General features: G+C 64.4%; 104 protein-coding genes, 2 tRNA genes and 6 pseudogenes (2 of these 112 only partly in view). 75 read left to right on the forward strand and 37 right to left on the reverse strand.

What is annotated here, in order from left to right:
* The 3 genes from ACVIGA_RS40555 to ACVIGA_RS40565 all read left to right on the forward strand — a co-directional run.
* On the forward strand, positions 1–780 hold the 3' portion of the coding sequence (locus ACVIGA_RS40555; protein WP_456670443.1) for an anhydro-N-acetylmuramic acid kinase. The gene continues 324 nt to the left of window position 1, outside the view; the window shows 780 of its 1,104 coding nt (coding positions 325–1,104); the start codon falls outside the window, past its left edge; the stop codon is at positions 778–780.
* Positions 781–863: 83 nt separating this feature from the next.
* Complete coding sequence (locus tag ACVIGA_RS40560; protein WP_456670444.1) at positions 864–1,541, forward strand: glutathione S-transferase family protein; 678 nt, start codon at positions 864–866, stop codon at positions 1,539–1,541.
* 3 nt (positions 1,542–1,544) lie between these two features.
* On the forward strand, positions 1,545–1,874 hold the full coding sequence (locus ACVIGA_RS40565; RefSeq protein ID WP_456670445.1) for a DMT family transporter: 330 nt from the start codon (positions 1,545–1,547) through the stop codon (positions 1,872–1,874).
* A 94-nt stretch (positions 1,875–1,968) separates the two neighbouring features.
* On the opposite strand, the gene ACVIGA_RS40570 is transcribed toward ACVIGA_RS40565, so the two are convergent.
* The gene (locus ACVIGA_RS40570; RefSeq protein WP_016843213.1) at positions 1,969–2,616 is read right to left on the reverse strand and encodes an alpha/beta hydrolase; all 648 of its coding nucleotides are present in this window, start codon (positions 2,614–2,616) and stop codon (positions 1,969–1,971) included.
* 463 nt (positions 2,617–3,079) lie between these two features.
* Between ACVIGA_RS40570 and ACVIGA_RS40575 the strand changes: the two are divergent.
* The 8 genes and pseudogenes from ACVIGA_RS40575 to ACVIGA_RS40610 all read left to right on the forward strand — a co-directional run bounded on the left by ACVIGA_RS40575 (position 3,080) and on the right by ACVIGA_RS40610 (position 10,728).
* Positions 3,080–4,238 (forward strand): annotated as a pseudogene (locus tag ACVIGA_RS40575) (cysteine desulfurase family protein).
* A gap of 98 nt (positions 4,239–4,336) precedes the next feature.
* Positions 4,337–5,833 carry a Fe-S cluster assembly protein SufB gene (gene sufB / locus ACVIGA_RS40580; RefSeq protein ID WP_223967851.1) on the forward strand — a complete coding sequence of 499 codons (1,497 nt, stop codon included), beginning with the start codon at positions 4,337–4,339 and terminating at the stop codon, positions 5,831–5,833.
* Positions 5,834–5,892: 59 nt separating this feature from the next.
* A complete protein-coding gene (gene sufC, locus ACVIGA_RS40585) occupies positions 5,893–6,645 on the forward strand; it encodes a Fe-S cluster assembly ATPase SufC (RefSeq protein ID WP_223967850.1) in 753 nt (250 codons plus the stop codon).
* A 17-nt stretch (positions 6,646–6,662) separates the two neighbouring features.
* On the forward strand, positions 6,663–7,985 hold the full coding sequence (sufD, locus tag ACVIGA_RS40590; protein WP_456670446.1) for a Fe-S cluster assembly protein SufD: 1,323 nt from the start codon (positions 6,663–6,665) through the stop codon (positions 7,983–7,985).
* Complete coding sequence (locus tag ACVIGA_RS40595; RefSeq protein WP_456670447.1) at positions 7,982–9,229, forward strand: cysteine desulfurase; 1,248 nt, start codon at positions 7,982–7,984, stop codon at positions 9,227–9,229. The genes sufD and ACVIGA_RS40595 overlap by 4 nt, the downstream gene beginning before the upstream one ends.
* A complete protein-coding gene (locus tag ACVIGA_RS40600) occupies positions 9,226–9,597 on the forward strand; it encodes an SUF system Fe-S cluster assembly protein (RefSeq protein WP_028342143.1) in 372 nt (123 codons plus the stop codon). The genes ACVIGA_RS40595 and ACVIGA_RS40600 overlap by 4 nt, the downstream gene beginning before the upstream one ends.
* A gap of 74 nt (positions 9,598–9,671) precedes the next feature.
* The gene (locus ACVIGA_RS40605) at positions 9,672–10,061 is read left to right on the forward strand and encodes a HesB/IscA family protein (RefSeq protein ID WP_018271449.1); all 390 of its coding nucleotides are present in this window, start codon (positions 9,672–9,674) and stop codon (positions 10,059–10,061) included.
* A gap of 184 nt (positions 10,062–10,245) precedes the next feature.
* Positions 10,246–10,728: a TfoX/Sxy family protein gene (locus ACVIGA_RS40610; protein ID WP_456670448.1), complete on the forward strand. Its 483-nt coding sequence runs from the start codon at positions 10,246–10,248 to the stop codon at positions 10,726–10,728.
* 126 nt (positions 10,729–10,854) lie between these two features.
* Here ACVIGA_RS40610 and ACVIGA_RS40615 read toward each other — a convergent pair whose 3' ends face one another.
* The 5 genes from ACVIGA_RS40615 to ACVIGA_RS40635 all read right to left on the reverse strand — a co-directional run bounded on the left by ACVIGA_RS40615 (position 10,855) and on the right by ACVIGA_RS40635 (position 16,749).
* Entirely contained in the window at positions 10,855–11,922 is a 1,068-nt protein-coding gene (locus tag ACVIGA_RS40615; protein ID WP_375780802.1) for a GGDEF domain-containing protein, read from the reverse strand.
* Between the two features lie 316 nt (positions 11,923–12,238).
* Complete coding sequence (locus ACVIGA_RS40620; protein WP_456670449.1) at positions 12,239–13,726, reverse strand: DEAD/DEAH box helicase; 1,488 nt, start codon at positions 13,724–13,726, stop codon at positions 12,239–12,241.
* A 252-nt stretch (positions 13,727–13,978) separates the two neighbouring features.
* A complete protein-coding gene (locus tag ACVIGA_RS40625) occupies positions 13,979–14,674 on the reverse strand; it encodes a helix-turn-helix transcriptional regulator (protein ID WP_456670450.1) in 696 nt (231 codons plus the stop codon).
* Positions 14,675–15,065: 391 nt separating this feature from the next.
* On the reverse strand, positions 15,066–15,680 hold the full coding sequence (locus ACVIGA_RS40630) for a TetR/AcrR family transcriptional regulator (RefSeq protein ID WP_456670451.1): 615 nt from the start codon (positions 15,678–15,680) through the stop codon (positions 15,066–15,068).
* A 115-nt stretch (positions 15,681–15,795) separates the two neighbouring features.
* Entirely contained in the window at positions 15,796–16,749 is a 954-nt protein-coding gene (locus tag ACVIGA_RS40635) for a helix-turn-helix transcriptional regulator (protein WP_456670452.1), read from the reverse strand.
* 249 nt (positions 16,750–16,998) lie between these two features.
* Here ACVIGA_RS40635 and ACVIGA_RS40640 point away from each other — a divergent pair, with 249 nt between their 5' ends.
* The 3 genes from ACVIGA_RS40640 to ACVIGA_RS40650 all read left to right on the forward strand — a co-directional run bounded on the left by ACVIGA_RS40640 (position 16,999) and on the right by ACVIGA_RS40650 (position 20,788).
* Positions 16,999–18,495, forward strand: a complete 1,497-nt coding sequence (locus ACVIGA_RS40640) for a caspase family protein (protein ID WP_456670453.1) — start codon at positions 16,999–17,001, stop codon at positions 18,493–18,495.
* A gap of 72 nt (positions 18,496–18,567) precedes the next feature.
* Positions 18,568–19,812, forward strand: a complete 1,245-nt coding sequence (locus ACVIGA_RS40645; protein WP_456670454.1) for an FAD-dependent oxidoreductase — start codon at positions 18,568–18,570, stop codon at positions 19,810–19,812.
* A gap of 199 nt (positions 19,813–20,011) precedes the next feature.
* Positions 20,012–20,788 carry an outer membrane protein gene (locus ACVIGA_RS40650; protein WP_456670455.1) on the forward strand — a complete coding sequence of 259 codons (777 nt, stop codon included), beginning with the start codon at positions 20,012–20,014 and terminating at the stop codon, positions 20,786–20,788.
* 169 nt (positions 20,789–20,957) lie between these two features.
* Here the strand turns inward: ACVIGA_RS40650 and ACVIGA_RS40655 are convergent, their stop codons facing one another.
* The 4 genes from ACVIGA_RS40655 to ACVIGA_RS40670 form a co-directional block, all read right to left on the reverse strand.
* Entirely contained in the window at positions 20,958–21,728 is a 771-nt protein-coding gene (locus tag ACVIGA_RS40655; RefSeq protein WP_456670456.1) for a glucose 1-dehydrogenase, read from the reverse strand.
* Between the two features lie 186 nt (positions 21,729–21,914).
* Entirely contained in the window at positions 21,915–22,706 is a 792-nt protein-coding gene (locus ACVIGA_RS40660) for an outer membrane protein (RefSeq protein ID WP_456670457.1), read from the reverse strand.
* 228 nt (positions 22,707–22,934) lie between these two features.
* Positions 22,935–24,995 carry a DNA topoisomerase IV subunit B gene (parE, locus tag ACVIGA_RS40665; RefSeq protein ID WP_375780811.1) on the reverse strand — a complete coding sequence of 687 codons (2,061 nt, stop codon included), beginning with the start codon at positions 24,993–24,995 and terminating at the stop codon, positions 22,935–22,937.
* A gap of 128 nt (positions 24,996–25,123) precedes the next feature.
* Positions 25,124–25,492 carry a hypothetical protein gene (locus ACVIGA_RS40670; protein WP_456670458.1) on the reverse strand — a complete coding sequence of 123 codons (369 nt, stop codon included), beginning with the start codon at positions 25,490–25,492 and terminating at the stop codon, positions 25,124–25,126.
* A 188-nt stretch (positions 25,493–25,680) separates the two neighbouring features.
* Between ACVIGA_RS40670 and ACVIGA_RS40675 the strand changes: the two genes are divergently transcribed.
* The 6 genes and pseudogenes from ACVIGA_RS40675 to ACVIGA_RS40700 all read left to right on the forward strand — a co-directional run bounded on the left by ACVIGA_RS40675 (position 25,681) and on the right by ACVIGA_RS40700 (position 31,147).
* Positions 25,681–26,211: a DedA family protein gene (locus tag ACVIGA_RS40675; RefSeq protein WP_223967834.1), complete on the forward strand. Its 531-nt coding sequence runs from the start codon at positions 25,681–25,683 to the stop codon at positions 26,209–26,211.
* 152 nt (positions 26,212–26,363) lie between these two features.
* Positions 26,364–27,354, forward strand: a pseudogene (locus ACVIGA_RS40680) (MBL fold metallo-hydrolase).
* A 363-nt stretch (positions 27,355–27,717) separates the two neighbouring features.
* Positions 27,718–28,389 (forward strand): FMN-binding negative transcriptional regulator, encoded by a 672-nt coding sequence (locus ACVIGA_RS40685; RefSeq protein ID WP_456670459.1) that lies wholly within the window; start codon positions 27,718–27,720, stop codon positions 28,387–28,389.
* On the forward strand, positions 28,389–29,435 hold the full coding sequence (gene argC, locus ACVIGA_RS40690) for an N-acetyl-gamma-glutamyl-phosphate reductase (RefSeq protein WP_456670460.1): 1,047 nt from the start codon (positions 28,389–28,391) through the stop codon (positions 29,433–29,435). The genes ACVIGA_RS40685 and argC (ACVIGA_RS40690) overlap by 1 nt, the downstream gene beginning before the upstream one ends.
* A 121-nt stretch (positions 29,436–29,556) precedes the next feature.
* Positions 29,557–30,537, forward strand: a complete 981-nt coding sequence (gene argC, locus ACVIGA_RS40695; protein ID WP_456670461.1) for an N-acetyl-gamma-glutamyl-phosphate reductase — start codon at positions 29,557–29,559, stop codon at positions 30,535–30,537.
* 16 nt (positions 30,538–30,553) lie between these two features.
* Positions 30,554–31,147: a class I SAM-dependent methyltransferase gene (locus ACVIGA_RS40700; protein WP_456670462.1), complete on the forward strand. Its 594-nt coding sequence runs from the start codon at positions 30,554–30,556 to the stop codon at positions 31,145–31,147.
* Positions 31,148–31,188: 41 nt separating this feature from the next.
* Here ACVIGA_RS40700 and ACVIGA_RS40705 read toward each other — a convergent pair whose 3' ends face one another.
* Positions 31,189–31,587 (reverse strand): MAPEG family protein, encoded by a 399-nt coding sequence (locus ACVIGA_RS40705; protein ID WP_223967828.1) that lies wholly within the window; start codon positions 31,585–31,587, stop codon positions 31,189–31,191.
* A 73-nt stretch (positions 31,588–31,660) separates the two neighbouring features.
* Positions 31,661–33,469, reverse strand: a complete 1,809-nt coding sequence (locus tag ACVIGA_RS40710) for a PHA/PHB synthase family protein (RefSeq protein WP_223967827.1) — start codon at positions 33,467–33,469, stop codon at positions 31,661–31,663.
* Between the two features lie 294 nt (positions 33,470–33,763).
* On the opposite strand from ACVIGA_RS40710, the gene ACVIGA_RS40715 reads away from it, so the two are divergent.
* The 7 genes from ACVIGA_RS40715 (at position 33,764) to ACVIGA_RS40745 (ending at position 41,525) form a co-directional block, all read left to right on the forward strand.
* The gene (locus tag ACVIGA_RS40715) at positions 33,764–34,051 is read left to right on the forward strand and encodes a hypothetical protein (protein ID WP_223967826.1); all 288 of its coding nucleotides are present in this window, start codon (positions 33,764–33,766) and stop codon (positions 34,049–34,051) included.
* A 215-nt stretch (positions 34,052–34,266) separates the two neighbouring features.
* Entirely contained in the window at positions 34,267–35,487 is a 1,221-nt protein-coding gene (locus ACVIGA_RS40720) for an LL-diaminopimelate aminotransferase (protein ID WP_375780821.1), read from the forward strand.
* A 38-nt stretch (positions 35,488–35,525) separates the two neighbouring features.
* Positions 35,526–36,845: a homoserine dehydrogenase gene (locus ACVIGA_RS40725; protein WP_173643386.1), complete on the forward strand. Its 1,320-nt coding sequence runs from the start codon at positions 35,526–35,528 to the stop codon at positions 36,843–36,845.
* An 80-nt stretch (positions 36,846–36,925) separates the two neighbouring features.
* On the forward strand, positions 36,926–37,924 hold the full coding sequence (gene glpX / locus ACVIGA_RS40730; protein ID WP_097672244.1) for a class II fructose-bisphosphatase: 999 nt from the start codon (positions 36,926–36,928) through the stop codon (positions 37,922–37,924).
* 153 nt (positions 37,925–38,077) lie between these two features.
* Positions 38,078–38,797 (forward strand): haloacid dehalogenase type II, encoded by a 720-nt coding sequence (locus tag ACVIGA_RS40735; RefSeq protein WP_456670463.1) that lies wholly within the window; start codon positions 38,078–38,080, stop codon positions 38,795–38,797.
* 55 nt (positions 38,798–38,852) lie between these two features.
* Positions 38,853–40,694, forward strand: a complete 1,842-nt coding sequence (recJ, locus tag ACVIGA_RS40740; RefSeq protein WP_456670464.1) for a single-stranded-DNA-specific exonuclease RecJ — start codon at positions 38,853–38,855, stop codon at positions 40,692–40,694.
* A gap of 18 nt (positions 40,695–40,712) precedes the next feature.
* The gene (locus ACVIGA_RS40745) at positions 40,713–41,525 is read left to right on the forward strand and encodes an SDR family NAD(P)-dependent oxidoreductase (protein WP_223967820.1); all 813 of its coding nucleotides are present in this window, start codon (positions 40,713–40,715) and stop codon (positions 41,523–41,525) included.
* A 127-nt stretch (positions 41,526–41,652) separates the two neighbouring features.
* Here ACVIGA_RS40745 and ACVIGA_RS40750 read toward each other — a convergent pair whose 3' ends face one another.
* Positions 41,653–42,888, reverse strand: coding sequence for a lytic murein transglycosylase (locus ACVIGA_RS40750; RefSeq protein ID WP_456670465.1), 1,236 nt, complete (start codon positions 42,886–42,888; stop codon positions 41,653–41,655).
* A 55-nt stretch (positions 42,889–42,943) separates the two neighbouring features.
* Complete coding sequence (locus ACVIGA_RS40755) at positions 42,944–43,516, reverse strand: MarR family winged helix-turn-helix transcriptional regulator (protein WP_456670466.1); 573 nt, start codon at positions 43,514–43,516, stop codon at positions 42,944–42,946.
* Positions 43,517–43,599: 83 nt separating this feature from the next.
* Here ACVIGA_RS40755 and ACVIGA_RS40760 point away from each other — a divergent pair, with 83 nt between their 5' ends.
* The 4 genes from ACVIGA_RS40760 (at position 43,600) to ACVIGA_RS40775 (ending at position 46,218) form a co-directional block, all read left to right on the forward strand.
* A complete protein-coding gene (locus ACVIGA_RS40760) occupies positions 43,600–44,079 on the forward strand; it encodes a carboxymuconolactone decarboxylase family protein (protein WP_456670467.1) in 480 nt (159 codons plus the stop codon).
* Positions 44,080–44,115: 36 nt separating this feature from the next.
* A complete protein-coding gene (locus ACVIGA_RS40765) occupies positions 44,116–44,622 on the forward strand; it encodes a cupin domain-containing protein (protein ID WP_456670468.1) in 507 nt (168 codons plus the stop codon).
* A 160-nt stretch (positions 44,623–44,782) separates the two neighbouring features.
* Entirely contained in the window at positions 44,783–45,676 is an 894-nt protein-coding gene (locus ACVIGA_RS40770; protein WP_456670469.1) for a dihydrodipicolinate synthase family protein, read from the forward strand.
* 119 nt (positions 45,677–45,795) lie between these two features.
* Positions 45,796–46,218, forward strand: a complete 423-nt coding sequence (locus ACVIGA_RS40775) for a chorismate mutase (protein ID WP_456670470.1) — start codon at positions 45,796–45,798, stop codon at positions 46,216–46,218.
* A 229-nt stretch (positions 46,219–46,447) separates the two neighbouring features.
* On the opposite strand, the gene ACVIGA_RS40780 is transcribed toward ACVIGA_RS40775, so the two are convergent.
* Together ACVIGA_RS40780 and efp are read right to left on the reverse strand one after the other, a co-directional pair.
* Entirely contained in the window at positions 46,448–48,034 is a 1,587-nt protein-coding gene (locus ACVIGA_RS40780; RefSeq protein ID WP_456670471.1) for a M23 family peptidase, read from the reverse strand.
* Positions 48,035–48,202: 168 nt separating this feature from the next.
* Positions 48,203–48,769, reverse strand: coding sequence for an elongation factor P (gene efp / locus ACVIGA_RS40785; RefSeq protein WP_223967813.1), 567 nt, complete (start codon positions 48,767–48,769; stop codon positions 48,203–48,205).
* Between the two features lie 364 nt (positions 48,770–49,133).
* Here efp and epmA point away from each other — a divergent pair, with 364 nt between their 5' ends.
* Genes epmA through ACVIGA_RS40805 form a run of 4 tightly spaced genes read left to right on the forward strand, consistent with a single transcriptional unit; the run spans position 49,134 to position 51,776 of the window.
* Complete coding sequence (epmA, locus tag ACVIGA_RS40790; protein ID WP_456670472.1) at positions 49,134–50,186, forward strand: EF-P lysine aminoacylase EpmA; 1,053 nt, start codon at positions 49,134–49,136, stop codon at positions 50,184–50,186.
* Positions 50,183–51,274 (forward strand): lysine-2,3-aminomutase-like protein, encoded by a 1,092-nt coding sequence (locus tag ACVIGA_RS40795; protein ID WP_456670473.1) that lies wholly within the window; start codon positions 50,183–50,185, stop codon positions 51,272–51,274. Before epmA ends, ACVIGA_RS40795 begins: the two co-directional genes overlap by 4 nt.
* Before the next feature lie 6 nt (positions 51,275–51,280).
* Positions 51,281–51,493 carry a hypothetical protein gene (locus ACVIGA_RS40800; RefSeq protein ID WP_456670474.1) on the forward strand — a complete coding sequence of 71 codons (213 nt, stop codon included), beginning with the start codon at positions 51,281–51,283 and terminating at the stop codon, positions 51,491–51,493.
* A gap of 22 nt (positions 51,494–51,515) precedes the next feature.
* Positions 51,516–51,776 (forward strand): hypothetical protein, encoded by a 261-nt coding sequence (locus ACVIGA_RS40805; RefSeq protein ID WP_092113899.1) that lies wholly within the window; start codon positions 51,516–51,518, stop codon positions 51,774–51,776.
* 135 nt (positions 51,777–51,911) lie between these two features.
* On the opposite strand, the gene ACVIGA_RS40810 is transcribed toward ACVIGA_RS40805, so the two are convergent.
* The 4 genes and pseudogenes from ACVIGA_RS40810 to ACVIGA_RS40825 all read right to left on the reverse strand — a co-directional run bounded on the left by ACVIGA_RS40810 (position 51,912) and on the right by ACVIGA_RS40825 (position 55,071).
* Positions 51,912–52,355, reverse strand: coding sequence for a VOC family protein (locus ACVIGA_RS40810; protein ID WP_456670475.1), 444 nt, complete (start codon positions 52,353–52,355; stop codon positions 51,912–51,914).
* A 177-nt stretch (positions 52,356–52,532) separates the two neighbouring features.
* A complete protein-coding gene (locus ACVIGA_RS40815) occupies positions 52,533–53,618 on the reverse strand; it encodes a 3-deoxy-7-phosphoheptulonate synthase (RefSeq protein ID WP_456670476.1) in 1,086 nt (361 codons plus the stop codon).
* Positions 53,619–53,853: 235 nt separating this feature from the next.
* A pseudogene (locus ACVIGA_RS40820) lies at positions 53,854–53,949 on the reverse strand (HdeD family acid-resistance protein); the annotation flags it as partial.
* Between the two features lie 84 nt (positions 53,950–54,033).
* Positions 54,034–55,071: a PrsW family glutamic-type intramembrane protease gene (locus ACVIGA_RS40825; RefSeq protein WP_456670477.1), complete on the reverse strand. Its 1,038-nt coding sequence runs from the start codon at positions 55,069–55,071 to the stop codon at positions 54,034–54,036.
* Between the two features lie 370 nt (positions 55,072–55,441).
* On the opposite strand from ACVIGA_RS40825, the gene ACVIGA_RS40830 reads away from it, so the two are divergent.
* Positions 55,442–55,600: a hypothetical protein gene (locus tag ACVIGA_RS40830; protein ID WP_223967806.1), complete on the forward strand. Its 159-nt coding sequence runs from the start codon at positions 55,442–55,444 to the stop codon at positions 55,598–55,600.
* Positions 55,587–56,531 carry a sulfite exporter TauE/SafE family protein gene (locus ACVIGA_RS40835; protein ID WP_456670478.1) on the forward strand — a complete coding sequence of 315 codons (945 nt, stop codon included), beginning with the start codon at positions 55,587–55,589 and terminating at the stop codon, positions 56,529–56,531. The genes ACVIGA_RS40830 and ACVIGA_RS40835 overlap by 14 nt, the downstream gene beginning before the upstream one ends.
* A 98-nt stretch (positions 56,532–56,629) precedes the next feature.
* Here the strand turns inward: ACVIGA_RS40835 and ACVIGA_RS40840 are convergent.
* Positions 56,630–57,861: pseudogene (locus tag ACVIGA_RS40840) on the reverse strand (hydantoinase/carbamoylase family amidase).
* Between the two features lie 158 nt (positions 57,862–58,019).
* On the opposite strand from ACVIGA_RS40840, the gene ACVIGA_RS40845 reads away from it, so the two are divergent.
* The 4 genes from ACVIGA_RS40845 to ACVIGA_RS40860 all read left to right on the forward strand — a co-directional run bounded on the left by ACVIGA_RS40845 (position 58,020) and on the right by ACVIGA_RS40860 (position 59,525).
* Positions 58,020–58,367: a hypothetical protein gene (locus ACVIGA_RS40845; protein ID WP_456670479.1), complete on the forward strand. Its 348-nt coding sequence runs from the start codon at positions 58,020–58,022 to the stop codon at positions 58,365–58,367.
* 380 nt (positions 58,368–58,747) lie between these two features.
* Positions 58,748–58,822: transfer RNA gene (locus ACVIGA_RS40850), tRNA-Glu, on the forward strand.
* Between the two features lie 168 nt (positions 58,823–58,990).
* A complete protein-coding gene (locus tag ACVIGA_RS40855) occupies positions 58,991–59,248 on the forward strand; it encodes a PilZ domain-containing protein (RefSeq protein ID WP_456670480.1) in 258 nt (85 codons plus the stop codon).
* 31 nt (positions 59,249–59,279) lie between these two features.
* A complete protein-coding gene (locus tag ACVIGA_RS40860) occupies positions 59,280–59,525 on the forward strand; it encodes a hypothetical protein (protein ID WP_456670481.1) in 246 nt (81 codons plus the stop codon).
* 12 nt (positions 59,526–59,537) lie between these two features.
* On the opposite strand, the gene ACVIGA_RS40865 is transcribed toward ACVIGA_RS40860, so the two are convergent.
* From ACVIGA_RS40865 to ACVIGA_RS40875, 3 genes are all read right to left on the reverse strand, one after another.
* Positions 59,538–60,179 carry a glutathione S-transferase family protein gene (locus ACVIGA_RS40865; protein ID WP_456670482.1) on the reverse strand — a complete coding sequence of 214 codons (642 nt, stop codon included), beginning with the start codon at positions 60,177–60,179 and terminating at the stop codon, positions 59,538–59,540.
* Between the two features lie 347 nt (positions 60,180–60,526).
* Complete coding sequence (locus ACVIGA_RS40870) at positions 60,527–60,979, reverse strand: VOC family protein (protein WP_097672220.1); 453 nt, start codon at positions 60,977–60,979, stop codon at positions 60,527–60,529.
* Between the two features lie 789 nt (positions 60,980–61,768).
* Positions 61,769–61,942 carry a hypothetical protein gene (locus tag ACVIGA_RS40875; RefSeq protein ID WP_456670483.1) on the reverse strand — a complete coding sequence of 58 codons (174 nt, stop codon included), beginning with the start codon at positions 61,940–61,942 and terminating at the stop codon, positions 61,769–61,771.
* A gap of 167 nt (positions 61,943–62,109) precedes the next feature.
* On the opposite strand from ACVIGA_RS40875, the gene ACVIGA_RS40880 reads away from it, so the two are divergent.
* The 3 genes from ACVIGA_RS40880 (at position 62,110) to ACVIGA_RS40890 (ending at position 63,485) form a co-directional block, all read left to right on the forward strand.
* Positions 62,110–62,577, forward strand: a complete 468-nt coding sequence (locus tag ACVIGA_RS40880; protein ID WP_456670484.1) for a hypothetical protein — start codon at positions 62,110–62,112, stop codon at positions 62,575–62,577.
* A 113-nt stretch (positions 62,578–62,690) separates the two neighbouring features.
* Positions 62,691–62,876 carry a hypothetical protein gene (locus ACVIGA_RS40885; RefSeq protein WP_375780898.1) on the forward strand — a complete coding sequence of 62 codons (186 nt, stop codon included), beginning with the start codon at positions 62,691–62,693 and terminating at the stop codon, positions 62,874–62,876.
* Between the two features lie 333 nt (positions 62,877–63,209).
* On the forward strand, positions 63,210–63,485 hold the full coding sequence (locus ACVIGA_RS40890; RefSeq protein WP_223967734.1) for a hypothetical protein: 276 nt from the start codon (positions 63,210–63,212) through the stop codon (positions 63,483–63,485).
* Between the two features lie 69 nt (positions 63,486–63,554).
* Here ACVIGA_RS40890 and ACVIGA_RS40895 read toward each other — a convergent pair whose 3' ends face one another.
* Positions 63,555–63,716: a hypothetical protein gene (locus ACVIGA_RS40895; protein ID WP_223967733.1), complete on the reverse strand. Its 162-nt coding sequence runs from the start codon at positions 63,714–63,716 to the stop codon at positions 63,555–63,557.
* A gap of 23 nt (positions 63,717–63,739) precedes the next feature.
* Positions 63,740–63,934 carry a hypothetical protein gene (locus ACVIGA_RS40900; RefSeq protein ID WP_456670485.1) on the reverse strand — a complete coding sequence of 65 codons (195 nt, stop codon included), beginning with the start codon at positions 63,932–63,934 and terminating at the stop codon, positions 63,740–63,742.
* A 48-nt stretch (positions 63,935–63,982) separates the two neighbouring features.
* Between ACVIGA_RS40900 and ACVIGA_RS40905 the strand changes: the two genes are divergently transcribed.
* The 5 genes from ACVIGA_RS40905 (at position 63,983) to ACVIGA_RS40925 (ending at position 68,094) form a co-directional block, all read left to right on the forward strand.
* Positions 63,983–64,744: an SIR2 family NAD-dependent protein deacylase gene (locus ACVIGA_RS40905; protein WP_456670486.1), complete on the forward strand. Its 762-nt coding sequence runs from the start codon at positions 63,983–63,985 to the stop codon at positions 64,742–64,744.
* A gap of 199 nt (positions 64,745–64,943) precedes the next feature.
* Complete coding sequence (locus ACVIGA_RS40910; protein ID WP_223967730.1) at positions 64,944–65,606, forward strand: cold-shock protein; 663 nt, start codon at positions 64,944–64,946, stop codon at positions 65,604–65,606.
* A gap of 121 nt (positions 65,607–65,727) precedes the next feature.
* Positions 65,728–66,207: a DUF192 domain-containing protein gene (locus tag ACVIGA_RS40915; protein WP_456670487.1), complete on the forward strand. Its 480-nt coding sequence runs from the start codon at positions 65,728–65,730 to the stop codon at positions 66,205–66,207.
* A gap of 119 nt (positions 66,208–66,326) precedes the next feature.
* Positions 66,327–66,403: transfer RNA gene (locus ACVIGA_RS40920), tRNA-Pro, on the forward strand.
* A 914-nt stretch (positions 66,404–67,317) separates the two neighbouring features.
* Positions 67,318–68,094 (forward strand): cyclase family protein, encoded by a 777-nt coding sequence (locus tag ACVIGA_RS40925; protein WP_456670488.1) that lies wholly within the window; start codon positions 67,318–67,320, stop codon positions 68,092–68,094.
* 358 nt (positions 68,095–68,452) lie between these two features.
* On the opposite strand, the gene ACVIGA_RS40930 is transcribed toward ACVIGA_RS40925, so the two are convergent.
* Positions 68,453–68,734: a hypothetical protein gene (locus ACVIGA_RS40930; protein ID WP_375780905.1), complete on the reverse strand. Its 282-nt coding sequence runs from the start codon at positions 68,732–68,734 to the stop codon at positions 68,453–68,455.
* Between the two features lie 366 nt (positions 68,735–69,100).
* Between ACVIGA_RS40930 and ACVIGA_RS40935 the strand changes: the two genes are divergently transcribed.
* Entirely contained in the window at positions 69,101–70,918 is a 1,818-nt protein-coding gene (locus ACVIGA_RS40935) for a carbamoyltransferase family protein (protein ID WP_456670489.1), read from the forward strand.
* A gap of 7 nt (positions 70,919–70,925) precedes the next feature.
* On the opposite strand, the gene ACVIGA_RS40940 is transcribed toward ACVIGA_RS40935, so the two are convergent.
* The 3 genes from ACVIGA_RS40940 to ACVIGA_RS40950 all read right to left on the reverse strand — a co-directional run bounded on the left by ACVIGA_RS40940 (position 70,926) and on the right by ACVIGA_RS40950 (position 75,243).
* Positions 70,926–72,374 (reverse strand): SagB/ThcOx family dehydrogenase, encoded by a 1,449-nt coding sequence (locus ACVIGA_RS40940; protein WP_456670490.1) that lies wholly within the window; start codon positions 72,372–72,374, stop codon positions 70,926–70,928.
* A gap of 30 nt (positions 72,375–72,404) precedes the next feature.
* Positions 72,405–74,657 (reverse strand): TOMM precursor leader peptide-binding protein, encoded by a 2,253-nt coding sequence (locus ACVIGA_RS40945; protein WP_456670491.1) that lies wholly within the window; start codon positions 74,655–74,657, stop codon positions 72,405–72,407.
* 178 nt (positions 74,658–74,835) lie between these two features.
* Complete coding sequence (locus ACVIGA_RS40950; protein ID WP_456670492.1) at positions 74,836–75,243, reverse strand: hypothetical protein; 408 nt, start codon at positions 75,241–75,243, stop codon at positions 74,836–74,838.
* A 266-nt stretch (positions 75,244–75,509) separates the two neighbouring features.
* On the opposite strand from ACVIGA_RS40950, the gene ACVIGA_RS40955 reads away from it, so the two are divergent.
* Complete coding sequence (locus tag ACVIGA_RS40955) at positions 75,510–76,400, forward strand: VOC family protein (RefSeq protein WP_456670493.1); 891 nt, start codon at positions 75,510–75,512, stop codon at positions 76,398–76,400.
* 9 nt (positions 76,401–76,409) lie between these two features.
* On the opposite strand, the gene ACVIGA_RS40960 is transcribed toward ACVIGA_RS40955, so the two are convergent.
* Positions 76,410–77,573: an OpgC domain-containing protein gene (locus tag ACVIGA_RS40960; RefSeq protein WP_456670494.1), complete on the reverse strand. Its 1,164-nt coding sequence runs from the start codon at positions 77,571–77,573 to the stop codon at positions 76,410–76,412.
* Between the two features lie 242 nt (positions 77,574–77,815).
* Between ACVIGA_RS40960 and ACVIGA_RS40965 the strand changes: the two genes are divergently transcribed.
* Complete coding sequence (locus tag ACVIGA_RS40965; protein ID WP_097672209.1) at positions 77,816–78,121, forward strand: ETC complex I subunit; 306 nt, start codon at positions 77,816–77,818, stop codon at positions 78,119–78,121.
* A gap of 48 nt (positions 78,122–78,169) precedes the next feature.
* Here the strand turns inward: ACVIGA_RS40965 and ACVIGA_RS40970 are convergent, their stop codons facing one another.
* Both ACVIGA_RS40970 and ACVIGA_RS40975 read right to left on the reverse strand, forming a co-directional pair.
* Positions 78,170–78,667: an Lrp/AsnC family transcriptional regulator gene (locus ACVIGA_RS40970; protein ID WP_456670994.1), complete on the reverse strand. Its 498-nt coding sequence runs from the start codon at positions 78,665–78,667 to the stop codon at positions 78,170–78,172.
* Between the two features lie 2 nt (positions 78,668–78,669).
* Positions 78,670–79,323, reverse strand: coding sequence for a TetR/AcrR family transcriptional regulator (locus ACVIGA_RS40975; protein ID WP_456670495.1), 654 nt, complete (start codon positions 79,321–79,323; stop codon positions 78,670–78,672).
* Positions 79,324–79,515: 192 nt separating this feature from the next.
* Here ACVIGA_RS40975 and ACVIGA_RS40980 point away from each other — a divergent pair, with 192 nt between their 5' ends.
* The 7 genes from ACVIGA_RS40980 (at position 79,516) to ACVIGA_RS41010 (ending at position 90,402) form a co-directional block, all read left to right on the forward strand.
* Positions 79,516–80,688 carry an isovaleryl-CoA dehydrogenase gene (locus ACVIGA_RS40980; RefSeq protein ID WP_456670496.1) on the forward strand — a complete coding sequence of 391 codons (1,173 nt, stop codon included), beginning with the start codon at positions 79,516–79,518 and terminating at the stop codon, positions 80,686–80,688.
* Positions 80,689–80,832: 144 nt separating this feature from the next.
* Positions 80,833–82,437, forward strand: coding sequence for a carboxyl transferase domain-containing protein (locus tag ACVIGA_RS40985; RefSeq protein ID WP_456670497.1), 1,605 nt, complete (start codon positions 80,833–80,835; stop codon positions 82,435–82,437).
* 2 nt (positions 82,438–82,439) lie between these two features.
* Complete coding sequence (locus tag ACVIGA_RS40990) at positions 82,440–84,449, forward strand: acetyl/propionyl/methylcrotonyl-CoA carboxylase subunit alpha (protein WP_456670498.1); 2,010 nt, start codon at positions 82,440–82,442, stop codon at positions 84,447–84,449.
* On the forward strand, positions 84,446–85,360 hold the full coding sequence (locus tag ACVIGA_RS40995; RefSeq protein ID WP_456670499.1) for a hydroxymethylglutaryl-CoA lyase: 915 nt from the start codon (positions 84,446–84,448) through the stop codon (positions 85,358–85,360). Before ACVIGA_RS40990 ends, ACVIGA_RS40995 begins: the two co-directional genes overlap by 4 nt.
* A 192-nt stretch (positions 85,361–85,552) precedes the next feature.
* Positions 85,553–87,136: a diguanylate cyclase gene (locus ACVIGA_RS41000; protein WP_456670500.1), complete on the forward strand. Its 1,584-nt coding sequence runs from the start codon at positions 85,553–85,555 to the stop codon at positions 87,134–87,136.
* A 718-nt stretch (positions 87,137–87,854) separates the two neighbouring features.
* The gene (gene ilvD, locus ACVIGA_RS41005; RefSeq protein WP_456670501.1) at positions 87,855–89,579 is read left to right on the forward strand and encodes a dihydroxy-acid dehydratase; all 1,725 of its coding nucleotides are present in this window, start codon (positions 87,855–87,857) and stop codon (positions 89,577–89,579) included.
* Positions 89,566–90,402: a tetratricopeptide repeat protein gene (locus tag ACVIGA_RS41010; protein ID WP_375780917.1), complete on the forward strand. Its 837-nt coding sequence runs from the start codon at positions 89,566–89,568 to the stop codon at positions 90,400–90,402. Before ilvD ends, ACVIGA_RS41010 begins: the two co-directional genes overlap by 14 nt.
* A gap of 53 nt (positions 90,403–90,455) precedes the next feature.
* On the opposite strand, the gene xth is transcribed toward ACVIGA_RS41010, so the two are convergent.
* Positions 90,456–91,247 carry an exodeoxyribonuclease III gene (xth, locus tag ACVIGA_RS41015; protein ID WP_375780918.1) on the reverse strand — a complete coding sequence of 264 codons (792 nt, stop codon included), beginning with the start codon at positions 91,245–91,247 and terminating at the stop codon, positions 90,456–90,458.
* A gap of 162 nt (positions 91,248–91,409) precedes the next feature.
* Here xth and ACVIGA_RS41020 point away from each other — a divergent pair, with 162 nt between their 5' ends.
* Both ACVIGA_RS41020 and ACVIGA_RS41025 read left to right on the forward strand, forming a co-directional pair.
* The gene (locus ACVIGA_RS41020; protein WP_456670502.1) at positions 91,410–92,543 is read left to right on the forward strand and encodes an efflux RND transporter periplasmic adaptor subunit; all 1,134 of its coding nucleotides are present in this window, start codon (positions 91,410–91,412) and stop codon (positions 92,541–92,543) included.
* Between the two features lie 3 nt (positions 92,544–92,546).
* A complete protein-coding gene (locus ACVIGA_RS41025; protein ID WP_456670503.1) occupies positions 92,547–95,597 on the forward strand; it encodes an efflux RND transporter permease subunit in 3,051 nt (1,016 codons plus the stop codon).
* A 61-nt stretch (positions 95,598–95,658) separates the two neighbouring features.
* Here ACVIGA_RS41025 and erpA read toward each other — a convergent pair whose 3' ends face one another.
* Positions 95,659–95,988 carry an iron-sulfur cluster insertion protein ErpA gene (gene erpA / locus ACVIGA_RS41030; RefSeq protein WP_021081206.1) on the reverse strand — a complete coding sequence of 110 codons (330 nt, stop codon included), beginning with the start codon at positions 95,986–95,988 and terminating at the stop codon, positions 95,659–95,661.
* 138 nt (positions 95,989–96,126) lie between these two features.
* Here erpA and ACVIGA_RS41035 point away from each other — a divergent pair.
* The 12 genes and pseudogenes from ACVIGA_RS41035 (at position 96,127) to surE (ending at position 108,652) form a co-directional block, all read left to right on the forward strand.
* Positions 96,127–97,336, forward strand: a pseudogene (locus ACVIGA_RS41035) (deoxyguanosinetriphosphate triphosphohydrolase).
* A 9-nt stretch (positions 97,337–97,345) separates the two neighbouring features.
* Positions 97,346–99,142, forward strand: coding sequence for an arginine--tRNA ligase (gene argS, locus ACVIGA_RS41040; protein WP_456670504.1), 1,797 nt, complete (start codon positions 97,346–97,348; stop codon positions 99,140–99,142).
* A gap of 118 nt (positions 99,143–99,260) precedes the next feature.
* Positions 99,261–100,727, forward strand: coding sequence for an SPOR domain-containing protein (locus tag ACVIGA_RS41045; RefSeq protein ID WP_456670505.1), 1,467 nt, complete (start codon positions 99,261–99,263; stop codon positions 100,725–100,727).
* A gap of 46 nt (positions 100,728–100,773) precedes the next feature.
* The gene (nagZ, locus tag ACVIGA_RS41050; protein WP_456670506.1) at positions 100,774–101,796 is read left to right on the forward strand and encodes a beta-N-acetylhexosaminidase; all 1,023 of its coding nucleotides are present in this window, start codon (positions 100,774–100,776) and stop codon (positions 101,794–101,796) included.
* Positions 101,793–102,614 carry a segregation and condensation protein A gene (locus tag ACVIGA_RS41055; protein ID WP_097672191.1) on the forward strand — a complete coding sequence of 274 codons (822 nt, stop codon included), beginning with the start codon at positions 101,793–101,795 and terminating at the stop codon, positions 102,612–102,614. Before nagZ ends, ACVIGA_RS41055 begins: the two co-directional genes overlap by 4 nt.
* A 22-nt stretch (positions 102,615–102,636) precedes the next feature.
* Positions 102,637–103,515 (forward strand): annotated as a pseudogene (gene scpB, locus ACVIGA_RS41060) (SMC-Scp complex subunit ScpB); the annotation flags it as partial.
* A 192-nt stretch (positions 103,516–103,707) separates the two neighbouring features.
* Entirely contained in the window at positions 103,708–103,941 is a 234-nt protein-coding gene (locus tag ACVIGA_RS41065) for a twin-arginine translocase TatA/TatE family subunit (RefSeq protein WP_050400528.1), read from the forward strand.
* Between the two features lie 159 nt (positions 103,942–104,100).
* The gene (gene tatB, locus ACVIGA_RS41070) at positions 104,101–104,604 is read left to right on the forward strand and encodes a Sec-independent protein translocase protein TatB (RefSeq protein WP_456670507.1); all 504 of its coding nucleotides are present in this window, start codon (positions 104,101–104,103) and stop codon (positions 104,602–104,604) included.
* Positions 104,601–105,407 carry a twin-arginine translocase subunit TatC gene (gene tatC / locus ACVIGA_RS41075; protein ID WP_375780927.1) on the forward strand — a complete coding sequence of 269 codons (807 nt, stop codon included), beginning with the start codon at positions 104,601–104,603 and terminating at the stop codon, positions 105,405–105,407. Before tatB ends, tatC begins: the two co-directional genes overlap by 4 nt.
* A gap of 205 nt (positions 105,408–105,612) precedes the next feature.
* A complete protein-coding gene (gene serS / locus ACVIGA_RS41080; RefSeq protein ID WP_456670508.1) occupies positions 105,613–106,944 on the forward strand; it encodes a serine--tRNA ligase in 1,332 nt (443 codons plus the stop codon).
* A 13-nt stretch (positions 106,945–106,957) separates the two neighbouring features.
* Positions 106,958–107,806 (forward strand): hypothetical protein, encoded by an 849-nt coding sequence (locus tag ACVIGA_RS41085; protein ID WP_456670509.1) that lies wholly within the window; start codon positions 106,958–106,960, stop codon positions 107,804–107,806.
* Positions 107,807–107,884: 78 nt separating this feature from the next.
* Positions 107,885–108,652 (forward strand): 5'/3'-nucleotidase SurE, encoded by a 768-nt coding sequence (gene surE, locus ACVIGA_RS41090; protein WP_456670510.1) that lies wholly within the window; start codon positions 107,885–107,887, stop codon positions 108,650–108,652.
* Between the two features lie 102 nt (positions 108,653–108,754).
* On the opposite strand, the gene ACVIGA_RS41095 is transcribed toward surE, so the two are convergent.
* Complete coding sequence (locus tag ACVIGA_RS41095) at positions 108,755–109,132, reverse strand: response regulator (protein WP_375780931.1); 378 nt, start codon at positions 109,130–109,132, stop codon at positions 108,755–108,757.
* Positions 109,133–109,491: 359 nt separating this feature from the next.
* On the opposite strand from ACVIGA_RS41095, the gene ACVIGA_RS41100 reads away from it, so the two are divergent.
* Complete coding sequence (locus ACVIGA_RS41100; protein ID WP_375780932.1) at positions 109,492–110,148, forward strand: protein-L-isoaspartate(D-aspartate) O-methyltransferase; 657 nt, start codon at positions 109,492–109,494, stop codon at positions 110,146–110,148.
* 110 nt (positions 110,149–110,258) lie between these two features.
* Positions 110,259–111,635 (forward strand): peptidoglycan DD-metalloendopeptidase family protein, encoded by a 1,377-nt coding sequence (locus ACVIGA_RS41105; RefSeq protein ID WP_456670511.1) that lies wholly within the window; start codon positions 110,259–110,261, stop codon positions 111,633–111,635.
* An 86-nt stretch (positions 111,636–111,721) separates the two neighbouring features.
* On the opposite strand, the gene ACVIGA_RS41110 is transcribed toward ACVIGA_RS41105, so the two are convergent.
* Positions 111,722–112,246, reverse strand: the final stretch of a protein-coding gene (locus tag ACVIGA_RS41110; protein ID WP_456670512.1) for a porin. It continues 1,107 nt past the right edge of the window; only the last 525 of its 1,632 coding nucleotides appear in the window; its start codon lies beyond the right edge, outside the window — the gene reads right to left on this strand; the stop codon is at positions 111,722–111,724.

Raw genomic sequence — 112,246 nt, forward strand, 5'->3', positions numbered from 1 at the left:
CACCGCCCGGAGCGGAAGTTGACGGTGCAGATCGGCGATGCCCTGGCGCTCGCCAAAGCGATCCACATCCCGGTGATGCATGATTTTCGTGCCGCCGACGTCGAGGCCGGTGGGCAGGGCGCACCGCTCGTGCCGGTCTACCATCGGGCGTTGGCGCAATCGCTGAACCGCGAGGGGCCGATCGTCGTGGTCAATATCGGCGGCGTCTCCAACATCACCTATATCGACGGTGCCGATACGCTGATCGCCTGCGACACCGGGCCCGGCAACGCGCTGCTCGACGATTTCATGTTCCGCCAGATGCATCAGCCGTTCGATACCGCCGGCAAGTTCGCCGCGCTGGGCAAACCGGACGAAGCCTGGATCGCCCAGGCGCTCAAGCTGCCGTTCTTCTCGGTTCCGCCGCCGAAATCGCTCGACCGCAACGACTTTTCCGGCCTGAAGCTCGGTGCCGTGGCGCCGGCCGATGGCGCGGCGACGCTGACCGCTTTCACCGCGGCTGCGATCGCCCGCGTGGTGCCGCTGCTGCCGAAACGCCCGAAGAGCTGGATCATCTGCGGCGGCGGCGCCTCCAACCTCACCATGATGCGGATGCTGCGCGAGCGCCTGGCACCGGCAACCGTCGAGCCCGCCGAGGCGCTCGGCTGGGCCGCGGACGCGATCGAGGCGCAGGCCTTCGGCTTCCTCGCCGCGCGCGGCATGAGGGGGCTGCCGCTGAGCTACCCCGCCACCACGGGGGTGCCGATCCCGATGACCGGGGGCATCATCGCGCGACCGTGATTTAGATGCAAATGCATCTACCTTGACAGTTCCATGCCGCTGCATTTAATTCGATGCGGTTGCATTGAACGCGAGGTTTCGTCATGGCCGCCCTGAAACTGATTAGCCACAAGCTCTGCCCCTATGTGCAACGCGCGGTGATCGCGCTGCATGAGAAGGATGTGCCGTTCGAGCGGATCGACATCGATCTCGCCAACAAGCCGGACTGGTTCCTGAAGATCTCGCCGCTCGGCAAGGTGCCGGTGCTGGTCGTGACCGGCGACGACGGCAGAGAGGTCGCGCTGTTCGAGAGCAACGTGATCTGCGAGTACATCGAGGAGACGCAAGGCGGCGCCAAGCTGCATCCGCAGGAAGCGCTCACCCGCGCCGAGCATCGCGCCTGGATGGAGTTCGGCTCGGCCGTTCTCGGCGATCTCTGGGGGCTCGAGACCGCGACCGATGCCGCGACCTTCGAGAGCAAGCGGCAGGCGGTCACCGCAAAATTCGCGCGCGTCGAGGCTGCGCTCGGCGCGGGTCCGTTCTTCGCGGGCGACAGGTTCAGTCTGGTGGACGCGGTGTTCGCGCCGGTCTTCCGCTATTTCGATCTGTTCGATCAGCTGACCGATCTGGCGGTTTTCGCCCACACGCCAAAGCTTCGCGCCTGGCGCAGTGCGCTGGCGCAGCGGCCGAGCGTGCGCAGCGCGGTTTCGCCTGAATATCCCGCGCTGCTGCACGCGTTCCTGGTCGGCCACCGCGCGCACATGCTGAAGCTTGCCGCCTAAGCCATGTCGCACTCCATTGCCTGGATCGCGCTGGTCGTCGCCGGTCTTCTCGACGTCGGCTGGGCCATCTCGATGAAATATGCCGAGGGCTATACGCGGCTCGGCTGGACGCTGGTCTCGCTGGCGCTGCTCGCCGCGTTCGTGTTCCTGCTCGGGCGCGCGTTGCAGGTGCTCGGCGTCGGCGTCGCCTACACGGTGTGGACCGGCATCGGCGCGGTCGGCACGCTGACCATGGGCGTGCTGTTGTTCAACGAAGCCGTGAACCCGATGAAAGTGGCCGGGATTGCGTTGGTGCTGGTCGGCATCGCTGCGCTGAAATTCGCGCCGGAGTAGGGACCGTAGCCCGGATGAGCGAAGCGATATCCGGGGTCTGCGCCGTTGCGACCCGCATGTCGCTTCGCTCATGCGGGCTACAAGGTCGGCGGCGTCAGCGCACGTTGGCGAGGCGCATGTCGAGATAGCCGGTCACCGTCTCCATCAGCGGCTCGAGCTTGCCGTCGAAGAAATGGTTGGCGCCGGGGATGACCTGCTGGTCGATCACGATGCCCTTCTGCGTCTTCAGCTTCTCGACCAGCGTATTGACGTCCTTGGGCGGCACCACGGCATCCTTGTCGCCGTGCACGATCAGGCCCGACGACGGGCAGGGCGCGAGGAACGAGAAGTCGTAGAGATTGGCGGGCGGCGCGATCGAGATGAAGCCCTCGACCTCCGGACGGCGCATCAAAAGCTGCATGCCGATCCATGCGCCGAACGAGAAGCCGGCGACCCAGCAGGCGCGCGCCTCCGGGTTGATCGCCTGCGCCCAGTCGAGCGCGCTCGCGGCGTCGGACAACTCGCCGGTGCCGTGATCGAACGAGCCCTGGCTGCGGCCGACGCCACGGAAGTTGAAGCGCAGCACCGAGAAGCCGCGATGCGCGAACGCGTAGTAGCACTGGTAGACGATCTGGTGGTTCATCGTGCCGTGGAACTGCGGATGCGGATGCAAGATCATCGCAATCGGCGCGTTCTTCTGCTTGGCCGGATGGTAGCGGCCCTCGAGACGGCCAGCAGGGCCGGTGAAAATGACTTCAGGCATTGTGTTCCCTTGATTGACGCGTTCCCTTGATTGACGTCGATCAATCAACCGGTTGGAGCCATCTTCGGCGACGGGCGCGAGCAGAGCGGCTCATGATGAAATCGGGCGCAGGCACCGCCGGGCGGCACGCTGGAAGGCCTTCTAGCATGACGCAAGGGGCAAAAATCAAGGAAATTGTGCCGCTTGGCGGAGGCTAATCCGCGCCGTGACGCGCGCGTAGCCGGCGCGTCGGCGGCGATCCGGATCGACGCGTCGATTTGTTCGCTGGCTACCTGAAGTTTTGATTTGTCATATTGCTATCGCGCTCGGTGCGCAGGCCGACGTCTTGCCTGGCAACACGACGGGACTCCCGGCGAGCGTGAAAAATCTCTCGCGCCAGTGACTCTGATCTGGTCTCGCTGCCCGACTGTCGTTATGTCGCAGTGGAAGGCCGCAACCACGGTGGTTGCCGCGGACAAGCTCGATGGCCGATCGCGTCTATCTCGACTGGAATGCCACCCACGCCGCTTCGCCAGGAGGCGAAGGCGGCGATGGCTTCTGCGTGGGAATTGAGCGGCAACCCGTCCTCGGTGCACAGCGAGGGACGCCGCGCGCGGCGGCTGGTCGAGGACGCCCGCAATGCGGTGGCCACGGCGGTCGGCGGCCGGCCGCAGGACGTCGTGTTTCTCTCCGGCGGGACCGAAGCCAATGCGCTCGCGTTGACGCCGGGATTGCGCCGCGGTGTGGGCGCGCCGATCGGGCGGCTGTTGGTGTCCGCGATCGAGCACGCGTCCGTCCTTGCGGGCGGGCGGTTCGCGCGTGAGGCGATCCTCGCGATCAATGTCACGCGCGCCGGGGTGATCGATCTCAACCATCTGCGAGCGCTGCTGGCCGACGGTCCACCCGCTTTGGTCTCGGTGATGCTGGCGAACAACGAGACCGGCGCCATTCAGCCGGTGGCCGATGTCGCCGAGATCGTCCACGCAGCCGGTGGCCTGCTGCACGTCGATGCGATCCAGGCGTTCGGAAAGATCTCGTTCGATCTCGCCTCGACCCAGGCCGATCTCGTGACGCTGTCGGCGCACAAGATCGGTGGACCGAAGGGCGCGGGCGCACTGGTGCTCGCCGAAGGCGTTGAAGGACTGGAGGCGTTCCTGCGCGGCGGCGGCCAGGAGCTCGGGCGGCGGGCAGGGACCGAGAACGTCGCTGGGATCGCAGGCTTTGGCGCGGCCGCGAAGGCCGCGATGGTGGCGCTGAAGGCCGACGCCGCCCGCGTCGGGGGATTGCGCGACCGGCTCGAGCACGGGTTGCGGCAGACGCCGGACGTGCTGATCTTCTCCGATGACGCGAAACGGTTACCTAATACCGTCCTGTTCACCGCGCCCGGCATGAAGGCCGAGACGGCGGTTATCGGCTTCGACCTGGCCGGGGTCGCGGTGTCCTCCGGTTCCGCCTGCTCGTCGGGCAAGGTCCAGCCGTCTCACGTGCTGGAGGCAATGGGATACCGTTCAGAGGTGTCCCAGGGAGCGGTGCGGCTCAGTCTTGGCTGGTCTACCACGGAGACAGACGTGGATTTCACCCTCAAGGCTTGGCGAAAGCTCGCCGATACCCTAGTTAAGGGGGAACGACGAAACACAGCTTGAACTGTTCTAAGCCAGTGATTTCGTGTTCAAAGCATCGTAAGCGATTTTTCTGAACTAGAGATCCACCGCGGTCCTTGAAACCGCGAGCGGAGGATTGAATGCCTGCTGTACAAGAGACGGTCGAGCGCGTCCGGCGCATCGACGTCGACCAGTATCGATATGGGTTTGAGACTCAGATCGAGTCCGACAAGGCCCCGAAGGGGCTGTCGGAAGATACCGTCCGCTTCATCTCCGCAAAGAAGAATGAACCGGCCTGGATGCTGGAATGGCGCCTTGAGGCGTATCGCCGTTGGCTGACCATGACCGAGCCGACCTGGGCGCGTGTCGACTATCCCAAGATCGACTACCAGGACATCTACTATTACTCGGCGCCGAAGCCGAAGAAGACGCTGTCCTCGATCGACGAGATCGATCCGGAAATCCTCAAGACCTACGAGAAGCTGGGCATTCCGCTGCGTGAGGTCGCAATCCTCGAAGGCGTCGAGCCGCCGCCCGGCGGACCGCCGTCGCCGAGCCGCAAGATCGCGGTCGACGCCGTGTTCGATTCGGTTTCGGTCGCGACCACCTTCCAGAAGGAGCTGAAGGCCGCCGGCGTGATCTTCATGCCGATCTCGGAGGCGATCCGCGAGCATCCCGAGCTGGTGCAGAAATATCTCGGCACCGTGGTGCCGACCTCGGACAACTACTTCGCAACGTTGAACTCGGCTGTATTCTCCGACGGCTCGTTCGTGTACGTGCCGCCGGGCGTGCGCTGCCCGATGGAGCTGTCGACCTATTTCCGCATCAACGAGCGCAACACCGGCCAGTTCGAGCGCACGCTGATCATCGCCGACAAGGGCTCCTACGTTTCCTATCTCGAAGGCTGCACCGCGCCGCAGCGCGACGAGAACCAGCTGCACGCCGCCGTGGTCGAGCTCGTCACGCTCGATGACGCCGAGATCAAGTATTCGACGGTGCAGAACTGGTACCCCGGCAATTCCGAGGGCAAGGGCGGCATCTATAACTTCGTCACCAAGCGTGGCGACTGCCGCGGCAAGAACTCCAAGATCTCCTGGACCCAGGTCGAGACGGGATCTGCGATCACCTGGAAGTATCCGAGCTGCATCCTGCGCGGCGACAATTCGAGCGGCGAGTTCTACTCGATCGCGATCTCGAACGGCTACCAGCAGGTCGATAGCGGCACCAAGATGATCCACCTCGGCAAGAACACGTCGAGCCGGATCATCTCCAAGGGCATCGCCGCCGGCAGGTCGCAGAACACCTATCGCGGGCTCGTCAGCGCGCACCGCAAAGCCACCGGCGCGCGCAACTACACCGCCTGCGACTCGCTCCTGATCGGCGACAAATGCGGCGCGCACACCGTGCCTTATGTCGAGGCCAAGAACTCGTCGGCGACGTTCGAGCATGAGGCGACGACGTCGAAGATTTCCGAGGACGTGCTGTTCTACTGCATCCAGCGCGGGCTCTCGCAGGAAGAAGCCGTCGGCCTCGTCGTCAACGGCTTCGTGAAGGACGTGCTGCAGCAACTGCCGATGGAGTTCGCGGTGGAAGCGCAGAAGCTGATTTCGATCAGCCTTGAAGGTTCGGTTGGCTAATCCATCCCGCTTGAGGGCGCGGCCGACGCGCCTTGCGGATGATGCTCAGGAAAAATCAGATGTCTCTGCTTGAAGTGAAAGATCTGCAGGTTCGTGTCGAGGAGCGCGAGATCCTCCACGGGCTGTCGCTCACGGTGAACCCGGGCGAGGTGCACGCGATCATGGGGCCGAACGGCTCCGGCAAGTCGACGCTCTCCCACGTCATCGCCGGCAAGCCCGGCTACGAAGTCACCGGCGGCCAGATCCTGTTCAAGGGCGAGGACCTGCTGGAGATGGCCCCCAATGAGCGCGCCGCCAAGGGTGTGTTCCTGGCGTTCCAGTATCCGGTGGAGATCCCCGGCGTGACCACCTGGAATTTCCTGCACGCGGCGCTCAACGCCCAGCGCAAGGCGCGCGGCGAGGACGAGATCTCGTCGCCGGCCTTCCTCAGGAAGGTCCGCGAGGTCGCCAAGTCGCTGAACATCCCGCAGGACATGCTGAAGCGCGGCGTCAATGTCGGCTTCTCGGGCGGCGAGAAGAAGCGCAACGAGATTCTGCAGATGGCGCTGTTCGAGCCGGCCGTCTGCATCCTCGACGAAATGGATTCCGGCCTCGACATCGACGCGCTGCGGATCGCGGCCGACGGCGTCAACGCGCTGCGCTCGCCGGAGCGCGCGATGGTCGTCATCACCCACTATCAGCGGCTGCTCAACTACATCGTGCCCGACGTCGTGCACGTGATGTCGAAGGGTCGGGTGGTGAAGAGCGGCGGCAAGGAACTGGCGCTGGAGCTGGAAGAGTCCGGTTACGCGCAGTTCGAAGACGCTGCCTGATAAATGCGGGTTCTCAGATGAACGTTGTTGCAAAGACCGAGACCGGACGCGCGCTGGGCGATGCATTCGCCGTCGTGCGCGACCGTCTGCCGGGCAAGGGCAAGATTGCCGATCAGCGCCGCGAGGCATTCGAGGCCTATGAGCGCCTTGGCCTGCCGCATCGCCGGATCGAGGATTGGAAGTACACCGACCTGCGCGCGCTGATGCGCGAGGTGCTGCCGCTGGCCCCTGCGCCGGATGCCGCAGCACTGAATCGCGCCGCTGCTGCCGTCAAGCTGCGGGCGATCGACGGCGTGCGCCGCTTGGTGCTGGTCGACGGCGCTTTCGCGCCTGATCTGTCCGATCTCGGTAATCTCGACAAGGGACTCAGCATCCGCCCGCTGCACGAGGTGCTCGACGCCGGCGATGCCGCGCTTTCGGCGCAGGCCTTTGCGTTAGACACGTCCAATCCCATGATCGCACTGAACGGTGCGATGGCGACCGACGGCGTCGTCATCGACGTCGCCAATGGCACGGTGCCGGCCCAGCCGCTGCACATCGTCCACGTCGCCTCTGGCGCGACGCCGGTTGCTATGTTCACGCGCTCGCTGCTCCGGGTCGGCCGCGACACCGGCGTGACGCTGGTGGAGAGCTATCTCGCCGGCGAGGGCGCCAAGGCCTACCAGACCCATGACGGGCTGATTGTCGCGATCGGCGACAATGCGCGGCTCGATCACGTGCGTCTGGTCGAAGACAGCGTCGATGCCTTCAACATTTCCTCGGCGACCGTGTCGCTCGGTGCGCACTCCCATTTCAACACGTTCGGCCTGACCTCGGGCGGTCATGTCAGCCGCTACCAGCTGACGGTCACCTGCGCCGGCGAGGGCTCCAATGTTGAGACCAACGGCGTCAACCTGATCAACGGCAAGCAGCACGCCGACACCACGCTGTTCATGGATCACGCGGTGCCACACTGCGCGAGCCGCGAGATATTCCGTGCCGTCGTCGACGACCGTGCCCATTCGGTATTCCAGGGCCGCATCATCGTCCGTCCGGACGCCCAGAAGACCGACGCCAAGATGATGACCCGCGCGCTGCTGCTGTCCGACGACGCGGAAGCCGACAACAAGCCGGAGCTCGAAATCTTCGCCGACGACGTCACCTGCGGTCACGGTGCGACCACCGGTGCGCTCGACGAGAGCCTGCTGTTCTACATGCGCGCCCGCGGACTGCCGGAGAAGGAAGCGCAGGCGCTTCTGATCCAGGCCTTCGTCGGCGAGGCGATCGAGACGATTGCCAGCGACGCGTTGCGCGAGGTCGCAATTGCCACCGCGCAGCGCTGGCTTCAGGCGAGGGCGTGAGCATGCACAAGGCGGTCGCGAACGGTTCTTACGACGTCGCTCTGGTGCGGCAGGATTTCCCGGCGCTCGCCATGCAGATCTACGGCAAGCCGCTGGTCTATCTCGACAACGCGGCCTCGGCGCAGAAGCCGAATGCGGTGCTCGACCGCATGACCGAGGCCTACAAGAGCGAATACGCCAACGTGCATCGCGGCCTGCATTACCTCGCCAATGCGGCGACGGAGGCCTATGAGGGCGCCCGCGGCAAGGTCGCGCAGTTCATCAACGCCCGCCGCAGCGAAGAGATCGTCTTCACCCGCAACGTCACCGAGGCGATCAACCTGGTGGCATCGTCCTGGGGCGGGGTGAACATTGGGGAGGGCGACGAGATCGTCCTCTCGATCATGGAGCACCACTCCAACATCGTGCCGTGGCACTTCCTCAGGGAACGCCATGGCGCCGTGATCAAGTGGGCGCCGGTCGACGACGAGGGCAACTTCCTGATCGAGGAGTTCGAGAAGCTCCTGAGCCCGCGCACCAAGATCGTCGCCATCACCCAGATGTCGAACGCGCTCGGCACGCTGGTTCCGGTCAAGGAGGTGGTCCGGCTCGCGCACGCCCGCGGCATTCCGGTGCTGGTGGACGGCGCACAGGGCGCGGTGCATCTGCCTGTCGATGTCCAGGACCTCGATTGCGATTTCTACGCCTTCACCGGCCACAAGGTGTACGGGCCGACCGGCATCGGCGCGCTCTACGCCAAGCACGAGCATCTGGTGGCGATGCGGCCGTTCAACGGCGGCGGCGAGATGATCCGTGAAGTGGCCAAGGACTGGGTCACCTATGGCGATCCGCCGCACAAGTTCGAGGCCGGGACGCCGCCGATCGTCGAGGCGATCGGGCTGGGTGCTGCGATCGACTACGTCAATTCGATCGGCAAGGAGCGCATCGCCGCGCATGAGCATGAGCTGCTCAGCTACGCGCAGGAGCGCCTGCGCGAGATCAATTCGATTCGCGTGATCGGCACCGCCCGCAACAAGGGTCCGGTGATCTCGTTCGAGATGAAGGGCGCGCACCCCCACGATGTCGCGACCGTGATCGACCGGCAGGGCATCGCGGTGCGCGCCGGCACCCATTGCGTGATGCCGCTTTTAGAGCGGTTCAACGTCACGGCCACCTGCCGCGCATCCTTCGGGATGTATAATACAAGGGAAGAAGTCGACCATCTGGCGCAAGCGCTGATCAAGGCGCGGGAATTGTTCGCATGACCGATACAGCCGAAGTCAAGACGGCCACCATGGAAACCACCTCGGCGCTGCCGGCGGAGGAGACCGAGCGCATGAGCGGCGAGATCGTCGCGGCGCTGAAGACGGTGTTCGACCCGGAAATCCCGGCCGACATCTACGAGCTCGGCCTGATCTACAAGGTCGATCTCAAGGATGATCGCTCGGTTGACATCCTGATGACGCTGACCACCCCGAACTGCCCGGCCGCCGGCGAATTGCCGCAGATGGTCGAGAACGCGGTTGCCAGCGTCCCCGGCGTCGGCGTCGTCAACGTCAATCTGGTGTGGGATCCGGCCTGGACGCCGGACCGGATGTCGGACGAGGCACGCCTTGTCCTCAATATGTGGTGATGCGTTAGGGGATCGAGCTTAACCTTGGAATGACTGGCAATTGATTTGCCGCCGGGACTGACCACATGAGTGACATGACACAAGCCTCACCGACCCCAGCCAAGCCGAAGCGCCCGCGCCCGCAGGTTATGAGACTGACTGATGCCGCGGCGGAGCGGATCACCGAGCTGACCAAGCGCGCCGATTCCGAGATCGTCGGCCTGCGCGTCGGCATCAAGAACGGCGGCTGCGCCGGACAATCCTACACCGTTGAGTACGCCCACGAGATCCGTCCGACCGACGAAGTGGTCGAGGACAAGGGCGTGAAGATCCTGGTCGATCCGAAGGCCGTGCTGTTCCTGCTCGGCACCGAGATGGACTACGTGGCCGACAGGATGCAGGCCCAGTTCGTGTTCAACAACCCGAACCAGGTTTCCGCCTGCGGTTGCGGCGAATCGGTGCAGCTCAAGCCGGCGACGGTCTGATCAAGGAAGCGCCGGTCTCTGCGGCGCAACCACCAATTCCATCCGGCGTCATTGCGAGGAGCGATAGCGACGAAGCAATCCATGGGTCCGCACACGCGGTTGGGTGGATTGCTTCGCTTCGCTCGCAATGACGTGGATGGTGACGCGCTCTTCCCTTGAGCGTGCAAAGCGGGGCGATGGGCATATGGACCGCGAATTCCTGACCGACCTGTTCGCCGATTTCGGCCCGGTCACGCTGCGCCGGATGTTCTCCGGCTACGGCATCTCCGCTGACGGCACCAACTTCGCGCTCGCCTTGCGTGCCGGGCTCTACTTCCGCGCCGACGAGGAGACCATTCCGCAGTTCGAGGCCGAAGGCTCCAAGCCGTTCCAGTACACGACGCGGGAAAAAACCGTCACGGTGAACTCGTACTGGCAGCTGCCGGCGCGGCTGTTCGATGATTCCGGGGAGCTTGCGGTCTGGGCACGCTCGGCGCTCGGCGCCGCCCGGCGCGCCGCGCTGCGCAAGCGGCCGAGGAAACGATCGGCTGAGCGGACGGCGAAGGCGCCGGTGAAGAAGGTCGCCGCGAAGAAGAGCGCGGGGAAGAGGGCAACGACCAAAAGAGCGGCGAAGAAAGCGGCCAAGACGACCAGCAGGCGCGCTCCGAAGAAAAAATCCTCACCCTAAGGCCGCCGCTCTATCCACGTCATTGCGAGGAGCGTAGCGACGAAGCAATCCATCTATCCGCATTTGCGGGCAGATGGATTGCTTCGCTTCGCTCGCAATGACGATGGGGAGAAAGACGCGGACCGGTCACGCCACTTGGGTCTGGGTCTCGGCGCTGTATTCCGGGTCGGCTTCGCAGATCACGCGGTTGCGGCCGGCGCGCTTGGCGGCATAGAGGCAGGCGTCGGCGCGCTCGATCAGGGAATCGGTGTCGTCGGCCGGCTTCAGCATGGAGACGCCGACCGAGATCGTGACGCGGCCGAGGATCTCGCCGGTCGACTTCTTCTTCAGCTCCTTGGCCATCACGGCGCGGCGGATGTGGTCGGCGACCGTCAGCGCCTGGCGCAGCGCGGTGTTGGGGAGGACCACGGCGAATTCCTCGCCGCCATAGCGGGCGGTGATGTCCTGGCCCTTGATGGTCTGCTTCAGCGACTGCGCCACCAGCCGCAGCACCTGGTCGCCGGTGAGATGGCCGTAGGAATCGTTGAACGACTTGAAGTGATCGATGTCGAACATCAGCAGCGACAGCGGCTCGCCGCTGCCCAATGCAGCCTGCACCGCCATGTCGATCGAGCGGTCGAAATATTTGCGGTTGCCGAGGCCGGTGAGCGGATCGGTCAGGCTCTCGGCACGGATCGCCTCGAGGCTGTGTTGCAGGTCGCTGATCTCCGACTTCGACAGCGCGAGCCGGTTCTCCAGTGCCTGATTGGTCTCGCGCATCTCGCGCGTCGATTTGGCCAGCCCCTCGACGATGGTCTTGATTTGGTCGCGGGTGGTCGCGGTCGAGAGCCGGTCGCTGGCGCCGACGAGGCTCGCGTCGTAGGTCGCGGACACGCCGAGCGCATCGGTGATCAGCCGCATGACGGCATCGATCTCGCCGATGACGCGTGCGCCGACCTTGTCGATGCGGTCCGAGGTCTTGATGTGCGAAAGGTAGGTTTCGTAGATCTGCTCGAGATCGGATTCAGAGAGCTTGCCGCTGCGCGCCAGCGTCTCGTTGATGACCTTGTTGAGCGGTGCGTTGTATCCGGTCGCGTAGACGTACCAGATCTCATAGTTGCGGGGGACGGCGGTCTGGCGAAGCGAGCGAATCTGACCAAGCGCGACTTCGGCAAAGGCCAACGTACGTTCGTGTTCGTCCAGCAGCTTGACCACTGTTACGTCCTTAATGCACGCAATGCCGGTCATGCCCGGCAGCAATGACTAAATTATTGGCGCGAGCGTACGGGACGAGAATGAAGGCAAGGTAAACAGTGGAACTACGGGGATTTCGCCGCGACTAATGTCGTACGAACGCGATCCCATCGCGGATCGCGCGCGGCTTTCGCAAGCTTTTGGCTTGCTCGCCATTGCGCTGCGAAAACTGCGCGCATTTGCTTCAAACGCGAGAAATCAGCGTGGGTGTCGGTCGGCGGCGGCGAAACAGATTCGGCGGAATGCCGCCGCTGGCGCGGCGGCATCGGAGCCGGCCCTAGGCGCGTGCGCGCACAGGTCGCAGCAGGAAGGCGGGCAGGTGCGAATGATCGGCGGGCTCATGGTCCGCCTCGCGCTGCGGCCGCGATGGCTCGGCACGCCCGATCGACGGCACGTGCGACGGGGTGGCCCTGGGCGCGGTGCCGCGGCCGTGACGCGGTTCGCGCTCCGGCTTGGCTGCACGCTCCTGGCGGGGCTCCTGGTCCTGACGCGGCTCACCGTGACGCGCTTCGCGTTCGCCTTGACGCGGCTCGCGCTCACGTCGCGGCTTGCGGCCGCCTCGGGCGCCGTCGCGCGAACCTTCGCGGCTGCGCGAGCGGCGCGGCGCACCGTCCTCGTCGGAGGACTCGCTCTTAACGGTGTAGTCGCCCTCCGCGCGCGGGATCGGCTGGCCGATCAGCTTCTCGATCGCAGTCATCGACTTGCTGTCGAGCGAGGTGACGATGGAGATCGCGGTACCGGTGCGTCCGGCGCGGCCGGTACGGCCGATGCGGTGGACGTAATCGTCGGGGTGGTGCGGCACGTCGAAATTGAAGACGTGGCTCACCGCGGGAATGTCGAGGCCGCGAGCGGCGACGTCGGAGGCGACGAGCAGCGGAATCTCACCCTTGCGGAATTGATCCAGCGCCGCGGTGCGGGCGGACTGATCCATGTCGCCGTGCAGGGCGCCGACACTGAAGCCATGCTTCTGGAGTGATTTGTGAAGGACGGCGACTTCGCGCTTGCGATTGCAGAAGATGATCGCGTTGTTGAGGTCCTTGGCGTCGCGCAGCAGGCGGCGGAGGATCTCGCGCTTGTCGTGCGCTTCGCGACCGGCCGGGACCTGCAATTGCGTGACGGTGACGGCAGTGGTCGCGGGCTTGGAGACTTCGATCCGGGCCGGATTGTGCAGGAAGGCCTCGGTGATGCGGCTGATCTCAGGCGGCATCGTCGCGGTGAAGAACAGGGTCTGCCGCGTGAACGGGACGAGCTTGCAGATGCGTTCGATGTCGGGAATGAAACCCATGTCGAGCATGCGGTCGGCTTCGTCGATCACCAGCAGCTCGACACCGGTGAGCAGCAATCCGCCGCGCTCGGTGTGGTCGAGCAGGCGGCCGGGCGTTGCGATCAGAACGTCGACGCCGCGCATCAGCTTGGAGTCCTGGTCGCCGAACGAGACGCCGCCGATCAGCAGCGCGACGTTCAATTTCTGACCGGCGCCGTATTTGTCGAACTGCTCCTTCACCTGAGCGGCAAGCTCGCGGGTCGGCTCGAGGATCAGGGTGCGCGGCATGCGTGCCCGCGCACGGCCCTTCTCGAGCAGGGTGAGCATCGGGAGGACGAAGGCAGCCGTCTTGCCGGTGCCGGTCTGGGCAATGCCGAGAACGTCGCGCCGGGCGAGGACGTGCGGGATTGCCTGTTCCTGGATGGGAGTGGGAGTGGTGTAACCGGTGGCCGCAACTGCGGCGAGGACCTTATCGGACAGGCCTAGATTGGAAAAAGACATTGAGCCTCTGGTCGAAACCGCCGTTCGGCATCGCAGGTAAAAGGCTGTCGCGTTCGGCCCCGAAACGGCTCGCTTTTCTATAAAGCTCGGGGGCTCTGGCTAACGCTGACGGACGGCAAACCTGACGAATCGCGTTTCGATCCGAGGGCCGCGTTGCCCGCAACATAGGGGCGAAAGCGGTAAAGTCAATCTTGGAACCAGCCGGATGGCCGAAAAAGCTTAATGTTTTCGCCAAAATAACCGCCGTTTCCGTCATTTGTCGGTCAAATGAATCATTCCCCTCGTATCCGATGGCGCGGCCTCGACGGGGGCCTGCACGCTGTTTCGGGCCCTGAATTCGCCGGGCGTCAGGCCTTCGGAGGCGCTGAAGATCCGGTAGAACGTCGCGAGGCTGCCGAACCCGCAGGCGAGGGCGATGTCGGCGATCGGCCGCGGCGGCTTTTCACAAAGCAGCCTGCGGCTCTCGTTCAGGCGCTCGGCGGTGACGGTCTGCGAAAAGCTCGCCCCCGTCGCTTCGAACAGAACGTGCAGGTAGCGGACCGAGACGCCGAGCAGGTCGGCGATCATCCCCGGCGACAGCGCCGGCTTCGCGAGGTGGCGCGTGATGAGGCGGCGCGCGAGGCTGAGCCGGCCGACGCGCAGCGCCTGCTGGGCGCGGCGGCTGCCCGGCCTGATCGCGCCGCGCTCGATCAACGCAAGCTCCGCCACGATCTTGACCAGCGCGGGAATGTTCGCGGTATCACCGGCCTCGGTGGCCTCCTTGAAATCGGCAAGGCAGGCTTCGAGCAACGGCGCCCAGCCGCGATTGCTTGTCGTCGGAGAACTCCGACGCGCAAGCGCGAGGGCTGCAGTCTGATCAACGCGCTGGTCCAGGGCATCGGAGCCAGGGGCGCACGCCGGGCCTGCGGATGGCGATTCCGTGCCGTAGTCCTCGAGCTTAGTGCGCATCGTGCATGACCCCTCGCTCTGCCGCAGAGCGCGCGTCGCCGGTAAAGAAATTGGCTGTGCCGAGCCGGGGCGAAGCGCCAGCGCGGTTCTGGCGAAATCGCCGGAAATTATCCTCTCAATGCGCGCAGGCTGATCACTTCGGTTCGGAGGACGCGGGACGCGCCGCGATTGGCCGGGTCGTCCGTTTGTCCCATGTCAGCCATTCGAGGCGTCTCCAAAGGTCTTGCGAGCAATATCGTACATTTCATATAGTCGTGTAAGATATGAAATGGCTAACAAGCGTCAAAACTTATCCACCGTCCGGCGAAATGGTCCGGCCGGTCCCTGACGGTCGACAGTTGGGAGGGTCTTGCTGATCGGCGACGGTCGCGCGCGCGGGCCGTCGTGCGGACTACTTCCGCTTCGGCATCACGGCGCAGCCGTAGAGCACCATCGCGCACATCTGGCGGTAGCGGGCCGAGAAGTCGTCGCGGGCGATCGGCGGCAGCGCCTGGTTGACGGCCCGCGCGCCGTCCGCAAGGGCCTGTGCGATCTGCACCGGTTTGAACGCGCCGTTCAGCTTCAGTAGCCGTGCGGCCTGCAACTCGATCACCAGTCTTTCCAGATCGGCCTGGAACGAGACGGCGGATTTGATCATCAAATCGCGGCAGCGCTTGAAGGCCTCGGCATTGAGCTCGACGGTGTGCGGCGAATGGGTGAGGCGGCGCCGCGTCTCGCCGTAGCGGACGTCGAGAATCGTCGCGAAAATATCCAGCGCGCCGCCGCCCTTCGCCCGCACGGACCGGCCGGCCTCCAGCGCGAGTGCCATGTCCTCGACGTGGCGCCAGGCGATGACGGCGCGAAACGCCTCTTCCTTGTTGCTGAAATAGTAATACAGCGCGCGCTGCGTGAAGCCGCAGGCCTTGGCCAGCCCGACCATCGACAGCCCGCTGTAGCCGTAGTCGAGAAAAGCCTGATTGACCTGTGCCAGCAGGTCAGGTCCAGGCTTGATTATCTTCTTCGACATCAGAATCCCAGGGACGACGAGGGACGGCGCGTGACGCCGGGAATCCCGATTACGGGCATCACGGCGCTTTAGCAACCCGCAAGTGCCCGGTGTCCCGGCCGGTTCGGATCGAGGCTCAGGCCACCCGAGCCCGGTAGTCGCCCGGGGTCATCGATTCGGACGCATTGAAGAGACGGTAGAACGTCGCGAGGCTCTCGAAGCCGCAGGCAAACGCCACCTCGGCGATCGTCTGCCCGGATCGCTCGCGGAGCAGGCGGCGGCTTTGCGCGAGCCGAAGCGCGGTGACGGTCTCCGAGAAAGTTTTCTCCGTCTCCTCGAACAGGATGTGCAGGTGACGGACCGAGATGCCGAGCAGGCCGGCGATCAGCGTTGGCGTCAGCTCCGTACTCGACAGATGCTGCCGGATCAGGCGGCGGGCCAGTGACCGATGGGCGCTTCGCAGGGCCTGCTGCGCGAGCCGGCTCTTGGGCCGCATGATGCCGCGCTCGATCAGCGCGATATGGGCGAGGGCCTGCACCATCGGGGCCGCGTCCGCCGCGGTGGCGTCATGGCCTTCGACGAGGTCGCGGAAGCAGGATTCCAACAATGGCCGCAGCGCGGTCTCATCCTGCACCGGCCGCGGGACGAATTCGCCGAGCTCGGCGCCCGGCGGGACGAGGTTCGCCACCGGGATCTTGATGATGCGCAGGTGGAAGCCGTCGTCGCGAAGCGGGGCGGTCTGATAGGGCAAGTCCGAATAGCTGGTCGCGAACATGCCGTCGCGCACCGCGAATTCATCGAGCCGCGCGCCGCCGAACCAGCCGCCACCGCCGAGCTGCTGATAGATGCACAGGCTGTCGCTGCGGGCGTCGGCGATGTCGCCGGCGCGCCGCTCGACGCGGTAGGGCGAGGCCCGCAGCTCGACCAGCCCGGCATCGCCGAGCTGGCGCAGCGAGAACTCGCCGAAGAAGTCGCGGCGGTGCTCGGGTTCGAGTTCCGCGGTGACGCCGAACAACCCCTTGGCGCGCACCTCGCGCCAATAGTCGAAGCGATCGCGGGGATCGACTTGCTCAGTGGACCATGTGTACACGGAAAAGCCCCTGGAATGCCCTTGGGACGTGCGGAGAGCTCGCGCCGGATGGAAGGTGGAATCTATCATGCGGGCCGTAAAAAGAAACTTGACCTAGGACGGACGGGACGCCTCATGGGGCCGAGAGGGTCGCCAAGGCGGCGGTCACGACGGCCGTCCGGCGTCGGCCTTGAACCGGCCAAACGGCTGATCCGACTATTAGGCGGCGGTCGCACGAGCGGCGCACTTGTCGTGCAGGCGGGAATTGGGATGAAGAGCTGGCTTTCGAGACTTTCAGCGACCCTGTTGGCGGTCGCATTTGTTGCGTCGGTGGCGCCCGCCCAGGCTGAAAAGCGCGTCGCCCTGGTGATCGGCAACAATGATTACAGGAACGTACCCAAGCTGCAGAAGGCGGTGAATGACGCCCGCACCATGGGCGACACGCTGAAGCAGCTCGGTTTCAACGTCATGGTGGCCGAGAATCTGAACCGGCAGGCGTTCTCCGAGACGCTGCTCGCCTTCGACCGCGCCGTGGAACCCGGCGACACCGCGTTCTTCTTCTATGCCGGTCACGGCTTCGAGATCGCGGGCCAGAACTTCCTGCTGCCGACCGACGTGCCGGCCGCGACCGAAGGGCAGGAGGAGCTGGTGCGCGACGCCTCGGTTCTCGCCGACCGCATCATCGAGCGATTGCAGAACAAGAAGGCGCGGACCTCGATCCTGGTGTTCGACGCCTGCCGCAACAATCCATTCGAGCGCGCCGGCACGCGCGCCGTTGCCGGTGGCGGTGGCCTTGCGCCGATGACGCAGCTGCCGGAAGGCGTGTTCTCGGTGTTCTCGGCGGGGCCGCGCCAGACCGCGCTCGACCGTCTCTCGAACGACGACGCCAATCCCAATTCGGTGTTCACGCGGACTTTTGCCAGGGAGCTGCTGCAGCCCGGTGAAAACCTCGTGCAGGTCGCCCAGCGTACGCGGCGTCTGGTCAGCGAGATGGCGGAGACCGTGAAGCACAAGCAGATCCCGGTCTATTTCGACCAGATGGTCGACGACGTCTTCCTCAACGGGATCGCGAAGGCGCAGGCCGAGGCGGCCAAGCCGTCCGCTCCGCCGCAGCAGGTGGCCGCGCTGCCGCCGGTCTCGGTGCCGAAGCTGCCGAAGGACGATTCTATCAACGCGCCGATCGCGAGCTTCTCGCGGCACAATGGCGGCTGGACCGTCGTGTTCTCGATCGCCGATCCGACGCTCGGCATCTCCTGGCGGATCGGCGATAGCGGCGACTTCCGCGAAACCGGCTTCATGGACACACTCGATCCGCGCACGCGCAAGCGGATGCCCAATCCGTCGATCGAGCTGCCGGCCGATGCGCCTGCGGCCACGATTGAGCTTCGCTATGTCGATACGCAGGGCGAGATGCAGGGGCCGTTCCCGATCAAGTTCGATCCCGACGCTGCGCTGATCCGCGACCAGCGCAAGATCCTCGACATGACCGCGACGAGCTGGCTGTCGTTCCGCGAGTTCAACGGGCTGCTCGTCTACTACACGCACCTGATGTCGTATCGCTGCGCGATCCGCGAGGTGCGGATCGGCATCGACACCGCGGTGCCGGACAAGGTGTTGAAGATGCCGGCCTGCAATTCGCGCGATCCGAGCGCAATCCCGTCCGACGCGCAGCCCTATCTGAAGCTCGCGCCGCAGACCAAGTCGGTTTCGGTGGAGCTGACCTATCGCGATGGCAGCGTGTCGGAAATCAAGACGTTCAGGCGATAGCCTTGCATCCTTGTCGTCCGATCCGCGTTACAATCGAGGCCTGAGGGTCGAAGCAGCGGTAGGGAAGGCATCATGGATGCAGACAATCCGGCAGCGCCGAAGACGCGTCAGATGAACGTGCGCTGCTGCGTCGTGGGCGGCGGGCCGGCCGGCATGATGCTCGGCTATCTGCTCGCGCGCGCCGGGGTCGATGTCGTGGTGCTGGAGAAGCACGCCGATTTCTTCCGCGACTTCCGCGGCGACACCGTGCATCCGTCGACCCTGCAGGTGATGGACGAGCTCGGTCTGATCGACGGCTTCCTGAAGCTGCCGCACCAGGACATCCAGAGGCTCGACGGCATGTTCGGCGGCACCGCGGTGCGGATCGCCGACCTCAGCCGCCTCAGCGTCAAATATCCCTTCATCGCGATGATGCCGCAGTGGGACTTCCTCAATTTCCTGCGCGAGAGCGGCGAGCGCTTCCCTTCGCTGAAGGTGCTGATGAGCGCCGAGGCGACCGACCTGATCCGGCGCGGCGACGCTGTTGCGGGCGTCCATGTGAAGACGCCTGACGGCCCGATCGAGATCGAGGCGGATCTCACCATCGGCTGCGACGGCCGCCATTCGATCGTGCGCGAGCGCGCCGGCCTCGACGTTGAGGAGATCGGCGCGCCGATGGACGTGCTGTGGTTTCGTGTCGGGCGGCGTCGGGACGAGACCGAGAATTTGTTCGCCCGCATCGACCACGGCAAGATGATGGTGACGTTCGATCGCGGCGACTATTGGCAATGTGCCTATGTGATCGCCAAGGGACAATACGAAGCCGTGAAGGCGAGGGGATTGCCGGCGCTGCTCGACGACGTGCTGCGGCTCGCGCCGATCCTCAAGGCCGGCATTGCCGACGTGAAGAGTTTTGACGACGTCAAGCTGCTGACGGTTGCGATCAATCGCCTGACGCGCTGGACCCGTTCCGGCCTGCTCTGCATCGGCGACGCTGCGCACGCGATGTCGCCGATCGGCGGCGTCGGCGTCAACCTCGCGGTGCAGGACGCGGTCGCGACCGCGAACATCCTGGCGGCGAAGCTCGTCACTGGCTGCCCGTCGGAGGACGAGCTCGATGCCGTGCGGCGACGCCGCGAATTCCCGGTGCGGGTGACGCAACGCATGCAGGTGATCGCGCAGAACAACCTCATCAGCGCCGCGCTGAAGGGCGGCGATCAGCCGGTGCCGTTCGCGTTGCGGTTGATCACCGCGATGCCCTGGCTGCAAGGGCTGACGGCGCGTCTCGTCGCGGTCGGGGTGCGGCCGGAGCACGTCCACTCGCCGGCGGCGCGTTGACAGGCGTCTCACGCAGGGGAGGAATTTATCAAGGATAACAGCTCCTTAAAGGAGCCGTTAGAAGTTGCGCGATTGCAACAGACCGACATGATTCGAAACCGGCAGACACGGATTCTGCGCGACCGGTTCCCGCAGTTTGCTTTTGGTAAGGGTCTCTCTGGGAAAGCTCGTCCCCGTCAGACAATCTGGGGATGCCACCATGTCTCATGCCAAATTCATTGCCGCGCTGACCGTGACCACGGCGCTCGGCGTCGGCGCTGCATCGGCTGCCGACCTTGCCGCCCGTCCGTACACCAAGGCGCCGGCCTATGTGGAAACGGTCTACAACTGGTCCGGCTTCTACCTCGGCGGCCATCTCGGCGGCGCCTGGACCAACGAGCAGTGGGTCAACAGCGCGAACACGACGGCGTTCGGCGATCTCGCACCCGGCCAGGGCTTTCGGCAGCGCGGCTCGGGCTTCATGGGTGGCGGTCAGATCGGCTACAACTGGCAGGCCAACAACTTCGTGTTCGGCGTCGAGGGCACGTTCTCCGGGCTCGACAATTCCGGCCGCGTCACCAACACGGTGTTCGGCGTCGGCCGCGACGATCAATTCAGCTGGCGCTCGAACTTCATGGCAACGATCGTCGGTCGTGCCGGCTACGCGATGCAGAACAATCTGCTCTATTTCAAGGGCGGCTATGCCGGCGTGAACAACCGCCTGTCCGTCGTCGACAACCTTCCGCCGGCAACCGGCTCCGGCAGCCAGACCCACTGGGCCAGCGGCTGGACGGTCGGCGCCGGCTGGGAATACGGCATCACCCGCAACTGGACGGTCGGCGTCGAATACAACTACGCAGCCTTCGAGCGTCAGACCTATCAACTCGCCGGGACCGCTGCGGGCACCTACACGTTCGACGCCAAGCCGCGCGACATCCAATGGGCGGTGGTGCGGATGAACTACAAGTTCGACGCGCCGGTCATCGCGCGTTACTGAACACTAGAGCCCCGTTCCGATTGAATCGGAACGGGGCTCTAGATTCTAGTTTTGACGCGTTTTCTTCACGCGAACCGGTAGCCACTTCGCTCGAAAACGCTTTAGTGAGGCGAACAGGATGCAGGAGCCCCGGCAAGCGCCGGGGCTCTTGTGTTTCAAGGGGCCTGTTTCAGGCCATCACTGAGTAGCCGCCGTCGACGGGGATCGCGGTGCCGGTGACGAAGTCCGACGCCGGCGAGGCCAGGAATACGGCAATCCCTGAGAAGTCGTCGATCGCTCCCCAGCGGGCCGCCGGCGTGCGTGCAAGCACGCGCTCATGCAGGCCTGCGACCTGCTGGCGCGCGCCCTTCGTCAGATCGGTGTCGATCCAGCCCGGCAGGATGGCGTTGACCTGGATGTTGTCGGGGGCCCAGGCGTTGGCGCAGGCGCGGGTGTACTGCACGATGCCGCCCTTGCTCGCGGCGTAGGCCGCAGCGAAGCTCGCGCCGAAGATCGACATCATCGAGCCGATATTGATGATCTTGCCGTGGCCCGACGCCTTGAGCGCCGGATAGGCCGCCTTCGAGCACAGGAAGGCGCTGGTGAGGTTGGTGTCGATCACCTTGCTCCACTCGTCGAGCTCGAGCTCGTGCGGCGGCTTGCGGATGCTCATGCCGGCGTTGTTGACGAGGATGTCGATCCGGCCGAGCTCGCCCGTGACCCGCTCGACCATCGCCGCGACGGCGGCCTTGTCGGTCACGTCGGTTGCCACCGCGATCGCCTTGACGCCGCGCTTGCCGAGATCGTCGACGGCAGCCTTCGACTTCGCCTCGTTCCGGCCGACCACGGCAACCGCCGCGCCGGCGTCCGCCAGGCCGCGCGCCATGCCAAGCCCGATGCCGCCGTTGCCGCCGGTGACGATCGCGACCCGGCCCGAGAGATCAAACTGTCCGTTTCTCATTGTTATTGTCCGCTGTGGTTTGAACCTGCGGAGAGAGTGCCCGATCGTCGGAGCGCTGACCAGATCGGGCGCGGCCGGTCGGCCCTGCGCGAAGAGGCGTGCGAGCGAGGTTGTTCTCGAACGTGTTCAGGCAACAAAAAAGCCCCGGACAATGCCGGGGCTCTTCGTCTGCTGGATCAGCAGGGATCAGTACTTGGCAACAACCGGACCGGTCCAGTTGAAGCGATAGACCAGCGAGGTGCTGATGGTCTGGACGAGCGGCTTGAAGGTGATGTCGCGGCCATTCGAGATGTTGGTGACGTCGGCGAGTTCCGAGATGTTCTTGCTGTCGTAGTAGGCAGCACGGTACTCGGTCTTCATGAACCAGCCCGGCGCGGTGATGCCGAAGATGTTCAGGTTGTTCTCGACGCCGCCGCCGACGAACCAGCCGCTGCGATCGAAACCGTTGGTGTGCAGGCCCGAGGGAAGTGCGGTCGCGGTGTTGAACAGCGTGGTGCCCTTCCAGTGCGAGCTGGAGTAGCCGGCATTGACGTAGGACAGAACGTTCGGAGCGACCAGATAACCGAGGCGCGCACCGGCGGCCCAGCTGTAGTCATTCTTGATCGAGCCGGCGACGAACGGACCCTGATCCTGGATCGTGCCCTTCAGGCTGCCGAACTGACCGTCGGCGAACACGCCGAGGACCCAGCTGTTGGCGGTCTGCCAGTCGTAACCAGCACCGACGGTGCCGTACCAGCCATCGCCGCCCTGGCGCTGATTGAAGCCGAGGATCGGCGCGCCCGTGACGGTCGACTGGACACCGGTGTCAGCGTCCCAGACGCCGCCGCCGCCACCGCCGAAGATGTAGAAGCCGGTCCAGCTCGGAGCGACTGCGATCGGGGCCGGAGCCTTGGTGTAGGGGCGGGCGCCCAGATCGGCAGCCGACGCGGAACCCGTCATCGCAGCAACCGCGGTCAGAGCGAGCAAAATCTTCTTCATATCCAAATCCTCGACTTTAGCGTTCGATCGGGGCGCTGACGGGGACGCGATGGCACCGATTCCCGAAATTCATGTCAGGACTATACGTGGTTCCGTCGGAAATGCTGTTGCGGGTGAGACACAACCGCCCGAAAACGAAACCGCAGACGCTCTCCGAATACGCGAATGAAAACGGCCGCCCCAATCTGGAGGCGGCCGGAAAATCATTCCAAATCAGTCGGTTAGACCCTAGACGTCAAGCAGATCGTCGCTCGCGAATTCGGCCTTGTCGGAGATGAAGGCAAAGCGGGCTTCCGCCTTGGTGCCCATCAGCCGCTCAACCGAGTCGGCGGTGCCCTCGCGATCGTCGGCAAGCAGCACCACGCGCAGCAGCGTGCGCTTGGCCGGATCCATCGTGGTTTCCTTGAGCTGCGCCGGCATCATCTCGCCGAGGCCTTTGAAGCGATTCACCTCGACCTTGGCGTTGGCGTTGAATTCGCTCTTGAGCAGCTCTTCCTTGTGGGCGTCGTCGCGGGCGTAGACCGACTTGGTGCCGTGCTTCAATTTGTAGAGCGGCGGCACCGCGAGATAGAGATGTCCCTCGTCGATCAGCCGCGGCATCTGCCGGTAGAAGAAGGTGATCAGAAGCGATGCGATGTGCGCGCCGTCGACGTCGGCGTCGGTCATGATGATGATGCGCTGATAGCGCAGATCCTCTTCGCGATAGTGCGCGAGCGTGCCGCTGCCGATCGCCTGCACCAGATCGGAGAGCTGCGCGTTGGCGGTCAGCTTGTCCTTGCCGGCGGACGCGACGTTGAGGATCTTGCCGCGCAGCGGCAGCACGGCCTGCGTCTTGCGATCGCGCGCCTGCTTGGCGCTGCCGCCGGCCGAGTCGCCTTCGACGATGAAGAGTTCGGAGCCTTCGGTGCCGGCATCCGAGCAATCCGCGAGCTTGCCGGGAAGGCGCAGTTTCTTGCCGGCGGTCTTGCGCGCGGTTTCCTTTTCCTGGCGGCGGCGCAGCCGATCCTCGGCACGGTCGATCACGAAGTCGAGCAGCCGGTTGGCCTGGTTGGGATTGCCTGACAGCCAGTGGTCGAACGGATCCTTCATCGCCTGCTCGACGATACGCTGCGCTTCGGCGGTGGCGAGGCGGTCTTTGGTTTGGCCCTGGAATTCAGGCTCGCGCACGAACACCGAGAGCATCACGGCCGCGCCCACCATCACGTCTTCCGAGGTGATGGAGGCTGCGCGCTTGCCCTGGCCGGCGCGCTCGGCGTGATCCTTCAAGCCGCGCAGCAGCGCGCTGCGCAGGCCCGATTCATGCGTGCCGCCATCGGGCGTCGGCACCGTGTTGGTGTAGGACGACAGGAAGCCGTCGGCATCGGCCGTCCAGGCCACCGCCCATTCGCACGCGCCATGCGCGCCGCTGCGGCCGGATTTGCCGGAGAAGATATCCTGATGCACCAGCGTGTCGGCGTGGATCGCCGCGGCGAGATAATCCTTCAGGCCGCCGGGGAAATGAAACTTGGCTTCCGCCGGGACGTCCTCGACGCCTTTCAGCAACTCCGGGTCGCAGTGCCAGCGAATCTCGACGCCGCCGAACAGATAGGCCTTCGAGCGCGTCATCTTGAACAGACGCTGCGGCTTGAAGGCCGCCTTGGCGCCGAAGATGTCGGTGTCAGGCTTGAAGCGAATCCGCGTGCCGCGGCGGTTGTTGACCTTGCCGAGGTCTTCGAGCTTGCCCTTGGGATGGCCGCGCTCGAACGTCATGCGATGCAACTGCCCGCTGCGCGCGACCTCAACCTCGAGCCGCGAGGAGAGGGCGTTGACCACCGAGACGCCGACGCCGTGCAGACCGCCCGAGGTCTCGTAGACCTTGGAGTCGAATTTGCCGCCCGAATGCAGCGTGCACATGATGACTTCGAGCGCCGACTTCTTCGGGAATTTCGGATGCGGGTCGACCGGAATGCCGCGGCCATTGTCGGTCACGGTCAGGAAGCCGTCGGTGGTCATCTCCACGTCGATGAAGGTGGCGTGGCCGGCGAGCGCCTCGTCCATGCAATTGTCGATCACCTCGGCGAACAGGTGGTGCAGCGCCTTCTCGTCGGTGCCGCCGATATACATGCCAGGGCGCCGGCGGACCGGTTCCAGCCCCTCCAGCACCTCGATATCAGCCGCCGTATAGCCGGCTTCAGCGCCTCCCGTGGGCCGGGAAGCAGCCTTCGCCGGGGCGCGTCCCTTCGGCTCCGGGGCTCCGAACAGGTCGTCGGCAGATTTACTTTTGGCGTTTGATTTCAATGGTTTGGTCATGGTTCTTCAAGTGGCGCGCCAGTCACGGCGCAGCGAATCGGTTGCTCTGACTATGCCACGGATGGGCTGCCAAATGGGGGCGGCCGCGCCGTGAAGGCCCGCCCGCCTGTGTAGATAGGAGCCTGCGCTTACGCCCGCGAGGTGCGGAATACAACGACCGTGAACAGGGCCATGGCAGCGACCACCATCAGCGATCCGACGATCGGCGCGGCCTCGAACGCGGGACCCTTCAGCAATACCGCGGCCACACCGGCCGGAAACAGGATGCCGCCGACGATATGCAGCCAGCCCTGGATTTTGGCGAGCAACATGGCTCCCGCCGGCGGCACCAGCCGGTAATACAGGCCGAACAGGAACAGCAGCACGCCGCCGACGAGATTGAGATGCGCATGCGCCGGCCCCAACGTGAAGTCGTGCTGGATACCCATAACGATGCCCGCGAGCATTCCGAACAGCAAGACGAGAACGCCCACGCACATCATCAGTGACCCGATCATCAAGTGATTCCTTTTTCTTATGAGGGAGATGCCAGCCAGCCCGGACCGCAGGGGCCTTACGGGAAATCACGTTCGATCCCCGCCTTTGTGACTTGATGTCACGCAATGGGCTGGCTTACCTGTTCTTAGGCTGCGTGCCGCTACAAAGGTTCATTCGGTTTTCAACGGAGCGGAAGGCACTCGACGAGATGGAAGACTTTACGCGGGCCCTGGCCGAATTCGTCCGCCATCACCAGGCCTGGGCCGCTCCGATCGTCATGCTGCTGGCGTTCGCTGAATCGCTCGCCTTCATCTCGTTGCTGGTGCCCGCCTGGGGCGCGCTGGTTGCGATCGGTGCCCTGATCGGCGTCAGCGGGATCAGCTTCTGGCCGATCTGGATCGCGGGCGGCATCGGCGCCGCGCTCGGCGACTGGGTCTCCTACTGGTTCGGCTATCGCTACAAGGAGCAGGTCGCGCAGATGTGGCCGCTGTCGCGCTATCCGGAGATCCTGCCGCGCGGCGAGGCCTTCGTGAAGCGCTGGGGCGTGCCCAGCATCTTCATCGGCCGCTTCTTCGGCCCACTGCGTGCCTCGGTGCCGCTTGCGGCCGGCATTTTCGAGATGTCGTACTGGCAATTCCAGATCGCCAATTTCGTCTCCGCCCTGGTCTGGTCGGCGGCGCTGCTGCTGTTCGGCGACGTCATCGGCCAGGTCGTCGAGTGGATGTGGCGGGTGGTGTAACGAAGTCAGGAATATCGCTGCGATGCAGGGGTTAGCGGAAGAACAATTGCTCGCACAGCCGTCTTCACGCGACTGTCAAAACGCTGAGCAAAACTCACCACAGCGGACGCGGCTCCGCCGGGCGCATCATTTCTTCACTGGGAGGACATCAGATGGATCTGACACGACGTCACGCTCTCGCAGGTGCTGCCGGCATCGCCGCCGCACCGTTGTTATCAGCCGTTCCCGCGGCCGCGGCAGCGCCCGCCGCCGACAAGCAGGCGCCGAGCTTCTATCGCTACAAGGTTGGCGACATCCTGGTCACCGTGGTGTCTGACGGCAAGAACGTCTTCAAACTGGAAGATGCCTTCATCCCGAATGCGAAGCGGGACGATGTCAACGCGGCGCTGGAGAAGGCGTTCATGCCCGCGCGACATGGTGTCGATCTGGTTCGCGCCGCTGGTGCTCAACACCGGCGGCAAGCTGGTTGTGATCGACACCGGCAACGGCGCGCTGGCGAAGGCCAGCACGAAGGGGGCCAATGGCCTGTTCGCCGACAATTTCGTCGCGGCCGGCTTCGATCCGAAGAATGTCGACATGGTCGTGATCTCGCACTTTCACGGCGACCACGTGAACGGCCTGCTGACGGCCGAGGGCACGCCGGCATTCCCGAACGCCGAGGTGCTGGTGCCGGCGACCGAATGGAAGTTCTGGATGGACGACGGTGAGATGAGCCGGGCGCCGGCCGGCCGCATGGCGGGCCTGTTCAAGAACAACCGCAACATCTTCGAGGCCGGCCTGAAGAAGAAGGTCACGCCCTATGAATGGGGCAAGGAGATCGCACCGGGCCTGACCTCGGTCGAGACCGTCGGCCACACGCCGGGCCATACCTCTTACGTGCTGGCCTCGGGTCCGGACAAGGTCTTCATCCAGTCCGACGTCACCAACAATCCGAACCTGTTCGCGGCCAATCCCGGCTGGCATGCGTTCTTCGACCAGGACGGCGACGTCGCGGAGAAGACCCGCCGCCGTATCTACGACATGGTGGTCGCAGAGCGGCTCCAGGTGCAGGGCTTCCACTATCCGTTCCCGGGCCTCGGCAATGTGGTCAAGGACGGCAACGGCTACCGCGTCGTGCCGGCGCCGTGGAATCCGGCCATTTAGGTCCGTCATTCCCCGGTGCGCAATGGCGCACCTGAGGGCGATGCGTAGCATCGAACCCGGAATCTCGCGCCGCAATCGCTGGATTCCCCGATGCGCAATTGCGCATCTGAGGTTCGCGGGCAGGGCGCGCGCCCCGAAATGACAAGCAACATCTTGACGCAAAACGGGCGCGGCCTTATAGCCGCGCCCATGATCAACGCCGCGACCATCATCATCGCCCGTCGCCGCCGCATTCTCGCGGTATGGGCGGTCGCTCGCGTTTAAGACCATCGCCTCTGCCGCCGGATCCGATCCCGCGGCGCTCTCCTGAAAAAGACACGCGGTTCGATCTGGCGGCTCCTTCGTCATGCAGGAGCTTCGACCATGTATACGCCACCGCCTTTCAAGCCTGACCGCGCCGCGAGCCTTGCGTTCGCGGAAGCGCGCGGTTTCGGCATCGTCTGCGCGTGCGACGGCGGCAAACCGATCGCCTCGGCGCTGCCGTTCTATTTGACCTACGCCGCCGACGGCACGCCGCGGGCGCTGTTTCATGTTGCCCGTCACAATCCGCTGGTAAAGCTGGCGAACGGGAGCCCGTGGCTGCTGGCCGTCACCGGCGCGGATGCCTATGTGTCGCCGGACTGGTACGTGTCGCCCGATCAAGTGCCGACCTGGCTTTATCAGGCGGTGCATCTGACCGGGACGGTGCGGACCCTGTCGGACGAGGAACTGGCCGTTCAGATCGACGTGCTGAGCGCCAAGTTCGAGGATCGGCTGCTGCCGAAAAAGCCGTGGGTGTCGGGCAAGATGACCGCTGCGCGGCTGGAAACCATGAAGAAGGCCATCGTGGGCCTCGAGATGACGGTGGAAGGGGTGGAGGGCAGCTTCAAGCTGAACCAGCACAAGTCTGAAACCGATTTCGCGGCGGTCGGCAACGCGCTCGCATTGCAGGCCGAAGCCGGTGCCCGGGACATCGCGGCTTTGATGCGTGAGGTGCGCCCGCAGGCTTTCGCGACGATACAGGCCGAGATGACTACGCTTCCGAGGAGCGAGTAATGACGAAGAAGAAAATCGGAATTTTGGGCGCGTCCGGCTACACCGGCGCCGACGCGGTGCGCCTGTTGGCGCGGCACCCGAATGCCGAAATCACCGCGCTTACCGCCAACACCCATGCCGGCAAGGCGATGAGCGAGGTGTTTCCTCACTTCTTCATGCTCGACCTGCCAAAACTCGTGGAATGGGAAAAGGTCGACTGGACGCGGCTCGATGCCGTGTTCTGCGGACTGCCGCACGGGACGACGCAAGAGATCATCGCCGCGGTGCTGAAAGCCAATCCCAGAATCAAGATCCTTGATATGTCCGCGGATTTCCGGCTGCGCAACAAAGACAGCTACGCGCAATGGTACGGCCACGAGCACCGGGCGCTCGAATTGCAGGACGAGGCCGTCTATGGGCTGACCGAACTCTACCGCGAGAAGGTCACGGCCGCACGGCTGGTGGCCTGTCCCGGCTGCTATCCGACGGCGGTGCTGCTGGCGCTTGTTCCGCTGGCGAAGGCAAAGCTGATTGACGTCGACGACATCGTCATCGACGCAAAGTCCGGCGTCACCGGCGCCGGACGCGGACTGAAGCAGAACACGCTGTTCAGCGAGGCCGGCGAAGGGTTGTCGCCCTATTCGATCGGAAGCCATCGGCACTCGGCGGAGATCGAGCAGGAGATCGGCGCAGCCGCTGGCTCGGCTGTGACAGTGAACTTCACCCCGCATCTCATTCCGATGGCGCGAGGTGAGTTCTGCACGTCCTATGTCAAGCTCAATGGGGCTACGCCGGACGATTTGCGTGCCGAGCTGGAAAAGGTCTACGCCAACGAGCCGTTCGTCTATGTGACGAAGAAGGGCGTGCTGCCGCAAACGCAGAACGTACGCGGCTCGAATTACGTTCAGATCGGCGTCGTCGCCGACCGGATCAAGAACCGCGCCATCGTGCTCTCTACGCTCGATAATCTTGTGAAGGGTTCGGCCGGACAGGCGATCCAGAACATGAACCTGATGTTCGGCTTGCCTGAAACCACCGGACTGGAGCAGATCGCGCTGTTTCCATAAGCAGGGGTTGTTGTCGTGGGCGAGGGTGCGCTCAATCCAGGGGTAACTGCCCATCCCCGTTGGCAGCGCAGGCGCGGCCAGATGTGTTAAACGAAACGAACGATCTCGAAAGGACCATGCCATGACCGTCACCGACACCAACCAGCCGAAAACCAGGAGCGGTGCGACCAAGGCGACCGTGTTCGTCGATGGCGGCTCAGGCACCACCGGCCTCGGCATCCAGGAGCGGCTGCACACGATCGGCGACGTCGCGGTCAAGCACATCGCCGAGGACAAGCGGAAAGATGCCGCTGCCAAGCGCGCGCTGATGGAGGAGGTGGATCTCGTAATCCTCTGCCTGCCTGACGAGGCCGCCAAGGAAACCGTCGCGCTGATCGACACGATGGGCAATTCGGCGCCGAAGGTGCTCGACGCGTCGACGGCGTATCGGGTCGCGCTCGACTGGGCCTATGGCTTCGCGGAACTCGCGCCCGACCAGGCCGACAAGATCCGCAACGCGCCGAAGGTCTCCAATCCCGGCTGCTATCCGACCGGTGCGATCGCGCTGCTGCGGCCGCTCGTCGACGGCGGCCTGCTCCCGGCCGACTATCCCGTCACCATCAACGCGGTGAGCGGCTATTCGGGCGGCGGCAAGACGATGATCTCGAGCTTCGAGGACGGCTCGGCGCCGGCATTCCATCTCTATGGGCTCGGCTTCGAGCACAAGCACGTGCCGGAGATGCAGCTCTACTCGCATCTGACGCGGCGGCCGCTCTTCGTCCCGTCGGTCGGCAACTACCGGCAAGGCATGCTGGTCTCGGTGCCGCTGCAACTCGATGCGCTGCCGGGTAAGCCTGATGGTGCCGACCTGCAGGCTGTGCTGGCGAAGTGGTACGCCGGCAGCAAACACGTCTTGGCGATGCCGCTGCAGAACGAAGCGGTGAAGGACGGGCGGATCGAGCCTGAAGCGCTCAACGAGACCAACCAGCTCGAGCTCTATGTCTTCGCCAGCGACAAGCACCGCCAGGCCGTGCTGGTCGCCCGGCTCGACAATCTAGGCAAGGGCGCCTCGGGTGCCGCGGTGCAGAACATGCGGCTGATGCTTGGGCTTTCCGACAGCTGACGGCGAGGGGCGCATCGTGGACGACGCCACGCTGCAATTCTACCGGCGCAATGCCGAGGCCTATGCCGGGTGGACGAAAGCACCGTCCGCCCGGCTGACAGCTTTTCTCAAGCTGCTGCCGCCGGGCGGCGCGATCCTCGAACTCGGCTGCGGTGCCGGCAATCATGCCGCGGTCATGCTTGCCGAAGGCTTCGTGCTGCGCGCGACCGACGGTTCACCCGAGATGGCTGAGGTCGCGGCGCGCCGCATCAACCATCCTGTCGAGGCGATGTTGTTCGATGAGCTCGAGGATCGTGGGGCCTATGACGGCGTCTGGGCCAGCGCCTGCCTGCTGCATGTGCCGCGCGACGAATTGGCCGGCATCCTCGGCCGCATCCATCGCGCGCTGAAACCCGGCGGCATCTTCTACGCGAGCTACAAGGTCGGCCACGGCGATGGCCGCGACAGCATCGGACGCTACTACAATTATCCCGCGGCCGACTGGCTGGCGGCGACCTACGCCGCGTCAGGAGCCTGGCTCCAGGTCTCGTCCGACACCAGCGAGATCAAGAGCTTCGATGAGGCGCCCGCGACGATGCTGCATATCGTGGTGCGGAAAGACGAGGAATAGCGCCGGCGCGGCCGTGACCGCCGCCGGCGCGAATGTGTCGCTTAGAGGATCTTGAAGATCGCGAGCGCCAGCACCGCCTGCGCGATGAAGCCGACCGTGAAGGCGAGGGTGCGGAACACCGGCAGGCCGAGCGTGTAGACGATCAGATGCGCGACGCGGGCCCAGAAATACACGGCGCAGGCCAGCACGGTCCATTTGGTGGAATAGTCTGCCGCGTTGAGGATCAAGACCAGCGGCGCGAAGATCACGAGGTTCTCGACCGCGTTGTCATGGGCGAACATCAGCCGGTTGGCCCATTCGGCGTGCGGCTTGTCGGTGCGCGATGGATTGCCCATGGCGCCGGAGAGGCCGCGCACCTGGCAGCGGTTGATGATGTAGGGAACCCACAGCAGCCCGGTCAGGATCACCGTCAGCGACAGCCAGAACAGTTCGCGCGTCATCGTCTCCCCCTCAAGTGAATTCGATTCCCGACCGTCGGGACCATCTGTTTATAGCTGAGCGGAAGAACTCGCGCTACGCGCGGACGCGGACATAGCTGCCCGGAGCGTCCTCGAGCACCGACGCCCCGTTCGAGCCCACCATGCGTGCCGGCACCGTCTCCGGATCATGGCTTTCCAGCCACCCGCGCCAGTCGGGCCACCACGAACCCTTGTGCTCCTCGGCGCCCTTTAGCCAGTCGGCGAGCTTCATGTCCTTGATGTTGTCGTTGGTCCAGTACTGGTACTTCTTGGAGGCCGGCGGATTGACCACGCCGGCGATATGGCCGGAGCCGGACAGCACGTATTTCACCGGGCCGCCGAAGAACTGCGAACCGTAGAGCACCGATTCCGCCGGCGCGATGTGATCCTCGCGTGCCGCGAGGTTGTAGACCGGCACCTTCACCTTCGACAGATCGAGCAGCGTGTTGTCGAGCACCATCGTGCCGGTCGACAGCCGGTTCTCCAGATAGCAGTTGCGCAGATAGTAGGAGTGGTTCGACGACGGCATCCGCGTCGCGTCCGAATTCCAGTGCAGCAGGTCGAACGAGGAGGGCGGCTGGCCCTTCAGATAATTGTTCACGACATACGACCAGATCAGGTCGTTGGAGCGCAGCATGTTGAAGGCCATCGCCATCTTGCTGCCTTCGAGCACGCCGGATTCCTGCATGTCGCGTTCCAGCGCCGAGATCTGGTCCTCGTCGACGAACACCAGGAGATCGCCGGCGTGGGTGAAGTCGACCTGCGCGGCAAAGAACGTCGCCGAGGTCACGCGCTGGCGGCGCTTCTCGGCAAGGTAGGCCAGCGTCGAGGCGAGCATGGTGCCGCCGACGCAATAGCCGGCGGTGTGCACCTTCAACTCGCCGGTGACCTTCTCGATCACGTCCATCGCCGTGAGCGGGCCCTCGGCCATGTAGTCGGCCCAGGTCTTCTTGCCGAGCTCCTTGTCCGGATTGACCCACGAGATCACGAACACCGTGATGCCCTGGTCGACGCACCATTTGACGTAGGATTTCTCAGGGCGCAGATCGAGGATGTAGAACTTGTTGATCCATGGCGGCACGATCAGGAGCGGGGTGCGCAGCACGTTCTCCGTCGCCGGCGAATACTGGATCAGCTGCATCAGGTCGTTCTGGTAGATCACCTTGCCCGGCGTCGTCGCCATGTTGATGCCGACCTCGAGATTGCTCGAATCGGACTGGCGGATCCGCAGCGTGCCGTGGCCGGCCTCGATATCCTCGGCCAGCATCTTCATGCCGCGGACCAGATTGTCGCCATTGGTCTCGACGGTAGCGCGCAGCACTTCCGGATTGGTCAGCACGAAATTCGACGGCGCCAGCGCGTTGGTGATCTGCTGGACGTAGAATTCGGCCTTCTTGCGTGTATGCGGATCGATCCCGTCGGCGTCGTGGACCAGCTGCTGCGCCCATTTCGCGGTCAGCAAATAGAGCTGGAGGATGAAGTCGAAGAACTGATTCGACTTCCACTCCGGATCCTGGAAGCGCTTGTCGCGCGGGGCCGGCGCGATCGCGGGCTTGGCGTCGGCTTCGCCGGCCATGCGGCGCACGGCCGATCCCCAGAGATCGAGGTAATCCTTGCCGAGCTGCATCTGCAGCGACGAGGCGCGTTCCTTGTCGGCGAGCCAGTATTCGGCGATCACGCTGAAGGTCTTGATGACCTCACCGAGTTCGTTCGGCGGCTTGTCGCGGACTTCCCCGGTCTGGCGCGGCTTGAGGTAGGCCGCCAGCGCCTGGCCGCTGCTCTCCATCGCCCGGGCGATGTTCATGGCGAAGGCTTCGGCGTTGAATTTCGGGGTGGCTTGGGTGTCGGTACTGACGTTGCTCATCTGAGGGACAATATCGTGTCGTTGGGGGGGCGTCATCGCGCGGTGCGGTAGCGAAAATCGGTCAAAAGCCGATGTTTCGCTCTGTTGCGGTGCGATAAAAAAATCTTTGTTCCGTCATATTGAAGCCTCAGGGGTCGCTTTTGTTGTGCACGCTTTAAGCGTTTCGGGCGACAATGGTTTGAAACGTCTAAAGCCAGGATTAGATGCAGCGGGGACGCTGCAAGGCTCGTACCAGTGCGACCCGTGTCGGCAATGTGCGACGTGCGCGCTAGCTTGTTGGGGACAATTCGGCGCATGCCGATCGATCGAATGAACAGGGGGCTCGCGGCCGCAGCGCTGCTCGCGTCGATGCTGGCGCTGAGCGGGTGCTCGAGCACGATTGCCGATATGGCCATGCCGGCCGATGCGCCGGCGCGGCAAAAGGACGCCAACGGCTACCTCCCGGTCCACGACCTTCCGCCCGACCGCGCCGATCCGACGATCAAGCCGGCGGATCAGGCCAAGATCGAGCAGGAGCTCGTTGCCGCGCGTGAGCGCCAGGCACAGGCTCAGGCCGCGACGGCCGCCCAAAGCGGGAAGTGAGCGCGCCAGTTTGGCCGATCAGCGCTGGCGCCGCCCAGCGTCCGTGCTAAAAGAAACCCAATTCAACCGCAGATCCGGCCGCAGCCCCCCGATCGTGCGCCTGAATTCGCTCTAAGTCATTGATTCAGTGCGATTTCTGTAAGAGGCCGAGCCGGCTTCCGCAAATCTACCAAGGGGGACGATTCTGGCATCGCGGTTGTCGGAGCAAGGGTCCCATGGAAGATTTTTACCGCATTCGCCGTCTGCCGCCTTACGTCTTTGAGAAGGTCAACCAGGCCAAGGCGGCCGCGCGCAATGCCGGGGCCGACATCATCGACATGGGCATGGGGAACCCGGATCTGCCGACCCCGGCCCACGTCATCGAGAAGCTCAAGGAGACGCTGGGCAAGCCGCGGACCGACCGTTACTCGGCCTCCCGTGGCATCAACGGCCTGCGCAAGGCCCAGGCCGCTTATTATGCGCGCCGCTTCGGCGTCAAGCTGAACCCCGATACCCAGGTGGTTGCGACGCTCGGCTCGAAGGAGGGATTCGCCAACGTCGCGCAGGCGATCACCGCGCCCGGTGACGTCGTGCTGTGCCCGAATCCGAGCTACCCGATCCATGCGTTCGGCTTCCTGATGGCGGGCGGTGTGATCCGCTCGGTGCCATCGGAGCCGACGCCGCAGTTCTTCGAGGCGGTCGAACGGGCGATCCAGCATTCGATTCCGAAGCCGATCGCGCTGATCGTCTGCTATCCGTCGAACCCGACCGCCTATGTCGCCGACCTCGACTTCTACAAGGATCTGGTCGCGTTCGCGAAGAAGCACGACATCTTCATCCTGTCCGATCTCGCCTACGCCGAAGTCTATTTCGACGAGAGCAATCCGCCGCCATCGGTGCTGCAGGTGCCCGGTGCGATCGACGTCACCGTCGAATTCACCTCGATGTCGAAGACGTTCTCGATGGCCGGCTGGCGCATGGGTTTTGCGGTCGGCAATGAGCGCATCATCGCGGCACTTGCGCGGGTCAAATCCTATCTCGACTACGGCGCCTTCACGCCGGTCCAGGTGGCGGCGACCGCCGCGCTGAACGGTCCCGACGACTGCATCCGCGAGATGCGCGACACCTACCGCAAGCGCCGCGACGCGCTGGTTGAGTCATTTGGCCGCGCCGGCTGGGACATTCCGCCGCCGCAGGCCTCGATGTTCGCCTGGGCGCCGCTGCCCAAGGCGTTCGAGGCGGTCGGCAGCATGCAGTTCGCGACCCTGATGGTGGAGAAATCCGGCGTCGTGGTGTCGCCCGGCGTTGCGTTCGGCGAACATGGCGAAGGCTATGTCCGCATCGCGATGGTGGAGAACGAGCAGCGCATCCGGCAGGCCGCGCGCGGCGTGCGCCGCTTCCTTGAAAGCGGCATCGAAACGTTGCACAACGTCGTTCCTCTCGCCAACCGACGCTAATCCTTCCAGGTTGCTTAATCTCCAGGTCCCTTAATTCCATGGTCGCACCCCTGAACGTGGGCATAGCGGGGCTCGGCACCGTCGGTGCCGATGTCGTCCGCCTCATCGAAACGCAAGGACGGGCGCTGGCCGAGCGCAGCGGCCGCGGTATTCGCGTCGTCGCCGTCACGGCGCGCTCGAAAGCCAAGAAGCGCGGCCTCGACCTGCGCGGCATCGCCTGGGCGAAGAGCCCGCAGGCGCTGGCCGAAGATCCCAATATCGACTGCTTCGTCGAGTTGATGGGCGGCGCCGGCGATCCCGCGCTGTCCGCGATCGAGACCGCGCTGAAGGCCGGCAAGTCGGTCGTGACCGCCAACAAGGCGCTGATCGCCAAGCACGGGCTGCGGCTCGCCGCCGCCGCCGAAAAGCACGGCGGCGCGCTGAATTTCGAGGCGGCGGTCGGTGCGGCGATCCCGGTCATCAAGACGCTGCGCGAGGGCCTCGCCGGCACCAGCGTCAACCGCGTCTATGGCATCCTCAACGGCACCTGCAATTACATCCTGACCCGGATGGAGCAGGAAGGTCTGTCGTTTGAGGAATGCCTGAAGGACGCCCAGCGACTCGGCTACGCCGAAGCCAACCCGTCATTCGACGTCGATGGTCATGACACCGCGCAGAAGCTGGCGATCCTGGCGAGCCTTGCCTTTGGAACCAAGGTCGCCGAAAGCGCGGTCTATGTCGAAGGCATCTCCTCGATCACGCCGGAAGACCTCAAGGCCGCCGCGGAACTCGGTTACCGCGTCAAACTGCTCGGCGTTGCCGTGCGCACGGCAAAGGGCATTGAGCAGCGCGTGCACCCGACCATGGTGCCGAAATCATCCTCGATCGCGCAGGTGATGGGCGTCACCAATGCTGTCGCAATCGACGGCGAGGGGATTCCCCCGATCACGCTGGTCGGCCCCGGCGCCGGCGGCGGCGCGACCGCCTCGGCCGTGGTCGCCGACATCGCCGACGTCGCCCGCGGCATCCGCGCCAAGCCGTTCGGCCGTCCGGTGGAGCGCTTGCGGGACACCACCAAGGCGCCGATGGAACGCCACGAGGGTGGCTACTATATCCGCCTGATGGCGCGCGATCTTGCAGGCACTGCCGCAACAATCGCCACCCGGCTCGCGGAACAGAAGATATCTCTGGAGTCCATCGTGCAACGGCACCCGGATGGCGTCGATGTGAACGGTGCGGCCAAAAAACCTTCACCGGTCCCGGTCATTCTGATTACCTATGCGACCAGCGAGGATGCGGTGCATCGTGCGCTGGCCGCAGTGCAGCGCGATAAGGTCATCAGCGGCCGGCCGCAGGTGATCCGGATCGAGAAAAACTAGCGCATGGCCTGAACGGGTCGGGCGTGAGACGATTGATGCGGGCAGGCTGGCCTGTCCCCGAGGCTTTAAGGAGTACGCCGATGTCGACCCATATTTCCGTTCCGCCGCAGATGCTGCTCGAGCGCATCCTGACGCTCGAAATCGTGCGCGTGACGGAGCGCGCGGCGGTGTCGGCCGCGCGGCTGCGCGGCCACGGCCAGGAGAAGGCCGCCGACAAGGCTGCGGTCGACGCGATGCGGCGCGAGCTCAACAAGCTGCCGATCGAGGGCACGGTCGTGATCGGCGAGGGCGAGCGCGACGAGGCGCCGATGCTGTTCATCGGCGAGAAGGTCGGCCTCAATGCCGGCCCCAAGGTCGACATCGCCGTCGATCCGCTCGAAGGCACCACGCTGTGCGCCAAGAACATGCCGGGCTCGATCGCAACCATGGCGATGGCCGACGGCGGCACGCTGCTGCACGCACCCGACGTCTACATGCAGAAGATCGCGATCGGTCCGGGCTATGCCAAGAACGTGATCGAGCTCGACGCGCCGCCGGCCGACAACGTCCGCCGGCTCGCCAAGGCGAAGGGTGTCGATCCCACCGCCATCAATGTGCTGGTGCTCGACCGTCCGCGCCATGCCGACATCATCAACAGCGTGCGCTCGACCGGCGCTGCCGTGCAGCTGATCACCGACGGTGACGTCGCCGGCGTCATTCACTGCGCCAAGCCCGACGAGACCGGGGTCGACATGTATATCGGCACCGGCGGCGCGCCCGAAGGCGTGCTGGCGGCGGTCGCGCTGCGCTGCATCGGCGGCCAGATGCAGTGCCGCCTGATCCTCGACACCGAGGAGAAGCGCGAGCGCGCCCACAAGATGGGTGTGCTCGATCCGAAGATGATCTACGGCATCGAGGACATGGCCAAGGGCGACTGCCTGTTCGCCGCCACCGGCGTCACCACCGGCTCGCTGCTGACTGGCGTGAAGTTCAAGAAGGACGTGATCGAGACCGAGACGGTCGTGATGCGCTCCGTCACCGGCACCGTGCGCTACATCAAGGCCGAGCACCGCCAGCTGGAGAAGTTCCACCTGGATTGAGCAGACACCGTCATTCCGGGATCCGCCTTTTGGCGCAGGCCCGGAATCCATACTCCCGATGGTGGTTATGGATTCCGGGCTCGTCCTTCGGACGCCCCGGAATGACGAGAAGAGATGTGACGCAATCAAGAACAACAAAAGCGGGAGGCACCCATGTCCGATCTTTCCGGCGTCAAGGCACTGGTGTTCGACGTGTTCGGGACCGTGGTCGACTGGCGCACCAGCCTGATCAACGACTTCACCAAATGGGGCGAGACGCGCGGCATCAAGGCCGACTGGACCGCGCTGGTCGATGGCTGGCGCGCGGTCTATGCGGCCTCGATGGACGAGGTGCGCAAGAACCCGCAGAACGGCTACGTCATCCTCGATGTCCTGCACCGCCGCTCGCTTGAGAAGCTGGTCGCGCAATTCGACGTGAAAGGCCTCACCGAGGCCGACCTGCAGCATCTGACGCTGGGTTGGCATCGCCTGCACGGGTGGCCCGACAGCGTCGCCGGCCTGACCCGGCTCAAGACCAAATACATCATCTCGCCGCTGTCGAACGGCAACGTCGCGCTGCTCACCAACATGGCGAAGTTCGCAGGCCTGCCCTGGGACCTCGTGATGTCGGCCGAGCTGTTCGAGCATTACAAGCCCGATCCGGAGACCTATCTCGGCGCGGCAAAGCTGCTGCGTCTGCCGCCGGAGCAGGTGATGATGGTTGCCGCGCACAATTACGACCTGAAGCACGCGCAGAAGCACGGCCTGAAGACGGCGTTCGTCGCACGGCCGACCGAATACGGCCCGTTGCAGAAAGTCGATTTCGAGGCCACCGGCAACTGGGACATCGTGGCCAAGGATTTCGGGGAAATCGCCACCCGGATGGGCTGCTAGAACTGGCTTGGGATTCACTGAGGCGCTACGATTCCCGCTTGATCGGAAGGGAATCATGACGCTGCACGCATCCGCACTGCCCGTCGAGGCGCCACAGGCGTTCCTTGGCGTGGCGCGGTCGCTGACCGGAAAGCTGTGGCGCGACCGGCTGGATGCGCGCGGGGCGGCGCGGGCGCTCGCGATCGTACAGCGGCACAATCTGCCGGAAATGCTGGCGCGCGTGCTGGCCGGCCGCGACGTCGCGATCGACGAGGTCGCCGACTTCCTCGACCCGACCATCCGCAAGCTGATGCCGGATCCGCACACGGTCACCGAGATGGAGCATGCGGCCAAGCGCATCGCGGATGCCGCTGTGCGCGGCGAGAAGGTCGCGATCTTTGGCGACTACGACGTCGATGGCGCGACCTCGGCGGCGCTGCTGACCTGGCATCTGCGCCATTGCGGGCTGGACCCGCTGATCCACATTCCCGACCGCATCTTCGAGGGCTATGGGCCGAACGTCGACGCCGTCCGCGCGCTGGCGGCCAAGGGCGCGACGCTGCTCGTCACCGTCGACTGCGGCACCACCAGCATCGAGCCGCTGGCGGAAGCCAAGAAGCTCGGCATGTCGGTGGTCGTGATCGATCATCACCAGACCGCCGATGAGTTGCCCGAGGTCGACGCGCTGGTGAATCCGAACCGGCCCGACGATCTCTCGGGCCTCGGCCACCTCGCGGCCGTCGGCCTGGTGTTCGTCACATTGGTCGCGGTGAACCGTGAGCTGCGCCAGCGCGGCTTCTGGACGGGCGAGATGCCGGAGCCGGATCTGCTCAGCGTGCTGCATCACGTCGCGCTCGGCACCGTCGCCGACGTCGCGCCGCTGATCGGGCTGAACCGGGCCTTCGTCGCCAAGGGCCTGATCGCGATGCGCCGCCGCGACCATGTCGGCCATACCGCGCTGATGGATGTCGCGCGGCTCAATGGCCCGCCGGAGGCCTGGCATCTCGGCTTCATGCTGGGCCCGCGCATCAATGCCGGCGGCCGCATCGGGCGCGCCGATCTCGGCGCGCGGCTGCTGCTCGAAGGCGATGTCTCGGAGGCCGCGCGGATCGCGGCCGAGCTCGATCGCCTCAATGCCGAACGGCGGGTGATCGAGCAGGCGGCCGAGGCGCAGGCCGAAGCCGAGGCGCTGGCCTCGCTCGGGCTCGAAGACAAGGGCGCTGTCATCGTCACGGCGGCGGAAGGCTGGCATCCCGGCGTGGTCGGGCTGGTCGCAGCGCGGCTGAAGGAGAAGTTCGCGCGGCCGGCGTTTGCGATCGCGCTCGAGCCGGGCGGCATCGGCACCGGATCGGGCCGCTCGATCGGCGGCGTGGATATCGGCAAGGCCGTACGGCAGGCGGTGCACGACGGTCTGTTGGTGAAAGGCGGCGGGCACGCGATGGCCGCCGGCGTCACGCTGCGCAAGGAGAAGCTCGCCGAATTCCGCGCCTACATGGAGAGCGCGCTGGCCGCCGACGTCGCCAACTCGCGCCACGAGAACGAGCTGTTCATCGATGGCGCAGTCACTGCGCGCGCGGTGACGCCGGAATTCGCCGCGACGCTCAATCGCGCAGGTCCGTTCGGTGCCGCCAATCCGGAGCCGGTGATCGCGCTGCCGTCGCATCAACTGGTCTATGCCGACGAGGTCGGGCAGGCGCATCTGCGACTGCGCTTCAAGTCCGGCGACGGTTCCATCGTCAACGGTATCGCATTCCGCTCGGTTGGACAGAAGCTCGGCAGCGCCTTGACGCAAAATCGCGGCCAGCAATTGCACGTGGCGGGCTCTCTTGCAGTCGACCGTTGGCAAGGCACCGAACGTGTGCAATTCCGTGTGCTCGACGTCGCGGTACCGGATCAGGGCCCGGCGGTGATCAGATAAGAAACGTCGGGAGTGAACATGGCAGGACAGGTTGAAGGCAAGGTCGCGCTGGTGACCGGCGGCGCGTCGGGTATCGGCGAGGCCATCGTCGAATTGTTCGCGCAGGAAGGCGCGACGGTCATTGCGACCGATATCGACGAGTTGAGGGGACCGGAGCTTGCCGCGCGGCTCAAGAAGGCCGGGCGCGAGGTGGTCTTCCTGCCGCAGGATGTCACCAGCGAGGAGCGCTGGATCGAAGTCGTCGCTGAGATCGGCAAGCGCTATGGCCGCCTCGACATCATGGTCTCCAACGCCGGCATCGGCATCGGGGCGCCGTCGATTGTCGAGATGTCGCTCGCGGACTGGCGCCGGCAGACCGCCATCAATATCGACGGCGTGTTCCTGTCGGTGAAGCATTCGCTGCCGCTGATGCGTAAAACTGGCGGCGGCTCGATCATCATGATGTCGTCGCTGGCCGGCCTGCGCGGTGCGGCGACGCTCTCCGGCTACAGCGCGACCAAGGGCGCGGTGCGGCTGTTCGCTAAGTCGATCGCGATGGAATGCGCGCAGGTCAACGACGGCATCCGCGTCAACTCCGTGCATCCCGGCATCATCGACACGCCGATCTGGGGCAAGATCCCGACCGGCGCGACGGGCGCCGGCCAGAACGCTCCGATCGATCCGGAGGAGCGCGCAAGGTTCGCCACGCCGCTCGGCCGCGCCGGGCAGGCGATCGAGATCGCGCAGGGCGTGCTCTATCTCGCCTCGGATGCATCGCGCTACGTCACCGGCACCGAGCTCGTGATCGACGGCGGCATGAATGCCGGCGGCGTGGTGCGGCAACCGAACTGATTTCCGTCATTGCGAGCGAAGCGAAGCAATCCATGGTGCCGCAAGCGGACAGATAGATTGCTTCGTCGCTTCAGCGCAAAATTGCTTCGCAATTTTGTCGCGAGCTCCTCGCAATGACAGTGGATGGCTAACCGCCTTGACGTAACCGCGCCAATACCTTGAGCCCGCCGTACCCGTCAGCGGGCAACAGGCCTGTCTTGGTCTGGAAATCCTTGATCGCCTGCATGGTGTCGTTGCCGACGCGGCCGTCGGTGCCGCCGGTATCGAAGCCGGCCTTGGTCAGCCGGGTCTGCATCTCCTGCACCTCGGCGAGCGTCAGCGCGCGCTCCGAGCCCGGGAACGGCTGGATGAAGGGCGGTCCGCCGAGACAGCGATCACCGAGATGGCAGATCGCAAGCGCGTAGTTCATCGACGGATTGTAGCTCTTCACCGAATTGAAGTTCGGGCCGAGCAGGAAAGCGGGACCGCCCGCGACCGGGATCCAGAGCTGCGCTGATGCGTTCGGCTGAGGAAACGGCTGGCCGTCGGCGCGGCTCACGCCAGCGCTCGCCCAGGCCGCGTAGGTGCGGCTGCCGCCGGCACCGCCGCCGGGCGCACGGACCTCGTAGCCCCAGTGCTCGCCACGATGCCATTTGCCGCGATTGACGAGATATTTCGCAGTCGAACCCAGCGCGTCGTCGGGGCGGCCGAACGGCGAGACCTTGCCGTCGCCGTCATAGTCGAAGCCGACATTGAGCCAGACTTCCGGCATCCACTGCGAATGGCCCATCGCGCCGGCCCAGGAGCCGTTCATCTCGGCCGGCGTGCTCCAGCCGCGCTGCACGATCTTCATCGCGTTGATCAGCTCGGTTTCCCAATAGGCCTTGCGCCGCGGCTCGTTCCAGGCGAGCGCGGCGAGCGAGGGAAACACCGGCGTCATGTGGTTCTGCTGCACCAGCGGATCGCCATAGGCCGATTCAACGCCCCACAGCGCGAGCAGCGTGCCGCGCTCGACGCCGAAGTCGCGCTCGATGCGGGCGAACAGCGCCTCGTTCTTCTTCAGCGCCTCGCGGCCGTGGATGACCCGCCAGTCCGAGACGCGGCGGTTGATGTACTGCCAGATCTGCTCATGGAATTCAGGCTGGTTGCGCATCTGCTTGAACACGCTCATGTCGGGCTCGACCCGTCCCATGCAGCGAGTCCAGGTCACCTCCGAAATGCCCTTTGCCAATGCGCGGGCGCGAAAATTGTCGCGCCACTGGTCGAATCCCGGCGGCGCGGCCGCCAGTGCGCCGAGCGGCGTGCCGAGCGTCATGCCAGCCGCAAGCGCCGCCTTCAGGACGGCGCGGCGGGCAGGGGATTTCAGAGAATCAGGCTGTTTCATTCGGCCAGTGTAGCGGCGCCGATCGGGTGAGCCAAAAGCCACGCCGCCGCAGGAGCTATGTATCCTGCAAATCTGTGGCGATTTTTGACAGCCATTGCCGGACCACCTGCTCCGACTTGCTATCGAGGCCGGTGGCGAGCCTGCGCTCCTGGGCCTGGGCGATATGCCGGCATTTCTCCAGCAGCGTGGTTCCATGGCCGGTCAGCGTCCATTGCAGCACCCGGCCGTGGACCGGATGCGGTGTCTTGCGGATCGCGCCGTCGCGCTCGAGGTTGCGGATGATCACGCTCACGGTCTGTGGCGTCAGCAGCGCGACCCGGGCCAGATCGGCGCCCGAGAGCCCCGGATAGGCCTTCAGCATCGTCAGCACGACGAATTGCGGGGAGGTGACGCCGAGGCCTGCCAGCTCGCGCTCCATCGATAGCCGTGAGGCCGCGTGCGCCTGACGCAGCAGATAGGCGAGGTAACCCTGTTCGCCGCGCTTGCCTTCGCCGGGCGGCGGGACGGCGGAGGCGGGCGGGGTGTCTGCGGCCGATCCTGTCCCGATCGCGGCCTTGCGCGCCGCCGCTTTCCCCGCCTGCCGCCGCTCGGCGGCACCGGATTTCCCTCGTTTCTGCATTCCCGCCATGTTGCCTTCGCGAATGTCTGCGTCTTGCTCTATATCAGAGCTCTGATAATATGTCAGCACACTGATAACATGAGGCCAAGCCGATGTCACATGCCCGCAAGGAATACACCGACTTCGAGAAGCTCGCCCCCGATGTCTTCGCCGTCGTGCGTGACCTCGGCCAGTTCGCGGCGAAGGCCGGTCTCGACAAGCAGCTGCTCGAACTGGTCAAGCTGCGCGCCTCGCAGATCAACGGCTGCGCCTTCTGCGTGCAGTATCACATCATGCAGGGCGAGAGCCTCGGCGTACCCGTCGACAAGCTCAACCTCGTCGTGGTGTGGCGCGAGGCGCCGCAGTTCTCGGCGCGCGAGCGCGCGGCGCTGGCCTGGACCGAAGCGCTGACGACCATGCCGAACGGCGTTAGCGACGCGGTCTATGCCGAGGCCACCGCCGAATTCTCCGAAAAGGAGCTGACCTACCTGACCTCGGCGATCGCTTCGATCAATGTCTGGAACCGGTTCGGCGCCGCCTATCGCTGGACGCCGCCGCCGCGCCGGCAGCGGGCGGCCGCGGCAGCTTCGTGAGTCTGAACAAACAGCAATTGACAGGGAGAACGACCGATGACCTCGATGGCGATGACACCATCTCTTTCATACGCGCGGCCGCCGCGGGCGGTCTGGCTGGCCGTGATTGCGGGGCTGGCGTCAGCTTTCGTAATCGGCAAGGCCTTGCCGACCCCGATGGATGCGATCGCCGCGGTGATCGCGCCACTCTGCGCCAGTGCCAACGCGGCGTCGCCGCTCGACAAGGTCGAGGTCATTACCTCGCACGCGCTGCCCAACGTGGCGGGCAAGCGTGTGACCGTCGTGCGCGTGTTCTACGGTCCCGGCGGCTTCACGCCGCCGCACCGCCATTCGGGTACGGTGACGGCCTACATCACCAAGGGCGAGATCCGTTCCCAGCTCGGCGGCGGGCCGGTCGAGACCTTCAAGGTCGGCCAGTCATTCTTCGAGCCGCCGGGCTCGACCCACATGGTCTCGGCCAATGCCAGCACCACGGAGCCGGCGGAACTGATCGCGGTGTTCGTCGCCGACGAAGGCGCGCAGCTAACCACGATGCTGGAATAGCCACCGGCGATTCCGATCGACGTACTGGGCCAGTTTGCTGTGAAGTCCACAGCAAACTGGACCTTGCAAGCAGAATTGGGCGCGGTGATTGATAGCGCGGCGGTGACGACCGCGATGCGATTTCGCCGCTCGTGCGGCGGTTACCGAACAGGAGCAACCGATGGTCAATCTCAAGGGGCTTTCCGCCTTCCCGATCACGCCCTCGAACAGGGATGGGCAGGTCGATGCAGGAGCGCTTCGCGCCTTGCTGGAGCCCTTGATCGCGGCGAAGGTGGATTCGATCGGGCTGCTCGGAAGCACCGGCTCATATCCCTATTTCAACCGCGACGAGCGACGGCGTGCCGTGCAGGTGGCTGCCGCGCTCGCAGATGGCAAGACGCCGCTCCTGGTCGGCGTCGGCGCGCTGCGCACCGATGATGCGGTGAAGCTTGCGCAGGATGCACGGGATGCCGGCGCGGCGGCAGGCCTGCTGGCGCCGGTGTCCTATACGCCGCTGACCGATGACGAGGTCTTCGAGCATTTTCAAACGGTGGCGCGTGAAAGCGGATTGCCGATCTGCATCTACGACAATCCGGGCACGACGCATTTTCGGTTCACGCCGGCTCTGGTCGGCCGCTTGAGTCACGTTGCGGGAATCGTGGCGGTGAAGAGCCCCGCGCTGGACGCTGCCGCGGTGCCGGGCCATATCGCCGAATTGCGCGCCGTCGTACCGAGCGGCTTTTCGTTGGGTTACAGTGCCGACTGGAATTGCACCGAGGCGCTGCTGGCGGGTGGCGAGACCTGGTACAGCGTGCTCGCAGGAGTTTTTCCCAGGGTCTGCGTCGACATCGTCCGTGCTGTGGCAAGTGGAGATGTCGCCAGGGCGCGGCAGCTCGACGCGCATCTGCAACCGATCTGGCAGCTGCTCAAGACATTCTCGAGCGTGCGGGTTGCCTACGCGATCGCGAATCTCAGGAGGATCTGTGCGGCCGAGCCTCCGCGTCCGATCCTGCCACTGCCTCCTGATGCTCAGAGGAAGGTCGGTGAAGTGTTGGCTGGAATGGAGATCGGCTGATCGCATCGATCAGCTTCGCAGCAGGATCCGCGGTCGCTCCACCGCTATCGTAGCTTCCATCCGCGCATAAAATCGGCTTAACAATCGCCCGTCGTGCTCGGCTTTCTGGGAGGCGTTCGATGCGATTGCCGGTGGTTCTGTTGAAACTTCTGATCCCTGCGATGGCGTGGGCCGAGGAAACCGTGACCAACGCGCCGGCGTTGTGGGGCAGTCCCACCGTCGACAACGGCGCCTGCTGCAAGACGCTCGGCGAGGTGCGCAGCAATATCGACCGGCTCGACCGCGAGATCGTGCGCCTGATGGCCGAGCGCGGCCGCTACGTCCATGAAGCCGCCCGCTTCAAGGCGAACCCCGCGCAGGTCGAAGCGCCGGAGCGCGCCGAGGCAGTGGTGAAGAAGGCGATGGCGCTTGCGGAAGCGGACGGGCTGTCGCCCAAGGTTGCGGAAGCCGCCTATCGCGCAATGGTCCGCGCCTTCATCGACTACGAGCAGGGCATCTTCGCCGATGCCGCGGCACGCGGCGATACGCCCTGGAAGAAATAGGCGGACGCGGCTCACCATGCGGACCAACGACGCGACCGATGTGGCGCGGAGCGCCATGGCCCGGGGGCGAACGGCGTTTGCACGATTTCGGAATAATGGAATAATGCCGCTGAGTTGCCCGACGTGTCAAGTTGTCGTGCCTGCTGACGGCAGCCGCCGGCACCTTTGCATGGGGTTGTTTTCGATATTTGGCAGTGCGCGCCCCGAACCGGTGTCCGCGTCGCTCGCCCTAATTGCCGCCGCCTTCCTGGGTGTCGATGCGATGCACGACGTCGTCGGGCAGGGCGTGCGCCACCGCAGCCGCAGGTCCGGGCTCCGGTCCGATCTCGCGGCCGCGGCCGCGGATCAGCCGCTCATAGGCCGACACCAGCGTGGTGTAGGGATTGACCCAGAGCCAGCCGTCGCGCGTGAACACCTGCACGTCGAAATGCAGATGCCGTGACGTGCCGTTGGGATGGTCGAGATAGTTCGAGACCACGCCGATCTTCTCGCCCTCGCTGAGGCGGCGTCCGTTGAGCAGGCCGTCGGCATCCATCACGGACGGGTTCATGTGCATGTAGCGGAAGCGGACGTGCTCGGTGCTCGTGTTGACCTGCAATGTCGCGGCCTGCTGCTGCGTCGAGCGGATCACGATACTGTCGCGCACCGCGACGACCGCCTGCTGCCTGGGATCGCAACCGTTCTTGCTGTCGGCCGGACAGGCGCCCGGCCTAATATCCTGGCCCTGATGGCCGTAGCCGCTGGCGCATTGGCCGACCTCGAAGCTGCGCGCCTCGCAGAAATTGTCCTGCCAGGGATATTCGTCGACGGTCGCGCCCGCCTTGCGCCTGGCGAAGGATTGCGAGTGCGCGAAGGCCGGCGCCTTGTCGAGCGGAAAGCGGATCTGCGAGTACACCGTGAAGTCGGCGTGGCCACCCTGCTGCCTGCGGCCGCCGCTGCCCGCGACGATGTCGCCGCTCGGGCGGTAGGTGAAGTCAGCCGATTGAACCATCGGCCGTTCGGCGATGCCGGAGGCGATGTCGCTACGCGGCCGCGACGGTTGCCCGCCGGCGATGCGCAACGCCTTCAGGAAGCGCTCGGCCACCGGATAGGCCTCGCGACAGGCCAGCCGCTTCGGCCGCGGCGCGCTGTCGAGGCACTGGATCGAGACGATATAGGGAATTCCGAAGCGGGTGAAGGCGTAGCGCACATAGCCTTCGCGGATGAAGCGGCGCAGGTCCGGAAACTGCGCGGCCAGCGTCTTGACCGGCTCGCCCTTGCCGCTGAGCCGGTCGGCGAGGTCGTAGACCAGGATCGAGCCCGAGATCTGCACCTCGACCGGCTTTGCAAACGTCCGCGGCGGCATGCCGTCGCCGGCGCCCGGGTCGAGCGAGAATACCGCGTCATAGCCGGACGCGCCGGCATGGAAGACATCGGCCGCGCGGAAGTCGGCCTGGTAGCGTGCAACCGGCAGGCTGTCCGGCGCGCCGTTCTGTCGGGCGTCGAGATAGCTTGCGGGGTCGAAAGGCAGCAGCACCGGGATCGGGCTCTGCGCAATGCCGGGGAAGAGCGGCGACGTCACCGCGTTCAGCTGCACCAGCGCGGGCGTCGACCGCGGATCGGTGGCCGGGACGCGGCGTTGTCCGGCGAAGGTGAAGCTGGAGGCGATGGCCGGGCGGGTGGTGATCTCTTGCCGGAGCTGGTCGAGCACGGAGCGCCATTCGACCCGCATGGCCGAGATCGAGGGCGTCCGGAATTCGTCGGCATGAGCGCCGGGAGGAGGCAAGAGCAGGGCTGCCAGCCAGCAACTGATGAAGCTGACGACCTTCCTGTTCACTGCACTCCCCGATTCATGTTCGATCGCGAGAGATTAGAGCAAGTTCCGGAAAAGTGCGTAGCAGTTTTCCGGAAAGTTTGAGCTTAAACAACAACCCGATGCACGATGATGATTCATCACGACTGCCACCGCGCCTTGGCGCTCAATCCTTCTGCTCAATCCTTCCTCTTAATCCTTGGCGCGCTCGACGTAGGAGCCGTCCTCGGTCATGACGACGATGCGCGTGCCGGTGGCAACGTGCGGCGGCACGCCGGTGCGGATGCCGTTGGACAGCATCGCGGGCTTGTACGACGACGAGGCGGTCTGCCCCTTGGTGACGGGCTCGGTCTCCACCACTTCCAGCGTCACGCGCTGCGGTAGCTGGATCGCGACCGGATTGCCGTCGTGCATCGACAGCTTCACGGTCATGTTCTCCTGCAAATACGGCGACGACGAACCGACGATCTCCTTGGAGACCTGGACCTGGTCGTAGTTGTCGTTGTTCATGAAGTGGAAGCCGTCGGCGTCTTCATAGAGGTAGTTGTAGTTGTGGTCCTCGACGGTGGCCTTCTCGACCTGGTCGGTGGTCTTGTAGCGCTCCGACACCTTCACGCCGTCGCCGATGCGGCGCATTTCGATCTGGCTGACGGGGGTGCCCTTGCCGGGATGAATGTTTTCGGCGGAGAGGACCACATAGAGCTTGCCATCCTGCTCGATGATGTTGCCCTTGCGGATGGAACTGGCGATGACTTTCAAAGGTGTTTTCCTGAATTTGAGAAGCGGGGGCGCAAACCGGACCGGCAGCCCCTCGGCCGTGGCGGCGATTTCGGGCTGCAACATACTGATTTGTCCCTGAGATGCCAGCCTTTTGCGGCCGAATTCGGCAGTTTGCCGGGCGTTCCCGCCGCCCGAATTCGGGCCGCTTGCGCGGGTTCAGCCGAGGCTGCACATGGACAATGCCGGCTTCTTTCGACAAGAAGGGACACGCTTTGCTGCGTTCCACTGAGACCAAGGCCGTGCCGACCATGTATTTGTATAGAATCAAGCGTTTGCGCCCGGCTCTTCATTCGGGGCGGTGGCTTGCTAATGTTGAATCCGCATCCGCAGGGACGGCCGGCCGATGACAGCTCATGACCAGCCCTCGCCCTGGTGGACGGCGTCACGCTACGCCGACCGCAGGCCCTTCCTGCAGGCGCGGACCGCGATCACGCGGGCGCTCCGGGCCTGGTTCGAGGAGCAGGGTTTTGCCGAGGTCGAGACCGCCATCCTGCAGATATCGCCGGGCAACGAGACCCATCTGCACGCCCCGCGTACCGAGCTCAGACGACCCGATGGCGCACTGGCGCCGCGTTATCTGCGCACCTCTCCCGAGTTCGCCTGCAAGAAGCTGCTCGCGGCCGGCGAGCCCAAGATCTACGAGTTCGCGCGGGTGTTCCGCGATCGCGAGCGCGGCGACCTGCATCTGCCCGAATTTACCATGCTGGAATGGTACCGCGCCAATGCCGGTTACGACGCCATCATGGCCGACACGATCGTCGTGATCGCCCATGCCGCGCAGGCGACCGGGATCGGACGGTTTTCCTTCCGCGGCAGGATGGCCGATCCGTTTGCCGAGCCGGAATTGCTGACGGTTGCCGCAGGTTTCGAGCGCTTCGCCGGCATCGACCTGCTGGCGACGATCTCGGGCGGCGAGGGCGACCGCGCGGCGCTGGCGTCAGCCGCGCGCGAGCGGGTGCGGATCGCCGACGATGACACCTGGTCGGACATCTTCAGCAAGGTGCTGGTCGAGCATGTCGAGCCCAATCTCGGACAAGGCCGCCTGACGGTGCTGTTCGAATACCCGTCGCCCGAGGCCGCGCTGGCGCGCACCAAGGCGGGCGAACGTCGCGTCGCCGAGCGGTTCGAGGTCTATGCCTGCGGGGTCGAGCTTGCCAACGGCTTTGGCGAGTTGACCGACGCGGCCGAGCAGCGCCATCGTTTCACCGCAGCCATGGACGAGAAGGCCCGCCGTTACGGCGAGCGCTATCCGCTCGACGACGATTTCCTTGCCGCCGTCGGCCAGATGCCCGAGGCGAGCGGCGTCGCGCTCGGCTTCGACCGGCTGGTGATGCTCGCGAGCGGCGCGCCACGAATTGACCAGGTGGTCTGGACGCCGCCTGCAGGAGAGACATGAACAGGATCGATCCGAAACTGGCGGCAACGCTGCGCCAGCCGCGCGAGCTGGCCGATGCCGGCCTCGTGCCGGTCGCGGCACTTGCCGAGCTCGAACAGGTGGCCGCGCGCTACGCGGTCGCGGTGACGCCGGAGCTCGCGGCGCTGATCGATCCGGCCGATCCCGCCGACCCGATCGCGCGGCAGGTCATCCCGAGCGCTGACGAGCTCGTCGAGCAGCCGGGCGAGAACGCCGATCCGATCGGCGACGATGCGCACTCGCCGGTCGCAGGCATCGTGCATCGCTATCCGGACCGGGTACTGTTCAAGCTCGTCCATGTCTGCGCGGTCTACTGCCGGTTCTGTTTCCGGCGCGAAATGGTCGGGCCGGGCAAGGCCTCGGCCTTGTCCGACGACGCCTACCGCGCGGGACTGGAGTACATCCGTACCCATCAAGAAGTCTGGGAAGTCATCCTGACCGGCGGCGATCCCTTGATGCTGTCGCCGCGCCGGCTGTCCGAGATCATGGCCGATCTCGCCGGCATCGATCATGTGAAGATCATCCGCCTGCACAGCCGTGTACCGATCGCCGATCCCGGACGCATCAATCCCGACATGATCGCGGCGCTGCGGGTTGCGGGGGCGACGACCTGGATCGCGATCCACGCCAACCATCCGCGCGAGCTGGGCGCCAATGCCCGCGCCGCCTGCGCGCGCCTTGCCGGCGCTGGCATTCCGTTGGTCAGCCAGACCGTCTTGCTGCGCGGCGTCAACGACGATGCTGCGACGCTCGCGGCGCTGATGCGCGCTTTCGTCGAATGCCGGATCAAGCCCTATTATCTGCATCACGGCGACCTTGCACCGGGCACCGCGCATTTGCGCACCACGATCGAAGCCGGGCAGGAATTGATGCGGGCGTTGCGCGGGCGCGTCTCCGGACTGTGCCAGCCGGATTACGTGCTCGACATCCCCGGCGGCTACGGCAAGGCGCCGATCGGCCCGACCTATTTGTCGCAGCCGGCTTCCCGCGAAGGTGAAGATCCGCTGGAACGGCAGTACCGTATCGTCGATTATTGCGGTGACGTTCATCTTTACCCGCCGCAACCGTGAGCCGCGATGAGCGGGGCCGGGGACGGACGGCAGGAGCCGCCCGACGACGAGGGCAGCCGCAGCACGGAAAATGCTGTGATGTTCGGCTTCTTTGTGGTGCTGGTCGCGGCGGGAATCTGGCTCCTTGGCACGATGGCCGATATACGGAAGGTTCAGGATTGCGCAGCGCAGGGACGACGCAACTGTGCTACCGTCGAGGTGCCGGAACGGGCGCAATAGGGTTGAGAAGCGGAGACGCGAGATGCGGAAGACTGTTTTGTTGATGGCTCTGATGATGGTTGGAGCGCCCCAGGTTGGAACGTCCCAGGCATGGGCGCAGCAACAGGGCGGATCGTCCTCCATGCAGAAGAACGCGCCGCTGCCGGAGGCGCCGGTCGGACATCGTCAGCCGCGCCGCGGCGACGTTGGCAACGAGAAGAATATCAGCGATCCGAACAGCACGGCGAACAAGGAAGACGCTGCGCTCGACAAGAAGATCAAGAGCATCTGCCGCGGCTGCTAGGCCAGCAGCAGCGCCGGCACGGTGCCGGATTTACGCATGAGCGGCACAGGCATCACTCGACAAGGTGTGGGGGCAAAGCTTTGCGCCCCCTCCTGCGCCGTTCGAAAGCGCTAAATCCTCACTCTGGGCGATCGGCTAGCCATACTTGAGGGTGGTGCTCTGTCCCACCTCGATAAGATAGCCATCGGGATCACGGATGTAGCAGCGCCACTCGCCGTACTTCTCCAACGGCTCGGTGATGAACTCGGCTCCTCGACCTTTCCATAGTTGATAGCAGGCTTGAATGTCCGCAACGCGGATATTCAGGAAACTGTTGATGTGGTTCGGGTCCGGAACGCTGAGCGATACCGTTGGCTTGTCCGGTGTGGGTCCGCCCCCGACGTTCAAAATCATCCAGATATTTGCGAGCTGAAGGTACCCTGGCGCGTTGCCGTCTCCGAGGCTCAGAATGCGTGCGTCGAAAACCTTTTCGTAGTAGCGAGCCGATCGCTCGATGTCGGCAACGGTGAGAAATTGCGCTATGCTGATCCCCTCCTGTGGGGGCATCTCGTAGCTCTTCTGCTCGATGTTTACGCCCATTGGGAACTCCTTTTCCGATCCAGAGCCCAGCAGCCATTAGACACCCTAAACCCGTCGTATGGCACCCCAATTGTGCGCCTCGCGCTCGAACGGGTATCAACTCGCCAATGCCCCGGAGAGCTAGCGGAGCGCGATCTGGTGCGCACCGCTAGCAAGCGCTCAATCCGTCCGGCCGCGTCAGGCCGAACGCTCCTGCAGACCGTCGCGCCGCACGCTGCGCCTCGCGTCGACGGCATCGGCCAGCTGCTTCAAGACGTCAGCCGTCGTCGCGAGGTCGATGCAGCCGTCGGTGATGCTCTGGCCGTAGGTCAGCGGCTTGCCCGGCACGACGTCCTGGCGTCCCGCGACAAGGTTGCTCTCGATCATCACGCCGATGATGCGCTGTTCGCCGCTTGCGACCTGCTGGGCGATGTCAGCGGCAACCAGCGGCTGGTTCTCCGGCTTCTTGCTGCTGTTGGCGTGGCTGGTGTCGATCATCAACCGCGGCGCGACACCGGCGTGGCCGAGCTCGGCGGCGGCCGCATCGACGCTCGCTGCATCATAGTTCGGCGCCCGGCCGCCGCGCAGGATGACGTGGCAATCCTCGTTGCCGCTGGTCGCAGCGATCGCCGAACGGCCGCCCTTGGTGACCGCCATGAAGTGATGCGGGTGCGACGCCGATTTCACCGCGTCCGCCGCGATCCGCACGCCACCGTCGGTGCTGTTCTTGAAGCCGACCGGGCAGGACAGGCCGGACGCCAGCTCGCGATGGATCTGGCTCTCGGTGGTGCGCGCGCCGATCGCGGCCCACGAAACCAGATCGGCGATGTATTGTGGCGTCGTCATATCGAGGAATTCGGTGCCGGCCGGCAGGCCGAGATTGTTCACGGCCGACAGCACGTTGCGTGCAAGTCGCAGGCCCTTGTTGATGTCGAAGCTGTTATCGAGGTCGGGATCGTTGATCAGGCCCTTCCAGCCGACGGTGGTGCGCGGCTTCTCGAAATAGACCCGCATCACGATCTCGAGGCGGTCGGCGAACTGTTCGCGCAGGCCGGCGAGACGCTCGGCGTAATCGACGGCCGCCGCGGGATCGTGGATGGAGCAAGGGCCGACGACGACCAGCAGGCGGTCATCGGTGCCGTTGAGGATCGCGTGGATGGCGTTGCGGGCGCCCATCACGACGCGGGTCGCCGTCAGGGTGCGCGGGACCTCCCGCATCACCTCTTCGGGCGTACTCAGCTCTTTCAGTTCCTTGATGCGAAGATCGTCTGTCGTACTCAACACGGCTGGCTCCTTTGGATTTTTCGGACCTGCCGGCACAAAAAAGCCGCCAGGTCTGGCGGCTTGTTTTGGACGTTTGCTGCAATTCTTCAGATTGAGCGCGATCCTCCTGCCGCCAGCGAGCTGTCGTAGCTAAAGTACCAAAAATAGCTGGTGGCGACGGTGATCATGGGCGGCTCTATAGCGCAGGGATTTTTGCCTGTCACCCCCCAAATCCGCGAGGGCAGCCAGTTGGCCGTCAGGTGTTGCGCGCCGCCAACGCCATATCTATTAGCGTCGCCCCGCCGAACATCAGATTGAGGCCGACCAGGAGGCCGATCGCCCATCCTGTCGAGATCGTTGGACAGGGTCATCGCGGCTCTCCAAATCGGCAACCGAAAAGTCTGCAACGGCCAAGCCTGCGAGCGTGCGGCGTATCCTAGCTCTGGCCCGGCGCCGACGGAAAGCCTTCCGCGGCAGTCCGCATCCGGTTGCGGCCGAGGAAATAGACAGCAGTGGTCGCGATCAGCAGCGCCAGTCCGATCAGGATCGAGGTGAAGCCGATCGGGACCAGGATGAACGACGCATTGCGCTCGGGGTTGACGTACCAGTGATGCAGCGAAGTGAGCAGGAAGGCGACCCCGGCAAAGCCGGTGCCGCCGCCGATCAGGAGCAGCGCCCACATCCGCCGCAGCTGGCTCAATCGCTCGCGCGCAACGTCGGTGCGCGGGGCATGATGCCTGCCGAGGCGGCGCACCAGGCGGATCGCAAAGCCGATCGAGGAGAAGCCGATCAGCACGCTGGCCGAACCAAGCAGCAGGTGCGTGGTCGAGCTGAGATCAGGAATGCGCTGCAGCGCGAGCAGCGGAAAATCGAACGCTGCGTGCAGCAAGACCGGCGCGACCAGCACCAGCGCCCAGTTGGTGATGCGCGCCCAGTCGCGGTGGCCCCGGTAGGCGCCAAGCGCGCCGCCGGAGCGCGCAATGGCAAGGTAAGCGCCGGCGATGATGCCGAGGGCGCCGTGGAACGGCACCGTGAGCACGCTGCGCAACGCCGCGAGCGCCCGCCACATGTCCTTGTGCTGGACGAGGTAGGCGAGGTTCTCGTAAGCCGCAAATCCGAGGCCCGCGGCCGCGCCATAGACCACCGTATCCATCGGATCTGCGAAGGCGCGGCGGCGCGTCGAGATCACGACGATGACGAGAACCTTGACGATCTCCTCAGGCGCTGCGACGCCGAACAGCGCGCGCACCGCCTGGGTCGCCCAGGGATTGTCGGGAATGGCGAGCAGCGCATTGAACGGAATTCGCGCCAGGCCGAGCAGCGAGATGCTCGCCGCGCCGAGCACGAAGGCGAGCCACACCTGCACCGGCGGTCCGGGGCGTTCGTCGGCGGCAATCACCAGCCACAACACCAGCAGGGCGGGCGCGATGGCGGCGGCGCCAATCACAGTCGGAAGCGACTCAAGCAACAACATGAGCCGGACGGCCCCTTTTATGGCACCAACGCGATGCGTACCGAAGAAATGGCAGCAAGTTCAGCGGATTGCAAATCGGGCAATTGGGGAAATCGGCTCGGCTGACGCGCATCTCGTGTCCAATATGCCACGGTTGCCGGCGAAAGCGCGGCGCGGGCCTCGATCGGCTGAAAGCAGAGGGCGGCGACCGGCTGCCGGGCAGTTCCTGACGGCGAAAACGCCCCTGCGGCGTTCCAGGCGCAGTGCCCAGTACCCGAACCGTGATCGGGTGACGATCTGTCGGTCCAGCCAGCTTGCTTGAATGCCGCGAGCCGCGCGGCGATGTCGTGCCGGAGTGAGATGGGGGCGCATCGACAAGGTGGCTCACGGCATGACGAGGTCGTCGACCCGTGGATCGGGCGAACTTCACGGCGCGTGGCCGTGGCACGACGTGGCGGCGGCAAGTTTCGGCACCGCGCCTGTTTCCATGGGCTATAATGTCGCGGGCAAAGCGACTGATCCGGTAAAAGCCAAAGATGTCTTCGATTGATTCTGCTGTGATCGTTCTTGCCGTGATCGCCCTGTTTGCGGCCTTTGTGAACGGTGCGCTGGGTTACGGGTTTTCCTCGCTCACCGTGCCGGTCGCGCTTGTCTTCTATACCAACCGCGTTCTCAATCCTGCGGTCGTCATCGTCGAAGTCTTCGTCAACCTGTATGTTCTGTGCATCAACCTGAGCGGCGTTCCGGCCGTGTGGCGGCGCGTGCTGCCTATTCTCATCGGCATGCTGCCCGGCATTGCAGTCGGCGCCTTTGCTCTGACGTCACTGCAACCTGGCTGGATCAAATTCGCCACCTACTCGATCATTCTGCCGCTGATCCTGCTGCAGGCGGCCGGTTGGCGGAAGCCGATCCAGTCGAGATGGCTCGTCGGTTTGCCATTCGGAACGGCGCTCGGGGTCCTGTACTCGGTCACGACCATCTCGGGACCGCCACTGGCGATCCTTTTCAACAATCAGGGCTTGGTCAAAGACGAGTTTCGGGCCGGCCTCGCGCTGGTTCGGGTGACAGAGTCCGGCTTGACTGCGATCGCGTACTACAAGCTCGGTCTGTTCATCGAAGAAAGCCGGAGCATCTTGTTCGTGCTGGTTCCCTGCGTGGTCGTTGGCATTCCGTTCGGTGCCTGGCTGATCCGGCGGCTGGATGCCGAGACGTTTCGCCGGATCTGCATGAGCTTTGATGCCTGGGTCGTGGGATTCGGACTGTCGCGCGTGTTGGTCGAAGTGAAGCTGATGGAAAGCCCGTGGGCCTACAGCATCATGGCCGCAACGATCCTGATCGACGTCTGCTTGTTGTACGTGTTCTTCACTGTGCGGAGAGGGACCGCGCAGAGCTCACATGCGTTGGCTCCGCAGAGATCCGGAATCGGGGTGGCCCAACCTGATGGCGACAATGCCGCGGGGCGGCGTTCGCAAGGCAGCTAGAGCTTTTCGGTTCTGATCGCGTCAGAACCGAAGCTCTGGATTCTTGTTTCGACGCGTTTTCTTCACGCGAACCGGTGTCCACTTCGCTTGAAGACGCTCTAACCTGCCAGTAAGCGGCGGCAGGTTTCGACAAACACCTCGGCGCCCGTGACGATGTCTGCGTCGTCGGTGTTCTCGCTCCAATGATGGCTGATGCCGCCGATCGACGGCACGAACAGCATCGCCGCCGGCATGACGGTGGCGAGCACCTGGGCGTCATGGCCGGCGCCGCTCGGCATCCGGATTGATTTGCCGCCGGCACAGACGGCGCTCGCGGCTTCGATTGCGTCCTGGAAGGCAGGCGTCATCGTCGCGGGCACGCCGGTGCGGATGCGCTCGACCTTCACGCCGCAGCGGCCCTGCGCGGTGGCTTCTTCCGCAGGCGATGCAGATGGGCCTCGAGCCGCGCGATCACCTCGGGATTGTCGTCGCGGATCTGGAACAGCATCTCGGCGTGTCCTGGAATGATGCTCGGCGCGCCCGGGTCCAGCGTGATGCGGCCGGTGGTCCAGACCGTGCGCGGTCCGCACAGGGCAGGGAAGCTGTCGTCGATTGCGACGCAGAACCGCGCCAGCGCCAGGCCGGCATCCTTGCGCACCGCCATCCGCGTGGTGCCTGCATGGTTCTGCTCGCCGGTGAACGTGATGCGATATTGCCAGATGCCGACGATGGAGGTGACGACGCCGATCTTGAGCCGGCTGCTCTCCAGCGTGTCGCCTTGCTCGATATGCGCTTCGAGATAACCGATATGGCGGCCAGGTTCGGCGCTGACGCGCGGGCGGCCGGCGAAGCCCGCATCGTGCAACGCCTGGCGCATGGTGCGATCGCTGGAGCGGTCGCGCGCCGCATCGATGTCGGCCTCGGTCACCGCGCCTGCGAACGACCGGCTGCCGAGGAAGCTGCCGAAATGTCCTTCCTCGTCGCACCATGCTGCGACCTCGACCGCGCCGTCGATGCCGGGATCGCCGTTGATGACGCGCGCAGCCTCCAGCGCATAGATCACGCCGAGCGGCCCATCGAGCCAGCCCGCATGGTTCTGACTTTCGAGATGCGAGCCCGCGAGCAGCTTCGGTCCCGCTTTCGTGCTGATGCCGAACACGTTGCCGATGCCGTCGATCGTCGCGGTGAGGCCGGCATCGGGCAAGTGTGCCGCAAGCCAGTCCAGCGAGCGCAAATGCGGCTCCGAGAATGTCGGCTTGTGCACGCCGGTCTTGTAGGCGCCGATCGCGCGCAGCGCGTTGAGATCGGCGAGCACGCGCTTGCCGTCGAAGCGACCGTTGATGCCTGGCATGGTTGGACTACTCCGGATTAGCGTCTTGGTGCCTCAATCCCGTCTTGATGCGGTCGCGGTTGGATGCGACGGAACAATCAGGGTGAACGATTTCTTAGCGGTTCTGCTCTTAGTTCGCAGAACTGATGTCGCGGTACGAATAGCGTGTGAGTGTGATCATGTCTGCATTCAGGAACTGGGCTCGCAAGGCCGCTGTGCTGTTTATTCCGATCGCGCTCGGCGCCTGCGCGCAATACTCGCAGCAATACAGCATGACGGCTCCGTCGCCGGGAACAGGTCCGTTGGCCTGGGATGGCGCCGGGCAGGATCCCAATCAGCCGCAGCCGCGACGCCATGCGCGGAATGCGTCACCGGCGGCGGCAGAGACGCAACTGTCGGAAGAGGATGCCGACAACCGGTTGGCGCGCAAGCTCGTGATCTGCAGCACCTGCATCAAGCAGAAGCCAGCGGTGGCGGCGGCACAGCCGACCGATCGTCAGGACGTCGCCAGCGCGACCAATCGCTAGCGCGCCGTCGCCAGACATCAACTCGGCCTGCAGGCCATAGTTAGGCCACGATGTGGTTCGATGCGCAGGCCCATGTCGCTCCGTAGACTCATTGTTCCCGCCATCGTCATTGCGCTTGCCGCCGCCATCCTGATTCATGGGGGCGGTTCGCGGGCCCATGCGCATGTGCCGCTGCATTGCGGTTTCTGGACCTCGATCGAGGCCGGATTGTCGTGCAGGTGATCTCCCGCAGGTGGCCTGGGCGGGCAGTCCGGGAAAAGCGTTCTGAACGCTTGCCCGTCCGGCCAATCGCCACTATACGTTCGCCCGTCGCGGCCGGTTGCAGGTCACGGCCAGTGCGGCATGTCTAACGTATAACGTATTGATTTGCCGGGGGTTTTGCTCCCTTCGTCTATCGGTTAGGACGCCACCCTTTCACGGTGGAGAGAGCGGTTCGATTCCGCTAGGGAGCGCCATCGGCGCCAAACCGGAAATCCAGCAGACTCAACGAATTATCGCACAGGCGAACGCCCTGCCATGCGGTTCGGCTCGCTGTGAACAACGGCACAATCACTGCAATCCGTCGATCTTTCGCAACCCTTTGGTAAGCCCGCGGCGATAGGCGTGAGCCCGGGGATGATGTGATGGCTTTGGGATCCAAGAAGCGCGAAACGCGCAAATCGCTGCGTCAATCCGGCTGGATCACGCTCGACGGCGGATTCGCCGCGCGGCCTTGCGTGGTCGAGGACATTTCCTCGTCGGGCGCAAAAATCACCGTGCAGGACAACAACACGCTGCCGGCCAAGCTGCGGTTGGCGTTTTCCCGCGACGCCCGCACCGGGCGCGCCTGCGAAGTGGTCTGGCGCAAGGGCAAGACGTTCGGTGTTAGATTCGTGCGCTAGCCTGATCCGGCCGCGCGCGATAAAAGGCGGCATGCGCAAGACCTGCTTCGCCATCATCGCCGTCCTGCTTCCCGCCGCTGCGTTCGCGCAAACCGGCGACCGCCGCAACTTCCAGACGCCGCCCGATGCCGGCAAATCCCTGCCGTCGAAATCCGCGACGCGGAGCAATTCCTGCGCGTCGTACGGACCGGGCTTCGTCAAGGTCGAGGGCTCGGACACCTGCGTGAAGCTCGGTGGCGCCGTCAGCGTCGGTGCAGGGGTGTCCGGCGGACGCTGAACGGCTTGCCGCTCACGACATCGGCGGCGCGACGATGCGGATGAAGGCCGGCCGCTGCGCGATCTCGCCGAACCAGCGTTCGAGATGAGGCAGCTTCGGCTTGGTCACGCCCTCGACGCCGAACCAGCGCCGCGCAAAGGCGCCGAGCGCGATGTCGGCGATCGTGAACTGATCGCCCTCGACGTAGCGGCGGCTTGCAAGCTGCGCCTCGACGACGCGCCACACCACGCCGGCGGCATCGGCGTCCTTCTGGCTCTGCACCATGTCGCGCTTTTCGGGTGCCGTGCGCACCAGCCCCCAGAATAGCGGGCGCTCGACCGGTTGCAGCGTCGACAATGTCCAGTCGAGCCAGCGGTCAACGGCGGCGCGCGCCTTCGGCGCCTGCGGATACACCGGCGAGCCCTGGCCGTAGGCCAGGCAGAGATAGCGCATCACCGAATTGGATTCCCACAGCACATAGTCGCCGTCGACCAGGGTCGGGACGCGGCCATTCGGGTTCATCGCGAGATAGTCCGCCTGATCGTTCTTGCCGAACTGCATGCCGGCATCGATGCGCTGATAGGGCAGGTCGAGCTCGGCGAGACACCAGAGCACCTTCTGCACATTGACCGAATTTGGCCGGCCCCAGATCGTCAGTTGCGGCTTGCTGTCCATCACGCGTTTCTTTCCGCTGTTGTGCTTTGCGCGCGTTCTTAGCCGAACCGTCAGGGAAAAGCGCGGGGTGACCGAGTTCAAAAAAGAGGCTCCGCCGCGATGCGGCAGAGCCTCGTCGATCTCAGTCAAAGCGCAGTCAGTGACCGAACAGCAACCACAACACGATGATCACCGGGATCGGTACACCCAACAGCCAAAGCAAAAGTCCTTTTCCCATCTCCTCGCCTCCTCGCATTCGTGTGAGGAGGCAACGTCAACCAAAGCGCCATGTTCCTCGCGATCGCCGCGTCCCACCGATGGAGAAACGCGGATAACGCGGATTAGGAACATGCGCGCGGGCGCGGCGTTTACCAGTGCCCGGTGTTCGGCATCGAGGCCCATGGTTCGGCCGGCGCCTTCGGATCGCCCTTCTGCAGGATCTCGATCGAGTGCAGGTCGGGCGAGCGCACGAACGCCATGTTGCCGTCGCGCGGCGGACGATTGATGGTGACACCCATCTTCATCAGCTTCTCGCAGGTCGCGTATATGTCGTCGACCTCGTAGGCGAGATGGCCGAAATGACGGTCCTCGCCGTATTTCTCCTCGTCCCAATTGTAGGTCAGTTCGACCAGCGGCGCGCCGCGGCTCTGCGGCAGCGACTTGAGCAGATGGAGATCTTCCTCCGCGCAGAGAAACACCAGCGTGAAGCGGCCCTTGTCATTGTCGATGCGGCGCACTTCCTTCAGCCCCAGCGCGTCCTGATAGAATTTCATCGCGACATCGAGATTGCGGACGCGCAGCATGGTGTGCAGATAGCGCATTTTCTTGTCCTCCTGGGAATTGCGAGATTTTGTTTTGGCTCGGGCGAGACGCGCCAAGAAATAGCAGCAAAACGCGGCGCGGGGCAGGGGCGTGCACCACTTTTGCCGACCGTTCGGGGCGGTTGCGCTCTCAAGCTTTCGCGAGCCGACGCAACCGAGCGAGTGGCGACACGCTCATGCCGCGCGCAATACGAGAAAGCCCCGCCCAGGAAAATTCCGGGACAGGGCTTTCGTGGTCGAGCCTTGGAGGCACGGCTTTCTATCCCATCGATTGCCCATCACTGCCAATCAAGGACGCGCGAGGTTGGACATCCTCTAAAACGCAAAACCCCGCGCGTGGTCTCGCGGGGTCTGATGCCGATCGGCCTTGGGGAGATCGTGCCGGAACCAGCCAACTCGCTGTGCTCGCGGCGGCAGGTTCCTGCATCCCGAAAATGGAAAGCCCCGCAGGCTGGATGCGGGGCTTTCCCAGCTGACGGACTGGGGATCTCTCAGGGCGTGAGCCGTCAACTGTTGGGGCCCAAACTTAAGGTTGAATTTATAAAATGCAACAGCGCCGCGTAGACGGAATATCCTCGTCCCACAGCGCTGCGCCAAACACTGGGCCCTGAAATCCCCAGCGCATTTATGTCTTGGCGCTGCGCAAAAGGTTCAAAGGAAAAGTCCGGCGAAGGGGGATTTGCGGGGGCGTTCGGGGCCGGCCCGGCGGTGGGTCCCGGATCACGCGCGACATGCGCCGGCGCGCGCCGCCAAATGTGCAATGCAAGCGCCTCAAAGCTGGTTGCGGTCTCACACCTTGATGTCGAGAAGGGTCTCGACGGCGTCGCGATCGGCCTTGTTCTTGGCGGCGAAGACGTCAAGCACATCCCCGCTGATGACGCGCGGCTGCTCCTTCGCGGTCTGATCGACGACGAGCTGCACTCTGGCTTGCGTCACTTCGACAGGTACGGGGTAAACGAGCATGGCTCTCTCCCTCCGGCCGTCGAACCCTGTCAGGGCTTTCTTAACGATTTGTAAGCGCCTGGACCCACGCTTTCAGCTCGAATCGGCGGCCGGGCGGGATCGACCCGCTCGCCTGCCGCCCGGCTTGGCGGCATACTGCGGGCCGGCGGGACCGGACGGCGCGATCGATGAGGAACGGGCTTTATTCGATCCATATCCTTATGTTGGACGGCGTGCGGGGCCGCGACAGCGGCGTCCTGATCCTTCGCGATGGCCTGCTGATCGGGGGCGGGCCGCATTTCTGGTCGATCGGGGCCTACACGGCGAGCGAGGGCACCTGGAAGGGGCACCTCCGGACCAATCAGCATTCTCCGTTTTCCGATCCGTTCGCGCGGCCGCTGTTCGCAGGGCAAGAGGTGACGAGCGGCTTCTCCGGTACCTTCAGCGGTGACCAGGCCGAAGTGTTCGGGACTGTGCTGGTTGGAACTGAGCTTCCAGGCAACCCTGAAGCGCCTCGCGGATGCCTGATTGCGGCGAGGCTGTGGACGAGTGCGCAGCAAGCTTCGCATTCTGTTTGGCAAAATGATCTGCCGCGGCTGTGGATTTGCTGCGGACAAGTGCGGGATATCGTTGTGGATGAATGTCGCGGCAAATGAGGCATCCCAACGCCGCCCTACCGGGCCACGGCTAACCCTACTTGGTTAGGTTAAGAGCAACATTGCGTTGTCACCACCTGCGATTGCGGTAGGGATGGTTGCAGGTGACAGCCATGACGCCAACATTCCACAGCGCTGACCGACCGACCCACCGGCGCGTGATGGTGGTGGGCCTGCTGCTCTGTTCCGCCTTTGTTGCGATCAGTTTCTGGCTTCGGCCGCAGCCGGAGAGCGGCAAGGTGCTCGTTAAGGCGGACCGGCTGGTCCGCACGGCGGGAGAGGCGCGGAAATCAAACTAGAGGAAATCAAACTAGAGCGGACATCAAACCGGAATCGGCAAGCTGAGCCGCGCCCCGGCGCTCAGTCCGGCAGCTTCCCGTTCGGATGCTTGTCATACATCGCGATGCCGATAAAGCCGGCAAAGCCCATCACGTTCAGCAGCAGTTCCATCCACGCCGGCATCGATGCCAACCTCGCTCAACGCAAACTAATCATTGAGGTTGTGTTTTTGTTCCACCGCTAACCGATGGTAGCTTTGCGCTATCGCATGGCTGCGGAACCGGACAGGCCTTTTGCAGCAACCATCCTTTTGCGCCCGCGTTGGTGCACATCACCACGTGAGGAGGTTGGCGATGAAAAGGACATTGGCAGTTTTGGCGACGGTCGCGACGGTGGGCGCAACGATGGTCAGCGCGCCGGCGCAAGCGCGCGGCATCGGCCCGGGCCTGGCGTTCGGTCTGGCCGCCGGTGCGCTCGCCGCGGGTGCGGCCGGCGCCTATGCGTATGGCCCACACTACTACGGGCCCGGCTACGGTTATTATGGCCCGCGCTACGGCTACTACGACGACGGATACGCCTACTATCGCGGTCCGTATTATCGGCACCACCACTACCGCCATTACTGGTAACGGCGACGAGCCCGGAGCACACCGCTCCGGGCTTTTCAATCACGCGTCATGGTGTGATCGCGCGCAAGCTCAAGCGCTCTTGCGCTGCAATCCGCTCCAGACATTGCCGAGCGTGTTGTCGTAATATTCCTGGCGATCGCGCTCGAACTTCTGCTGCGTCGCCCTGAAGTTGGCAATGCGTGCGACGATCTCTTCGCGCTCGCGCGCCGCACTGTCCTTCTGATCGGCCATTGCCCATCCTCTTCGTCATGGTCCTATCCCCGCCGCGCATTGGCATCGGTGAATTGGGCGTCAATGCGGAGCAGGCTTTGCAGGATTGTGATGAAGCCAAGGCAGCGGAAGAAGGGCAGCGGAAGACCGACGAAGCTGATGCGCCGGCGAAGCAGGTCACGCAATCCGACCACGGCGGCCTGACCGCAGCCGATCGCTCGCGTGATGGTCGAGAGCAATCGCTCCGACCATGCTATAGTCACGGCCGGCCAACCGGATCATTCCCAGTGATTGCAAAAGATCTGCGCAGCGGCGTCGAGCGGCTCGGCAACATGATTGCCGAGGCATCATCGATCGTGCCCTTCACCGGGGCGGGTATCTCCACCGAGTGCGGCATTCCCGACTTCCGCTCGCCCGGCGGGCTATGGACGCGCAACCGGCCGATCCCGTTCGACGAGTTCGTGGCCAGTCAGGAGGCGCGTGACGAGTCATGGCGCCGGCGCTTCGCGATGGAACCGACATTCGCGGCCGCCAAGCCGGGGCGCGGCCATCGCGCGCTCGCGTCGCTCTACCGGGCCGGCAAGGTTCCCGGCATCATCACCCAAAACATCGACAATCTGCATCAGGCGTCGGGCTTCAAGGCCGATGACGTCATCGAGCTGCACGGCAACACCACCTATGCCCGCTGCATCGGGTGCGGCAAGGACTACGACCTTGCGTGGGTGAAGCTGCACTTCGACAAGATCGGTGCTGCGCCCGATTGCGCGGCGTGCGGCGATCCGGTGAAGACCGCGACGATCTCGTTCGGGCAGTCGATGCCCGAGGATGCGATGCGTCGCGCGGCGGAACTCGCAAGGCACTGCAACCTGTTCCTGGCGATCGGCTCGTCGCTGGTGGTGTGGCCCGCCGCAGGCTTTCCGATGATGGCGAAGGAGAGCGGCGCGCGGCTCGTGATCATCAACAACGAGCCGACCGATCAGGACGACATCGCCGACCTGGTGATCCGGCACGACATCGGCGACACGCTTGGTCCTTTCGTAGGCAATTGACGCCTGATTGATTCGTGGCTGCGCTAGCCTGTTCATAGTTCCAGCAAGAATCGTTTTTTAGCTATGCCCGGCAAGCGGGAGTGTTATCTTTTGGTTGAGAGATTCGCGCAGCGTCCAAATGAGTTGGTCATGGAGAGCAGCGTGTACAGGGTGCGCCGCAACGTCGGCGCTCTGCATTTGATGTGTGGGGTCCGGGGTCATGGGGTCGGACGGATTTGAGTCCAAGAAGCTCGGCGGACCGCCGATCGGCGGAGTTGGGCAAAGTAGGATTGCACAAGGCGAGTATGGCAGCGCGCCGCGCGATCCGGCGATCGATGCCTTCTCCGGTCTCGGCGACACGGCGGCGAACCTCGTCGAAGTCTCCGGCGTCATCAAATGGTTCGACGCCTCGAAAGGCTACGGCTTCATCGTCCCCGACAATGGCTGGCCCGACATCCTGCTGCACGTGACGGTGCTGCGGCGCGACGGCCACCAGACCGCCTATGAGGGCGCGCGGCTCGTCGTCGAGTGCGTGCAGCGCGCGAAGGGCTACCAGGCCTTCCGCATCGTCTCGATGGACGAGTCGACCGCGATCCATCCGGCACAGATGCTGCCGCCGCGGACCCATGTCACGGTGACCGCGACCAGCGGGCTCGAACGTGCACAGGTCAAATGGTTCAACCGGCTGCGCGGCTTCGGCTTCGTGACTTGCGGGGAGGGCACGCCCGACATCTTCGTGCACATGGAGACGCTACGCCGCTTCGGCATGACCGAGCTGCGTCCCGGCCAGTATGTTCTCGTGCGGTTCGGGCCCGGCTCCAAGGGCATGATGGCCGCCGAGATCCACCCGGAGACCGGCCCCTCGGCGCTGTCGTCGCACTGAGCCCTAGCTGGACTCCCTGACGGAAACGTGAGCCGCCGGCGAGCCGTCAGGGCTCTGGCATTTGCCGCAATCATCGGGTTAGGGTCCGCCGGAAAATCTTCCCCGGTGTGAGTATTTGTCGATGAATTTCGATCGCATGGTTGGGCGGCTTCGCCCGTGGCTGGTGGCCTCCCTCGTCATGATGTTCGGCGCGCTGCTGGCCCCGGCCGCGCAGGCGGCCAGCATCCAGCCGCTCGAGATCGTCACCAAATCAGGCGTGCACGTCTTCTCCGTCGAAATGGCGACCACCGAGCAGGAGAAGGAGACCGGCCTGATGTACCGGAAGGAGCTCGCCGACGGCAAAGGCATGCTGTTCGACTTCACGCCGGAGCAGGAAGTGTCGATGTGGATGAAGAACACCTACATCTCGCTCGACATGATCTTCATCCGCGCCGACGGACGCATCCTGCGGATCGCGGAGAACACCGAGCCGATGTCGACCAAGATCATTCCGTCACGGGGGCTCGCCAAGGGCGTCCTCGAGGTGATTGCCGGCACCGCGCAGAAATACGGCATCCAGCCCGGCGACCGGGTCGGCCACCCGCTGTTCGGCGGTCACTAGCTCGCCGTTCCCTTGCGGCTTCCGGACGAAAACGCGGCTGATTTCCCGGCCGCAAGTCCCGCACCGCCGCCTTGCTGGCGCTGGCTGAAGCGTGTATCCACGGGGCTTCTCGGAAATATCGGGGTATAGCGCAGCCTGGTAGCGCGGCAGTTTTGGGTACTGCAGGTCGTTGGTTCGAATCCAGCTGCCCCGACCATCTCCTAGCGATCGTGAACGGCGGATCGCTTTCGTACCCAAGACCATTCCTGAATTTGCGGATCCTGATGGTCAGCTAGCCGGTGGAGGCGAGGGCGGCAACGCACGCCTGCGGCGACATGCTCTCGCTGATCAGGCTTGCCAACGTGTGGGATCCGAACCAACAGGTGGTTGGCGACAAGCACATCACGATGCTTTGCCAATCCACAAATCGTGGTCAGTCGGCACCCTGAAATGGCAAGCGCCGGACCGAAGCCCCCGCGCTCCACTCCCCGCATCTCCAGCCGCCCGGGCGCTGACTAGATCAACGAGCCGGCGGGTTGTAGCGATCCAAGATCACGGTTCTTGGGCCACTCGCCGACGGTCGTGAGATGGCGTCGTCGAATTTGTGATAGCGGTCGAACTTCTGTTGCTCATCGCGCAGATGTGGCGCTTCGGCGGACGAGTAAGCTCTATTTGCACCGTTCCAGTGATCAAATCCCGACACGACGCAACCTCATCTTGGTTCAGATGCAGGTTGGTTAGCATCGTTGTAAGGGTATCTCTGTATGGCCGTGGCAACACCACCAGCAAACCGCCCGACATGAGCACACGGATTGTTTCTGCGGCTCGCTGTGCGTGAACAGCGTTCTGGCACGGGTAACCACGCTTCGGTCGGGATTGTCTCGCCTGACGCAACAACGCCGTCGGGACGGAATATGGATCGTCCAGACGGCGTCGCCGAATACTGGGCCCTGAAATCCCCAGTGCCCATGGGTCGTCCGCACGGGAAATAGGTTCAACGGCGTGGCGCCTTGCCGCTGTCGCAACCGGGGCAGACCCATCGCCTGATCTCGTGCGGATGTGGCTTGCCGATGGTGCGCGCGGACTGGCAGGTTGCTTCAGCCTGACAAGACCAATCCGCGAGGAGGCACCATGGCGCGCAGACTGATCGATATCTCGGTTCCCTTGCAGAACGACGTTCCGGCCGATCCGCCGGGCAACCATCCGACCATCCAGTATATCGACCATCAGCAAGGGCTGCCGCGCATGCTGCAGTTCTTTGATGGACTGAAGGCTGCGGATCTGCCTGACGGGCAGGGCTGGGCCGTCGAGCAGGTCTCGCTCTCCACGCACAACGGCACGCATCTCGATGCGCCCTGGCATTTCCATCCGACCATGAACCGCGGCGAACGCTCCTGGACCATCGATGAGGTGCCGCTGGAATGGTGCTTTCAGCCGGGCGTCAAGCTCGACTTCCGGCATCTGCCTGACGGCTACGTCGCGACCGCAGGCGATGTCGAGGCCGAGTTGAAGCGGATCGGCCACACGCTGTCGCCGCTCGAGATCGTGATCGTCAACACCAGTGCCGGCGCGAAATATGGCCAGGCCGACTACGTCAATTCGGGCTGCGGGATGGGCTATGAGGCGACGATGTATCTGCTCGAACGCGGCGTGCGGCTGACCGGCATCGACGGCTGGAGCTGGGATGCGCCGTTCGTCTTCACCGCGAAGAGATATGCCGAGACCAGGGACGCCAGCCTGATCTGGGAAGGCCACAAGGCCGGGCGGCATATCGGCTACTGCCACATCGAGAAGCTGCACAATCTCGAGCAACTGCCGTCGACCGGGTTCATGGTGTCGTGCTTCCCGGTGAAGATCGAGCGCGCGTCGGCGGGGTGGACGAGGGCGGTTGCGATCCTGGACGGCTAGGCGCCTACCGAGGTTTTCGGCAAGCCTCTGGAACCGGTGGACAGGCTGTGCATTGCGGCAGGTTGTTGCGGTATGGCTACAGCCAGAGGCGGCCGAATCTGCTCTCATACACGCCGTAGATGCATTGGGTGATCGGGCCGGCGGCTCGTCCTCGCGTCCCGATTTCTGAAGCGTTCTCTCCCGTGACTGGAGCCCCGGCGTCTCCCGGGGCTCTTTCTTGCGTGCCGGAGATGAGCCGGGCCCCAGCGGGTGAACCAAGTCCAAGCAGGACAACCAAGCCGCAAAAAGAAAATCAGGTGCGCCGGGACCGACGCACCTGATTGATGTCTTCAATATCGCTTGTATCGGCCGTCGGTTGTTACCAGCGGCAAACGCGAACACCACGCGGGGTCCACCAGCAACGGGGACCGGCATAACCGCCGTAGTAGCCATAGCCGCGGCCATAACCATATCCACGACCATAACCCCATCCGCCTCCGCGACCCCAGCCGCCGCGATATCCGTAGCCACGTCCGCGCCATTGCGCCTGCGCAGACGACGTGGTGGCGCCGATCAGGATGGCAGAGGTGCTTGCGACATAGACGAACAACAAAGCGACTGCTGCGAGGCAGCGAGTCAGGATATTGTAGCGTTTAGTCATTCCGAAGATCTCCAGTCACTTCCAAACATCTGAACTGATGCTGGCTGTCTCACTTGGATGCGCGACACCGGTATCCGGTTCGAGCATGCTAAGACAATATTTTCACTAAGGTTCTTGCGAGCTTTAGCGACTCTATTGAGACCAACAGGTAAGGTCAAGTTACGTTCCCGCCTGCAAAGGATGATGTGGTTGCTACACTCATCTTGTCGTTCATCCGCCGTTCATTCTGTTCATCTTGCATTGTGCCGATGTGATTTGTGCGTCGCAGAAGCAGAGACTTGCGAGCCGCGGAAAATGCTGTCGAGAACTTGAAGTCGACACGATCATGTTCTCTGAGCGTTTCAGAATCCTTCCCGAAGAGTGCCCATGCCGAAACAACACACCTATGTCCTTGGTCTCAACGTCTACGACCATGACGTGAGCGCCTGCCTGCTGCGTGACGGCGCGATCGCCTATGCGATCTCCAAGGAGCGCATCACCCGCGAGAAGCACGCCTCCGGCTTCTACAGGGAAGTCATCGACTACTGCCTGTCCGCCGAGGGCATCACGCTCGACGACGTCGATCTCGTGGTGAGCAACAGCTACATCCTGCCAGTGCCCGAGATGGAGGAACGGATGCTCCACCAGGACATGCCGGGCTTCCTGCCGATCGCCGAGCGCAACGAGGCGATCAAGCATCCGCTGTTTCGCGCGAAATCCGACAAGGTGGTGTCGATCTCGCATCACCTCGCGCATGCCTACAGCGCGTTCGCGGTGTCGCCGTTCAAGGACGGCGTCGTGATGATCGTCGACGGTGTCGGCAACTACCAAGCCGATGCGATGGAAACCTATCCGCAGGATGGGACGTCGCCGCTCGCCCGCGAGTCCGAGAGTTACTACAGGTTCGACGACACAAAGCTCGAATGCCTGAAGAAGGTCTTTATGGAGCCGGCGCGCGGTCTCTTGTCGGACGAGTTCTACAACATGCCGGGTCTCGGCGCGCTCTACAGCCGGGTCTCGACCTATGTGTTCGGCGACTGGAACAAGTGTGGCGAGCTGATGGGGCTTGCGCCCTATGGCCGCCACGAGCAGGTCGGCCATCTGCTCGAGATGAAGGACGGCCGGCTGAACGTGCCGTTCTGGGGCGCCGACAACCAGCAGCCCTTCGTGCTCGACAGCGGCAGCTGGGACAAGAGCCCGACCATGCGGCACTGGGAGGACATCGCCTGGCGGGTACAGGATGACACCGAGAACGTGCTGCTGGCGCGGGCGCGCTGGCTGCGCGAGACCACCGGTGCGAAGAACCTCTGCATCGCCGGCGGCGTCGCGCTGAACTGCGTGGCCAACGGGCGCATCGCGCGCGAGGCCGGCTTCGAGAACGTCTGGATCCAGCCCGCCGCCGGCGACGACGGCATCGCCATCGGCTGTGCCTATTACGGCTGGCTCGAGATTCTCAAGCAGCGCCGCTCGTTCGTGATGGACCATGCCTATGTCGGCCGGCGCTACAGCGACGCAGAGGTCGCGGCCGCGCTGCAAAGCTTCCTGGTGCGGATCCAGGTCGACGCGAAGCGCAGCGACAACATCTGCCGCGACACCGCAAAACTGCTCGCCGACCAGCGCGTGATCGGCTGGTTTCAGGGGCCCTCTGAGTTCGGTCCGCGCGCGCTCGGCAACCGCAGCCTGATCGCCGATCCGCGCAAGGCCGAGATGAAGGACATCCTCAACAGCCGCGTCAAGCACCGCCAGGCATTCCGGCCGTTTGCGCCGATCGTGCTGGCCGAGCGCATGAAGGAGGTCTTCGAGGGCGAGGAGGACTCACCCTATATGCTCATCGCCAAGCCGGTGCGGCCCGAATGGCGCGACAAGATCCCGGCGATCGTGCATGTCGACGGTTCGGCGCGGGTGCAGAGCGTGCGGGAAGAAACCAACCCGGTGCTCTACCGCTTGCTGAAGGAGTTCGAGGCGCTGACCGGCGTGCCGGTCTTGATCAACACCTCGTTCAACGTCAAGGGCGAGCCGATCATCGAGACGCCGCAGGACGCGGTGAGCTGCTTTCTCACCACCGGCATCGACAACCTCGTGCTGCACGACACGCTGGTGTCGAAGACGGCAATGCACAAGGTCGTCACGCCGGTCATGACGACGTTCGGCGACGTCGCCACCATCGTCTCCTCGACCACGCAGGACGGCAGTCGCGGCGGCTGATCGAGGACTATCCGGCAGGGGGCGGTTCCATGCCGCGCCCCAGCCCGAACTGGCCGACAGGCCCCTCGACATGAATATCGAGCCCGGTCATCTTCGCGAACAGATCGATATTGGCGGTGCCGATCGCACAGCCGCCGAGGCCCAAATCCGTCGCCACCAGGTACAGCGTCTGGGTCAGGACGCCGACATCCTTCAGGATGAGCGCATAAGCGATGGCGCTGTACTTCCAGGAGATCCGGCCAAATCGCGCGGCGATGGTGATCAGGATCTGCGGCGGAGACGGCGCGTCCATGGCAAATTCCGCGCTTTGCAACATGGCCTCGAAGTGTTGCGGGCGGACGTCGATGGCTGCCAGCGCATGCGCATCGGCGTCGTAGTGATAGAAACCTGGCGTCAAGCCGTCGCAATTCGCGACGGCCAGATAGAGCTCAAGCTCGTAGGCGCTGCCCGCTGCCGGATACGGCCTGCTGGTGTATTCGATATCGGGACCATCGTCGGCAAACTCCAGCTGCCCGCTCCATTTCGCCCGGACCCGCGCGACTCTGTTCAGGAACGTCGAAAGTTCAGCCAATGTGACAGGCTTGTGATCGTCGAAATCGCGCGTCGAATGCCGGTCATGCAGCAGTTGTTCCAGCGGCGAGGCGATGCGGTCGGATTCCGGTAGCTTGATGGTCTCGCCGGGCCAGGCAGGTCGGATCGCGGGGAGCGGCGCAATCAGGCCGGTGTGCGGATAGAGGCCACCCAGCGGACTGGCCTGTCGGCCTTCCGTGCTGCGGGCATGGAACAGCAAGTCGTGAAAATCCCAGAGCACGAGGCCGTCATCGCCTTCCGCCTTTCGCAGCGTATCGCGGTTTGCCGCGTCGACCTCGATCAGGATTTGGCAGTCCAGCAGCAGCGCAAGCAATGCAGGGCCCGGATAGCCATCCAGACGTCGGATGCGGCTGATCTTCTGAGGACTGGCGAGGATGGTCAGCAGAGCCGCAATCCACGCATCATGGATCCTCAACAGTGCGCCGGCCCGCGGCGATTCCAGAATCATCTCGGTGCCGCGCCGCCGAAGATAGGCGAAGCGTGACAGCACGACTGTTGCCGCATCGTCGAGCTTTGGCGTTCGCGGCCAGTAATCGGGGGTCTGCGGCTCGATCGTGACGAGATCATTGGCATCGCCCGGACGCGCCAGGCGATATTCCAGCAGGCCGCGGCGTGCCAATTGCCGCATCAGGCGCTCGACCTCTCGCTCGACCGCGTCGCCTTCAGAGCGCGGAAGCGGCAGGCCCACCCGCAGTTCGAGGGCGCGTTCCGCTGCGGCTGCGCTGAACGTTCCCAGTGGCTCCGAATAGCCTTCGACAAGAGCCGCTATGCTCCCGTCAGGTTGCGCTTCGAGCGCGACGAGCGGGTTGAGCCGAACGAAGACAGCCGGCGGCGTGGCGCGTGGTGATTTCTTTTTCTCGCTCATTTTCCTGGGCGCGCGCACGCCGGTATCACCTCAAGTGTGCGGAAGAAATGGCGTCAACTCGCTTTCCAGCGATGGCCGATCGCGCAATCCGAGCTTGACGGGCACATCGTAGAGCCGCCCCGGCGCGAAGCGGCGATAGAAATGGCGCATCCCGGGAACGATGACCCGGACCACCGGAACCTCGACGTCCGGTCGCGTCTGGTCGAGAACAAGGAAGTCGAGACCGGCGCGGGCCGCGATATCAACGCAGGCATCCACCTGTGCACGGGCGTTGTCGAGCGGCACGTCGGCCGCGGCGGCCGGCGGGATGACGGGATTGGCACTTGGAATCAGGAACGGATATTCGTCGAGCCGCAGCGGATTGACGCCATCGAGGCTCGGCTTCTCGCCGCTGCCACCACCCATCAGGCCGATGGAGAGGAACTGATTCAACTCGGTCAACGACCGCAGCAGCGCGATGCGCGGATCGAAGTGAGCGCCCGAGCCGAACTCGATATTTTCCTGACCGTTCTGCATCCAGTGCACGATCGCGACATAGGTCGGGACGCCGAGATCGCTGGTGATATCCAGCACCCAGAGCCGCCGGCCCGTTTCCTCGAGTTGGGTCTTCAGATCGCGGACGTAGGAATCGTCGAACTGGTTCAGATCGACCGCGGCGCGTTGCGACCGGTTGTACCACCAGATCGCATAGGCGTCGCGCTCCATCAATTCGAGGAAGCCCTGCACGATGGCTTCCTCGCGGGTATTGCCGGCAGCGCAGCCGTTGGAATCAGCGGCGAAGGCGGCCGGACCTTCGTAGAAGAAATACAGCAGGCTGGTCGGAATCTGCCTGAACCGCTTGTCGCGCAACGACCAGACGGGTGACCATTCGATTTTCGCGGACGGATCAAACGGCTCGGGGGCGGGCTGGGTGTGGTGTGAATCGTCGGGATCCGGCACGGCGCTGCCGCTGTACTGCGCGTCGCTGAAGAGCAGGATGTCGTTGGGACGGATTGCGTCGCCGGGGGAGAAGTCGGCGAAGCGCTTTCGGGCCCGGATCTCGTCACCCTGGAAAATACCCGAATATCGTTCGATCGCTTCCATCAGCGCGCTGGCCTCGCCTTGCTCGGCCGTGCTGCCCTTGCCGAAACTGCCGCCGCTCAGCCCGGCGCGTAGCTGATCCACGTTCTGCGCCGGCGCGGAGAAGTTATGTTGGGCGTAGAAATTGGTGTTCATCGGCAGATCGACGTCGATCCGCTCGAGCCGCGTCACCACGCCGGTGAGGGGGCTGACATGCTTCTTGAACCGCGCCACCGTGGTGCGGGACGAGACGGCGCGATACCCGCCACTGGTCATGACCAGCTTGGCGCCGGGTCCCAATTCGATCGGCTGTGGTGACCGCCGCGGGTTTTGCAGTTTCTTGTTGCCGCAGGTTGGGCATTGCGGGCGGGCTGCCACGTAGTGCCTTGCAATGGTCGAGCCCAGCAAATCGAGACTGACGATGTGATTGCGCAGATCGGTACGGAAGCCGCTCGCGATCGCCTTGGCGACTTCTACCGCGGCAAAGTGGATGGCGCTCTGTCCAACGGTGTGCTGGGCGAGCGGAGACACCGCGACCGCCCGCGCTCCGCCGCGATCCAGGAAGCCCTTGACCTCGCGGTTGCGGATCATCCGGTCGTACAGGCAGGTCCAGCACGCGGTCTCGCCCGGGCTGAACATGGGGCCGACCAGGGGAAACACGCCGGAAGGCTGCACCAGCAACCAGGCCGATCCGTCGGACACGTGCTGCAGGTTGCGTTCGGCGAGCCGCCGATCGAGATAGTCGTTCACCAACGTGACCGTGAGGTCGGGCGATGTCTTGACGACGCGGACGCCCAGCTCCTGCAGTGCCTCGCTCAATTCGGCCGCGCCCTTGACGTCGATCGTCTCAAGTCGAACGCGGCAGTTGTGAAGGTTTTGTTCGGCGATGGCGCCGGGAAGGCCCAGGCTTGCCCAAAGCCCCGTCGCGGCCGTCCCGGGACCCGGCGACTTCGCGATCACATAGCGACGGTCGAGCAGTCGCTTGATGGCTTCATTGATCTTGTCGGACGGAAACTTCCGCCCGAGCGTGTCCGTGAGCTTGGCGACACTGCATCCATTTGCACCGATTGCCGACGCCAGCGTGCAATAGAGCTCGCCATGGAGAAAGAACTTTCGATCTTCGGAATAGAGGCAGACGACATCCGGAGGCAGCACGTAGGCCGTGAAATTCGGTGCGAACTGCAGAACGTCCTTGTTGGCGTGCTGGGTGGATTTTCCTGGCAAAGAATCGTTCCTGTGCAGCTTGCGGGTCGACTATTGAAGCGGACGAGGCCGCGGCCTCGACACCTCCGCGCCGTTGTCCGGAGCGAGCCGCTCAACGATACGGAGACAATATGATTTGGCCGGGTCGACGTGTGTCGGACCCGGCCATGACGATCGATGTGTGTCAACGCGATTTCGACTAGCAGACGCGGCAGGCGCCCCACGACAGGCAGCAGCCGCCACCGCAACCTGCGCAGCCACCGCAGCGGCAGGCACGACAGCCACGGCAACCGCGACAGCCACGGCAACCTCGGCAGCCGCCGCATCCGCGCCACGCCACCTGGACGCCGGCTCCGACGTCTTCCTTGTCGAACAGGTGGAACGTCGCCAGGCTGACGTCGGCGATTTCTTCTTCGCCGAGTGTGATGGCTTGCGTCGGTCCGTACTTCTGAATCTGCGGCACGTCTGCTGCCGGAACGGCGGATGCGGATGCCCCCCCCACCAGCGAGAAAGTCAATCCGGCTGCCCCCAAAGCGGGCACAGCGGCCTTGGTCATACGCTTGCTGGTCACACGCTTGCTCTTGGGGGCTTGCTTCACTCGTGGCATGCTCGCATCCTCCATTCTTGACGTGTTGTCGAATTCAACTCTCGCGCAGTTGTACAAATTGTCGCAGCCGCATGCAAGACGCGCTGCGTGCACACTCTCGCGAGGAGACGCTGGCGTGCATCAAGTACTGTCGTTCATCTTCGTTCCCAGGTTCATCTTGATGAACGCGATTATTGGCCTGCCCTGTCGCTCAGGCGTGATCGTTGACGATGTGGGAATTTGCATGCTGCACTGCGGTTGTCTGGACGCCGACGCGAGGGATCGGCATGGCCGATGATGCTGCGAGCTTCGCTTGGTATGAGCTGCTGACCACGGACGTGGGAGGAGCGAGTGCCTTTTACGGCAGCGTCCTCGGCTGGGTGACGAAGGATGCCTCTACATCCGGGATTTCTTACAAATTGTTCATGTCGGGCGAGCTTGCCCGAAGCGGCCTGATGGAGTTGCCCGAAGAGGGCATACGCCAGGGCGCAGCCCCGCGATGGATTGGTTATGTCGGTGTTGACGACGTCGATCTTGCCGTCCGCCGAATGCAAGAACGTGGTGGCGCGGTCTACGTGCCGCCGACCGGCACCAATATCGGCCGTATCTCGATCGTCGCCGACCCGCAGCGGGCGACGTTCGGATTGCTGAGCGGATCAAGGATCGCTCAGCCCGCGGTCGAGGGCATTGATGCCCCTGGGCGGGTCGGCTGGCATGAACTGCTGGCTGCCGACTGGCGGAAGGCTTTTGCCTTCTACAGCGAGGTTTTCGGCTGGCGACAGGGCGACAACGACGTCGCCGGCGCCGAGTCCTACCAACCGTTCTCTGCCGGTGGGCAGACCATCGGTGGAATCTTCAACAAGCGTCCGCTCGAACCTATTGCGTTCTGGCTCTACTATTTCAACGTCGACGACGTCGACGCAGCCATCGAGCTCGTCAGGGCCGGTGGCGGACGAGTCTATGAGGGGCCGCTGGAGCTGCCGAACGGAAGCTGGATCGTTCGCTGCCTCGACCCGCAGGGCGCCACGTTTGCCCTGGAGGGGGCGCGCAGCTCCGATAGCATCGCGAAGGCGCCGGCGGCCGAGTATCGCTGGACCACCACCTGGGATGGAGTCACTTCAAAGGGCAGGTGGCGAGACGGCCAGCCGGGTGGCAAAGGGCGACGGCCGGGCAAATGAGGAGCATTGTCACCCGGCCTTTACCGGTGCCGCGGGTTTCGGCGCCGGCGGCTTGATCGGCTTGTCCTGCCGCTTCGACCACGAGATGTAATAGGCCACGATCGTCATGATCGCGATGCCGGAGATGCTGACGAAGATCTGCGCGAACAGCGAGCCCGAGCTCATCGAGAGCTCGAAATGTCCGACAAAGGACAGGAACACACCGACGCAGAACACCGCGAGCGATTGCTGGCCGCAGACGATCACCGGATCGAACACCTTCCACTCCAGCGCCGACCAGTCCTTCGGGACGAAGCGGATCACCAGCACCGTGATCACCACGAAGTGCAGGAAGCGGTAGGGCGCGAGGTTGGTCTTGTCGTTCGGGTTGAAGGTCGAATACAGCCAGTCCGGGAACATCGCGCCGAAGTCCGGGAAGCGGCCTGCCATCGTCATGATCAGGCCGAAGATCATGTAGGCGACGCAGAACCACAGCGTGTAGCGCGAATTGATGATGTGCATGTTCGCGCGCGCGCCGCCCATCGCGCACCACGAGCCGAACACGAACAGCACCTGCCAGGCGTACGGATTGAAGTACCAGGTCCCGGCCGGGTAGGCGGGCAGGTTCCAGCCCATGTGCCGCGACACCAGCCACAGCGCGAGCGAGGCGATCATGGTCCAGTTCGGCTGCCGCAGCATGAACCACAGCACCGGCGGGAACAGGCCCATCAGCACGATGTAGAGCGGCAGCACGTCGAGATTGACCGGCTTGAACTTCAGGAACAGGCCCTGGCGCAGCGTCTCGGTGGCGTTGTCGACGAGGCCCGCGACGTTGAACTCGTTGATGATCTCGGAATCGCCGAAGCGTAGCGCCAGGTAGCTGATCGAGGCGATGTAGATCACGAACAGGATGATGTGGGCGACATAGAGCTGCCAGACCCGCTTGGTCAGCCTGGTGGCGCCGACGATGAAGCCGCGCTCCAGCATCATGCGGGCATAGACGAAGGATGCGGTGTAGCCGGAGATGAAGACGAACAGGTCCGCGGCATCGCTGAAGCCGTAGTTCCGCGTCGTGATCCAGTTCACGATATTGTCGGGGATGTGATCGAGATAGATCGCCCAGTTCGCGATCCCGCGAAACAGGTCGAGCCGGAGGTCACGTCCTTTTTCGGGCAGGTGAGCGTGGATTTCCATGGGGCGCCGCTTCCTCGAGATGATGCTGTCGAGAAGGCCGCGCCGCGGGCCCAAGGGACTCCAAAGGGAAGCCTCCCGGGGCCAGATTGTCACAGCGCGGTAGAATGACTATACCGGTCCGGCGAAGGCTCCCTCCGAGATCGAGGAATCACCGATCAGATGGTTGAACGGTGTCTCTATACTATCCCGGCGGCTTCCTTCAAATCGCTTCCATATCGCACATCCCACGGGGCCGACCATCCATGACCGCACGCATTTTTAAGCCCGCCAAAAACGCGATGCAATCGGGACGTGCCAAGACCAAAGAGTGGCAGCTGGATTACGAGCCGGAGCAGCCGCGCACCGTGGAGCCCTTGATGGGCTGGACCTCGTCGACCGACATGAAGCAGCAGCTCACGCTGCAGTTCGAGACCAAGGAGGAGGCGGTCGCCTATTGCGAGCGCAAGGGCATCGCCTACCAGGTGATCGAGCCGAAGGATTCGGCGCACCGGCAGGTCGCCTATGCCGACAATTTCGCGTTCCGCCGCTGGGAGCCGTGGACCCATTAGGGCTGGACCCATTAAGGTCGGGCCCACCAGACCGGGCTGAGCCCGCGATCAGCTCGCGGAGATGGGCGCGGAGAGGGCGCCCGGGATCGGCAGCGGCGCGTCCTTGGAGACGCCGAGCACCGGAAAGCTTCGAATTTTACGCACGTTGGGCAGGCCGGCAAACTGCAGCAGCTGCTGACGCATGTCGTCGACGCTCGGCGCGACGCATCTCAGCATGAAATCGGCATCGCCCGAGATCCGCCAGCATTGCAGGAAGCGCGGCACGCCCGCCACCGCGGCCTCGAACGCCTCGATCGCAACCAGGTTCTGGCTGTCGAGCTGGATCAGGACGAAGGTCGTCACCTCATAGCCCAAGAGCCGCTCGTCGAGCGTGGCGCGGATCGCCTGCACCACGCCGCGGCTGCGCAAGGCACGGACCCGGCGCAGGCAGGGCGGAGCAGTGATGCCGACCCGCTCGGCAAGCTCATTGATCCTGATCCGGCCGTCCCGCTGCAATTCGGACAGGATCCGCAAATCGATGTCATCGAGCTGTGGGCGTTCTGTCACAGTCACGAGCCCGCTACCGCAGTGCGTGGGCTCTTGCTGCCGCTGCCGACCCGACCGAGCGCGGCCTGCGGTGCGACGCCCGACAGCACCAGCTTCTCATGTGCCGCGATGATGGCATCGCGGGTCAGCCGGCCGCCGGGGCGGTACCAGGTGCAAAGACCCGTCAGCAGCGCGATGATGGCGAAGGTCGCGACCTGGATATCGCCGACCTCGAACACGCCGTCCGATACCCCGTCGGTGAGGATCTGCGCCAGCCGCTGCTCATAGGCCCCGCGCAACGCCACTACGATGTCGTAGTTCTTGGCATCGAGGCTGCGCAGCTCGGAATTGGCGATGAAGACCTCGCGTTTGCGGGTCATGTGATAGCTGACGTGGAAGGTGACGAAGGCACGCAGCTTCTCGACCGGATCGGCCTTGCCCTCCAGCGCGAGATCGAGCTCGCGCAGCAAATCGTTGATATGCTCCTGCACCAGATCGAACAGCAGGTCCTGCTTGGTTGAGATATGGTTGTAGAGTGAGCCTGCCTGGATGCCGACCTCGGCGGCGAGCTGGCGCAGGCTCATCGCCTCGTAGCCGCGCTCGAAGATCAGGCGCACGCCGGCCTTGCGGATCGCCTCCAGCGTCGTGGGGCCGTGTGAGCCGATCGTGCGTGCCATCAGGGCCTCGGAGGGATGTTGGCTTGCCAGGGGGTGCCGGAAACAAGCAAACGACCGTATGTATATCGCATGAAATCCCAGTAAATTCAATGAACTGCGGATTTCATATGCAAACCATAGCACGGTTGCTTGCGAAGCCAAGAAAAAAACGTATGATCGTTTAATTGCAGGATGAATCTCATGGGAGGGATCATGGCCTCGAACCAGGCGGCAATCTTCAATTTCGACCTTGGCGAGACCGCGGATGCGATCCGCGAGACAGTGCATGATTTCTCGACCAACGAGATCGCGCCGCGCGCCGCCGAGATCGATCGCTCCAACACTTTTCCGCGCGACCTCTGGCCGAAGATCGGCGCACTCGGGCTGCACGGCATCACGGTCGAGGAGGAGTATGGCGGCTCGGGCCTCGGCTACCTCGAGCATTGCATCGCGGTCGAGGAGATCTCGCGCGCTTCGGCGTCGATCGGACTGGCCTACGGCGCGCATTCCAACCTCTGCGTCAACCAGATCCGCCGCAACGGCAACGAAGCGCAGAAGCGCAAATATCTGCCCAAGCTGATCTCCGGCGAGCATGTCGGATCGCTGGCGATGTCGGAGCCCTCCGCCGGCTCCGACGTGGTCTCGATGAAAACCCGCGCCGAGAAGAAGGGCGACCGCTTCGTGCTCAACGGCAGCAAGATGTGGATCACCAACGGTCCCCACGCCGAGACACTGGTGGTCTACGCCAGGACCGATGCCAATGCCGGCCCGCGCGGCATCACCGCCTTCATCATCGAGAAGGGCATGAAGGGATTCTCCACCGCGCAGAAGCTCGACAAGCTCGGCATGCGCGGCTCCGACACTTGCGAACTGGTGTTCGAGGATTGCGAGGTGCCGGAGGAGAACGTGCTGAGTGAGGTCGGCCGTGGCGTCAACGTGCTGATGAGTGGTCTCGACTATGAGCGCGCGGTGCTGGCGGCGGGACCGATCGGCATCATGCAGGCCTGCATGGACGTCGTGCTTCCCTACGTCCACGAGCGCAAGCAGTTCGGCGAGCCGATCGGCTCGTTCCAGCTGGTGCAGGGCAAGATCGCTGACATGTACACCACGATGAACGCCTCGCGCGCCTATGTTTACGCGGTGGCGAAGGCCTGCGACCGCGGCGAGACCACGCGCGAGGACGCCGCCGGCGCCATCCTCTATGCCGCCGAGAAGGCCACCCAATGCGCGCTGGATGCGATCCAGCTCCTGGGCGGCAACGGCTACATCAACGATTATCCCACCGGCCGGCTGTTGCGCGATGCAAAACTCTACGAGATCGGCGCCGGCACCAGCGAGATCCGCCGCATGCTGATCGGCCGCGAGCTGTTCGCCAAGACAGCATAGAATCTTCTCCCTCGCCCCGCTCTTGCGGGGAGAGGGTTGGGGTGAGGGGCTGTCACCGCATTAACGGTGACAGTTGAGCTCACCCTCGTGCGATGAGCTACATTCGTAAACCCAACCGATACTCCAACGAAACGTGCAACAGCGATGCCGCTTCATTCGACGATCGATCCCACATCCTCTGAATTCGCCCGCAATGCCGACGTGATGCGCAGCCTGGTCGCGGAGCTCCGCGACAAGCTCAAGCAGGTAGCCGGCGGCGGCGGCGAGACCTCGCGCAAGCGGCACACCTCGCGCGGCAAGATGCTGGCGCGCGATCGCGTCGATCTCCTTGTCGACCCCGGCACCGCATTCCTCGAACTGTCGCCGCTCGCCGCCAACGGGCTCTACGGCGGTGACGTCCATTCGGCGAGCGTCATCACCGGCGTCGGGCGCATCTCAGGGCGGGAATGCATCATCGTCGCCAACGACGCCACCATCAAGGGTGGCACCTACTACCCGCTGACGGTGAAGAAGCATCTGCGCGCCCAGGACATCGCGCGGCAGAACAATCTGCCCTGCGTCTATATGGTGGATTCCGGCGGCGCCTTCCTGCCGTTGCAGGACGAGATCTTTCCCGACGAGCGGCATTTCGGCCGCATCTTCTACAATCAGGCGCAGATGTCGTCGCAGGGCATCCCGCAGATCGCGATCGTGATGGGCTCCTGCACCGCGGGCGGCGCCTATGTGCCGGCGATGTCGGACGAGAGCATCATCGTGCGAAATCAAGGCACGATCTTCCTCGGCGGCCCGCCGCTGGTGAAGGCTGCGACCGGCGAGGTCGTCACCGCCGAAGAGCTCGGCGGCGCCGACGTCCACTCCCGGCAGTCGGGCGTGACCGACCATTACGCGCAGAACGATGCGCACGCGATCGGGATCGCACGGCGCATCGTCGGCACGCTGAAGCAGCCCACGAAGGCGCCGCTCAACATGAAGACGCCGCAGGAACCGCTGTTTCCGGCCGAGGAGATCTACGGCGTGGTCTCCGCCGACGGCCGCAAGCCGTTCGACGTGCACGACATCATCGCGCGGATCGTCGACGGCTCCGAGTTCGACGAATTCAAGAAGCTCTACGGCACCACGCTGATCTGCGGCTTCGCCCATATCTGGGGCTATCCGGTCGGCATCATCGCCAACAACGGCATCCTGTTCAGCGAGAGCTCGCTGAAGGGCGCGCATTTCATCGAGCTGTGCTGCCAGCGCGGCATTCCCCTAGTGTTCCTGCAGAACATCACCGGCTTCATGGTCGGCAAGAAATATGAGGCGGGCGGCATCGCGCGCGACGGCGCCAAGCTGGTAACGGCGGTTGCGACCGCCGGCGTGCCGAAATTCACCGTCGTGATCGGCGGCTCCTACGGCGCCGGCAATTACGGCATGTGCGGCCGCGCCTACAGCCCGCGCTTCCTCTGGCTGTGGCCGAACGCCCGCATCTCCGTGATGGGCGGCGAGCAGGCCTCGATGGTGCTCAGTCAAGTGCGGCGCGACGGCATCGAGGCCAAGGGTGAGAGCTGGTCGGCGGAGGAGGAAGACAAATTCCGCGAGCCGATCCGCGCGCAATACGAGAAGCAGGGCAATCCCTATTACGCCACGGCGCGGCTCTGGGACGACGGCGTGATCGATCCCGCCGACACCCGCCTGGTGCTCGGGCTCGGCCTGTCGGCCGCGGCCAATGCGCCGATCGAGCCGACGAAATTCGGCCTGTTCAGGATGTGATCATGGACCGCTCAAAACTCTACCGGCGTTTCCGCACGCTTCTGATCGCCAACCGCGGCGAGATCGCCTGCCGCGTCATCCGCTCGGCGCGCGCCATGGGGCTGCGCACTGTCGCGGTCTATTCCGAGGCCGACCGCGACGCGATGCATGTCGCGCTTGCCGACGAGGCGGTGCTGCTCGGGCCCGCACGGGCGCGCGACAGCTATCTCAACATCGAGCGCGTGATCACGGCCGCAAAGCAAACCGGCGCCGAGGCGGTGCATCCCGGCTACGGCTTCCTGTCGGAGAACGCCGAATTCGCACAAGCTTGCCTTGATGCCGGCCTGGTGTTCGTCGGCCCGACCGCCGCGATGATGACCGCGATGGGCTCGAAATCCGGATCGAAGGCGCTGATGGAGAAGGCCGGCGTGCCGCTGGTGCCTGGCTATCACGGTGAGGCGCAGGACGAGGCGATCCTGGCGGAGGCCGCCAACCGGATCGGCTTCCCGGTGCTGGTGAAGGCGTCGGCCGGCGGCGGCGGCCGCGGCATGCGCGTGGTCAATGCGGCGGCGGAGCTTGCGGCCGCGATCACCAGCGCCAAGCGCGAGGCCAAGGCGGCGTTCGGCGACGACCGCATGCTGATCGAGAAATACGTGCAGAACCCGCGCCACATCGAGGTGCAGATCATCGGCGACAGCCACGGCAATCTGCTCTCGCTGTGGGAGCGCGAATGCACGCTGCAGCGCCGGCATCAGAAGGTGATCGAGGAGGCGCCGTCGCCGACGTTGAACGCCGCGCAGCGCGAGGCGGTCTGCGAGGCCGCCCGCAAGGCGGCCGGTGCGGTCAACTATGTCGGCGCCGGCACTATCGAGTTCGTCTCCGACGGCAAGGATGTGTTCTTCATCGAGATGAACACCCGCCTGCAGGTCGAGCATCCCGTCACCGAGCTGATCACCGGCGTCGATCTCGTCGAATGGCAGCTGCGCGTTGCCTTCGGCGAGGCGATGCCGCTGAAGCAGGACGAGATCAAGCTCAATGGCCACGCCGTCGAGGCCCGTGTCTACGCGGAAAATCCGCAGAAGAACTTCATGCCCTCGGTCGGCCGCATCAAGACCTGGCGGACGCCGCCGGAAGGCGACGGCCTGCGCATCGATAGCGGTTATTGCAGTGGCGACACGGTCTCACCGTATTACGACGCGATGCTCGCCAAGGTGATCGCCTGGGCGCCGACGCGCGAAGGCGCGATCGAGAAGCTCAATCGCGGGCTGGAACAGACCGATGTCCGCGGCATCGTCACCAACATCCCGTTCCTGTCGGCGCTGGTGACGCATCCGGCGACCCGCGCCAACGCGATCGATACCGGCTTCATCGAGCGCGAGCTGAAGAACCTGACTTCAGGCGCCGGTGCGGCCGGCGAGTTCGAGCTGTGCGCGGCGGTGGCTGCGATCGTCAACGACGAGCAGAAGGCGGCGCGGCGCGAGGCGAATTCGCCCTGGCAGGCCTTCGGCTGGATGCCGGTCGGGCGTCGCCAGCGGGTGTTTTCGTTCCGGCAGGGCCACGAGCCGCCGCATACGATTACGCTTCATTATGGCCACGGACCGATGACGCTGTCGGTCGGCGGGCGCGAGCTTGTCTTTGCCATCGCGTCAGCCGGCGAGGATGGCTTCGACTTGACGCTCGACGGCCTCAAGTCGCGCGTCGCATCCGTCATCGAGGGCCACGAGCTTTACTTGCGCACCCGTAACGGCCGCTTCGACCTGCACTGGGTCGATCCGTTCGGCGGCGAGAGCGAGGAGCAGGTCGGCGAGGACAAGATCGTGGCACCGTTGCCGGGCACCGTGGTCGCGCTGCTGGCCGAGGAGGGCGCGACGCTGGAGAAGGGCGCGCCGATCCTCACTCTCGAAGTGATGAAGATGGAGCAGACCCTGCGCGCGCCCTATGCCGGTGTGTTGAAGAAGCTCAAATGCAAGGTCGGTGACATCGTCGGCGAGGGCGTCGAGCTTGCCGAAGTCGAGCCTGCGGCCGCGTCATGACCGATCAGATCCAGATCGTCGAGATGGGGCCGCGCGACGGCCTGCAAAACGAGAAGACGTTGGTTAGCGTCGAGGCGCGTATTGCCTTCATCGAGGCGCTGGTGGCGGCAGGGCTCAACACCGTCGAGGTCGGCGCCTTCGTGTCGCCCAAGGCGATCCCGCAAATGGCAAGCTCCGATCAGGTGCTGCGCGGCGTCAGTCACATCAAGGATGCCGAATTCCACGTACTGGTGCCGAACGAGAAGGGCTATGACGCCGCGCGCGCGGCCGGCGCCCAGGTCGTCTCGGTGTTCGCGGCGGCGTCCGAAGGGTTCTCGCGCGCCAACATCAATTGCTCGATCGCGGAGTCGATCGAGCGCTTCAAGCCGGTGCTGGCGCGTGCCAAGGCCGATGGCGTCAAGGTGCGCGGCTACATCTCCTGCGTGCTCGGCTGTCCGTTCGACGGCGAGATCAAGCCGAAGGCGGTCGCCGACCTCGCGATGATGCTGTGGGATCTCGGCTGCTACGAGATCTCGCTCGGCGACACCATCGGTGTCGGCACGCCGCTGAAGGCCAAGGAGATGCTGCGCGCGGTCGGCGCCGAGCTGCCGGTCGCCAATCTCGCGATGCACTTCCACGACACCTACGGCCAGGCGCTCGCCAATCTCTATGCCGGCATGGAGGAGGGCGTGCGCGTCATCGATTCCGCCGCCGGCGGCCTCGGCGGCTGCCCCTATGCGCCCGGCGCCACCGGCAACGTCGCGACCGAGGATGTCGTCTACATGCTCGAAGGCATGGGCGTGAAAACCGGTATCGACATGGAGAAGTTGCTGGCCACGACGAACGAGGTCGCCGGCTTGCTCGGCCGCCCGCCGGTCAGCCGCGTCGCCTCTGCGTTGAACGCGAAGCAGAAGCGCCTCAGCGGATCGTAGTCCTCGACCGCACGGGTTCCAGGAACAGCGGGATGGAACCCGTTTTTGCGGCGCACACCGTACAGCTGCTGCTCAAAACGCCTCGAAAGCGTTCATGGCTTGGTGACTCAAACATGCTGAGGTGACGGGGCTCGCAATTGCTCCAGGTGCGCCATGTCCGGACAGGTGTCAGCTTCCCGCGGCCGAACGTTTTTGGCCGGAAAGATCGTCTTCAATTTCGGTCGGTCGGCCTTCGATTGCACGGTCCGACAGCTCACCGATACCGGCGCGACCGTGGAACTCGAAAGCGTCGTTGGCATTCCCGACCAGGTCCAACTGTTGATTGTCGGCACCAATCAGGTGAGGCCATGCAAGCGGCTGTGGCAATCGGACCGCCAACTCGGCCTGGTGTTTGAGGCGCAGCAGGCCGCTCCCGCGCCTGCCGCTGCCGTGCCTGCCGCTCCTGCGCCATCAGCCATGCCCGAGCGGCGCAGCGGCGATATTCTGCGCGGGCACATGCTGGCGCTACGCTCAGCGCTTGATCAGATCCCGGTCGGCATCCTGCTGTTGGACTCGGAGTTGAAAGCCCTCTTCATCAACCGCGCGTTCCGGAACATGTGGCAGCTTCCGGATGCGGTGGCTGACCGCAATCCCAGCTTCACCGATCTGATGCATCACGGCTGCAAGACCATGGCCTATGAGCTGCCGCCTGAGCAGCTTCAAGCCTACGTTGCCGAACGCGTCCGCCTCGTCAGCGTCGGCGACGCAAACCCGATCGATCTCAGGCGCAGCAACGGTGATGTGGTTCGATGTCAGTGCACGCCGCTGCCCGACGGCGGCCGGATGGTGAGCTACACGCCCGTGACCGACATCGTGCGCGCATCGGACAAGTTGAAGGTGCTGACCGGCGCGCTCGAGAACGTGGAGGACGGCGTTGTCCTGCTCGACCGCGATCTCAATGTGGTTTTTCTCAATCGGAGAATGCGGGACTTCTGGGAGGTGAGCGAGGAGGAGGTGGCGCGGCATCCGGAATACGTCACGCTTCTCACGCGCAGCCGCCGGGCAGTCCCGACGGGCTCGACCCCGGAACAGATCAGAGCCTTTCCGGCGAAGCGGATCGCGGAGATCAAGGCGGGCGATCACAAGCGCGACGTCCAGACGCCTGATGGCCGCAACATCAGGATCCATTGCTCGACGATGGCGAACGGCGGCCGGATGCTGACCTTCGTCGACGTCACCGATCTTGTCGGTAACGCGCGACAGCTCGAAGTGCTCGCGACCACCGATCCGCTCACCGGACTGTTCAACCGCAGGCAATTCCTGACAACGCTAGATGCGGAGTGGAGCCGGTTCCAGCGCTACTATCGCTCCGTCTCCGTCCTGATGGTCGATATCGATTACTTCAAGAGCATCAATGACCGGTTCGGGCACGCGGCCGGTGACGAGGCCATCAAGGCCGTCGCCGAGATTTGCACCCGCGGCAAACGCAAGTCCGACGTCGTCGGCCGTGTCGGAGGCGAGGAGTTCGCGGTTCTGCTGCCGGAAACGACATTGTCGCGCGCCCGGACCGTCGCCGACCGCATTCGCAAGCGGGCGGAAGGGCTGGCGCTGCGGGCGGACGATCGGCCGGTGTCATTCACGGTGAGCATCGGCGTCGCCGAGGCCATCACCAGCATGCCCGGGATAGACGCCCTGATGAAGGCCGCCGACGCAGCGCTCTACCAGGCCAAGGAGCGCGGCCGGAATCGCGTCGAGTGCTGGGCGCTTCCGCCGTCGCCGAAGCTGGCGGCTGAGTAGACTGCAGGAAGGGTGGCACGCCTTGTCCGCCGTAGCTCGAAGAGCGAGGCGGAAGCGATAGCCATTGTGTCTCGACGCGTATTGATGGGCATCGCTGCTCCACACTTACGAACTGCCAACTCCCTCCATTGTCATTCCCCGGTGCGCAATTGCGCACCTGAGGGCTCGCGAAGCGAGAGCCCGGAATCCATTTCACCATCAGTTTTGTGACCCAATGGATTCCGGGCTCGTGCTTCGCACGCGCCGGAATGACGAGAGGAGATGGAGTGGCGCGCCATACATCTGAGTTGCCCGAACGGCGCAAGCCCCGCAGGGATATTTCGCTTTATCAGAAATTGCAGCTCGATGTATGGTTCGGCCGTCTCGCCCGATCGAGGGGGCGCTTCGCGATCGTCAGTTTAGGAGAGGCAGCAATCGACTCACAACTCGGGCGAGTTTGATCGCGATGCGACAACTCCACGGCTATTTGGTCAGGTGCGTGTCAGGTTCCCATAAGGACCGATAATACATGGTTGCCCGGGAGCCACGATTGTTGCGTCGTCGCAACAGTGAATCGACATTTAACCCTAAACACAGCCAGTCCGTAGTCGCGCCGCTTTTTGGCCACACCCTGACATGAAAGGATATTCACCTAGCTGAATAGCCAGCGCTCGCGACGACGGGACTTTTGATCGGTTCCGGCGTTGTTGGAGGAAAGAGCGCCGGGAACAGGGTCGCGATGGACGCCAAGACGAACATCAAGGGTAGGCTGCCGAGCCGTCACGTGACGGAGGGGCCCCAGCGCGCGCCGCATCGGTCCTATCTCTACGCGATGGGGCTGACGACAACCCAGATTCATCAACCCTTTGTCGGCGTTGCTTCATGTTGGAATGAAGCTGCTCCCTGCAACATTTCGCTGATGCGCCAGGCGCAGGCGGTGAAGAAGGGCGTGGCGTCGGCCGGCGGCACGCCGCGCGAATTCTGCACCATCACTGTCACCGACGGCATCGCGATGGGCCATGACGGCATGCGCTCCTCGCTGCCGTCGCGCGAATGCATCGCCGATTCGGTCGAGCTGACCGTCCGCGGTCACTCCTATGATGCGCTGGTCGGGCTCGCCGGCTGCGACAAGTCGCTGCCGGGCATGATGATGGCGATGGTCCGTCTCAACGTGCCGTCGATCTTCATCTATGGCGGCTCGATCCTGCCCGGCAACTTCCGCGGGCAGCCGGTCACCGTGCAGGACATGTTCGAGGCGGTCGGCAAGCACTCGGTCGGCGCCATGTCGGACGAGGACCTCGATGAGATCGAGCGGGTGGCGTGCCCGTCGGCCGGCGCCTGCGGCGCCCAGTTCACCGCCAACACCATGGCGACCGTCTCCGAGGCGATTGGCCTCGCGCTGCCGTATTCGGCCGGAGCTCCGGCGCCTTACGAGATCCGCGACGCCTTCTGCTCCGCCGCCGGCGAGAAGGTGATGGAGCTGATCGAGAAAAACATCCGGCCCCGCGACATCGTCACCCGGGAAGCCCTTGAAAATGCTGCTGCCGTGGTTGCAGCCTCAGGTGGTTCGACCAATGCTGCGCTGCACCTACCGGCGATCGCCCATGAGTGCGGCATCAAGTTCAATTTGTTCGACGTTGCCGAAATCTTCAAAAAGACTCCTTACGTCGCGGATTTGAAGCCGGGCGGCCGTTATGTTGCCAAAGACATGTTTGAAGTTGGCGGCATTCCGCTGCTGATGAAAACGCTGCTCGACAATGGCCACTTGCACGGGAATTGCCTGACCGTCACTGGCCGAACGATCGCCGAAAACCTCAAAAGCGTGAAATGGAATCCGCACCAGGACGTGGTGCGGCCCGCCGACAATCCGATCACCGTGACAGGTGGCGTTGTCGGGCTGAAGGGTAATCTCGCTCCGGAGGGTGCGATCGTGAAGGTCGCGGGAATGTCCAACCTGAGGTTTACCGGTCCGGCCCGGTGCTTCGACCGCGAGGAAGACGCCTTTGAGGCGGTGCAGAAGCGCACCTACAAGGAAGGCGAAGTGATTGTGATCCGCTACGAGGGGCCGAAGGGCGGTCCTGGGATGCGGGAGATGCTGGCGACCACGGCGGCGCTGACCGGGCAGGGGATGGGCGGCAAGATTGCCCTGATCACCGATGGCCGGTTCTCCGGCGCCACCCGTGGCTTCTGCATCGGCCATATTGGACCTGAAGCGGCCGTCGGCGGGCCGATCGGGTTATTGCAGGACGGCGACATCATCGAGATCGATGCGGTCGCCGGCACACTTGACGTAAAATTGAGCGACGCCGAGCTCGCAAATCGTAAGACCAAATGGGCCCCTCGGGCGACTAACCACACGACTGGTGCGCTGTGGAAGTACGCCGAACAAGTGGGGCCGGCGGTGGATGGCGCAGTCACCCATCCGGGTGGCGCGTACGAGAAACAGTGTTATGCGGACGTTTAAGCGTGCGATATTTGCGTTTGCGTTAGGGGCCATCCCGGTGGCGGGCCCCGGATTCGGATTCGACGGCGCCCCGGTCAACCCCCAGGATACCGTTCTTCCTGTGGTCGCGCCGCAGCCCGGCACGGCCGGCGCCCTGAAGCGGGCCGCCACGCCGGTTGCTCCTGTGGCGACCTCGCCGACCTCGTCCTTCAGCACGCTGCAGTACCAGGCCGAGGGCGGTCATCCCGTCGCGCAGTGGAAGCTTGGCAAGATGTACGCCGAGGGCGACGGCGTCATCCAGGATGACATGCGCGCCTTCGAGTATTTCAGCCGGATCGCCAATGCGCATGCCGAGGATTCGCCGTCGGCGCCGCAGGCCTCGATCGTGGCCAACGCCTTCGTGGCGCTCGGCCGCTACTATCTGAGCGGCATTCCCAATTCCAAGGTGAAGGCGGACACTGAGCGGGCGCGGGAGATGTTCTCCTATGCCGCGTCCTATTTCGGCAATGCCGACGCCCAGTACGACCTTGCGCGGCTGTACCTGAAGACGCCGGATGCCTCGCGGGACGATTTTCGCTATGGCGCACGCTGGCTCGGCCTTGCCGCCCAGAAGGGCCAGCATCAGGCGCAGGCGCTGCTTGGCCAGATGCTGTTCAACGGCGACCGGCTGCCGCCGCAGCGGGCACGTGGCCTGATGTGGCTGACCCTGGCGCGTGACAGCGCCACGCCCGACGAGGCCTGGATCAAGGAAAGCTACAACCGGGCGATCACCAAGGCGTCCGAAGATGATCGCGCGATGGCGCTGCAGATGCTCGAGCACTGGGTGCAGGGTCGTCGCGATTAGAGGCCGCCGGGATTGATATCCCCCGCGGCCGGCAGTCGCTTGGCTGGCAAGGCTCAAGCTGTCTCGAAATCGAGATCGGCCCAGACCGGGACGTGGTCCGACGGCTTCTCCCAGGCGCGGACATAGCTGTCGATCCCGACATCGATCAGCCGATCGCTCGCTTGCGGCGACATCAGCAGATGGTCGATCCGCAGGCCCCAGTTCTTCTGCCAGGCGCCGGCCTGGTAGTCCCAGAAGGTGTACTGGCCGGGCTCGTCGTTGACCGCGCGCAGCGCATCGGTCAGGCCGAGGCCGAGCAGCGACTGGAAGGCTTCGCGGGTCGCCGGACGGAACAGGGCATCGTCGACCCAGGCGGCCGGATTGTAGACGTCGCGGGCCGCCGGAATGACGTTGAAGTCGCCGGCCAGAATCAGCGGCTCCTCGGCCTTAAGCCGTTCCCGCGTGTACTCAAGAAGCCGCGACATCCATTTGAGCTTGTACGGATATTTGTCGGTGTTCGCGGGGTTGCCGTTGGGCAGATAAAGGCACGCGACCCGCACCACGCCCTGTTTCAGCGTAACGACGCCTTCGAGGAAGCGGGCATGGGCATCTTCGTCGTCGCCGGCGAGGCCCGACTTGGTCTCGTCAAACGGCAGCTTCGACAGCAGCGCGACGCCGTTGAAGGTCTTCTGGCCGTGAGTGACGACATTATATCCGAGCGCCTCGACCTCAAGCCGGGGGAATGCGTCGTCGACGCATTTGATCTCCTGCAGGCAGACGATGTCGGGGGAACACTCCTTCAGCCAAGCGACCAGAAGCTCGATTCGTTGCCGGACCGAATTGACGTTCCACGTAGCGATGCGCATGCAAGTGACCGGATTGAAGCCGCAGGATTTTACTTAGGTGGCATACCATGGGCGGTCCGCCTGTGCTAACCCTCTCCGGAAACAAGGCGTAACAATTGCCGATGGGGGAGTTGCGAAGCGTCCCGGCCCTGAAGGGAAGCGGGCGGCGCATGTACAAGACTTATGAAGAAACATAATTTGGTTCTGACTGTCGCTGTTCTCGGCATTGCGGCCGGGGCGGCTTACATGACCCGCGCTTCATGGATGGGTGGCGGTGCCGCCATCTCGCAGGGGACGGCGCGGCCGCGCGTGGTCTCGGTGGATCTCGCCAAGGCCGAACGCAGATCGGTCCCGGTCGATGTCGACGCGATCGGACAGGTCACGCCGATCTCCAGCGTGGCGCTGAAGTCGCGGCTGGGAACCACCATCGTCTCGGTGCATTTCGAGGACGGCGCCAGGGTCAATGAGGGCGACCTGCTGTTCATGCTCGACGCACGGCAGATCGACGCCCAGATCGAGCAGGCCGAGGGCGTCCTGGCGCGCGACCAGGCCCAGTTCGAGGGCGCGCAGCGCGACCTCCGCCGCTATACCGAACTGGTCGGCAAGGGCGCGACCACGCAGGTCAACCTCGACAACGCAAAAACCCAGTCCGACGTCCTGATCGGCACCATCAAGGCCGACCAATTCGCGCTGGAAAACCTCCGCGTCCAGAAGAGCTACACCGTGATCCGCGCGCCGTTCGCGGGGCGGATCAGCGCCGCCAACGTCAAGGTCGGGAACTTCGTCCGCCCCGCTGACACCCAGCCGCTCGCGGTCATCAACCAGATGGCGCCGGTCTATGTCACCTTTGCCATTCCGCAGCGTGCGCTGGTCGATCTGCGCGACGCCATGGGGAAGGACGATCCCAAGGTGATCGCGACCATTCCCGGCCACCAGCGCTCCGAGAGCGGCAAGGTCGCCATGGTCGAGAATGCCGTCGACGCGACCACCGGCATGGTCACGGTGCGCGGCATCATGAACAATGCGAACGAGACGCTGTGGCCCGGCACCATCGTGCAGACCAAGCTGATCATCCGCAACGAAGACGCGGTCGTGGTACCGACGGTCGCAGTGCAGCGCAGCCAGAATGGCAATTTCGTTTTCGTCGTCCAGGACGGCGTCGCCAAGGTCCGGCCGGTCAAGGTCGATCGCACCTTCCAGGGCTCATCGGTGATCTCGGACGGACTGGCGGGCGATGAAAGCATCGTGGTCGACGGCCAGTTGCTGCTGTCGGAGGGGTCGCGGGTCGAGCTGCGGGCGCGCAAGGCCGGAGCCTGATCCATGACGCTCTCCGAGCTCTGCATCCGCCGCCCGGTCATGACGACGCTGATCACGGCGTCGATCATCGCATTCGGCGTGTTCGGCTTCCGCCTGCTGCCGGTCTCGGCGCTGCCCAAGGTCGACTTCCCAACCATCGCGGTCACCGCCACGCTGCCGGGCGCCAGCGCCGACACCATGGCCGCCTCGGTCGCCGGCATCATCGAGCGCCAGCTCTCGACCATTGCCGGCATCTCCTCGATGAACTCGAACTCCTCGCAGGGCACGAGCGTCATCACCATCCAGTTCGACCTCAACCGCAACATCGATGCCGCCGCTCTCGACGTGCAGACGGCATTGACGATCGCGCAGCGCCGGCTGCCGATCGAAATGACGATTCCGCCGAGTTTCCGGAAGGTGAATCCGGCAGACTTCCCGGTGCTGTTCGTCTCGCTGGGGTCGGCGACGCTGCCGCTGTCGGCGGTCAACGAATATGGCGACATCACGATCGGGCAGGCGTTGTCGCAGCTGCCGGGTGTTGCGCAGGTGCTGATCTACGGCGCGCAGAAGTTTGCGATCCGCGTTCAGGCCGATCCGGAGGCCGCGGCCGCCCGCAGCGTCTCGATGGAAGACATCCGCGCCGCGGTGTCGCGCGCCAATTCCTCGACCCCGGTCGGCACGTTGAACGGGCCCAAGCAGGACGTCGCGCTGCAGGCCTCCGGCCAGATGGACAAGGCGGCCGACTACCGCCAGATCTACGTCGCCTGGCGCAACGGCTCGCCGGTTCGGCTCGACGAGATCGCCAAGGTCTATGACAGCGTCGAGAACGACAAGATCGCGACCTGGATGAACGACGAGCGGGCGATCGTGCTCGCGATCCAGAAGCAGCCCGACGCCAACACCGTGGCCGTCGTCGATGCCGTGCTGGCGAAATTGCCGTCGCTGCGCGCCGCGATCCCGCCCTCGGTGACCATGCAGGTCATGATGGACCGCTCGGTCTCGATCCGGCAGGCGGTCAGCGACGTCGAGGAGACCCTGCTGATTGCAATCGCGCTGGTGATCCTGGTGATCTTCCTGTTTCTGCGCTCGGCGTCGGCGACCTTCATTCCGGCGCTGGCGCTGACGCTCTCGGTCGGCTTCGTGGTCGACGACGCCATCGTCATGCTGGAGAACATCGTCCGCCATATCGAGCACGGCATGAAGCCGTTCGAGGCGGCGCTGAAGGGCGCCCGCGAGATCGGCTTCACGATCATCTCAATTACCTTTTCACTGATCGCGGTGTTCATCCCGGTGCTGCTGATGGGTGGCATCGTCGGCCGCGTGTTCCGCGAATTCGCGGTCACGATCTCGGTCGCGATCATCGTGTCCGGCTTCGTGTCGCTGACCTTGACGCCGATGCTGTGCGCCCGCGTGCTGCGCGCGCATGATGCGACCAAGCGGCCGAACATCGTGCTGCGGGCGTTCGAGGCGATGTTCGAGGCCTGGCTGCGCGCCTATGAATGGGCGCTCGACTGGGTGCTGGCCAAGAAGGCCCTGATGCTGGTGGTCACGCTGGCGACGCTCGGCGGCACTGTCTATCTCTACATGATCGTGCCGAAGGGCTTCTTCCCGCAGGAGGACACCGGCTTCCTGATCGGGGTGACGGAAGCGGCGACCGATACCTCGTTCGAAGCAATGAAGGTGCGCCAGCAGGCGCTGGTCGAGGTGATGCGGACCGATCCGGCGATCGATTACATCAATTCGACGGTCGGCTCCGGCGGTCCCAATCCGACCACCAATTACGGCCGCTTGTTCATCGCGCTGAAGCCGCAGAAGACCCGCGACAACGCTGCTGTCGTGATCGGACGGCTGCGCCAGAAGGCGCGCGAGATCCCGGGCATGCAGGCGTTCTTCCAGAGCGTCCAGAACCTCAACATCGGCGGCCGCATCTCCAAGAGCCAGTATCAGTATGTGATGCAGAGCGGCGACACCGAGTCGCTGTACCGCTTGGCGCCCGAGATGCGCGACAAGATCGAAAAGATTCCGGGCCTACTCGACGTCACCACCGACCTCTACATCAAGAACCCGCAGATGACGGTCGACATCGACCGCGAGAAGGCGGCGGTGTACGGCATCACCGTCGATCAAGTCCGCAACCAGCTCTACAACGCCTACGGTTCGCGCCAGGTCGGCACCATCTACATGCCGTCGAACGACTACCAGATCATCCTGGAGGTGCAGCCGCAGTTCCGCGTCGATCCGTCAGATCTCTCGAAGCTCTACATGAAGACCGCGAACGGCCAGACCATCCCGCTGGATGCGGTGGCGCGGCTGGTGCCGACGGTCGGGCCGCTGCAGATCAACCACCAGGGCCAGCAGCCGGCGGTGACGATCTCGTTCAATCTCGCGCCGGGCAATTCGCTCGGCTACGCGGTCGACAAGATCACCGAGCTCGAGCAGAACGCGAATTTGCCGCCGACGATTGCGACCGGATTCTCCGGCACCGCGCAGGTATTCCAGGACTCGCTGCGCGGGCAGGGCGTGCTGATCCTCGCCGCCGTGTTTGCGGCCTTCGTGATTCTCGGCATTCTCTACGAAAGCTTCATCCATCCGATCACGATCATCTCCGGCCTGCCGTCGGCCGGCATCGGCGCGATCCTGACGCTGATGCTGTTCGGGATGGAGCTGTCGGTGATCGCGATGATCGGCATCGTGATGCTGGTCGGCATCGTCAAGAAGAACGCGATCATGATGGTCGACTTCGCACTGGAGCGCCGCCGCGTCGGCCTCAGCGCCGAGCACGCGATCCGCGAGGCGGCGCTGCTGCGTTTCCGCCCGATCATGATGACGACGTTCGCGGCGATCTTCGGCACGCTGCCGATCGCGCTCGGTGCGGGCGCCGGCGCTGAACTGCGTCAGCCGCTCGGCGTCGCGGTGGTCGGCGGCCTCTGCGTGTCGCAGCTGCTGACGCTGTTCATCACGCCGGTCATCTACATCTATCTCGACCGCATCGACCGCAGGCTGCGCCGCAAGCTCGACCCGCAGGCGGAGGCGGGCGGCGACGCCGAGCGGCCGCAAGTTGTCGCGGCGGAATAACCTAGTGTCCCGCGAACCGGTTACCGGCTCGCGTCACGAGGTCGCGTCAGGCGAGGAAGCGTCAGATCGAGAAGCTGGTGCCGCAGCCGCAGGACGCGGTGGCGTTCGGATTGACGACGCGGAACGAGGCGCCGATCAGGTCGTCGACGAAGTCGACCTCCGAGCCCGCGAGGAACGGGACCGAGGCGGGATCGATCAGCACCACCGCGCTGTCGCGCTCGATCACGAGGTCGTCATCGGCCTGGGTGCGCTCGACGTCGAACTTGTACTGGAAACCGGAGCAGCCGCCGCCCTCGACCGAAATGCGCAGCTTGGCACCGTCGCCTTCCTTGCTGAGGATCTGTCCGATCCGGCGGGCGGCCCGTTCGCTGACGGTGATGGCAGCAGTCATGGTCGGTCTCCGAAACCCAATCTGTGCATGATCTGATCGGATCATGCCCGGCGTCATGCCCAATTCATTTGGTCCGCCGCCTCAGTCATAGTTAAGTGCGTCGGACCATGGAATCAAATGGATAAGGACTAAAATACCGTGTCGGTCGGAATGGCTGCCCCCCGCGCGCCTTATGCCTGCGATCCCGACCGCAGCCGCGGACGGCTTGTCTTGGAGCCGCCGAGCCGGACCCGCAGCCCGTTCCGGCGCGACTGTGACCGGGTGATCCATTCCACCGCGTTCCGCCGCCTCAAGCACAAGACCCAGGTCTTCGTCTTCCACGAGGGCGATCATTATCGCACCAGGCTGACCCACTCGCTGGAAGTCGCGCAGATCGCCCGCGCATTGGCGCGCCAGCTCGGGGTCGACGAGGATCTGACCGAGACGCTGGCGCTGGCGCACGATCTCGGCCATCCGCCGTTCGGTCATGCCGGGGAGCGGGCGCTCGATGACTGCCTCAAGGATGATGGCGGCTTCGACCACAATGCGCAGGCGCTGCGCGTCGTCACCTCGCTGGAACATCGCTACCCCGAATTCGGCGGGCTGAACCTGACCTGGGAGTCGCTCGAGGGCATCGTCAAGCACAACGCGCCCGCTGACGGAACGCAACGGCGCACCTAGCGGGCGCTACCTCCACAGCGGACTTCCGATCGGGATCGCCGACTACAACCAGACCTACGATCTCGAGCTCTGGAGCTATGCCTCGCTCGAGGCGCAGATCGCGGCCTTCGCCGACGACATAGCCTATGACGCGCACGATATCGACGACGGCCTCCGCGCCGGTCTGTTTGCGGTCGACGACCTCAAGGAGATGCCGCTGACCGCAGAGATCATCGCCGAGATCGATCGCCATTATCCCGGGCTCGACGAGGTCCGGCGCGGTGCCGAACTGGTGCGTGAGCTGATCTCGCATTTCATCAGCGCCGTCTTCAACGAGGCGACCCGGCGGCTTGCGGCCGCGCAGCCGCAATCGGCCCAGGACGTGCGCCACCACAACGCGCCGCTGATCGCGTTTCCGCCTGAGGTGGCCGAGCAGGAGGCGGCGATCAAGGCATTCCTGTTCCGGCGGATGTATCGCCACCGGCGGGTGATGCTTGTGATGCGGGAGGCGGAGCAGGTGGTCCGCAATCTCTATGAGCGTTACCGGCAATCGCCGGGCGACCTGCCGGCGGAATGGATCGAGGGGAGCGTGCAGGAGACCGGGAGCGCGCGGAACAGGCGGATCGGCAATTTCATTGCCGGGATGACCGACCGTTTTGCCCTGATCGAACACCAAAGGCTTTTTGACTCGACCCCGGATTTGCGTTAGCGCCCTGCCATGGCCGACACCACTGCACCATCACACCTTTTTGCCGACATGCTGGCGCGCGTGCACGCGATCTGTGCCGCTGTCGCTGCCGAGGACAACTGGCCCGCGGGCATCGATCTGTCCCGCGTGGTGGTTGAGCCGCCGCGCGATGCCAGCCATGGCGACATGGCGACCAATGCCGCGATGGTGCTCGCCAAGGAGGCCAAGGCTAAGCCGCGCGAGCTCGCCGACAAGATCGCCGAGCGGCTGCGTGCCGACGCGCTGGTGGCGTCCGTTGACGTCGCCGGGCCCGGCTTCATCAACCTGACCTTGAAGCCGCAGGTCTGGGCGGACGCGTTGCGCGCCGTGCTGGCCGCCGGCTCAGCCTACGGACGCAGCGACATCGGCAAGGCCGAGAAGGTCAATGTCGAATACGTCTCGGCCAACCCGACCGGGCCGATGCATGTCGGCCATTGCCGCGGCGCCGTGTTCGGCGATGCGCTGTGCAGCCTGCTGCAGTTCGCGGGCTTCGACGTCTGTCGCGAATATTACATCAACGATGCCGGCGCGCAGGTCGACGTGCTCGCTCGCTCGGCGTTCCTGCGTTACCGCGAGGCGCTCGGTGAGGATATCGGCGCGATCCCGGAAGGGCTCTATCCCGGCGACTACCTCGTGCCGGTCGGCGCGGCGCTCGCCAAGGAATACGGCGAGAAGCTGCTCGACATGAGCGAAGCCGCGTGGCTGCCGATCGTGCGCGACAGGGCGATCGCCATGATGATGGAGATGATCAAGGCGGATCTCGCCGCGCTCAACATCCATCACGACGTGTTCTTCTCCGAGCGCTCGCTGATCACGTCCGGCAACAACAAGGTCGCCGAGACCATCGATTTCCTGCGCGCCAAGGGCGACATCTACGAAGGCCGCCTGCCGCCGCCGAAGGGCAAGCCGGTCGAGGACTACGAGGATCGCGAGCAGTCGCTGTTCCGCGCCACCGCCTACGGCGACGACGTCGATCGTCCGCTGATCAAGTCGGACGGCTCGTACACCTATTTCGCGTCTGACATCGCCAACCACCGCAACAAGTTCGAGCGCGGCTTCACCAGCATGATCGACGTGTTCGGCGCCGATCACGGCGGCTACATCAAGCGCATGCAGGCGGCCGTGAAGGCGGTCTCTGCTGGCAAGGCCGAGCTCGACGTCAAGATCGTGCAGCTCGTCAAGCTGCTGCGTGACGGCGAGCCGGTGAAGATGTCGAAACGCTCCGGCGAATTCGTCACACTGCGCGAAGTGGTCGACGAGGTCGGCTCGGACGCGGTCCGGTTCATGATGCTGTTCCGCAAGAACGACGCGGTGCTCGATTTCGACCTCGCCAAGGTGATCGAGCAGTCAAAGGACAACGCCGTCTTCTACGTGCAGTACGGTCACGCCCGCGGCCATTCGATCTTCCGCAATGCGCGGGAGGAGGCGGTTCCCGATCTGCCCGAGACCGACGAGGCGCGGCTGGCCTATCTGCGGAACGCTGCGGTCGAGCGGTTGACCGACCCGGCCGAGCTCGAGCTGCTCAGGCGGCTGGCGCTTTATCCACGGATGATCGAGGCTGCATCGGTGGCACATGAGCCGCACCGAATCGCTTTTTATCTATATGATTTGGCCAGTGAATTTCACGCGCTGTGGACCAAGGGGCGCGATTTGCCCTATTTACGCTTCATTATCAATAATGATGCAGAGATCACGAGGGCGCGACTGGCAATGGTTCAGGGCGTCGTCTCGGTTCTGGCATCGGGCTTAGCTGTTCTAGGCGTCCACGCTCCGACCGAGATGCGGTAGGCAGGGGCATTAGGCCCTCACGAGTGGGGATTTGTGAGGGCATCTGGCAGGGGCCAACTCGTTCGGACCGGCTGTGCCGGCGATCTTGGCGCTGTCCCGAAGGGGATGCATCATCACGATGGCTGATCGATATCAGGACCGACTTTTTTCCACCGACGCGGCACCCAGGGCCGAGAGCGATCCGCTCGCCGAACTGGCCCGGCTGATCGGCCAGACGGATCCATTTGGCGCCGCGAACAAGCCGCCGCCGCGTCCGTTGCAGTCGCGCGCCAACGCGCGTCCGCAACACTATGATGCGCAGGCCGAGGACGAGGATGCGGCGCCCGCGGGCCCGCCGCCTTGGATGCAGCGCGCGCGGCAGGAGACCGTGGCTCCGCCGCCCGTGCAGCACACCGAGTACGAAGAACCCGAACAGGACTACCAGCCGAAGCCGGTGCATCCGTTGCACCGCTATGCGGCCCAGCAGGCGCAGCCGCCTGCGCCCGAACCGGTCGCGACCTATCGGCCGGTCGAGCGCCCCAGACAACCTGAGGCCTTTGACGACGAGCCGCCTTATCAGAGCGGCGATCAGAGCCACGATCCGTCGCGCTATGACGAGGCGCTCTACGGCCAGCTGGAAGCCGGCGAACAGGATTTGCAGCGCGATCCGTCCTATCCGGACGATCCCTATGCGTATGAAGCCGACGAAGAAGAGCCTGAACCGCGCCGACGGAGCAGCGGCCTGATGACGGTCGCTGCGGTGCTGGCGCTTGGCGTGTTCGGCGTCGGTGGCGCGTACGCCTACCGGACCTATGTCGGCTCGCCCCGCAGCGGCGAGCCGCCGATCATCAAGGCCGACAACACGCCGACCAAGGTGATCCCGGCCCAGGCCGATGCGCCGGCCAAGACACCGGATCGCATGGCAGCGGGTGACGGCACCGAGAAGATCGTGTCGCGTGAAGAGACGCCGGTCGACGTCAATTCGAAGACCGCCGGACCGCGCGTCGTGTTTCCGGCGCTCAATGCGAATGCGAATCCGCCGCCGGTGGCCAGTGTGCAGACCGCGCAACCCGCGCCGGCGCCGATCACCGCGAACGGGACGCTGCCGAACAACGAGCCGCGCAAGGTTCGCACGCTCGCGGTCAAGGGCGATTCGCCCGATGGCACGCAAGCCACGGCCGCCGTGCCGGCGAAACCTCCGACCGCGGCGAAGCCACCGGTGTCGCGTGGTAATCCGGCTGCGGCCAACGCCAGCGTGAACGCGCCAATGTCGCTGGCTCCCGGGCAGGCCGACGCGGCTCCGGCCGCGCCTCCGACCCGGGTGGCGTCGACCTCGACTGCCTCGGTTGGTGGCGGTGGATATCTGGTTCAGGTGTCGTCGCAGAAGAACGAGGCGGACGCGCAGTCGTCCTATCGGACGCTGCAAGGCAAGTATCGCAGCGTGCTCGGCTCGCAGCCTTTGGTGGTGAAACGCGTCGATCTCGGTGAGAAGGGCGTCTACTACCGCGCCTTTGCCGGTCCGTTCGCGTCGTCGGAAGAGGCGAACCAAGTGTGCCGGAGCCTGATGTCGGCTGGTGGGCCGCAGTGCCTCATCCAAAGAAATTAACTGCCGTTTCCTTGACCCGTGAGCTGCATACGGCCTAATCGGCCGAATGGCGAACCGCGCATTCATCACGGGCACATCCGGGCTGGTCCTCAACGACGCTGAACGCGAATTCATTCGCGCCGAGCGTCCATGGGGCTTCATCCTGTTCAAGCGCAACATCGAGAGTCCTGCCCAAGTGGCGGCTCTTGTTAGGGAACTCAGGTCGGCGGTCGGCATGGCCGATGCCCCGGTCCTGATCGACCAGGAGGGTGGCCGGGTGCAGCGGCTCGGCCCGCCGCATTGGCCAGTCTATCCGCCGGGCGCGAGCTTCAGCGCGCTCTACGACATCGATCCGAAGCTAGGCCTGACAGCGGCCCGGCTCAGCTCGCGGCTGATTGCGGCCGACCTGATCGACATCGGAATCACCGTCGATTGCCTCCCATTGGCCGACGTTCCGGTGGCCGGCGCGGATGCGGTGATCGGCAACCGGGCCTATGGAACCGAGCCGGGCAAGGTCGCGGCGATCGCGCGTGCGGTCACGGACGGGCTGGAACAGGGCGGCGTGCTGCCGGTTCTCAAGCACATTCCCGGCCATGGCCGCGCCACCGCGGACAGCCATTTCCGCCTTCCGACGGTCGATACCGCGAGATTAGAGCTGGAACGGACCGATTTTGCCGCGTTTCGGCCGCTGGCGGACCTGCCGATGGCGATGACCGCACATGTTGTGTTTAGCGCGCTGGACCCCGTCCATCCGGCAACGACTTCTGCGACAATCATCGAACAGGTGATTCGCGGCCTGATCGGGTTCCAAGGTTTGTTGATGAGTGATGACGTGTCGATGAATGCGCTGGCCGGATCAATTGCCGAACGGACCCGCGCCATCGTCAACGCCGGTTGCGACATGGTTCTGCACTGCAACGGCAATATCGACGAAATGCGCGAGGTCGCGCGGGAGACGCCGGAACTGGCCGGCAAGGCGCTTGAGCGGGCCAAGGCTGTGCTCGCCGCGCGGAAGCAGCCTGAGCCGCTCGACCGGCAGGCGGCACGGGCTGAACTGGATGCGTTGTTGGATCGGGTAGGGACGGCATGACCGCTGAAATTCTATCGTTTGAGACCGGGCGGCCGGCCGATCTCGCCGACGGCGAACCGGCGTTGGTGGTCGACGTCGAGGGCTATGAAGGCCCGCTCGACCTGCTGTTGACGTTGGCGCGACAGCAGAAGGTCGATCTGTCGAAGATTTCGATCCTTGCGCTCGCCGACCAATATCTGTCGTTCATCGAGGCCGCGCGCAAAATCCGCCTCGAGCTTGCGGCCGACTATCTGGTGATGGCCGCCTGGCTTGCCTTCTTGAAGTCGCGGCTCCTGCTGCCCGAACCGCCGACTGCGGAGGGGCCGAGCGCCGAGGAAATGGCGACCGCGCTCGCCAACCAGCTGCGCCGCCTGGAGGCAATCCGCGAGGCTGCGAACCGGCTGATGAACCGGCCGCAGTTCCAGCGCGATATCTTTCCGCGCGGCAATCCGGAATCGATCGCCGAGATCAAGCATCCGAAGTTCACCGCGACCCTGTACGACCTGCTGTCGGCCTATGCCACGCAGCGCGCGTCACGCGTGCTGACCTCGGTGCATCTGGCCAAGCGGACTGTGTGGTCGCTAGCCGAAGCGCGCGCCTCGTTGGAGCGGCTGGTCGGCCTTGCCGAGGACTGGAGCTGCCTCGACGAGTACCTGATGAACTACGTCGCCGATCCCAAGCAGAAGGCGACAGTGTTCGCATCGAGCTTCGCTGCTGCCCTCGAACTGGTTCGCGAGGGCGAGATGGAAATCAACCAGAAGCAGGCGTTCGCGCCGATCTATTTCCGAAAGCGTCAAGCGCAGGCCGCAATGGCTGCGCCGGACCTGTCGGTTGAGTAAGTGGAAGAAGGAGAGCAGGCCCATGGCAAGCTTGGCGGAAGTGCGCAGAGACGAGCCCGAGGAGGAGGTTTCTCCTATGGATCATCCGGTAGCGCGTCCTGAGGAATTGCGGCTCCTTGAAGCCCTGTTGTTTGCATCGGCCGAGCCGATCGATCAGGCAACGCTGGCAAAGCGGATGCCCGACGGCGTCGATATCAAGGCGGCGCTTGCGCAGTTGCAGGCGGAATATGCGCCGCGCGGCGTCAACCTGGTTCGCGTCGCCAACAAGTGGACGTTCCGTACCGCCGGCGATCTGTCGTGGCTGATGACGCGCGAGAGCACCGAGACACGGAAGCTGTCGCGTGCCGCGATCGAGGTGCTGGCGATCGTCGCCTATCACCAGCCGGTGACCCGTGCCGAGATCGAAGAGATTCGCGGCGTGGTGACGTCGAAGGGAACGATCGACGTGCTGCTGGAGACCGGCTGGATCCGCCCGCGCGGCCGCCGCAAGACGCCGGGCCGTCCGTTGACCTTCGGAACTACCGACGCCTTTCTGACGCAGTTCAGCCTCGAAGCGCTCGGCGACCTCCCGGGACTCGAGGAGCTGAAGGGCACCGGCCTGCTCGACTCGCGGCTGCCGACCGGCTTTTCCGTTCCGTCGCCATCGGATGATGCGACGCTGCGGGAGGACGAGGAGCCGCTCGAGCCGGGCGACACGCTGGAACTGCTGCTCGCGCCGGCCGTCGAGCCGGAAGCCGAGGAACCGAAGACCGAGAGCGAAGCGCTTGCCGAGGTTGAGGCTGCCGAGGTTGGGACTGCCGAGCTCGAACCGACAGCCGAGGTCGAAACCGACCTCGAAGCGGACGTTGCCGCCGAGGTCGACACGGCCGAACCTGACGCTGATGAGCCGGAAGAGCACATCGACCACGCGGGCGATGACGACAGCGCCGAGGAGAAGGGCGAATAGCCCGGAATATTCCCGGTTAAGCCTAGCAATATTACGTAGCCGCGACAGCGATTTGCCGCGGCCGAGGTCCTTGTTTTTGACACCCCGGGGGCCTAACTTCCGGCGATGTTCAGGCCGGTCCACCGGCCATTTCTGGAGGGTTGCAGGATGGGTTCGCTTAGCATTTGGCACTGGATCGTCGTGATCGCAGTGGTCCTGCTGCTGTTCGGACGCGGCAAGATTTCGGACCTGATGGGTGACGTCGCCCAAGGCATCAAGGCCTTCAAGAAGGGCATGCAGGACGACGACAAGGTCGCGGACAAGCCGGAGTCCACCAAGGCGATCGATCACAATGCGGCGCCGTCGGCCGCGCGCCAGGACGTCGGCAGCAAGGCCGTCTAACGCGCTTGTACTGACGCATATTTCGACGTTTTTCTTCGCGCGAAACGGTGACGTCGCCGTAGAGACGCGCTATGGACGCCGATGAGAAAAGGCGCCGGCAGCCCCAGATCCTGTTAGGACCGATGGGGCCGATGGCGGCGCGCTTAGGCGGAACAATTCATGTTCGATATCGGGTGGAGTGAACTGGTCGTCATCGCGGTCGTCGCGCTGATCGCCATCGGCCCGAAAGAGCTGCCGGGCGTGCTGCGCATGGTCGGGCAATGGATGGGCAAGGCCCGGAAGATGGCCTCCGAATTCCAGGGCCAGTTCCAGGAAGCCATGCGCGAGGCCGAGATGGCCGACCTCAAGAAGAGTTTTGACGAGGTCAGGGAAGCCGCAACCGGCATCACCAGCGGCAACATCATGACCTCGCTGCACAAGGACGTCAGCGACGCCCTGCAGATCGACAAGCCGGTCGATGCGCAGGTCGCCTCCGCGATCGACGCGCCGGTGACACCCACGACACCGGCTGAGCCGACGCCGGAAACCTTCGTCGAGGCCGAGACGCACGCCGCCGTTGGCGAGCCGCTCGCGATCACCAGCGAGGTGAAGTCCGAGCCGGCGCCTGCGCAGGACGAGACGCCGGCACAGCCTGACGTGCTCAAGGACGCGAGGGCGTCATGAGCGCCGAAGATATCGAGGCCAGCAAGGCCCCCTTGATGGATCATCTGATCGAGCTGCGCTCGCGGCTGATCAAGGCGCTGCTCGGCTTCGCTGTGGCCTTCATTATCTGCTTCTTCTTCGCCAAGCAGATCTTCAACGTCCTGGTCTGGCCCTTCATCTGGGTGGCGGGACCGGAGAATTCGAAGTTCATCTATACGGCGCTGCTCGAATATTTTCTCACCCAGCTCAAGCTCGCAATGTTCGGGGCGGCCTTCATCTCGTTCCCGATTGTTGCCGGGCAGGTCTACATGTTCGTGGCGCCCGGGCTCTACAAGCATGAGCGCAATGCGTTCCTGCCGTATTTGGTCGCCACGCCGATATTCTTCGTGATGGGCGCGATGCTGGTTTATTTCGTGGTCTTCCCGATGTTGACCCGTTTTTCGCTCGGCATGCAGCAGACCGCCGGCGCGGAGACCGCGCAGATTCAGTTGCTGCCCAAGGTCGGCGAGTATCTCTCGCTGATGATGTCGCTGATCTTCGCCTTCGGCATCGCGTTCCAGCTGCCGGTGATCCTGACGCTGCTCGGCCGCATCGGCATCGTCACCTCGAAGATGCTGAGGGAGAAGCGGCGCTACTTTATCGTGATCGCCTTCATCATCGCCGCCGTGCTGACGCCGCCCGATGTGCTGAGCCAGGCCTCGCTCGCGATCCCGCTGCTCGCGCTCTATGAAGGCGCCATCATCGCGGTCCGGATCGTGGAGAAGAAGGCCGCGGCCTCGAGCACCTCGTCCGGGGCGCCATCGGCGACCAATCCGGCCGAGTAGGGCTGTCTTCACGTCACATTCGGTGTCATACCCCGCGAAAGCGGGGTATCCAGTACGCCGCGGCTTCTCGGTGACACGCCGACGTCTCTGGGAATACTGGATCGCCCGCCTTCGCGGGCGATGACAGTCGTGGTAGTGGAAACATACAACGCAAACGTTGGCATACAACGCTATCTGCCCGAGCGACGTTAGGACCCCGACTGCCATGCACGACATCAAAGCGATCCGCGACAACCCGACAGCCTTCGACGCCGGCCTGAAGCGCCGCGGACTTGGGGCTCTGTCGCCGTCGCTGCTGGCGATCGACGAGAAGCGGCGTGCGGCGATCCTGGCATCCGAGCAAGCCCAGGCGCGGCGCAATGCGGCCTCGAAGGAGATCGGCGACGCCAAGAAGGCCAAGGACGAGGCGCGCGCCGCCAAGCTGATGGCCGAAGTCGCCGAGCTCAAGACCGCGATGCCGGAGCTCGAGCTGGCCGCGAAATTATCCGATGACGAGCTGACCAAGGAGCTGTCGTCGATTCCCAATCTGCCGCTCGACGAAGTGCCCGACGGCACCGATGAGCACGGCAACGTCCAGCACCATGTGTTCGGCAAGAAGCGCGACTACGGCTTTGCACCGAAGCTGCATGACGAACTCGGCACCGCGCTCGGCTATATGGATTTCGAGGCGGCGGCGAAATTGTCCGGTGCGCGCTTCGTCGTGCTGAAGAAGGGGCTGGCGCGGCTCGAGCGTGCGATCGGGCAGTTCATGCTCGATTTGCACACTGGCGAGCACGGCTACGCCGAGATCAATCCGCCGCTGCTGGTGCGCGACGCCGTGATGTTCGGCACAGGACAGTTGCCGAAATTCGAGGACGATCAGTTCTGGGCGATCAAGGGCGAATTGCTGTCGGCGCCGAATGCCGATCTGCGCAGCGAGCGCCTCGGCCTGATCCCGACTGCCGAAGTCTCGCTGACCAACCTCGCGCGCGAATCCATCCTCGATGAAAAAGAGCTGCCGATGCGGCTCACCGCGCTGACGCCGTGCTTCCGCGCCGAAGCCGGAGCGGCGGGACGCGACACGCGCGGCATGATCCGGCAGCACCAGTTTACAAAGGTCGAATTGGTGTCGATCACGACGCCGGAAGCCAGCAAGGACGAGCTCGAGCGCATGCTGTCCTGCGCCGAGCAGGTGCTGCAGAAGCTCGACCTGCATTATCGCGTGATGACGCTGTGCGCCGGCGACATGGGCTTCTCCGCGCAGAAGACCTACGACATCGAGGTGTGGATGCCGGGGCAGGGCGATGGCGGCGCCTATCGCGAGATTTCGAGCTGCTCGGTGTGTGGGGATTTCCAGGCGCGTCGCATGGATGCGCGCTATCGCGGCCCCGACGGCAAGCCGCGCTTCGTGCATACGCTGAACGGCTCCGGCACGGCGGTCGGGCGCGCGTTGATCGCTGTCATGGAGACCTACCAACAGCAGGACGGCTCGATCGCGGTGCCCGATGTGCTGCAGCCCTATATGGGCGGGCTCAAAGTCATCGAGCACGGCATGTGAGGCGAGGGCCAGTGTGATGCCGCTCCACCGGGACATCCACTGGCTTGGTCGACAATGGGCCGTCACGGGCCACGGTCTGCAGCTGATCAATCAGAAGCAGATGGGCTATTACGACATCGAGGCCGCGCGCTTGTGGGAAGCGCGCGTGACCGAGATACAAACGAAGGCCTGGATCGACAGGCCGGACTTCGACAAGGCGCTGGAGATCGCGCGCGGAAAGTTCACCTATTTGGCTCCGGCCGATCTGCCCGCACCCGCCGACGTCGCGCCGCCACCTGCTCCGGTCCGGGCCGCGCCGCCCGCCGCGCCGCGCGCTCCGCGTGACGCGGAATCGGTGCCTTCGATCGAGGAGTTGCTGGCGAGGCTGAAATCGAAATCGGCCGCGCCCGTGGCAACGCCGGCCGAGGAGGCGCCCGTGCCGCCGCCCAGACCTGAACCTCTCGCGTCTGCACCTGGCAAGACCGAACCCGTCGGGGCCGAGCTGCTCAGATCTGAGTTTCCGAAACCGTCCGAGCCGGAACTCCGCCAGACTGCCCCGGACGCAGCCGTGCCGCTCAGGCCTGAAGCTCGGGGGGCTGAATCGCCCGGGGTTGAATCGCTCGGGGGCGAGCCTGCAAAACGCGAGGCTCCGAAGCCTGAGCTTCCAGAGACCGAGCCGATCAGGTCCGAACCTCCCGAATCTCGCCAGGCTGCGCCGGTTGAGCCGGAGGCGCCGCCGCCCTCACCATCAGGCCTCGCGTCCGTTCGGCGGCCGGCCTGGCCGGTGTTCGACCGCAAGATCGCCGGCAGCGGCAGATTCGTGCATCCATGGCGCATCGCCTCGGCGCGATGGCAGGGGCCGGGTTTGCCTCCACGGTCCTAGCCGGTTAAGACGGCAATCAAATCAGGAGCCGCGGCCCAAGAAACCCGCGTTGGATCGAAACAAGGGGCACTTTGACGGATGCGAATTCTCTGTACCAATGATGACGGCATCCACGCCCCCGGCCTGCAGGTCGTCGAGCAGATCGCACGCTCATTGTCCGACGACGTCTGGATCGTCGCCCCCGAGCTCGACCAGTCCGGCGTGTCGCATTCGTTGTCGCTTAACGATCCGTTGCGTCTGCGCGAAGTCAGCCCGCGTCACTTCGCGGTGCGCGGCACGCCGACCGATTGCGTCATCATGGGCGCGCGCCACATCCTCGGAGACAAGCTGCCCGATCTCGTGCTGAGCGGCGTCAACAAGGGCCGCAACGTCGCCGAGGACGTGGTCTATTCCGGCACCATCGCCGGCGCGCTGGAGGGCACCATCCTGGGCTTTCCGTCGTTCGCGTTGTCGCAGGAGTTTTCGATCGAGACGCGCAACGCGCCGCTGTGGGAGACCGCGCTGAAATTCGGACCCGACGTCATCCGCAAGGTGATCGGCGCAGGCGTTCCCCGCAACACCGTCATCAACGTCAACTTCCCGTCCTGCATGCCCGATGACGTCAAGGGCATCCGGATCACGCGGCAGGGCAAGCGCAACCAGGGTTTCCTGAAGATCGATCGCCGTCACGACGGACGCGGCAATCCGTATTTCTGGATCGGCTTCGAGCGCGCGGCGATGATGGACACGCCGGCCGAAGGCACCGATCTCGCCGCGCTTGCCGCGCGCTACGTCTCGGTGACGCCGCTGCGGCTCGACCGCACCGATGAAGCGTTTTCGGAAACGCTGACCGCGGCGTTGAAGTGATGTTCTCGTAGCCCGGATGAGCGAAGCGATATCCGGCTGGGTCTGAGTCTTGGATCCCGGATGTCGCTGCGCTCATCCGGGCTACAGACCCCGTTGCGCGCGTTAAACCGGCGCGCTCCGCATCGCGCTGGAGATCACCTGCGCCAGCGTTTCCAGCTGGAAGGGCTTTTGCAGCGCCGGACGATCGCGATACTCCGGGGGCAGGCCGGACGAGCCATAGCCGGTCGCGAAGATGAAGGGGCGGTTGCGGGCGTTGATCAGCTCGGCGACCGGGGTGATCACCTTGCCATTGACATTGACGTCCAGGATCGCGAGGTCGAATTCGGTCGATTGCGCGAGCTTGACCGCTTCGCCGATCTCGCCGGCCTCGGCCGCGATGCTATGGCCGAGCTCTTCCAGCATGTCGGCCACCATCATCCGGATCATGACCTCGTCCTCCACGAGGAAAACTGAACAGCCCGCCGGCCGTGTCGCTGTCATGATGGAATCCTTGCCCGTCCCTGAAATAGGCTCGCAAATAACACTACAAGGCGCAATGCAAACGTTTGGGAATTAGTCGGTTTCCAGCACGCGACGTTGCATCGCCGGATCGTTCTGACTGACGTGTTGCGCAGGATTCGTCCAGAACCGCACGACCAGAGCCCCCCGCGCGCCTGGGCGTTAACCGCGCGTCGCCGTCGACTATATGGGAAGCTGTCGTGCTGGCGCCAACACGAAATCGGACTTCCGGTTCCTGACCGGGAACAAAAGGTGACGGGAAATTTTTCCTTAACGCGGTATTTCGGATTTCAATGGCATCAAGCCTAGGCAAGATTCCGCGCTGCCGCCCTGAGACGCTGATGAACATGGCCGTGAAGCCCGATCCGACCGAGAAGATGATGTTTCAGCTCACCCTGCGGCGACGAGGGGTCAGCGATCAGGCGGTGCTGCGCACCATGGAGGAGGTGCCGCGCGAGGTGTTCGTCGATCCGCGCGATCGCAACGAGGCCTATCGCGATAGCGCGCTTGGGATCGCCTGCGGGCAGACCATCAGCCAGCCCTTCGTCGTCGCCTACATGACCGAGCAGCTCCAGCTGCAGAAGGACCACCGTGTGCTCGAGATCGGCACCGGCTCGGGCTATCAGGCGGCCGTGCTGTCCCGGCTGTGCAAGCAGGTTCTGACCATCGAGCGCTACCGGACGCTGGCTGACGGTGCCCGCAAGCGTCTTGAAAATCTGGGCTATTACAACATCGAGGTGCTGCTCGGCGACGGTTTCGACGTCCCGGCGGGGGCCGGCGATTTCGACCGCATCATCGTCACCGCGGCGATGGAGCAGATCCCGGAGAAGCTGCTGGAGCGGCTCGATCCGGGCGGCATCCTGATCGCCCCGGTCGGGCCGCATCAGGGTACCCAGACCCTGGTCCGCGTGGTGCGCACGGAGAGCGGCTTCGATCGCAAGGAATTGGTCGACGTCCGCTTTGTGCCGGCGCTGCCGGGAATCGCGCGCGAATTGTAAATTCGGCGATTTGCTGCTTGGCACCAACGCCTTATTCGCAGGGTTAAGCGGTTATTTACTCGCGACGTGTTTACTCAAAACAGTCTTTTGTTGCGTACGAGTGAGTAACCATGTCTGGGGTTGTTGAGTTGCTTCGCTCGCGTCGCGTACCGCAGGTTGCGGTGCTGACGCTGATGTCCATGGCTTTTGCCGGTTGCAGCGCCGATATGTCGTCGCGCTTCTCGCAAAATTCCTACTCGCAAAATCCGTTTGCGTTTGATCCGCAGCCGACCGGCACCGTGCAGGCGCCGCCGCCGCGCGAGCTGCCGCAATATGCGCGGCCACGATCGCAACCGCAATATTCACAGTATCAGTCACAGCCGTTGCCGCCGCCGGTTGCAGCGCCGCAGTCCTATCCGGTCGCCAACGCCGGCGTCTCCGGAGGAGGGCGTGGGCTTTCGTCCTACACGCCGCCTGCGCAGCCGCAGATCGAAGCCACCGGCACCGTTCCGCGTTCGGTCGCCGCAGCGCATGCCGGACATAGCGGCACCACTATCATCGTCGGCACCAGCGATACGCTCGAAGTGCTGGCGCGCCGCTACAACGTCTCGACCGCCGAGATCGTGCGCGCCAATGGCTACAAGGGACCGCGGGCGCTGTCGCCCGGTCAGCAGCTGGTCATTCCGCGCCCGATGGCTGCCGCCGCAGCAGCGCCGGCGATGGCAGCACCTGCGACGCGGCCTGTTGCCGTCGCAGCGGCGCCTTCCGGCGTCCACTACGTCAATCGCGGCGACACGCTGCACAGCATCGCGCGCCAGCACCACATTCCCGTGGCTGAGCTTGCCCGCGCCAACAATCTCGATCAGTCGGCTCGGCTCAGCCTCGGCATGAAGCTCGTGGTGCCCGGCGCCAAGACCGCGATGGCGGCGCCTGCGCCGGTTGCACAAGGCGTTGCTGCCGCACCGGTTGCGGTTGCCCCGGCACCGGCCATGGCGGCGCCGAAGGTCGTCGCCACGGCGCTGCCGCAGCAGAGCGCGCGGCTGGTTCAGCCGACCGCGACTGTCGAACAGCCGGTCGCCGCCGCAGAAACGCCGGTGGTCACCAAGTCGAGCGAAGCCACCGGCGCATTGCCGACGTTCCGCTGGCCGGTGCGCGGCAAGGTCATCACCGCCTACGGCTCGAAGACCAACGGCAAGGTCAACGACGGCATCAACGTCGCTGTGCCCGAAGGTACGCCGGTCAAGGCCGCCGAAGACGGCGTCGTCGCCTATTCGGGCAATGAGCTGAAGGGTTACGGCAACCTCGTGCTGGTTCGCCATTCCAACGGTTATGTCACCGCCTATGCCCATACGAGCGAAATTCTGGTGAAGCGCGGCGATACCATCAAGCGCGGCCAGGTGATCGCCAAGTCGGGCCAGTCGGGCGAGGCGGGCTCGCCGCAGCTCCACTTCGAAATTCGCAAGGGATCGTCTCCGGTCGATCCGCTCCAGTTCCTCAACGGCGCATAAGTTACGCGCCGGGACTTCCAAGGGACTTCCAAGTCTCACAACAAAGACAACGGGGGAGGTGCAAGCCTCCCCCGTTTTGTTTCGGTTTAGAAGTCGAAGGTCATGCCTGTCGTCACAGCGCTCGCCTTGTTGCCGGCGACCACGTTGTTGTTGGCATCGCGTCCGCATATGCCATACCCGTGACCGCTCACGCCGAGGCAATAATGCGCGCCGGGGCCGTTGCGCAGGTAACTGCCGACAAGATACCAGGTCGCAAACGGGCTGAAGTGGTACTTGACGCCAGCCGCATACTGATCGGCGCTGCTGTCCACCGAGTTGAGCGTAAAGTCGGCCGATCCCGGTGCCGGAGTGACGGTGTAGTTGTTGAATACGCCGGTGCCGGGCGAGCCGGGGGAGGCGTTGGCATGGGCCCATGACGCGCTGACGTCCCAGGCGCCGACGCTCTGAGTGGCGCTGAGGAAGTAGCCGTCGCGCGACCGTTCGTTGAAGTCGGCCACGGTGTTCTCGCGCCGCATCACCTCATAGATGCCGTAGAGTTGCAGCTTGCCGATGCCGTCGTCGATGCGATACCCGGCGCCGACCTTCGCGGCCCATTCGTTGGCGATGCCGAC

The organism is Bradyrhizobium sp. USDA 3240, assembly GCF_054063295.1.

Excerpts from the sequence above, each read along its gene's own strand:
- ACVIGA_RS40560 (WP_456670444.1), top strand. The coding sequence starts at position 864 with ATGGCCGCCCTGAAACTGATTAGCCACAAGCTCTGCCCCTATGTGCAA.
- ACVIGA_RS40565 (WP_456670445.1), top strand. The coding sequence starts at position 1,545 with ATGTCGCACTCCATTGCCTGGATCGCGCTGGTCGTCGCCGGTCTTCTC.
- ACVIGA_RS40570 (WP_016843213.1), bottom strand. The coding sequence starts at position 2,616 with ATGCCTGAAGTCATTTTCACCGGCCCTGCTGGCCGTCTCGAGGGCCGC.
- sufB (WP_223967851.1), top strand. The coding sequence starts at position 4,337 with ATGCCTGCTGTACAAGAGACGGTCGAGCGCGTCCGGCGCATCGACGTC.
- sufC (WP_223967850.1), top strand. The coding sequence starts at position 5,893 with ATGTCTCTGCTTGAAGTGAAAGATCTGCAGGTTCGTGTCGAGGAGCGC.
- sufD (WP_456670446.1), top strand. The coding sequence starts at position 6,663 with ATGAACGTTGTTGCAAAGACCGAGACCGGACGCGCGCTGGGCGATGCA.
- ACVIGA_RS40600 (WP_028342143.1), top strand. The coding sequence starts at position 9,226 with ATGACCGATACAGCCGAAGTCAAGACGGCCACCATGGAAACCACCTCG.
- ACVIGA_RS40605 (WP_018271449.1), top strand. The coding sequence starts at position 9,672 with ATGACACAAGCCTCACCGACCCCAGCCAAGCCGAAGCGCCCGCGCCCG.
- ACVIGA_RS40610 (WP_456670448.1), top strand. The coding sequence starts at position 10,246 with ATGGACCGCGAATTCCTGACCGACCTGTTCGCCGATTTCGGCCCGGTC.
- ACVIGA_RS40620 (WP_456670449.1), bottom strand. The coding sequence starts at position 13,726 with ATGTCTTTTTCCAATCTAGGCCTGTCCGATAAGGTCCTCGCCGCAGTT.
- ACVIGA_RS40625 (WP_456670450.1), bottom strand. The coding sequence starts at position 14,674 with ATGCGCACTAAGCTCGAGGACTACGGCACGGAATCGCCATCCGCAGGC.
- ACVIGA_RS40630 (WP_456670451.1), bottom strand. The coding sequence starts at position 15,680 with ATGTCGAAGAAGATAATCAAGCCTGGACCTGACCTGCTGGCACAGGTC.
- ACVIGA_RS40640 (WP_456670453.1), top strand. The coding sequence starts at position 16,999 with ATGAAGAGCTGGCTTTCGAGACTTTCAGCGACCCTGTTGGCGGTCGCA.
- ACVIGA_RS40645 (WP_456670454.1), top strand. The coding sequence starts at position 18,568 with ATGGATGCAGACAATCCGGCAGCGCCGAAGACGCGTCAGATGAACGTG.
- ACVIGA_RS40650 (WP_456670455.1), top strand. The coding sequence starts at position 20,012 with ATGTCTCATGCCAAATTCATTGCCGCGCTGACCGTGACCACGGCGCTC.
- ACVIGA_RS40655 (WP_456670456.1), bottom strand. The coding sequence starts at position 21,728 with ATGAGAAACGGACAGTTTGATCTCTCGGGCCGGGTCGCGATCGTCACC.
- ACVIGA_RS40660 (WP_456670457.1), bottom strand. The coding sequence starts at position 22,706 with ATGAAGAAGATTTTGCTCGCTCTGACCGCGGTTGCTGCGATGACGGGT.
- parE (WP_375780811.1), bottom strand. The coding sequence starts at position 24,995 with ATGACCAAACCATTGAAATCAAACGCCAAAAGTAAATCTGCCGACGAC.
- ACVIGA_RS40670 (WP_456670458.1), bottom strand. The coding sequence starts at position 25,492 with ATGATCGGGTCACTGATGATGTGCGTGGGCGTTCTCGTCTTGCTGTTC.
- ACVIGA_RS40675 (WP_223967834.1), top strand. The coding sequence starts at position 25,681 with ATGGAAGACTTTACGCGGGCCCTGGCCGAATTCGTCCGCCATCACCAG.
- ACVIGA_RS40685 (WP_456670459.1), top strand. The coding sequence starts at position 27,718 with ATGTATACGCCACCGCCTTTCAAGCCTGACCGCGCCGCGAGCCTTGCG.
- argC (WP_456670460.1), top strand. The coding sequence starts at position 28,389 with ATGACGAAGAAGAAAATCGGAATTTTGGGCGCGTCCGGCTACACCGGC.
- argC (WP_456670461.1), top strand. The coding sequence starts at position 29,557 with ATGACCGTCACCGACACCAACCAGCCGAAAACCAGGAGCGGTGCGACC.
- ACVIGA_RS40705 (WP_223967828.1), bottom strand. The coding sequence starts at position 31,587 with ATGACGCGCGAACTGTTCTGGCTGTCGCTGACGGTGATCCTGACCGGG.
- ACVIGA_RS40710 (WP_223967827.1), bottom strand. The coding sequence starts at position 33,469 with ATGAGCAACGTCAGTACCGACACCCAAGCCACCCCGAAATTCAACGCC.
- ACVIGA_RS40715 (WP_223967826.1), top strand. The coding sequence starts at position 33,764 with ATGCCGATCGATCGAATGAACAGGGGGCTCGCGGCCGCAGCGCTGCTC.
- ACVIGA_RS40720 (WP_375780821.1), top strand. The coding sequence starts at position 34,267 with ATGGAAGATTTTTACCGCATTCGCCGTCTGCCGCCTTACGTCTTTGAG.
- ACVIGA_RS40725 (WP_173643386.1), top strand. The coding sequence starts at position 35,526 with ATGGTCGCACCCCTGAACGTGGGCATAGCGGGGCTCGGCACCGTCGGT.
- glpX (WP_097672244.1), top strand. The coding sequence starts at position 36,926 with ATGTCGACCCATATTTCCGTTCCGCCGCAGATGCTGCTCGAGCGCATC.
- ACVIGA_RS40735 (WP_456670463.1), top strand. The coding sequence starts at position 38,078 with ATGTCCGATCTTTCCGGCGTCAAGGCACTGGTGTTCGACGTGTTCGGG.
- recJ (WP_456670464.1), top strand. The coding sequence starts at position 38,853 with ATGACGCTGCACGCATCCGCACTGCCCGTCGAGGCGCCACAGGCGTTC.
- ACVIGA_RS40745 (WP_223967820.1), top strand. The coding sequence starts at position 40,713 with ATGGCAGGACAGGTTGAAGGCAAGGTCGCGCTGGTGACCGGCGGCGCG.
- ACVIGA_RS40750 (WP_456670465.1), bottom strand. The coding sequence starts at position 42,888 with ATGAAACAGCCTGATTCTCTGAAATCCCCTGCCCGCCGCGCCGTCCTG.
- ACVIGA_RS40755 (WP_456670466.1), bottom strand. The coding sequence starts at position 43,516 with ATGGCGGGAATGCAGAAACGAGGGAAATCCGGTGCCGCCGAGCGGCGG.
- ACVIGA_RS40760 (WP_456670467.1), top strand. The coding sequence starts at position 43,600 with ATGTCACATGCCCGCAAGGAATACACCGACTTCGAGAAGCTCGCCCCC.
- ACVIGA_RS40765 (WP_456670468.1), top strand. The coding sequence starts at position 44,116 with ATGACCTCGATGGCGATGACACCATCTCTTTCATACGCGCGGCCGCCG.
- ACVIGA_RS40770 (WP_456670469.1), top strand. The coding sequence starts at position 44,783 with ATGGTCAATCTCAAGGGGCTTTCCGCCTTCCCGATCACGCCCTCGAAC.
- ACVIGA_RS40775 (WP_456670470.1), top strand. The coding sequence starts at position 45,796 with ATGCGATTGCCGGTGGTTCTGTTGAAACTTCTGATCCCTGCGATGGCG.
- epmA (WP_456670472.1), top strand. The coding sequence starts at position 49,134 with ATGACAGCTCATGACCAGCCCTCGCCCTGGTGGACGGCGTCACGCTAC.
- ACVIGA_RS40795 (WP_456670473.1), top strand. The coding sequence starts at position 50,183 with ATGAACAGGATCGATCCGAAACTGGCGGCAACGCTGCGCCAGCCGCGC.
- ACVIGA_RS40800 (WP_456670474.1), top strand. The coding sequence starts at position 51,281 with ATGAGCGGGGCCGGGGACGGACGGCAGGAGCCGCCCGACGACGAGGGC.
- ACVIGA_RS40805 (WP_092113899.1), top strand. The coding sequence starts at position 51,516 with ATGCGGAAGACTGTTTTGTTGATGGCTCTGATGATGGTTGGAGCGCCC.
- ACVIGA_RS40810 (WP_456670475.1), bottom strand. The coding sequence starts at position 52,355 with ATGGGCGTAAACATCGAGCAGAAGAGCTACGAGATGCCCCCACAGGAG.
- ACVIGA_RS40825 (WP_456670477.1), bottom strand. The coding sequence starts at position 55,071 with ATGTTGTTGCTTGAGTCGCTTCCGACTGTGATTGGCGCCGCCGCCATC.
- ACVIGA_RS40830 (WP_223967806.1), top strand. The coding sequence starts at position 55,442 with ATGACGAGGTCGTCGACCCGTGGATCGGGCGAACTTCACGGCGCGTGG.
- ACVIGA_RS40835 (WP_456670478.1), top strand. The coding sequence starts at position 55,587 with ATGTCTTCGATTGATTCTGCTGTGATCGTTCTTGCCGTGATCGCCCTG.
- ACVIGA_RS40845 (WP_456670479.1), top strand. The coding sequence starts at position 58,020 with ATGTCTGCATTCAGGAACTGGGCTCGCAAGGCCGCTGTGCTGTTTATT.
- ACVIGA_RS40855 (WP_456670480.1), top strand. The coding sequence starts at position 58,991 with ATGGCTTTGGGATCCAAGAAGCGCGAAACGCGCAAATCGCTGCGTCAA.
- ACVIGA_RS40860 (WP_456670481.1), top strand. The coding sequence starts at position 59,280 with ATGCGCAAGACCTGCTTCGCCATCATCGCCGTCCTGCTTCCCGCCGCT.
- ACVIGA_RS40865 (WP_456670482.1), bottom strand. The coding sequence starts at position 60,179 with ATGGACAGCAAGCCGCAACTGACGATCTGGGGCCGGCCAAATTCGGTC.
- ACVIGA_RS40870 (WP_097672220.1), bottom strand. The coding sequence starts at position 60,979 with ATGCGCTATCTGCACACCATGCTGCGCGTCCGCAATCTCGATGTCGCG.
- ACVIGA_RS40875 (WP_456670483.1), bottom strand. The coding sequence starts at position 61,942 with ATGCTCGTTTACCCCGTACCTGTCGAAGTGACGCAAGCCAGAGTGCAG.
- ACVIGA_RS40880 (WP_456670484.1), top strand. The coding sequence starts at position 62,110 with ATGAGGAACGGGCTTTATTCGATCCATATCCTTATGTTGGACGGCGTG.
- ACVIGA_RS40885 (WP_375780898.1), top strand. The coding sequence starts at position 62,691 with ATGACGCCAACATTCCACAGCGCTGACCGACCGACCCACCGGCGCGTG.
- ACVIGA_RS40890 (WP_223967734.1), top strand. The coding sequence starts at position 63,210 with ATGAAAAGGACATTGGCAGTTTTGGCGACGGTCGCGACGGTGGGCGCA.
- ACVIGA_RS40895 (WP_223967733.1), bottom strand. The coding sequence starts at position 63,716 with ATGGCCGATCAGAAGGACAGTGCGGCGCGCGAGCGCGAAGAGATCGTC.
- ACVIGA_RS40910 (WP_223967730.1), top strand. The coding sequence starts at position 64,944 with ATGGGGTCGGACGGATTTGAGTCCAAGAAGCTCGGCGGACCGCCGATC.
- ACVIGA_RS40915 (WP_456670487.1), top strand. The coding sequence starts at position 65,728 with ATGAATTTCGATCGCATGGTTGGGCGGCTTCGCCCGTGGCTGGTGGCC.
- ACVIGA_RS40925 (WP_456670488.1), top strand. The coding sequence starts at position 67,318 with ATGGCGCGCAGACTGATCGATATCTCGGTTCCCTTGCAGAACGACGTT.
- ACVIGA_RS40930 (WP_375780905.1), bottom strand. The coding sequence starts at position 68,734 with ATGACTAAACGCTACAATATCCTGACTCGCTGCCTCGCAGCAGTCGCT.
- ACVIGA_RS40935 (WP_456670489.1), top strand. The coding sequence starts at position 69,101 with ATGCCGAAACAACACACCTATGTCCTTGGTCTCAACGTCTACGACCAT.
- ACVIGA_RS40940 (WP_456670490.1), bottom strand. The coding sequence starts at position 72,374 with ATGAGCGAGAAAAAGAAATCACCACGCGCCACGCCGCCGGCTGTCTTC.
- ACVIGA_RS40950 (WP_456670492.1), bottom strand. The coding sequence starts at position 75,243 with ATGCCACGAGTGAAGCAAGCCCCCAAGAGCAAGCGTGTGACCAGCAAG.
- ACVIGA_RS40955 (WP_456670493.1), top strand. The coding sequence starts at position 75,510 with ATGGCCGATGATGCTGCGAGCTTCGCTTGGTATGAGCTGCTGACCACG.
- ACVIGA_RS40960 (WP_456670494.1), bottom strand. The coding sequence starts at position 77,573 with ATGGAAATCCACGCTCACCTGCCCGAAAAAGGACGTGACCTCCGGCTC.
- ACVIGA_RS40965 (WP_097672209.1), top strand. The coding sequence starts at position 77,816 with ATGACCGCACGCATTTTTAAGCCCGCCAAAAACGCGATGCAATCGGGA.
- ACVIGA_RS40975 (WP_456670495.1), bottom strand. The coding sequence starts at position 79,323 with ATGGCACGCACGATCGGCTCACACGGCCCCACGACGCTGGAGGCGATC.
- ACVIGA_RS40980 (WP_456670496.1), top strand. The coding sequence starts at position 79,516 with ATGGCCTCGAACCAGGCGGCAATCTTCAATTTCGACCTTGGCGAGACC.
- ACVIGA_RS40985 (WP_456670497.1), top strand. The coding sequence starts at position 80,833 with ATGCCGCTTCATTCGACGATCGATCCCACATCCTCTGAATTCGCCCGC.
- ACVIGA_RS40990 (WP_456670498.1), top strand. The coding sequence starts at position 82,440 with ATGGACCGCTCAAAACTCTACCGGCGTTTCCGCACGCTTCTGATCGCC.
- ACVIGA_RS40995 (WP_456670499.1), top strand. The coding sequence starts at position 84,446 with ATGACCGATCAGATCCAGATCGTCGAGATGGGGCCGCGCGACGGCCTG.
- ilvD (WP_456670501.1), top strand. The coding sequence starts at position 87,855 with ATGGACGCCAAGACGAACATCAAGGGTAGGCTGCCGAGCCGTCACGTG.
- ACVIGA_RS41010 (WP_375780917.1), top strand. The coding sequence starts at position 89,566 with ATGCGGACGTTTAAGCGTGCGATATTTGCGTTTGCGTTAGGGGCCATC.
- xth (WP_375780918.1), bottom strand. The coding sequence starts at position 91,247 with ATGCGCATCGCTACGTGGAACGTCAATTCGGTCCGGCAACGAATCGAG.
- ACVIGA_RS41020 (WP_456670502.1), top strand. The coding sequence starts at position 91,410 with ATGAAGAAACATAATTTGGTTCTGACTGTCGCTGTTCTCGGCATTGCG.
- ACVIGA_RS41025 (WP_456670503.1), top strand. The coding sequence starts at position 92,547 with ATGACGCTCTCCGAGCTCTGCATCCGCCGCCCGGTCATGACGACGCTG.
- erpA (WP_021081206.1), bottom strand. The coding sequence starts at position 95,988 with ATGACTGCTGCCATCACCGTCAGCGAACGGGCCGCCCGCCGGATCGGA.
- argS (WP_456670504.1), top strand. The coding sequence starts at position 97,346 with ATGGCCGACACCACTGCACCATCACACCTTTTTGCCGACATGCTGGCG.
- ACVIGA_RS41045 (WP_456670505.1), top strand. The coding sequence starts at position 99,261 with ATGGCTGATCGATATCAGGACCGACTTTTTTCCACCGACGCGGCACCC.
- nagZ (WP_456670506.1), top strand. The coding sequence starts at position 100,774 with ATGGCGAACCGCGCATTCATCACGGGCACATCCGGGCTGGTCCTCAAC.
- ACVIGA_RS41055 (WP_097672191.1), top strand. The coding sequence starts at position 101,793 with ATGACCGCTGAAATTCTATCGTTTGAGACCGGGCGGCCGGCCGATCTC.
- ACVIGA_RS41065 (WP_050400528.1), top strand. The coding sequence starts at position 103,708 with ATGGGTTCGCTTAGCATTTGGCACTGGATCGTCGTGATCGCAGTGGTC.
- tatB (WP_456670507.1), top strand. The coding sequence starts at position 104,101 with ATGTTCGATATCGGGTGGAGTGAACTGGTCGTCATCGCGGTCGTCGCG.
- tatC (WP_375780927.1), top strand. The coding sequence starts at position 104,601 with ATGAGCGCCGAAGATATCGAGGCCAGCAAGGCCCCCTTGATGGATCAT.
- serS (WP_456670508.1), top strand. The coding sequence starts at position 105,613 with ATGCACGACATCAAAGCGATCCGCGACAACCCGACAGCCTTCGACGCC.
- surE (WP_456670510.1), top strand. The coding sequence starts at position 107,885 with ATGCGAATTCTCTGTACCAATGATGACGGCATCCACGCCCCCGGCCTG.
- ACVIGA_RS41095 (WP_375780931.1), bottom strand. The coding sequence starts at position 109,132 with ATGACAGCGACACGGCCGGCGGGCTGTTCAGTTTTCCTCGTGGAGGAC.
- ACVIGA_RS41100 (WP_375780932.1), top strand. The coding sequence starts at position 109,492 with ATGAACATGGCCGTGAAGCCCGATCCGACCGAGAAGATGATGTTTCAG.
- ACVIGA_RS41105 (WP_456670511.1), top strand. The coding sequence starts at position 110,259 with ATGTCTGGGGTTGTTGAGTTGCTTCGCTCGCGTCGCGTACCGCAGGTT.